General features: G+C 31.1%; 104 protein-coding genes and 1 other annotated feature (2 of these 105 only partly in view). Of the genes, 95 read left to right on the top strand and 9 right to left on the bottom strand.

Annotated elements, in window-relative coordinates; all coding sequences use genetic code 11:
* From ispE to HYG85_RS09010, 16 genes are all read left to right on the top strand, one after another.
* Positions 1-805, top strand: the 3' portion of a protein-coding gene (gene ispE / locus HYG85_RS09085; protein WP_212693191.1) for a 4-(cytidine 5'-diphospho)-2-C-methyl-D-erythritol kinase. It extends 62 nt beyond the left edge of the window; 805 of the gene's 867 nt are visible here — the last part of the coding sequence; its start codon lies off the left edge, out of view; it ends in the stop codon at positions 803-805.
* Between the two features lie 35 nt (positions 806-840).
* Positions 841-1,518, top strand: a complete 678-nt coding sequence (locus HYG85_RS09080; RefSeq protein WP_113672644.1) for a GntR family transcriptional regulator — start codon at positions 841-843, stop codon at positions 1,516-1,518.
* 135 nt (positions 1,519-1,653) lie between these two features.
* Positions 1,654-1,860: a CLC_0170 family protein gene (locus HYG85_RS09075; RefSeq protein WP_212693190.1), complete on the top strand. Its 207-nt coding sequence runs from the start codon at positions 1,654-1,656 to the stop codon at positions 1,858-1,860.
* A gap of 21 nt (positions 1,861-1,881) precedes the next feature.
* Entirely contained in the window at positions 1,882-3,459 is a 1,578-nt protein-coding gene (locus HYG85_RS09070) for a spore germination protein (protein ID WP_244971303.1), read from the top strand.
* Positions 3,440-4,540 (top strand): GerAB/ArcD/ProY family transporter, encoded by a 1,101-nt coding sequence (locus HYG85_RS09065; protein WP_212693189.1) that lies wholly within the window; start codon positions 3,440-3,442, stop codon positions 4,538-4,540. Before HYG85_RS09070 ends, HYG85_RS09065 begins: the two co-directional genes overlap by 20 nt.
* A gap of 31 nt (positions 4,541-4,571) precedes the next feature.
* Complete coding sequence (locus HYG85_RS09060; RefSeq protein ID WP_212693188.1) at positions 4,572-5,687, top strand: Ger(x)C family spore germination protein; 1,116 nt, start codon at positions 4,572-4,574, stop codon at positions 5,685-5,687.
* Between the two features lie 133 nt (positions 5,688-5,820).
* Complete coding sequence (gene spoIIR / locus HYG85_RS09055; protein WP_212693187.1) at positions 5,821-6,552, top strand: stage II sporulation protein R; 732 nt, start codon at positions 5,821-5,823, stop codon at positions 6,550-6,552.
* Positions 6,553-6,904: 352 nt separating this feature from the next.
* Positions 6,905-7,960: a D-alanine--D-alanine ligase family protein gene (locus HYG85_RS09050; protein ID WP_212693186.1), complete on the top strand. Its 1,056-nt coding sequence runs from the start codon at positions 6,905-6,907 to the stop codon at positions 7,958-7,960.
* A gap of 23 nt (positions 7,961-7,983) precedes the next feature.
* Entirely contained in the window at positions 7,984-8,466 is a 483-nt protein-coding gene (locus HYG85_RS09045) for a DUF1934 domain-containing protein (protein WP_212693185.1), read from the top strand.
* Between the two features lie 34 nt (positions 8,467-8,500).
* Complete coding sequence (gene galU, locus HYG85_RS09040) at positions 8,501-9,391, top strand: UTP--glucose-1-phosphate uridylyltransferase GalU (protein ID WP_212693184.1); 891 nt, start codon at positions 8,501-8,503, stop codon at positions 9,389-9,391.
* 375 nt (positions 9,392-9,766) lie between these two features.
* Entirely contained in the window at positions 9,767-10,498 is a 732-nt protein-coding gene (locus tag HYG85_RS09035) for a LytR/AlgR family response regulator transcription factor (RefSeq protein WP_212693183.1), read from the top strand.
* Positions 10,495-11,814, top strand: coding sequence for a sensor histidine kinase (locus HYG85_RS09030; RefSeq protein ID WP_212693182.1), 1,320 nt, complete (start codon positions 10,495-10,497; stop codon positions 11,812-11,814). Before HYG85_RS09035 ends, HYG85_RS09030 begins: the two co-directional genes overlap by 4 nt.
* A gap of 98 nt (positions 11,815-11,912) precedes the next feature.
* Positions 11,913-12,512: an accessory gene regulator ArgB-like protein gene (locus tag HYG85_RS09025; protein WP_212693181.1), complete on the top strand. Its 600-nt coding sequence runs from the start codon at positions 11,913-11,915 to the stop codon at positions 12,510-12,512.
* On the top strand, positions 12,506-12,658 hold the full coding sequence (locus HYG85_RS09020) for a cyclic lactone autoinducer peptide (protein ID WP_113672633.1): 153 nt from the start codon (positions 12,506-12,508) through the stop codon (positions 12,656-12,658). The genes HYG85_RS09025 and HYG85_RS09020 overlap by 7 nt, the downstream gene beginning before the upstream one ends.
* Before the next feature lie 264 nt (positions 12,659-12,922).
* Positions 12,923-13,669, top strand: a complete 747-nt coding sequence (locus HYG85_RS09015; RefSeq protein ID WP_212693180.1) for a LytR/AlgR family response regulator transcription factor — start codon at positions 12,923-12,925, stop codon at positions 13,667-13,669.
* A gap of 1 nt (position 13,670) precedes the next feature.
* The gene (locus HYG85_RS09010; protein WP_212693179.1) at positions 13,671-14,927 is read left to right on the top strand and encodes a sensor histidine kinase; all 1,257 of its coding nucleotides are present in this window, start codon (positions 13,671-13,673) and stop codon (positions 14,925-14,927) included.
* Between the two features lie 2 nt (positions 14,928-14,929).
* Here HYG85_RS09010 and HYG85_RS09005 read toward each other — a convergent pair whose 3' ends face one another.
* Positions 14,930-15,067, bottom strand: coding sequence for a hypothetical protein (locus HYG85_RS09005; protein WP_212693832.1), 138 nt, complete (start codon positions 15,065-15,067; stop codon positions 14,930-14,932).
* Positions 15,021-15,635, bottom strand: a complete 615-nt coding sequence (locus HYG85_RS24760) for an accessory gene regulator ArgB-like protein (RefSeq protein WP_212693178.1) — start codon at positions 15,633-15,635, stop codon at positions 15,021-15,023. Before HYG85_RS24760 ends, HYG85_RS09005 begins: the two co-directional genes overlap by 47 nt.
* Before the next feature lie 284 nt (positions 15,636-15,919).
* On the opposite strand from HYG85_RS24760, the gene HYG85_RS08995 reads away from it, so the two are divergent.
* The 6 genes from HYG85_RS08995 (at position 15,920) to HYG85_RS08970 (ending at position 24,752) form a co-directional block, all read left to right on the top strand.
* Entirely contained in the window at positions 15,920-16,219 is a 300-nt protein-coding gene (locus tag HYG85_RS08995) for a DUF4190 domain-containing protein (protein WP_212693177.1), read from the top strand.
* 10 nt (positions 16,220-16,229) lie between these two features.
* Positions 16,230-16,622, top strand: coding sequence for a DUF2752 domain-containing protein (locus tag HYG85_RS08990; RefSeq protein ID WP_212693176.1), 393 nt, complete (start codon positions 16,230-16,232; stop codon positions 16,620-16,622).
* Positions 16,623-16,989: 367 nt separating this feature from the next.
* The gene (locus HYG85_RS08985; protein ID WP_212693175.1) at positions 16,990-19,962 is read left to right on the top strand and encodes an S-layer homology domain-containing protein; all 2,973 of its coding nucleotides are present in this window, start codon (positions 16,990-16,992) and stop codon (positions 19,960-19,962) included.
* A gap of 26 nt (positions 19,963-19,988) precedes the next feature.
* Positions 19,989-21,494, top strand: coding sequence for an S-layer homology domain-containing protein (locus HYG85_RS08980; protein ID WP_212693174.1), 1,506 nt, complete (start codon positions 19,989-19,991; stop codon positions 21,492-21,494).
* Positions 21,495-21,570: 76 nt separating this feature from the next.
* The gene (locus HYG85_RS08975; protein ID WP_212693173.1) at positions 21,571-22,968 is read left to right on the top strand and encodes a S41 family peptidase; all 1,398 of its coding nucleotides are present in this window, start codon (positions 21,571-21,573) and stop codon (positions 22,966-22,968) included.
* 176 nt (positions 22,969-23,144) lie between these two features.
* Complete coding sequence (locus HYG85_RS08970; RefSeq protein WP_212693172.1) at positions 23,145-24,752, top strand: CTP synthase; 1,608 nt, start codon at positions 23,145-23,147, stop codon at positions 24,750-24,752.
* 15 nt (positions 24,753-24,767) lie between these two features.
* Here the strand turns inward: HYG85_RS08970 and HYG85_RS08965 are convergent, their stop codons facing one another.
* The 6 genes from HYG85_RS08965 to HYG85_RS08940 form a co-directional block, all read right to left on the bottom strand.
* Positions 24,768-25,151 (bottom strand): hypothetical protein, encoded by a 384-nt coding sequence (locus tag HYG85_RS08965; RefSeq protein WP_212693171.1) that lies wholly within the window; start codon positions 25,149-25,151, stop codon positions 24,768-24,770.
* A gap of 134 nt (positions 25,152-25,285) precedes the next feature.
* Complete coding sequence (locus HYG85_RS08960; RefSeq protein ID WP_212693170.1) at positions 25,286-26,002, bottom strand: lysophospholipid acyltransferase family protein; 717 nt, start codon at positions 26,000-26,002, stop codon at positions 25,286-25,288.
* A gap of 241 nt (positions 26,003-26,243) precedes the next feature.
* A complete protein-coding gene (malQ, locus tag HYG85_RS08955; RefSeq protein WP_244971302.1) occupies positions 26,244-27,758 on the bottom strand; it encodes a 4-alpha-glucanotransferase in 1,515 nt (504 codons plus the stop codon).
* 289 nt (positions 27,759-28,047) lie between these two features.
* Positions 28,048-29,502, bottom strand: coding sequence for a nicotinate phosphoribosyltransferase (locus tag HYG85_RS08950; protein ID WP_212693169.1), 1,455 nt, complete (start codon positions 29,500-29,502; stop codon positions 28,048-28,050).
* A 167-nt stretch (positions 29,503-29,669) separates the two neighbouring features.
* Positions 29,670-31,262 carry a response regulator transcription factor gene (locus HYG85_RS08945; protein WP_212693168.1) on the bottom strand — a complete coding sequence of 531 codons (1,593 nt, stop codon included), beginning with the start codon at positions 31,260-31,262 and terminating at the stop codon, positions 29,670-29,672.
* Positions 31,263-31,265: 3 nt separating this feature from the next.
* Positions 31,266-32,987 (bottom strand): sensor histidine kinase, encoded by a 1,722-nt coding sequence (locus HYG85_RS08940; protein WP_212693167.1) that lies wholly within the window; start codon positions 32,985-32,987, stop codon positions 31,266-31,268.
* A gap of 187 nt (positions 32,988-33,174) precedes the next feature.
* Here HYG85_RS08940 and HYG85_RS08935 point away from each other — a divergent pair, with 187 nt between their 5' ends.
* The 8 genes from HYG85_RS08935 (at position 33,175) to HYG85_RS08900 (ending at position 43,263) form a co-directional block, all read left to right on the top strand.
* Positions 33,175-34,926, top strand: coding sequence for an extracellular solute-binding protein (locus tag HYG85_RS08935; RefSeq protein ID WP_212693166.1), 1,752 nt, complete (start codon positions 33,175-33,177; stop codon positions 34,924-34,926).
* 108 nt (positions 34,927-35,034) lie between these two features.
* On the top strand, positions 35,035-35,961 hold the full coding sequence (locus HYG85_RS08930; protein WP_330619261.1) for an ABC transporter permease: 927 nt from the start codon (positions 35,035-35,037) through the stop codon (positions 35,959-35,961).
* A gap of 17 nt (positions 35,962-35,978) precedes the next feature.
* Complete coding sequence (locus tag HYG85_RS08925) at positions 35,979-36,860, top strand: carbohydrate ABC transporter permease (protein ID WP_212693165.1); 882 nt, start codon at positions 35,979-35,981, stop codon at positions 36,858-36,860.
* Positions 36,861-36,894: 34 nt separating this feature from the next.
* Positions 36,895-39,210, top strand: coding sequence for a glycoside hydrolase family 31 protein (locus HYG85_RS08920; RefSeq protein ID WP_212693164.1), 2,316 nt, complete (start codon positions 36,895-36,897; stop codon positions 39,208-39,210).
* Between the two features lie 198 nt (positions 39,211-39,408).
* Positions 39,409-40,947 carry a MutS-related protein gene (locus HYG85_RS08915; protein ID WP_212693163.1) on the top strand — a complete coding sequence of 513 codons (1,539 nt, stop codon included), beginning with the start codon at positions 39,409-39,411 and terminating at the stop codon, positions 40,945-40,947.
* A 223-nt stretch (positions 40,948-41,170) separates the two neighbouring features.
* The gene (locus tag HYG85_RS08910) at positions 41,171-41,845 is read left to right on the top strand and encodes a DUF5680 domain-containing protein (protein WP_212693162.1); all 675 of its coding nucleotides are present in this window, start codon (positions 41,171-41,173) and stop codon (positions 41,843-41,845) included.
* A gap of 26 nt (positions 41,846-41,871) precedes the next feature.
* The gene (locus HYG85_RS08905) at positions 41,872-42,744 is read left to right on the top strand and encodes a methionyl aminopeptidase (protein WP_212693161.1); all 873 of its coding nucleotides are present in this window, start codon (positions 41,872-41,874) and stop codon (positions 42,742-42,744) included.
* Between the two features lie 78 nt (positions 42,745-42,822).
* On the top strand, positions 42,823-43,263 hold the full coding sequence (locus tag HYG85_RS08900) for a DUF523 domain-containing protein (protein ID WP_212693160.1): 441 nt from the start codon (positions 42,823-42,825) through the stop codon (positions 43,261-43,263).
* A gap of 121 nt (positions 43,264-43,384) precedes the next feature.
* Here HYG85_RS08900 and HYG85_RS08895 read toward each other — a convergent pair whose 3' ends face one another.
* Positions 43,385-44,068, bottom strand: coding sequence for a helix-turn-helix transcriptional regulator (locus HYG85_RS08895; protein ID WP_212693159.1), 684 nt, complete (start codon positions 44,066-44,068; stop codon positions 43,385-43,387).
* A 183-nt stretch (positions 44,069-44,251) separates the two neighbouring features.
* Here HYG85_RS08895 and HYG85_RS08890 point away from each other — a divergent pair, with 183 nt between their 5' ends.
* The 65 genes from HYG85_RS08890 to rpoC all read left to right on the top strand — a co-directional run.
* Positions 44,252-44,635 (top strand): RidA family protein, encoded by a 384-nt coding sequence (locus HYG85_RS08890; RefSeq protein WP_113672608.1) that lies wholly within the window; start codon positions 44,252-44,254, stop codon positions 44,633-44,635.
* 98 nt (positions 44,636-44,733) lie between these two features.
* The gene (locus HYG85_RS08885; RefSeq protein ID WP_212693158.1) at positions 44,734-46,119 is read left to right on the top strand and encodes a tryptophanase; all 1,386 of its coding nucleotides are present in this window, start codon (positions 44,734-44,736) and stop codon (positions 46,117-46,119) included.
* A 453-nt stretch (positions 46,120-46,572) separates the two neighbouring features.
* Entirely contained in the window at positions 46,573-47,907 is a 1,335-nt protein-coding gene (locus HYG85_RS08880; protein WP_212693157.1) for a sodium-dependent transporter, read from the top strand.
* Positions 47,908-48,128: 221 nt separating this feature from the next.
* Complete coding sequence (locus HYG85_RS08875; protein WP_212693156.1) at positions 48,129-49,523, top strand: hypothetical protein; 1,395 nt, start codon at positions 48,129-48,131, stop codon at positions 49,521-49,523.
* Positions 49,523-50,080 (top strand): hypothetical protein, encoded by a 558-nt coding sequence (locus HYG85_RS08870; protein ID WP_212693155.1) that lies wholly within the window; start codon positions 49,523-49,525, stop codon positions 50,078-50,080. Before HYG85_RS08875 ends, HYG85_RS08870 begins: the two co-directional genes overlap by 1 nt.
* 339 nt (positions 50,081-50,419) lie before the next feature.
* Positions 50,420-53,539, top strand: a complete 3,120-nt coding sequence (ileS, locus tag HYG85_RS08865) for an isoleucine--tRNA ligase (protein WP_212693154.1) — start codon at positions 50,420-50,422, stop codon at positions 53,537-53,539.
* 197 nt (positions 53,540-53,736) lie between these two features.
* Complete coding sequence (locus HYG85_RS08860; RefSeq protein ID WP_212693153.1) at positions 53,737-56,202, top strand: glycogen/starch/alpha-glucan phosphorylase; 2,466 nt, start codon at positions 53,737-53,739, stop codon at positions 56,200-56,202.
* Between the two features lie 60 nt (positions 56,203-56,262).
* Complete coding sequence (locus HYG85_RS08855) at positions 56,263-56,460, top strand: hypothetical protein (protein ID WP_113672601.1); 198 nt, start codon at positions 56,263-56,265, stop codon at positions 56,458-56,460.
* 1 nt (position 56,461) lies between these two features.
* Positions 56,462-57,400: a stage II sporulation protein D gene (gene spoIID, locus HYG85_RS08850; RefSeq protein ID WP_212693152.1), complete on the top strand. Its 939-nt coding sequence runs from the start codon at positions 56,462-56,464 to the stop codon at positions 57,398-57,400.
* 198 nt (positions 57,401-57,598) lie between these two features.
* A complete protein-coding gene (locus HYG85_RS08845; protein WP_212693151.1) occupies positions 57,599-58,453 on the top strand; it encodes a M23 family metallopeptidase in 855 nt (284 codons plus the stop codon).
* A gap of 254 nt (positions 58,454-58,707) precedes the next feature.
* The gene (locus tag HYG85_RS08840; protein WP_212693150.1) at positions 58,708-59,760 is read left to right on the top strand and encodes an FAD:protein FMN transferase; all 1,053 of its coding nucleotides are present in this window, start codon (positions 58,708-58,710) and stop codon (positions 59,758-59,760) included.
* A gap of 118 nt (positions 59,761-59,878) precedes the next feature.
* Positions 59,879-60,157, top strand: coding sequence for a sporulation transcriptional regulator SpoIIID (gene spoIIID, locus HYG85_RS08835; RefSeq protein WP_212693149.1), 279 nt, complete (start codon positions 59,879-59,881; stop codon positions 60,155-60,157).
* Positions 60,158-60,459: 302 nt separating this feature from the next.
* Positions 60,460-61,446, top strand: a complete 987-nt coding sequence (gene mreB / locus HYG85_RS08830) for a rod shape-determining protein (protein WP_212693148.1) — start codon at positions 60,460-60,462, stop codon at positions 61,444-61,446.
* A 15-nt stretch (positions 61,447-61,461) separates the two neighbouring features.
* The gene (locus HYG85_RS08825) at positions 61,462-62,232 is read left to right on the top strand and encodes a flagellar hook-basal body protein (protein WP_113672595.1); all 771 of its coding nucleotides are present in this window, start codon (positions 61,462-61,464) and stop codon (positions 62,230-62,232) included.
* Positions 62,233-62,286: 54 nt separating this feature from the next.
* The gene (gene flgG, locus HYG85_RS08820; RefSeq protein WP_212693147.1) at positions 62,287-63,102 is read left to right on the top strand and encodes a flagellar basal-body rod protein FlgG; all 816 of its coding nucleotides are present in this window, start codon (positions 62,287-62,289) and stop codon (positions 63,100-63,102) included.
* A gap of 19 nt (positions 63,103-63,121) precedes the next feature.
* Positions 63,122-63,466 carry a rod-binding protein gene (locus tag HYG85_RS08815; RefSeq protein WP_113672593.1) on the top strand — a complete coding sequence of 115 codons (345 nt, stop codon included), beginning with the start codon at positions 63,122-63,124 and terminating at the stop codon, positions 63,464-63,466.
* Positions 63,467-63,579: 113 nt separating this feature from the next.
* Complete coding sequence (locus HYG85_RS08810) at positions 63,580-64,689, top strand: phosphodiester glycosidase family protein (RefSeq protein ID WP_212693146.1); 1,110 nt, start codon at positions 63,580-63,582, stop codon at positions 64,687-64,689.
* Positions 64,690-65,159: 470 nt separating this feature from the next.
* Positions 65,160-65,633 (top strand): COG2426 family protein, encoded by a 474-nt coding sequence (locus tag HYG85_RS08805; RefSeq protein WP_212693145.1) that lies wholly within the window; start codon positions 65,160-65,162, stop codon positions 65,631-65,633.
* A gap of 57 nt (positions 65,634-65,690) precedes the next feature.
* Positions 65,691-66,881, top strand: coding sequence for a methionine adenosyltransferase (metK, locus tag HYG85_RS08800; protein WP_212693726.1), 1,191 nt, complete (start codon positions 65,691-65,693; stop codon positions 66,879-66,881).
* A gap of 200 nt (positions 66,882-67,081) precedes the next feature.
* A complete protein-coding gene (locus tag HYG85_RS08795; protein WP_242986413.1) occupies positions 67,082-67,339 on the top strand; it encodes an HPr family phosphocarrier protein in 258 nt (85 codons plus the stop codon).
* Between the two features lie 11 nt (positions 67,340-67,350).
* Positions 67,351-69,054: a phosphoenolpyruvate--protein phosphotransferase gene (gene ptsP / locus HYG85_RS08790; RefSeq protein WP_212693144.1), complete on the top strand. Its 1,704-nt coding sequence runs from the start codon at positions 67,351-67,353 to the stop codon at positions 69,052-69,054.
* A gap of 15 nt (positions 69,055-69,069) precedes the next feature.
* The gene (locus HYG85_RS08785; protein ID WP_212693143.1) at positions 69,070-69,912 is read left to right on the top strand and encodes a PRD domain-containing protein; all 843 of its coding nucleotides are present in this window, start codon (positions 69,070-69,072) and stop codon (positions 69,910-69,912) included.
* Between the two features lie 194 nt (positions 69,913-70,106).
* Entirely contained in the window at positions 70,107-70,589 is a 483-nt protein-coding gene (locus tag HYG85_RS08780; RefSeq protein WP_113672586.1) for a PTS transporter subunit EIIC, read from the top strand.
* A 28-nt stretch (positions 70,590-70,617) separates the two neighbouring features.
* Positions 70,618-71,976, top strand: a complete 1,359-nt coding sequence (locus HYG85_RS08775) for a PTS transporter subunit EIIC (protein WP_212693142.1) — start codon at positions 70,618-70,620, stop codon at positions 71,974-71,976.
* Between the two features lie 52 nt (positions 71,977-72,028).
* Positions 72,029-72,511, top strand: a complete 483-nt coding sequence (locus HYG85_RS08770; RefSeq protein WP_212693141.1) for a PTS sugar transporter subunit IIA — start codon at positions 72,029-72,031, stop codon at positions 72,509-72,511.
* 8 nt (positions 72,512-72,519) lie between these two features.
* On the top strand, positions 72,520-72,783 hold the full coding sequence (locus tag HYG85_RS08765) for an HPr family phosphocarrier protein (protein WP_212693140.1): 264 nt from the start codon (positions 72,520-72,522) through the stop codon (positions 72,781-72,783).
* Positions 72,784-73,401: 618 nt separating this feature from the next.
* A complete protein-coding gene (gene recD2 / locus HYG85_RS08760; RefSeq protein ID WP_212693139.1) occupies positions 73,402-75,648 on the top strand; it encodes an SF1B family DNA helicase RecD2 in 2,247 nt (748 codons plus the stop codon).
* Between the two features lie 48 nt (positions 75,649-75,696).
* The gene (locus HYG85_RS08755; RefSeq protein WP_212693138.1) at positions 75,697-76,425 is read left to right on the top strand and encodes a ComF family protein; all 729 of its coding nucleotides are present in this window, start codon (positions 75,697-75,699) and stop codon (positions 76,423-76,425) included.
* 16 nt (positions 76,426-76,441) lie between these two features.
* Entirely contained in the window at positions 76,442-76,858 is a 417-nt protein-coding gene (locus HYG85_RS08750) for a flagellar protein (RefSeq protein ID WP_113672580.1), read from the top strand.
* Between the two features lie 257 nt (positions 76,859-77,115).
* The gene (gene flgM / locus HYG85_RS08745) at positions 77,116-77,397 is read left to right on the top strand and encodes a flagellar biosynthesis anti-sigma factor FlgM (protein WP_113672579.1); all 282 of its coding nucleotides are present in this window, start codon (positions 77,116-77,118) and stop codon (positions 77,395-77,397) included.
* 67 nt (positions 77,398-77,464) lie between these two features.
* The gene (locus tag HYG85_RS08740) at positions 77,465-77,974 is read left to right on the top strand and encodes a flagellar protein FlgN (RefSeq protein ID WP_193774459.1); all 510 of its coding nucleotides are present in this window, start codon (positions 77,465-77,467) and stop codon (positions 77,972-77,974) included.
* A 114-nt stretch (positions 77,975-78,088) separates the two neighbouring features.
* Positions 78,089-79,705, top strand: a complete 1,617-nt coding sequence (flgK, locus tag HYG85_RS08735; RefSeq protein ID WP_212693137.1) for a flagellar hook-associated protein FlgK — start codon at positions 78,089-78,091, stop codon at positions 79,703-79,705.
* 10 nt (positions 79,706-79,715) lie between these two features.
* Positions 79,716-81,413, top strand: coding sequence for a flagellar hook-associated protein FlgK (gene flgK, locus HYG85_RS08730; protein ID WP_212693136.1), 1,698 nt, complete (start codon positions 79,716-79,718; stop codon positions 81,411-81,413).
* A 59-nt stretch (positions 81,414-81,472) separates the two neighbouring features.
* The gene (gene flgL, locus HYG85_RS08725) at positions 81,473-82,771 is read left to right on the top strand and encodes a flagellar hook-associated protein FlgL (protein WP_212693135.1); all 1,299 of its coding nucleotides are present in this window, start codon (positions 81,473-81,475) and stop codon (positions 82,769-82,771) included.
* Between the two features lie 222 nt (positions 82,772-82,993).
* Entirely contained in the window at positions 82,994-83,443 is a 450-nt protein-coding gene (fliW, locus tag HYG85_RS08720) for a flagellar assembly protein FliW (RefSeq protein WP_212693134.1), read from the top strand.
* Position 83,444: 1 nt separating this feature from the next.
* A complete protein-coding gene (csrA, locus tag HYG85_RS08715; RefSeq protein WP_212693133.1) occupies positions 83,445-83,669 on the top strand; it encodes a carbon storage regulator CsrA in 225 nt (74 codons plus the stop codon).
* 190 nt (positions 83,670-83,859) lie between these two features.
* Complete coding sequence (locus HYG85_RS08710) at positions 83,860-84,699, top strand: flagellin N-terminal helical domain-containing protein (RefSeq protein WP_212693132.1); 840 nt, start codon at positions 83,860-83,862, stop codon at positions 84,697-84,699.
* Between the two features lie 72 nt (positions 84,700-84,771).
* Positions 84,772-85,605: a flagellin N-terminal helical domain-containing protein gene (locus HYG85_RS08705; RefSeq protein WP_212693131.1), complete on the top strand. Its 834-nt coding sequence runs from the start codon at positions 84,772-84,774 to the stop codon at positions 85,603-85,605.
* Positions 85,606-85,717: 112 nt separating this feature from the next.
* On the top strand, positions 85,718-87,268 hold the full coding sequence (locus tag HYG85_RS08700) for a tetratricopeptide repeat-containing glycosyltransferase family 2 protein (RefSeq protein ID WP_212693130.1): 1,551 nt from the start codon (positions 85,718-85,720) through the stop codon (positions 87,266-87,268).
* 65 nt (positions 87,269-87,333) lie between these two features.
* On the top strand, positions 87,334-88,113 hold the full coding sequence (rfbF, locus tag HYG85_RS08695; protein ID WP_212693129.1) for a glucose-1-phosphate cytidylyltransferase: 780 nt from the start codon (positions 87,334-87,336) through the stop codon (positions 88,111-88,113).
* Positions 88,114-88,162: 49 nt separating this feature from the next.
* The gene (locus tag HYG85_RS08690; protein WP_212693128.1) at positions 88,163-89,677 is read left to right on the top strand and encodes an N-acetylneuraminate synthase family protein; all 1,515 of its coding nucleotides are present in this window, start codon (positions 88,163-88,165) and stop codon (positions 89,675-89,677) included.
* 12 nt (positions 89,678-89,689) lie between these two features.
* Positions 89,690-91,477, top strand: coding sequence for a thiamine pyrophosphate-binding protein (locus tag HYG85_RS08685; RefSeq protein WP_212693127.1), 1,788 nt, complete (start codon positions 89,690-89,692; stop codon positions 91,475-91,477).
* Between the two features lie 11 nt (positions 91,478-91,488).
* The gene (locus HYG85_RS08680) at positions 91,489-92,142 is read left to right on the top strand and encodes an HAD hydrolase-like protein (protein WP_212693126.1); all 654 of its coding nucleotides are present in this window, start codon (positions 91,489-91,491) and stop codon (positions 92,140-92,142) included.
* Positions 92,143-92,168: 26 nt separating this feature from the next.
* Complete coding sequence (locus HYG85_RS08675) at positions 92,169-93,365, top strand: FkbM family methyltransferase (protein WP_212693125.1); 1,197 nt, start codon at positions 92,169-92,171, stop codon at positions 93,363-93,365.
* A gap of 15 nt (positions 93,366-93,380) precedes the next feature.
* The gene (locus tag HYG85_RS08670; RefSeq protein WP_212693124.1) at positions 93,381-94,445 is read left to right on the top strand and encodes an NAD-dependent epimerase/dehydratase family protein; all 1,065 of its coding nucleotides are present in this window, start codon (positions 93,381-93,383) and stop codon (positions 94,443-94,445) included.
* Positions 94,446-94,449: 4 nt separating this feature from the next.
* Entirely contained in the window at positions 94,450-95,388 is a 939-nt protein-coding gene (locus tag HYG85_RS08665) for an FkbM family methyltransferase (RefSeq protein ID WP_212693123.1), read from the top strand.
* A 24-nt stretch (positions 95,389-95,412) separates the two neighbouring features.
* Positions 95,413-96,444, top strand: a complete 1,032-nt coding sequence (locus HYG85_RS08660) for a radical SAM/SPASM domain-containing protein (RefSeq protein ID WP_212693122.1) — start codon at positions 95,413-95,415, stop codon at positions 96,442-96,444.
* 44 nt (positions 96,445-96,488) lie between these two features.
* The gene (locus tag HYG85_RS08655) at positions 96,489-97,781 is read left to right on the top strand and encodes a polysaccharide pyruvyl transferase family protein (protein ID WP_212693121.1); all 1,293 of its coding nucleotides are present in this window, start codon (positions 96,489-96,491) and stop codon (positions 97,779-97,781) included.
* Positions 97,782-97,805: 24 nt separating this feature from the next.
* Positions 97,806-99,488 (top strand): glycosyltransferase family 2 protein, encoded by a 1,683-nt coding sequence (locus HYG85_RS08650; protein WP_212693120.1) that lies wholly within the window; start codon positions 97,806-97,808, stop codon positions 99,486-99,488.
* Between the two features lie 14 nt (positions 99,489-99,502).
* Positions 99,503-100,600, top strand: coding sequence for a CDP-glucose 4,6-dehydratase (rfbG, locus tag HYG85_RS08645; RefSeq protein ID WP_212693119.1), 1,098 nt, complete (start codon positions 99,503-99,505; stop codon positions 100,598-100,600).
* A complete protein-coding gene (gene rfbH / locus HYG85_RS08640) occupies positions 100,593-101,894 on the top strand; it encodes a lipopolysaccharide biosynthesis protein RfbH (RefSeq protein ID WP_212693118.1) in 1,302 nt (433 codons plus the stop codon). Before rfbG ends, rfbH begins: the two co-directional genes overlap by 8 nt.
* Before the next feature lie 107 nt (positions 101,895-102,001).
* The gene (locus HYG85_RS08635) at positions 102,002-102,379 is read left to right on the top strand and encodes a flagellar protein FlaG (RefSeq protein ID WP_244971301.1); all 378 of its coding nucleotides are present in this window, start codon (positions 102,002-102,004) and stop codon (positions 102,377-102,379) included.
* A 12-nt stretch (positions 102,380-102,391) separates the two neighbouring features.
* Entirely contained in the window at positions 102,392-103,888 is a 1,497-nt protein-coding gene (fliD, locus tag HYG85_RS08630; RefSeq protein WP_212693117.1) for a flagellar filament capping protein FliD, read from the top strand.
* A complete protein-coding gene (gene fliS, locus HYG85_RS08625; RefSeq protein ID WP_212693116.1) occupies positions 103,885-104,292 on the top strand; it encodes a flagellar export chaperone FliS in 408 nt (135 codons plus the stop codon). Before fliD ends, fliS begins: the two co-directional genes overlap by 4 nt.
* A 17-nt stretch (positions 104,293-104,309) precedes the next feature.
* Entirely contained in the window at positions 104,310-104,501 is a 192-nt protein-coding gene (locus HYG85_RS08620; RefSeq protein WP_113672557.1) for a YjfB family protein, read from the top strand.
* Between the two features lie 47 nt (positions 104,502-104,548).
* Positions 104,549-105,031 (top strand): flagellar export chaperone FlgN, encoded by a 483-nt coding sequence (gene flgN, locus HYG85_RS08615; protein ID WP_212693115.1) that lies wholly within the window; start codon positions 104,549-104,551, stop codon positions 105,029-105,031.
* A gap of 174 nt (positions 105,032-105,205) precedes the next feature.
* On the top strand, positions 105,206-105,355 hold the full coding sequence (gene rpmG / locus HYG85_RS08610) for a 50S ribosomal protein L33 (RefSeq protein WP_113672555.1): 150 nt from the start codon (positions 105,206-105,208) through the stop codon (positions 105,353-105,355).
* 35 nt (positions 105,356-105,390) lie between these two features.
* Complete coding sequence (gene secE / locus HYG85_RS08605; protein ID WP_113672554.1) at positions 105,391-105,585, top strand: preprotein translocase subunit SecE; 195 nt, start codon at positions 105,391-105,393, stop codon at positions 105,583-105,585.
* A gap of 78 nt (positions 105,586-105,663) precedes the next feature.
* Entirely contained in the window at positions 105,664-106,182 is a 519-nt protein-coding gene (gene nusG / locus HYG85_RS08600; protein WP_113672553.1) for a transcription termination/antitermination protein NusG, read from the top strand.
* 92 nt (positions 106,183-106,274) lie between these two features.
* The gene (gene rplK / locus HYG85_RS08595; protein ID WP_113672552.1) at positions 106,275-106,697 is read left to right on the top strand and encodes a 50S ribosomal protein L11; all 423 of its coding nucleotides are present in this window, start codon (positions 106,275-106,277) and stop codon (positions 106,695-106,697) included.
* A 68-nt stretch (positions 106,698-106,765) separates the two neighbouring features.
* On the top strand, positions 106,766-107,467 hold the full coding sequence (rplA, locus tag HYG85_RS08590; protein WP_113672551.1) for a 50S ribosomal protein L1: 702 nt from the start codon (positions 106,766-106,768) through the stop codon (positions 107,465-107,467).
* A gap of 58 nt (positions 107,468-107,525) precedes the next feature.
* Positions 107,526-107,698, top strand: a sequence feature (ribosomal protein L10 leader region).
* An 83-nt stretch (positions 107,699-107,781) separates the two neighbouring features.
* Positions 107,782-108,351, top strand: coding sequence for a 50S ribosomal protein L10 (gene rplJ / locus HYG85_RS08585; protein ID WP_113672550.1), 570 nt, complete (start codon positions 107,782-107,784; stop codon positions 108,349-108,351).
* A 26-nt stretch (positions 108,352-108,377) separates the two neighbouring features.
* The gene (gene rplL, locus HYG85_RS08580) at positions 108,378-108,755 is read left to right on the top strand and encodes a 50S ribosomal protein L7/L12 (protein ID WP_113672549.1); all 378 of its coding nucleotides are present in this window, start codon (positions 108,378-108,380) and stop codon (positions 108,753-108,755) included.
* Between the two features lie 531 nt (positions 108,756-109,286).
* Positions 109,287-113,138, top strand: coding sequence for a DNA-directed RNA polymerase subunit beta (rpoB, locus tag HYG85_RS08575; protein ID WP_212693114.1), 3,852 nt, complete (start codon positions 109,287-109,289; stop codon positions 113,136-113,138).
* Positions 113,139-113,155: 17 nt separating this feature from the next.
* On the top strand, positions 113,156-115,343 hold the 5' portion of the coding sequence (rpoC, locus tag HYG85_RS08570) for a DNA-directed RNA polymerase subunit beta' (RefSeq protein WP_212693113.1). It continues 1,373 nt past the right edge of the window; only the first 2,188 of its 3,561 coding nucleotides appear in the window; it begins with the start codon at positions 113,156-113,158; its stop codon lies off the right edge, out of view.

The raw sequence follows: 115,343 nt of genomic DNA, 5'->3' as shown, positions 1-115,343 counted from the left end.
AAGAGAAGACGGTTACCATGATGTAAAGATGATCATGCAGACTATTAACTTATACGATAAAATAAATATAAAAAAGATAAGAAAAGATGAAATAAAGATTCAAACCAACTTGTCCTTTCTACCAGTTGATGAAAGGAATCTAGTATATAAAGTTATAAAATACCTAAAGGAAAAATATAAAATAAAAACTGGAGTTTTTGTTGATTTATATAAAGTCATACCAGTAGCAGCAGGTCTTGCTGGTGGTAGCAGTGATGCGGCAGCTACTTTAGTAGGCATGAACAAACTTTTTAATCTTCGCATGTCCATGAATGAAATGATGGAGATAGGTACTATGTTTGGCGCAGACATTCCTTATTGCTTGCTTAGGGGAACAGCTCTTAGTGAAGGAATTGGTGAAAAGTTGACATCTCTAGGTCGTTTTCCAGACGCATACGTTGTTATTGCAAAGCCTGGTATTAATGTTTCAACTGGTTTTGTGTACGGCAATCTTGATTTAAGCAGTATAGATGTTAGACCTGACACAGATAAGATTATAGAAGGCATTGATAAAGGTGATTTACATCAGATTTGTAATAACATGGGAAATATCTTGGAGACAGTCACAATAAAAAAATATCCTGTAATAAATGAAATAAAAGATTATATGATGGAAAATGGAGCTATAGGTTCATTGATGACTGGAAGTGGACCATCTGTTTTTGGTATATTAGAGGACAAGCATAAAGCTTATAATCTAGCCCATAAGTTGAAGGTAAACAATATAGCAAAATTCGTGTATACCACAACAATATTCAATAGCTAAAAATTTTCTAATGAAAGAAAGGATGTATCAAGGTAATGGATGATAAATTGAAAGTTAATCTTAATGAATACCTGCCCCTAAGAGATGTTGTATTCAATACGTTAAGAGAGGCCATTCTAAAAGGAGAGCTTGTTGCTGGTGAGAGGCTGATGGAAAAACAACTTGCTGAGAGAATGGGAGTCAGCAGAACACCAATTAGAGAAGCTATTAGAAAATTAGAACTTGAAGGATTAGTAGTAATGATACCTAGAAAAGGCGCAGAGGTAGCAAAAATTACTCATAAAGATATAAAAGATGTATTGGAAGTAAGAGCAGCACTTGAAGAACTAGCAGTAAAGATAGCGTGCGAAAAGATGTCAGAGGAGTCTTTGGTTGATCTTAAAAGGACAACTCACAAATTCCAAACAGCCTGTGAAGAACATGACATAGAGCAGATAATCAAGAAAGATGTTGAATTCCACGATATAATCTTCAATTCAACTGAAAACGAGAAGTTGATACAAATAATAAATAACCTAAGAGAACAAATCTATCGTTATAGAGTTGAATATATAAGAAAAGTTGCTGATTTTGGTATATTAGTAAAAGAACATGACCTGATTGTAAAATCAATAGAAAACAGGGATGTAGACGAAGCTAGAAAGATAGCCATGCAGCATATAGTTAATCAAGAAATAGCAGTTATAGAGATATTTGATAAAAAAAATAAATAATAAGTCTCAAAATAAAAAAGATGAGGTATTGGTTATAAAGCTAATAGCTTATTTTTTTTATCCAAAAAATAGTTTACTTATATTGAATAAAAACATCTATAAATACAAAAAATGTAAAAAAAGGAAGGGAATACAATGACAAATATTTTAGAAAAATTAGGTAATATTTTTTCTGTGGAATTTATAGTGCTTTTACTAATTGCAGGTCTAGTACTCCTATTATGGGATAGAAAAGTACTATACAGAAAAAAAATGAAAAAAGAGCATACTATTAGTATTGTTCTAGGAATTATTTATGTATCAGCAGCATTAGCATTTTTTGTAATAGGAAGATTTATTTAAAAATAGAGTAAGGTGAATATAGTGAGATTAAAAAAAGCAAAGTCAAATTACGATGAAAGAAGCAACAAGGTCATAATTCCATTTTCAGATTTAATAGATACCAATATAAGAAATTTTGAAGAACTATTTACTGATTGTGGTGATTTGGTAAAAAGAAAATTCCCTATAGGTAAAAACAAAGATGTATGGGCATATATTGCATACATTGATGTTATGACCGACAGAAGGGTCATAGAAGAATCTGTTCTTGAACAACTATTAGTTCAAGTAAGGGGTGTTGGAAAGAGTCTTCCAGAAACGGATGAAGACAAGTTCTCATTCATTAAAGATGGTGGGTTCGCAACAGCAGATTTGAAAGAAATTAATATAATGGATGATGCAGTATTAGCCGTACTATCGGGAGATACTGTAATTTTTATTGATGGTTATGAAAAAGCAATAGTAGTAGCCACAAAAGGATTTCCCAACAGAGGTGTACAACAGCCAGATACAGAGAATGTAATAAGAGGCTCTAAGGAAGGCTTTACAGAGGCATTTCGAATCAATACAGTACTAATTAGAAGACGTATCAGAGATAGTAAATTAAAAGTTAAACAGATACAATTAGGAACAAGAACAAGAACCGATGTGGCTCTTATGTATTTAGATGATCTTGTAAGACCTCAGGTATTACAAGAAATAGAAGAAAGACTCAGTTATTTTAAGATAGATAGTGTATTGGAAAGTGGTACATTAGAACAATTGATAGAAACTAATTGGTATTCTCCATTTCCTCAATCCCAAGTAACTCAGAGACCGGACAAAGTGGCATCTGCAATATTGGAGGGAAGAGTAGCTATAGTTGTAGACAATACACCCTTTGTTCTTTTGCTGCCTACAACCCTTAATTGTTTTTTTCAATCATCAGAGGATTATTATCAAAGATGGTATGTGATGAGCTTTGTGAGATTTCTAAGATATTGTGCTGCATTTTTATCTTTTGCTATACCAGGATTCTATCTGGCATTAACTACCTTCCATCCTGCCATGATACCAACATCGTTAACATTTTCCATTGCGGCTGCTAGGGAAGGCGTGCCGTTTCCTGCATTGATTGAAGTGCTGATAATGGAACTGGCTTTTGAACTTTTGAGAGAGGCAGGAGTGAGGCTTCCAGCACCTATAGGTAATACTATTGGAATAGTTGGAGGTTTAATAGTCGGTCAGGCAGTAGTAGAAGCTAATCTAGTAAGCCCTATTATAGTAATTATCGTGGCATTGACAGCTATATCCTCATTTGCTATTCCCAGTTATTCACTTACATCAGCCTTTAGGATAATAAAATACCTAATTATATTATTATCGGCTTTCTTAGGTTTCCTTGGTTTTTGGTTAGGTATCTTAATAATATTGACTCATCTTGTATCACTTAAGAGTATAAATATACCTTATCTTTCACCTTATGTTGCAAGAGAAACCAATAATGAGGATCTTCAGGATTCTCTAATAAGGATGCCAATATTTCTTAATAAACTAAGACCGGTATTTGCTAAAAGAAGTAATAAAGTAAGATTAGATATAGATGAAAAAGGAGAAAATAATGTTTTCACAAAACAATAAAATATCAATGAGACAAGTTGAGATTCTGATTATTCTCAACATGTTCAGTAATACAAGTTTAATTTTGCCTAGAATCGCTTCTGAAATAGCAGATGGCGATGGTCATTTTATTGTTCTAGGCGGTGCTATCATTTCCCTTGTGTATGTTTTCATTATAACTTCTCTTGTTAAAATGTTTCCTGATAAGAACATTGTAGAATATACAGAACTGATATTCAATAAACCAATCGCCATTATTATAGGAGTTGTATTCTGTCTAAAACTCATAATTTTGGCAGGGCTGGAAATAAGGGTTTTTGGAGAACTGGTAAAACAGGCATTACTAAGAAATACACCGATAGAAATTATAGTAATAGCTATGCTTTTGGTTGTAGTCTATCTGACAAGAAAAGGTTATGAAGCAAGAGCTAGAATGGCAGAACTGTTAATATTTATTATATTGATTCCTTTGGTAGTTATATTTTTCTTCGCAGTTCCAGATATCAAGTTATATAATATTTCACCTATTTTTTCAATTTCAGGAGAAAAATTCATCTATGGAAGCTTAATAATGTCTTTTGCCTATTCAGGGATAGAGTTATTGTTGCTATCAAGTCCTTATGTAATAAATCCTGATAAATTACCCAAGGTGACATTACGAAGTGTAGCTTTTGTTGGTGTACTAAATGCTTTAATATGCATTTTGACAATTGGCTCTTTTGGACCTATAGAGACTTCCAGACAAATATGGCCTGTAATGACCATCATGCAGACAATACATCTGCCAGGTGCTTTAATACAAAGGCAAGATGCCCTAATGGTAAGTTTTTGGATAATGACAGTATTTTTGCTTATAAACGCTTATTTATTCTTTTCAGGATTATTAATTAAAAAAATTGCTAACTTGAAAGAACAGAATTTCTTGATTTTGCCTCTAATACCTATTATATATCTAATATCACTTATACCAGATAATATAGTGGAGACTTATAAATGGATAGAGATTATGACACGATATGTTAGCTTATTATTCCTTCTGCCTATTCCATTGATCTTATTGGTTGTTGCTAAGATGAGAGGATTAGGTAAAACCAGCAAATAATATATGAAAGTGATGAGAGGTTGATGGTAACATGAAAATTAAAGTTATGGCTATATTGGTTATATGTTCTATACTTCTAGTAGGTTGCTGGGATAAGGTTGAATTAAATGACAGAGCATATGTAATAAGCCTTGCACTAGATGATATTGGTGATTTATTAGAGGTAACATATACCATTCCTAATTTGCCTGTTATAACAGCTCAGAGTGGTGGTGAGGCTACAAAGTTCATCAAGGTCACCAAAGCAGAGACTTTGACACAAGCTAATAGGGCTTTTGGTAAAAAATCTAATCTTAGAATCAATTTTGATCATACCAAGGTAATTATATTTGGAGCTGATTTTTTGAATGACCCTCATAATCTAAGAAAAGTTCTGGATCACTTTGACAGGAATCCGGAATATTCCAAAGCCTTATTATTATTAGGTACCAAGGAAACAGGAAAAAAATTGCTTGAATCAGTTCCTAATGGGGAAGAGACAACAGGGATCTATCTTTCACAGGTTTTTATAAATAATAGTTTGGAAACCATAAGCGCCAAGACCATTGAGCTAGGAGATTTTATTTCCCAAATGTACAGTACAGAAGGAAATGGTGTAATGCCAAATGTAATATTCAGAGATAATGAGGTTATTGTAGATGGATTAGCCATCCTTAGGGATTATCAGCTTAGAGGATGGATGGAAGATAAATACATGACACCATACAGCTGGATTCTTGGAAAGGGCAAGGAAACTGTTGCTTTAGTAGATATGGAAGGTGTATTAGTGCCTTATGAAATAAGTGATTTAACATCAAAAATGGATTTTGAATTAAAAGATGGATTGTTAAAAATTAAAATTTCAATAAGTAGTGAAGGAGATGTATCAGAATATATCCTAGAAGATAAAGACAAGTTATTCAGTACAAGTTATATTGCTGAGATTGAAAATGAAGTAGCTAATAGTATGGAAGAGGACATATATGAATTAATGAATATTATTCAAGAAGAGTATGGTATAGATATCATCAATGCTTATAACAACTTGAAAACCAGTAATAGAAAAGTATGGAAGACAACTAAATCAGACTGGCAGAATTTCTTTAATGCAGCGGCTATTGAAGTAGAATGTAAGGTTAATATAAGAAGAGTGGGACTTTCAAAATAAAAAATCATTATTCATTTACTTTTTGTCATGTTTTCTAATTTACGGTTTAACAGATAGATTATGTATAAATAATACTGATGCTGGTAATAATAGAAATAGTAGGTTGTAAATATGAAAAGATGGGGGAAGATTGATGAAGGTGAATCTAATGAAAGTATTTGAAAAGAAAAGGATATTAAGAACCTATATATTGTCACTACTAATAGTGATACTTATGTTGGCAGCTATAGTTTATGATTACGGCAAAAATGGGACAAGTGCTGCTGTGATTGAGGGTATATCAGATAGTTTGATACGTTTTCATGTCATTGCAAATAGTGATAGTGAAGAAGATCAGAAATTGAAATTGAAGGTAAGAGATGAGATTCTAGACAGAATGAATGGTATTTTGGAAGAATCTGAAAATATAGAAGAAACAAGACAACTTATTACTGATAATAGAGATGAGATTAAGAGAATAGCTGAAAGAGTTATAGAAGAAAATAATTATGATTATGATATAAACGTTAAGTTGAAGATGGAACAATTTCCATTGAAGACTTATGGAGATATAATATTACCTCCAGGTGAATATGAAGCTTTGCTGGTAGAGATAGGTGAAGCGAAAGGTAAGAATTGGTGGTGTGTCATGTTTCCACCTTTATGCTTTGTTGATGTAACACATGGAGTAGTTCCAGAAGAGACAAAAGAGACTCTTAAAAGGGTTTTGACAGATGAAGAGTATGATTCTATTGTAATGGCAGAACCTGAAGAGGATATGCCTATAAAGATTAGATTCAAGTTTTTGGAGTGGTTTAATTTTAGTAGGGATAAAGATAGAGATAGACAGGATAATGATAGTAAGGTTTTTGTTAATAGGGATTAGAGAAAAAAAGAAATTAAGACAACGGTTATATTAGAAAATCATATATAATGATAATTACTTTCGTTATTATCATTATATATGATTTTTTTATATAGTCACATTTTAGATTATGTACTAACGAAGGGAGTAAAGAGGTATGTGAAGTTGCGAGCCATGGAATATTTATATAATTAGCTATTGAATAAAAATACAATAAGATATAAAATAGAACAGATAAGTAATTTATCATATTTGGAGATGATAATTAATATATTTAATAATACATGAGTTTGTACAACTACACATTTATCCATAATGGAAAAATTTACTGATTTTTAATTCTGAATAATTCAAAAATGGGGAGGAATATAATATGAATAAGAGAAATATTGTTGTTTTATTTGGTGGACAATCATCCGAACATGAGATATCATGTATATCAGCAGTAACTATAATGAAAAACATCAATAAAGATAAATATAATATATATCCTGTAGGAATAACAAAAGAAGGTAACTGGAGAATATATCATGGAAAGATAGAAGATTTAACAGTAGATAGTTGGGTGGGCAATTCGGATAATGCTATCATTAGTCCCGATGCGACTGATAAATCATTAATAATTTTCAAGGAAGATGGAATAGTAAAAGTAGATGTTGATATAGTGTTCCCGGCACTTCACGGGCTGTATGGAGAAGATGGAAGTGTTCAAGGTTTATTGGAACTTGCTGGTATCCCGTATGTAGGTTGTGGTATTTTAGCTTCTAGTGTATCTATGGATAAGCTTTTCACGAAAGTCATAGTTGATAGATTAGGAATTAGACAGGCTAAATACGTTCCAGTATATAAAAAAGAAATGGATGATATTAAAGAAGTAGTGGCTAAGATAGAAAGACAATTGGAATATCCAGTCTTTGTAAAACCATCTAATGCCGGTTCATCTAAAGGTATTACCAAGGCACATAACAGAGGAGAATTATTTGATGGTCTTGAACTTGCAATCAAGCATGATTCAAAACTTTTGATAGAAGAAACCATAGTAGGTAGAGAAGTTGAATGTGCTGTACTTGGTAATTACCATCCAAGAACATCTAATGTTGGTGAAATAATTTCAGCAGCTGAATTCTACGATTACGATTCAAAATATAATGATATAGGTTCTAAAACAATAATTAATCCAGATGTACCTAAGATAACCCTCAAAAAAATCAGAGATTGTGCAGAGCAGATTTTTAGAGCGGTTGATGGTAGAGGACTAGCAAGAGCTGATTTCTTTATAGAAGAAGAATCAGGTGAAGTTGTTTTCAATGAAATAAATACATTGCCAGGATTCACAAGTATAAGCATGTATCCAATGCTTTGGGAAGATAAAGGAATGTCTAACGAAGAATTAGTGGATAGACTTATTGAATTTGCATTTAATAAGTAAGAACTTTAATGAGGTGAAATAGAGTGACAAAAGACGTATTGGTAAGAGTAAAAGGTGTTCAGACAGATATGTTTGAATCAGATGAAATAGAATTAGTGACAACAGGTAGCTATGTTGAAAAGAATAATAAGGTTTATATAACCTATATAGATTCAACAATTGATGGTGATAAAGAAACTAAAACAACCATAAAGCATGAGAAAGATCAAATTTCCATATTGAGATTTGGTGGAGTCAATTCTCATATGGTATTTGAAAAAGACAAAACACACATTACACACTATCAGACCCCATATGGTATTTTTGAAATAAATACCCATACAAAAAAAATAAATGTTGAGAGAGAAGAAGATTTCATGGAGATTAATGTTTCCTATGATCTGAGCATCAATCATATGTCAATGGGGGTCAATACTTTTACAATAACAGTAAAAAACGCTAAATCTGATAGAGTAGTATTGATGGATGATAAGAATGTAGAAATAGAGAATGAAGAACTTAGTTAATATAGTTAATATATTTAAGGAGGAGAAAATGTAGATGAAGATTAGAAAGGCGATTATTCCAGCGGCAGGTCTAGGTACTCGGTTTTTACCAGCTACAAAGGCTCAGCCAAAAGAGATGTTACCTATAGTTGACAAACCAACTATTCAATATATTGTGGAGGAAGCTGTTTCATCAGGTGTACAAGATATAATTATTGTTACTGGTAGAAATAAACGTTCTATAGAAGATCATTTTGACAAATCTATTGAACTTGAATTGGAGCTGGAGAAAAAGGGTAAAGATGATTTGTTGGAGATTGCTAGAAGTGTTTCAGAGATAGCTAATATTCATTACATTAGGCAAAAAGAGCCAAGAGGATTAGGTCATGCAATACTAATGGCGAAACATTTTATTGGTAATGAACCATTTGCAGTATTGTTAGGTGATGATGTAATTGTATCAAAAAAACCATGCTTGCAGCAAATGATTGATGTGTACAGTGAATATAGAACATCAATATTAGGAGTTCAGAAAGTACCTATTGATGACGTGTCCAAGTATGGTATCATTGATGCTAAACATATAGAAGATAGGATATATAAAATAAAAGACCTTGTAGAAAAACCATTAAGCGAAGATGCACCATCTAACATAGCTATATTAGGAAGATATATTATTAGTCCAAGCATCTTTAAATACTTGGAAACCCAAGAAGCAGGGGCAGGCGGTGAGATTCAGTTGACTGATTCTCTTAAACGCTTAGCAAGAGATGAAGCAATATATGCATATGACTTTATAGGCAAGAGATATGATGTAGGAAATATAATGGGATTTTTACAAGCTACAGTGGAATCTGCTCTTAGAAGAGATGAATTAAGAGATGATTTCTTAGGATATCTAAAACATACAATAGATAATGTTGATAATGTAATAAAAGTTGATTAACAAATATAAAACTAGTTGGGTAGTTAAATACCTTAACTAGTTTTTTTATATACTACCATAATTACTTTATTTCCTATTAATGTAATAATATGACAAATAAACTTTGGTTATGTAATAAAAACTCATAATTAAGAAATTTATAAATTGTTATGTGTGTATTGACAAAAATTTGTAACATTAGGTATAATTTATTTATATATTATTATCTGTAAATTTAAAATATATAAGTTATATATAATATTTGACCCTAATAATGCTAATTATTTATACGAATCAACTTAATAAATTTAAGAAAAGTCATTAGATGACGTTGCATAATTGTTAGTTTTATATATACAGATAACTTAAAGTTAATAAATTATGGAGGATTTAATAATGAAGTTTAATATTGCTATATGTGATGACGAGATTTTACAGGTGAATTTAGTAGAAAAATTGATTATGGAAGCAATAGAGACAAAAAATATTAAGGTTAATATTTTGAAGTTCTTATGTGGAGAAGATCTGATTACATATTGTAATTCCAATAAACTTCATATCATATTCTTGGATATGGAAATGAAAGGATTAGATGGTATTGAATCAGCTAGAAAGATTAGAGAAATAAATGACAATGTGATCATTATATTTGTAACGGGATATAAAGAGTATGTATTTGATGTTTTTGAAGTCAATACTTTTAGGTATATTCTTAAGCCAGTTAAGATTGAACAGTTTCAAAAAGCATTATTTGATGCTATTAAGTTAATAGATGAATTGAAAGAACCTCAAAAAGAAGAAGAGTTTTTAGTGATAAACAAGAATAAGGAAAAGATTATAATTGCTTACAACAGCATAAATTATTTTGAGAAATACAAAAATAAAGTCATGGTGATGGCGGATAACCAGAATATAGAGTTTTACGGAACCTTCAACGAGTTGAACATGTTGCTTAATGAAGATAAATTTATTAGAGTACATCAAGGTTACATAGCAAATATTGACAAGATAGAATTAATTACATCCAAAGAGGTACTACTTAAAAATGGTAAGAGAATTCCAGTAAGTAGAAGAAATGCAAAAGAAGTAAAAGAGACTTTTTTAAGTCGGAAAAGGGTGAAGTTATGATTTGGTATCTTATAGAATTATTTGTTGATATAGTGGAAGCTTTGATAATAATAAAATTTTGCAGCTCTGTTTATAAGAAAAGATACAATAGTATAATTGCTTATTATGTAGGGGGTTTTTCAATAACAGCTATAATATTTATTTTCAATTATTTTTCCTATGATTTAGATTGTACTTTCAGAGGTTCCTTTCTAGGTATGATAATCATTATGTTTGTTGTAGTTTTAGCATTATATGATGAAAAAATAATGAAATTATTATTAGGGTACATAGGATTATTAATATTAATTGTTGCCATTGAAGGGATAATACTTTCCCTTTTAAGCTTTATTTTTGGAGAATCACCAGCTGTTTTTGCCAAAAGCAACATTTTAAGAGTATTAGGTATGGTGGTGTCCAAGTTAATAACTTTTTTGGTTATTGTACTTTTTATATCTGATGGGGAAAGATTTGGACTACGTTTCTTGAAGAAAAGTTTGTTAATAGAGATTATTACACTATTTATTATTAATCTAGGCATAATGATAAGTATTGTGCCTATGTATAGGAACCTCATGTATGAAAATAATGAAGACAGTATAGTGGCTGGATTCGTAATATTAGGATTAGGTATTGTCAATATAGTATCTTTGCTTATATATGACAAGTTATTGGCTCAATCAAAGAAGGACTTGGAATTACAATTGAAAATTCAACAATATGAGATGCAGTCAAAATACTTTGATGAAATCAATAATGCAACTCTCAAGTTAAAAAGCTTGAGACATGATATGTCTAATCATCTCGGGAATATAAAAGGATTACTCAGATACAAAGAATATACCAAACTGGAAGAGTATCTTAATAAATTGTTGTCGCAAATTGATGAGGTAGATAAAATAATTATTACAAAATATCCAGCAATATCTGCATTATTGAATAGGAAATATGCTAGAGCTGGGAACAATAATATAAATTGTGTAATGAACATAGGAAGTGTAGATAATCTGACTATTGATACAGTAGATATATGTATCATATTAGGTAATCTCATTGATAATGCTATTGAGGCTACTGTTAAGGTTGATGAAAACAATAGATATATCAAGTTAGACATCAATAATGTAAATAATTATCTTGTCATTGACTGTGTTAATAGCACTATAGGCAGCGAAAATATAAGCCTTGATACCACAAAGGAAGATAAAGAAATACATGGTATAGGACTTATGAACATAAATCAAATAGTAGAAAAATATTACGGTAATATGGAGATTATGTGCATTAAAGATTATTTTAGCGTTAATATAATGTTGTATAATGGAGAACTTAATTAAATAATGACCAAATATCACGAGTTAACTACCAAAAGTCATATATGGGTTGATTTGTACTGGAATTAGTATAAAATTAAAAATGTGAGAGGAGGATATTTGTGATATATGAATTTTCAAACAAAATTTCTAGCAAACTAATTGGTAAGAAAATTATTAAAGAAGATGATAAAGAAGTTTATACATATGGATTTGAAATTATAATATCATCACTTTTAATCCTTATTGGTATGGTTATCTTAGGAATCATTTTCAGGTGTTTGTTAAAAGTCATAGTATTTATATTGTTTTTTTGTTCACTTAGGGTACAAGCTGGAGGATATCATGCAAAATCACATTGGAAATGTTTTATATATTTTTTGCTATCATGTTTTTTAGCAATTTTGATTTCACATTTACTATTAGATTTTGATAAAAATCTTATAATAATTATATTAGTGCTAATTGAATCATGCATAATAATTATCACTTATGCACCTGTTGACACAGTCAATAAGCCCCTGGGCAGCTCAGAAAAAGTAGCTTACAAAAAGAAAAGTATGATTACGGTTATTGTACAATCAATAATTATAATAGCCATGAGCATATTTTTGAATTCATTAGAGTCGTATTATATGGTAGCTGCTATTGCCGTATTCATGGAGTCACTAACAGTTCTACCAATAATAAATAAAAAGGAAAGCGAGGTCAAAATATGTTAGCAACAATTAACGAGAAAGTATCAACAAAGTTATTAGGTTTAGTAGGATTGATTGGCATTGCAGTAGCTTCACTTTCTGTTCAAACAGCATGCATATGGTTCTTTAACCAACCAAAAGTTCCTGAAAAATTAAGAAAAAATGATTAATTTTAAAAAAGGACTTTCATGCTTAAGATAAAAGAGTTTTAAAAAAATAATATCTTTCCCTTAGCAGATATTATAAATATTAATAACTTAATTGTTGGACAAGTATGAAAGTCTACTATCTTTTTGAAATTAATATGGATTCATAATCCATTTTTTTTTATGCCTTTTTTGTGGAAATATATACCAATTATTAAGATATTTAGGTATAATAATAGTATTCGAGATTAATATAAGAACTTTATTCATTGTATAGGGGATGATTAGATGAATAACATACTTATAGTTGAAGACAATGATACATCAAGAAATAATTTGGAATATGTTTTGAAGACTAATTTTAGCGATGTAAGAATTTATAAAGCAGGGACAGGTAAAACAGCTCTCAAGTTATTGAAAGAGATAAGAATGGATCTATTTTTCTTAGATATTCAGCTGCCAGACATAAGTGGGTTAAAAATAGCTGAGATCATAAGATCTATAGAACAATATGAGCTGTCCTATATTATTTTTATTACCACACATTTAATGTATTTGCCAAAAGCAGTTCAAGAATATCATTGTTATGATTTTATTGAAAAACCTTTCACGAAAAGTAAAATAATTGATGTGACCAACAAATTATTGAAAGGAATCAACAAAGTAAATAAAGAAAATAAAGTAGATAAAAAGTATATCACCATAAAGCTGAAGAATGTTATTCATAAAGTATCAGTCAATGATATATTTTATGCAGAGTCATGTAGAAGAAAGCTTTATCTGCATACTACTCTGGGTAAAATAGTAATTCCAAGTATGACATTCAAACAAATGATTGAGATGCTTCAAGAAACAGGAGTTGATTATTTTGTTAGGACTCATAGAAGTTATGTAGTTAACATTAATCATATAAGAAGTATAGAAAAACATAATAAAAAAGCTTGGGATATCAATTTCTATGATTATGAAGAGGTAGCACTTATTGGAGACAAGTATAGTGTAGATGTGATTAATAGGATTGAAGGGGGGATATAATATGGAGTTTGTCTATTTTATTATTATGAATATATTGGAAATCACTAGTTTGATATTAGTGCTTAGCAAGATAGATAAGAGATTATTTTTGAAAGGTCCCATGTATAAAGTTATATTAATTGTATTACATATTATTATTGTGACCTTATTTATATATTTTAATATTCCCTTAAAAGAAGTAATGTTGGGAATTGCTATATTGCTTGTATTCAAGTTGATTACAGATATATCTGTTAAATTACTTATTTTTGAATATACTATAGCAACTATTTATTTGTTAAGTATTCAATTAATGATTGTCTTCCTTTTTCAATTGTTAGGGATAATTAAACAGAATGATTTTATTGCAATATCATGCAATTTAATATTATTAGTAATATCAATATTTACATATAGATATATCCCATTAAACGAGATAGTTACTTTATATAATAGATTTAAAAAAATTATTCAATGGTTAATAATTTTAATAGCTATACCTTTAGGAATTTATTTCGTATCTTGGAAAATAGATTTTAATAGTGTGAATTATATTTCGCTTATTATTGTAGGTATAATAACATGGACATTAATAGTTGCAATAGTGTTCAAACAATTATTACAAATAAAACAAAAACAGAAAGCTAATGAAATATACATGGAATATAATCCTATATTAGAAAATCTGTTAGATGATGTTAGAGCAAAACAACATGATATAAAAAATCAGCTTAATGCAATTTATGGAATCGCAGAAAAAAGTCAAGATAACGAGCTACTTGATTATCTAAATACAGTTATTGATGGATATCAATTACATTCAGATGATATTTTATTAAACACAGGTAATAATATCATCAGCGCCATATTATACAGTAAAAAAATAAAAGCTAGGCAAAATAATATAGAATTAAATTGCAACTGCTATACCCCTTTCCCTAAATATCCTATTGAGGATTATGAATTTGTAGATATATTAGGAAATCTAATAGATAATGCAATAGAAGCAGCAACTAACTATCAAAGTGCTATAAAAAAGGAAGTACATGTAAATTTATTTGAGGAAAATAATAGTACAGTAATTGAAGTTAAAAATACTAGTTTGCCAGTTAAATTTGAAACTTTGGATAAAGTATTTGAAAAAGGATATTCAACAAAAGGCAATAATAGAGGCTTTGGATTATATAATGTAAATAAAATAGTTAAATCGTATAAAGGAAATATTCAAATATCTTACGAAGAAGAACAAATATGTTTTAAAATATTATTTGGGGGATAAAACTATTTTTGTAAACATTTTGGACAAGGAACTTCACCGAACAATAACCAACTAGCTCTGTTAACAGGAAACCAAGATAAGAATACAAAGAAACTAACTATTGAGTATAGAAAATAATTTTGTTTTCTGAATTTTTTCACGTGTTACACCTCCTCCTATTAATAATTGGATAGCTTGAAGATTAATAGTCCATAACCCTATTGCCTTGAAAGTAGGATCAATGTTTGTAAGTAATAAGGCTGTATAAATTGCTGCGGTAAAAAACGTAGCTAAATATTTATATTTATTTTTAGTTTTTTTATTTTTAATCGGTCTATGTTTTGAGGGCATGGGTGAACATAAAAATATTATCAACAAGTTTATGGGAAATAAAACTATATAAAGTGAGGGATTGTTTATATAGTTCAAACTTGGTAAAATAGCAACATTTAGGATGAAAAACCCAATGGTAAATAAAAAACATCCCATAAAACTGTTGAAGTGAATTCCTCCACTATAGGGCCTAATTAAAAGGAGAATAACTAAAGCAAATAAAAATTCATTTAGCGTTCCAATCAAGCTAAAGAATATTGTTAATATGGCAAGCTTTACAAATTCGCTATACAAGACATATATACCATATCTCATTACTCTAATATTTTTATGCGGTATTAGAGTATTTTTATATAGATGATACGTCAGTACATTAATTGGCCTATCAATAAGCATTACATTCACCCTTTGTATTGATATGGCTATAAGATATCATAGAATACAAGCAATAACTATGGATTATGTTTCAATTAGGATTCTATCTGTTTTAAAATGCAGACAAAGAAGTTTTGTTACATTAAAACCCCTGTTTGTACATATATGAAATTAGGTTATTGTTGTATCATAGAAGCTTTCTAATAATTAATTAATTAGAAACATTTGGATTAATTATAACTTTATGGAAAAATATACAATAATATGGTATAATTCCCCTATAAAGATTGAAGGAGGAAATAAGTATGTCAGACTTTAATAATCCAAACCAAGAAGTAAAGTTCAAAGGTCTGTCTATAGCATCTATGGTATGTGGTATAGTCGGAATAGTATTTTTTTGTTTTTATTACTTATCTATTATATTAGCCATATTAGCTATAATCTTTGGAGCAGTATTTCTTAATGCTAACAAAGTAAACGAGGATAAATCAGGAAGAAGTATGGCAATAGCAGGTCTTGTACTAGGAATTGTTACTATTGGTTTAGTAGTATTAGTTGTAGCTGGACTTTTTTCAGCAGTTTCTCAATTAGATAATTTTGTATAAGATAAATTATATGGTTATCTTTAATATCTTAATAATAATAGCTCTTGCTTTAATTATTATAGTGTCAGCAATAGCTCATATTAAAGATGACAAGGTTTATTTAACAAATAATATTATAATTGGCAAATGTGCAGTAAAAGAAATGACAGGGCATGATTGTCCTTCATGTGGATTAACAAGAAGCTTTGTATCCATTAGTAATGGTAGATTCATAAGGTCATTTGATTATAATTATGCTGGACTGCCTCTTTACTTACTTGTAATTTGTCAAATTATCAATAGTAGTATATTTTTATTTAGAAAAAAGTACAATTCGTACATAAGTAAATTTAATACAATATTTAGTGTAGGTATTTGTTTTACTATTATTGCAAGCTGGTTATTGCATATTTTATTAAAATAAGTATCTCTCCTTTGAATTTGGAAAATAGTATTTAACTAGTAAATCTATTTTCCATTTTTTTATTTTATATGAAAGTTTTCTAAGGAAGATGTGATGTAGTGACTTTTCATAAATTTTTGAGTAACTATGACTATATTTAATTGAAACTCTTATTTTCTCTAGCAAAATAGTCTTAGGTGGATTGGCTCATTAATTGTTACAATCATATAACAGCGCAATTTTAGTCCCATTTTGCCGAAATATTATGATATAATGTATTGGATAGATTTGTACAAAATGTATTTCATTTCCTGTGTCTGATTATTGATTACAATTAATTGGTCGGGAAAAAATACTGATATATATTTTATAACGGAGGATGGGGTAAATGAAAAAAATTATAACTTACTTATTAATGTTCACACTAATGATGACTGCATTGCCAGTATATGCTGTAACAGACCCTAGCGTATTAAAGGAACCAGTGCAAAATGTGTATCTAGCAAGGTCGGGCGCTGAAGGAATCATAGAGAATCTCAAGTTCTCGGATGTAAGTCCTAGTAGCTGGTCAATAGAGCCTATTACAAGGTTTGGTGCATTACAGATAATAAAAGGATACAACGAAAATAATGCAAAGAAATACAGACCATCTGCACCAATAAGTAATGAAGAGTCTCTGGCAGTATTACTTAGAATATTAGGTATGGAAGAAGCAGCACAAAAAGCAGGGAATCAATTATTACAAGAGAATCCAGAATTGCCTGATCACGTTCTGACACTATGGTCAAAAGGATATCTTCAATTAGCGAAAAACATGGGGTTAATAACAGAAGATGATTTGGATAATGCTCTTGTAGAAGAACAATGGGAATTAGACCCATCAGAGAGTTTTATTAAAAGAGGACCGGTAACAAGAGAGCAATTAGCTGTATGGATAGTAAAAGCTATCAATAGTAAACAGCCTGACCTAATCAGTCCATTATACAAGCAAAAAGATGTTTTCAATTACAGTGATTGGGAAAAGATTGATAGAGAATTCATCCCTTATGTAGAAGCAGTAATCCAGAAAAAGATAATGGTAGGAAGTAATAATAAATTTAACCCAAAAGGAATAGTTACTAGAGAACAGATGGCTCAGACCCTAAAGAATCTTGATGATATTGCTTACAATACTATGAATATCACTAAGGAAAATGGTACAGTAGCATATATAGAAGACAGTAATTCAATGGGTGCTTCAGATAGTATCGCTACAAGAAGAATATTGATAACAGATGAAAATGGAAAAGTCAATGAAGTCAATTATGAATATAAAAGAAAATCAAACGACCAAATATTAACTAAAGATGTACCAGTATTGATAAATGGAGTTGTTGGAGGTCTTCTTAATCTAAGAGAAGGCGAATATATTGAATATCTAGTGAACAATGATACAAAAGAAATGTTGTATGCTTCTAGTAAGGGCATAAATGAGCCCTATGAACTTGAAGGAGTATTACAGCCTCTTAATGAAATAGATAATGGTAGAATTACTATAACAAGTGATAGAGGAATCAATTATACTTTTCAGATGAAGTCAGCAGTATATAATAATGTTGATGGCACAATAAAAATCAATGATATCAATGTTAAAATACCTAATGCACCTATAAGCAGCAAAGTGAAATTGTATATAGACAACAATATAGTCACTAAAATAGAACTTGCAGGTGATAAGGTCATCTTTGATACATTAAGCGGTATTGTAAAAGAAAACAACCCAACTTTTAATTATATAACTATAATGACTTGGGACGGAAAAGAAGTAACAAAATATTATCAAAAGAAAAGTGTTCAAGTTGAGAAGCAACAATATTATGATACAGAAGATGAGATCGGTTATATAGATGAGATGTTTCCTGACTTTAGATTTGATCCAAGAGATACAACAATAGATGATGTGGAAGCAGGTGATTTAGTAGATATTAAAATATCACCAGATGGAAAAAACGTATTATCAATAAGTGCTAAGACCAATTATATTGTTAAGTATGGAAGTATTAATCAGATTGTCAATAATGGAGCCAACGGATTACGTTTATGGGTTAAGTTTGATGATCTTAGTTCAACTATATATGATATAGACTCCAACATACCTGTAAAAAGGGCAGGGCAGAATATATCTCAATATCAGCTGCAGGAAGGACAAGTAGTCAAGTTGCTTATTAACCAAGCTGTTTTTGAACCAGGAACAATTACTGAATCAGTGAAAGAAATTCAAGTTGATGAATATGGTAATACTGTAGCTAACATCTACAAAGGAAAACTTGGCAGTCTTAATAATTCACAGAGAACGCTGACTCTACTAAATAGTTATGAATTAACCAAAGCAGGATGGAGAGATTATACCAAATCCAAGATATTAGATATTTCATCCAAGAATATAGAGTATTACCTAGATTCCAAGCAGATATCTCTTGATTATGCATTAAACTATCTAAAATCACCAGATATCGATGTTTATGTAGCTATGGAGAAATATTATGATGATGAAAAAGTGTTAAAAGTAACTTTTGGAACAGGAAGAGAGAATATATTAGCTAGTGACAATGTTACATATTCCAATGGAAATAATAAATTCAAGGTATTGCAAAGTCCTAATTACATTAATACTCATGATGGTACTATCGTAGTTAAGAATGGAAAACTTCTAGAAGATAATAACATAGTATCACCTGATTATGCACAAGTTATCTTGAATGGTAATGGGAAGGCTGTAATAGTTAACATAACTAAAGAACCAAGTAATGAAGCTACATCAATATTCAGGGGACGTATTAAGAGTATAAATGAAAATGAAGACATGCAGGTTCAATCATTTGCATTACTAAAAGGAATGAAGTGGATATATTCACCTATCCCACGTATGTTCACTACAGATTATGAAACGGTCATTATGGATGCTAACGGAATAATTCCACAAACAGATTTCTTGGATTACTCTGAGAAAACAAAGGTAGATAAAGTTTATACTATTATCTCAGATGGAACAAAAGCAAAATATATTATTGAGAATCCATACTGTCTAGACGGAGTAAAGGGTGAGATCTACGAAACTGAGAGTGGTGCAATAAGTATAAAAGATACAATAGTATATAACAAAACCAATAATAGCTGGAAAGATCTAAGTTACAGTAATAGCTATGCTAAGATTAATCTTAAGACTAATACGATTATAATTAAGAATAATGAAGTCATATCACCAGATATGTTAGAAAAGGGTGATATAATCAGGGTAATCACTGATGAATATCTTATTACTAAACTTGCTACAAAAGGAGCTAGAGATGTTGATGGATATATTATTCTTGTAGAGAAATAAAATAACTAGAAAGAGGTGGACAATCTATGAAAAGAATAAGCATGAAAATATTATTTTTGATATTCGCTTTTAGTATCACAAGCATATGTGTCTATGCAGATATGGGTGATATGGGTTATTTTGGGGGTATATCAGAAGGAACTAACCTGCCTAAGACCATTGAGAAGTATGTTCCTGTAAAACCTCTAAAAACAAGAGTTATGCGTTATAAGGAAATGGTCTATATTTCTGGTGAACCAATTGAATTTGAAGGTACTATAAAAGTTACTAAGAATGATGATGTAATTGATACAAAAGAATCAGGCAGTTATAACGAAAAATATGTAATAAGCGCTAAGAACTTGGAGAAAAACAGTACACTTGATAGGACTATCAATTTTACAACTTCATTTTATTATGTTGATGGAGATTTTAAAAAACAGATTGTCAGAGATTCAGCAGTGAGTAGCTGGACAGAAAAAATTGTTATTGATGATGTAACTTATACTTTAGATGATACATTTTCCATATATTCATTAACTGGTGTAGAAGATATTACACCAGGGGTCAGCTATTATGATACATCTGTATCTTATGAAGCTAGATTCCTATCAAGTAATAATGAGACAATCACTATAAAAACAGAAGGTTCAGTTTACGGATATGACCAACCTTGGTCAAAAGTTGAGTCAGGAAAACTTACTATGGATATAATAGGACCGAAGGATAGAATGCAAGTAACACTTAATCCATCATTAGAAGCTAAGAAAACTATGTACTATGACAAAACTTCTCCTTTTCCAATCAGCTTTGATGGAACTTATAATCAAAGACTTGAAAGAGAAGCATCATTAAAATACAATATAACAACTAATCACCCAGAATTGACTAGAAGTCAAATGGAAAACAGTATAATGATTAGTACAGCAAAACAAATAGAAAAACTTCCTATTCCAGCAGGACTTGATTTCTTGGATAGCAACCCAGCAAATGAACATATGAAGAAATTGTACAGTATGGAAATAATGACTGAGATTCCTCATAAATCTATGGAATTAGAAGCAATAACAAGAGGTGAATTCATAAAAGCTATTTGTCTTGCTATGAATATGGATACAAGTAAATATCAAGTAACCAGTAAAAACAAGAATAGCATGAAAGTGATATTTGGTGATGTGTTACCAGATAACCCACTATATCCATACATTATGACAGCTTATAATGCTAAACTTATAAAAGGTGTAGGAGATGTTTTCAAAGTATCACAACCTATTACACGACAAGAAGCATTATGTATACTGATTCGTGTTATTGGTCTTGAGAAGATAGGTAAATTAGAGAATTCTGTGACTCCATTCAAGGATGATAACATGATATCACCTTGGGCAAGAAAAGCAATATTAGCTGGTTACAAGTTAGGGATCATAGAAGAAAAAGAGGGTAATCTGGAACCTAGGAAGTGGTTATCCAAGATAGATGCAAGTACAATAATTGATAATCTCATTAATTACCTAAGAGAAGATATCTCAGGTTATTATAGATTGATTCAGTAAATTATAGTTTACATAAAATGGATTAATGATTACATTGATCAGAATGATAAATCAAACAAGTAAGAAGGGATAAAAGATGAAAAAAATAATTAACAGGATTGTTCTTACAGCAGTTGTATTATCCATGTTGATAGTACCTATCAACGTGAAAGCAGTAGATTCAGTAGCTGTTGAGCGTAAAGGGGAAGAATTCAAAGTATTGTTTAGCCTAATAAGGGATAATTATGTAGGTGAGGAAGTAACAGATGAACAGTTATTCAAGGCAGCTATAGATGGTATGTTTGATGAATTAGACCCTTACTCAACATTCTATACCAAGAAAGAAGCAAACACCTTGATTGAGGCAATATCAGGTGAATTTGTAGGTATTGGTGTTGAGATAGTACAAGATGGAGATTGGGTAAAGGTATCCCGTCCTATACCAAAATCACCAGCTATAAAAGCGGGAGTTAGAGCGGAAGATATTATAATTGCAATCAATGGAGAAAGTGCAGAGAATTATACACCTACAGATGCGGCTAATAAGATGAAAGGTAAAGAGGGAACTATGGTCTCTGTTACCTTCAAAAGAGGGAACAAGGAATATACAGTTGATATAAAAAGAGCCTTAGTAAAAATATCAGCTGTTGAGACTGAAGAAATTAATGATTTATTCCCTAAGTTGGATAAAGAAGTAGCCAAGAAGATAAATTATATAAGAATAAATTCTATCAATAAAAATGTAGCTGAAGATATAGAACCCTACCTAGAGGATGCTAAGAAAGAAGGAGTCAAATATTTGATTCTTGATCTTAGAGATAACCTAGGAGGATATGTTGATTCAGGAGTGGCTCTATGTAATATGTTAATACCTAAGGGACCAGTTCTTCATTTTGTCAATAAAGAGGGAAGAAAAATAACTTATAGAAGTAATCTAAGAAAAGCTCCTTTTGAACTGGTAGTACTTACTAATGAGAATACAGCTTCAGCTTCTGAATTCATTGCAGCAGCTGTAAAAGAATCAGGTGTAGGTGTTACAGTTGGAGAAACAACCTATGGAAAAGGTGTAGCACAGTATATTTATGATATATCAGATAAATATTCTATAAAATTAACTATGGAGGAATTTTTATCAAGAGATGGGCACAAAATAAATGGTATAGGTGTTGCTCCAGATTATGAAGTGATAGTACCTAATCTAATTGTCAGTCCAGAAAGACTATTTTTGGATGACGAAATGGAAGAAGTCAAAAATGTTGAATTAATTTTAGAATATTTGGGTTATGCTATTAATGAACCAGATAATCTGTACGATGAAAAGACTGAGAAGGCTATAACACAGTTTCAGAAAAATATGGGATTAAGAGCATATGGAGTTTCAGACCATCCAACTCTAAAAGCACTCAATACAAAATTAATTGAAAGTATTAACAAAAAAGATATACAATTAGAGAAGGCTATGGAAGTAATTTTAAGTAAAATAAACGAAAATTAAATTTGTTATTGACTATTTCACTAACTAATAATAAAATAAAGAGGTTGTATAAAATAGAAATTGATAACCCAAAAGTATATAAGGTTCATTATAAAAAGTAGTAAGAACAAAATTGTTTAGACTACTTTTTATAGAGTAATCATTTAAATAAAAAAAGACTATGAGGTGAAATGAGGATGCAAACGAAATACATTTTTGTTACGGGAGGTGTTGTTTCCGGACTAGGAAAGGGCATAACAGCTGCTTCATTAGGAAGACTTTTAAAGGCTAGAGGTAAGAAAGTTACAATACAAAAATTCGACCCTTACATTAATATTGACCCTGGCACAATGAGTCCGTATCAACATGGAGAGGTATTTGTTACCGAAGACGGAGCAGAGACAGACTTAGACCTTGGACATTACGAAAGATTTATAAATGAGAATCTCAGCAAGTATAGTAATATTACTACTGGAAAAATCTACTGGTCTGTACTTAACAAAGAAAGAAAAGGGGAATATCTAGGCGCAACAGTTCAAGTTATTCCACACATAACTAATGCTATAAAAGAAAGAGTTTACAGAGTAGGAAAAAGCGCACAATCAGACATTGTTATAACAGAGATTGGTGGAACAGTTGGAGATATTGAAAGTCTGCCATTTATGGAAGCCATAAGACAAGTATCCGCTGAAGTAGGACCAGAAAATGTATTATATATACATGTAACCCTTATTCCTTATCTTGCCAAAGCTGGTGAAATGAAGACTAAGCCTACACAGCACTCTGTAAAAGAATTACGTTCAATTGGTATTTTACCAGATATACTAGTATGTAGAACAGAGCATGAATTATCAGAAGAAATGAAAGACAAGATGGCTCTTTTCTGTAACGTTAAAAAAGAATGTGTTATTCAAAACCTTGATGCAGATACTTTATATGAAGTTCCATTGATGTTAGAAAAAGAAGGACTAGCTAAGATTGTATGTGATAAATTGAAGCTTGATTGTGCTGAGCCTGATTTAACTGAATGGAAAGAAATGATAGATAGAGAAAAATCCATGACTAATCTTGTTAAGATTGCATTAGTTGGTAAATATGTTGAATTGCATGATGCGTATATTTCTATTGTAGAATCCTTGAAACACGCTGGAATATACCATAAAACCAAGTTAGAAGTTCTATGGGTAAATTCTGAGGAAGTTACTAGTGAAAATGTAGATGATTACTTAAAAGACGCTGATGGAATATTAGTTCCTGGTGGATTCGGAGATAGAGGTATAGACGGTAAAATCTTTGCAGTTAGATATGCTAGAGAAAACAAGATCCCATTCTTTGGTATATGTCTAGGAATGCAGTGTGCAGTTATTGAATTTGCAAGAAATATCTTAGGATATGATGGTGCTCATAGTTCTGAACTTGACCCTGATACAAAATATCCAGTTATTGATTTGATGCCAGAACAGAAGGATATTGATGAATTAGGTGGTACTATGAGACTTGGAGCTTATCCATGTAAGGTTCAAAAGGATTCAATGGCATACCAAGCTTATGATTCTGAATTGATCTACGAAAGACATAGACATAGATATGAGTTCAACAATGAATATAGAGATACACTTGTGAAAGCAGGACTTAACATTGTAGGAGTATCTCCAGATGATAGACTTGTTGAGATGATAGAGATAAATGACCATCCATGGTTCGTTGGTGTTCAATTTCACCCAGAATTCAAATCAAGACCTAACAAAGTGCATCCATTATTCAGAGACTTTGTAGGAGCAAGTATAAAAGCCAAGACAAATTAATGTCTTGGCTTTTTCTTATTTTTTATAGCCTTTCATTCCGACTATATACATACCAGCTAAATCTACTTTTACCATTTTCTTAACAGGCAATTCTTTGAATACCTTGTCATCACACAATAAAGTAGTAATTTTAGGACCGATTTTTGCTTTTACCATAGGTAATTTTCTAAAACGAATGTATTTTGGAATTTGGTCTTGTACCATTTTTGGCAAATTAGAATCTTTTACTTTCTGTTTCTTCTTATCTATAACAAGTATAGATGTTGTCATTTTGTTTTGATTAATTACTGATTGCTGGTCATTAGCTTTACCTTGTAACTTTCTTCCTACAAAATAAAGGATAGCAAATACAACAACAATAATTCCTAATACAAGCAATAGAATTTCCCACCACTCCATAGGTGCACCTCCTTTGAAAAGATACTTATTAGTGCGTTCTATATATTCTATCATTAATTACATAAAAATCAAAGAGGAAATTTGCTAAAACATCAAATTTCCTCTGCATTTTATAGTTTTTCAGTTTTACTATCCTACTTAGAAAGTAATTGGAGGATTTCAGAACGAACATAAACAGCACTTTTTTTCATATCCTCTTGTGGCAATTCACTTAAAAGAATAGGTTTACCAAAATTAAGCGTTACTTTGCTTGGTTTTACAACAACACCATTATTGTTTTCAAAGATATTATCTGTTCCTTTTATGCCAAATGGTATAATAGGTACATTAGCTTTTTCTGCTAACTTCAAGCTACCTTGTTTGAAAGGTAAAGGCTCTTCAGATTCTTTGTTTCTAGTGCCTTCAGGGAAAATTAGCATTGATAGACCTGATTTCAACATTTCTATACCAGCTAGGATTATTTTCAGACCTTCCCTGAAATTAGTTCTGTCAAGGAATAATCCACCCATCAATTTTAGTAATAGATTCAAGTAAGGAACTTTTGTCAATTCTTTTTTTCCAATAAAACCAAAAGGACGATTAATGACTTTAATCAATAGAACAACATCAAATATGCTTCTATGATTGCCCACGAATAGTACAGTTTCATTTGGGATATTTTCTAATCCAGTTATATTAACTCTACTTCCTGTTAAAAACATGATACCTCTACATATATGTGTCACAATGAATTTTCCAATCTTATATTGAGCATCTTTGGAAAACAAGCCTGCTATAAAACCTATGATAAGTACAGGTAAAGCAAGAATCAAATAAATAGCCATAAAAATTACTATAATTACTGCACGCATACAATCACCTTATCCTGATAATTTTATATACATTATAAGTATATGTTTTGATTATAAGCTTATGAGACAGAAAGAGTTATGTGGTTCATTTTACAAAAGATAATCCTTCAAAATACAAGTAAAATAAATCACATAACACTTGACTCTTAAGCTTATATAAAAATATCTTATACATGTAACATAATTATATCATTAATATCTAAAAATCGCTATAGTTTTTAAGATGGAGTTTACTTATTTGTTAATCTCTTCCATATAATTTCGTAATCTCTCTTAACCTGTCAGCGATATCATCAGTCAACATGTCACTGGTGTATCTCCATTGCCAGTTGCCCATGGATGAACCTGGAATATTCATCCTTGCATGGCTATCCAGAGATAGAATATCCTGAAGTGGGACTATTGCCATCTTGGAGACTGAACCATAACAAGCTCTAATGAAGTCCCAAGAAATGTTCCTTCCATCAGTGTTCATATATCGCCTGACTTTATCTTGTTTCATCCTATCAGCTTTATTATACCATCCAACAGTTGTATCATTGTCGTGTGTACCACTGTAGCAGATGCTGTTAGAACCATAATTATGAGGTAGAAAATCATTGTCTTCCAAATCTTCAAAAGCAAACTGTAATATTTTCATACCCGGAAGATTAAAATCATCTCTTAATTTTTTTACTTCATCTGTTATTATTCCAAGATCTTCTGCAATAATAGGTAATTCGGTTCCCAGTGCATTGATAAAAGCGTTGAATAGTTCTTTGTTAGGTCCTTTTTTCCAAGTACCCTTGATTGCAGTTTCATTACCATAAGGAATGGACCAATAACTCTCAAAACCCCTGAAATGATCAATCCTCACGATATCAACCAATTTTAGGGTATGAGCCAATCTGCTTATCCACCATCTATAGGATGTTTTTCTATGATTATCCCAATGGTACAATGGATTTCCCCATAATTGTCCTGTAGGACTAAAATAATCAGGAGGAACACCAGCTACATGGGTTGGATATCCCTTAGAATCCAATAAAAACAACTCTTTGTCAGCCCATACATCACTACTGTCAAAAGAAGTAAATATAGGTATATCTCCGATAATGAGTATGCCATGTTCATTAGCATACTTCTTAACTTTGTTCCACTGTTCATAAAAAATGAATTGAATGAATTTATAGAAATCTATATCATAGGATAACTTATTAATCCACACCAGTATACTGCCTTTTGAAGGATGAGCTATTTCACTATCCCAACAGGGCCACATTCTACCATCAAAATAATCTTTGCAAGCCATAAACAAGGAGTAATCATCAAGCCAATATTTTTCATCATTACAAAAGGTTAACCAATCATTATATAAAGAATTATCATTGGTTTTTAGAAAGTTGTCATAAGCTTTTTTCAAGATAGAGAATTTGTAATTAATTACTGAGCCGTAATCTATGTTATGGGATTGGTGAGCATGAATAGGCTTAGTGTCTTCAGGATCAATCAAACCTGCTTCAATTAATATTTCTGGGCTTATAATTAACGGCTGTCCCGCAAAAGACGAAAAGGATTGATATGGAGAATCTCCAAAACCTGTATGACCTAATGGCAGTACCTGCCAAAGCTTTTGATTGCTTTTAACTAGAAAATCAATAAAGTCATATGCACCACTGCCTAAATCACCTATACCATATTTACTTGGAAGAGATGTGGGGTGTAGTAATATGCCAGACAATCTTTTGTTGTTAATAATAGTATTAATATCCTTCAATGTGATCCCTCCTAAATAAATATAATATGATTCAACATGTAAAATTATTTATATTTTATTATAATTAATTCACAAAAAACTAATCTATACATAGTATTTGCTAACAATAAATTATTTAATCAACTAACTACTTACCAACTTCAATATTGTATGCAGGTAAGCTAATTAAATAGCTTGGTTGATCTGGTTTCCTAATTATACACAAAAAAGTGCTGTCCCATAATAGATTTCATATTAAGAGACAGCACATATTCTTTTAGGTTATTTTATTACTATTGTTATTGAATGGTTATTGTTGATTTCTATATTGCTTTATCATGGATTGTTTCAATTCAAATAGCTCATGGGATAAGTCAACATAGACATTCTGAGGATTCATAAGTCTTCTTGATTCAGGCCATAGAGTAGATAATTCTTTTTCACAGTACTCTTTGATACTAAAAGTGCTTGGAGTTTCGTAAACACATTTACCATCAATAAATATTGGTTCTAACAATTCTCTTGTATAATAAGTACCTGGTTGTAATTTCAATTGTTTCCATGTAGCTTCTGGGTCAAATAAAATCAATGGTTTTGACTCATCAACTTTTTCATGATTAAGAGCAATGAGATCAGCTTTTATTTTACCAGAACGTTTGTTGTATACCCTTATAATCTTTTTATTACCAGGATTAGTTATTTTTTCAGGGTTCTCAGATATTTTCATTTTTGGAATAAACTCATCATCTTCATATTTGGCAGAAAGTTTATATACTCCTCCAAATGATGGATTACCTTTTGAAGTAATAAGATTGGTTCCTACACCCCATAGTGTAATCTTAGCACCTTGTAGCTTTAGATCACGAATCAGATATTCGTCAAGGTCACTTGAAGCACTGATGATAGCATCTTCAAAACCTGCTTCATCCAACATTATCCTAGCTTTTTTGGATAGGTATGATAAATCACCACTATCCAGTCTGATTCCATAAAAATCTGGTTTAATTCCTTTGTCTTTTAGTTCATTAAAGACTTTTATAGCATTTGGAACCCCGGATTTTAATGTATCGTATGTATCAACAAGTAATAGACAGTTCATAGGATAGAGTTCTGCATATTTCCTGAATGATGTCAGTTCATCAGGAAAACTCATGACCCAACTGTGAGCGTGTGTACCCTTTGCAGGGATATCAAACCATTTTGCAGCCATTACGTTAGAGGTTGCACTACATCCACCTATAACAGCGGCTCTAGCTCCTAGATTACCTGCATCTGGCCCTTGTGCTCTACGTAAACCGAATTCAAGGACAACGTCATCACCTGCTGCCCATTTTACACGAGCTGCTTTAGTAGCTATAAGACTCTGATGATTGATAATATTAAGAAGTGCAGTTTCAATAAGCTGTGCTTCACATAAAGGAGCCACAACTTTTAATATTGGTTCATTAGGAAATACAATTGTTCCTTCAGGTACAGCATATATATTTCCAGTAAACTTAAATGTTCTAAGATAATCTAGAAAATCGCTTTTGAATATATTTTGCTCAGCTAAATATTCAATATCTTCTTCAGTAAAATGAATGTTATTGATGTAACTTATTGCCTGTTCTAGACCAGCAGCAATTGAAAAACTGCTTCCATGTGGATTAACCCTGTAAAAAAGGTCAAACACAGCAATCTGGTCTCTTGAATTAAGGTCATAATAACCTTGCATCATAGTTAATTGGTAAAAATCTGTCAGCAATGTTAAATCCGCGCCATGCATTTATAATTCCTTCTTTCGTAAATAGTAAAATATTAATAGAAAATTATTTGTATTTTATTATAAAATCATTGTTGTTGCTTAGTCATTTTTTTATAGTTTATACTATTATAACATAACAATCAAGATATTATGCTAATAACTGATAAAATAATTGAGTTAGCTTATTTCTATTTATATTCTTTGGGACTTACACCCACTTCTCTTTTAAAAGTACGATTAAAGTGAGCTATACTGCTGTAGCCACAGATTTCAGCAATCTCATATATTTTATGAGTATTCTCAGTTAGTAATTCTTTTGCGTGTTCAATTCTAAGGTTGGTAATGTATTGGGTTATATTAATGTTTTCGTTATCTTTGAACAGCTTTGATAAGTAATTGGGATGTATGTATAATTCATTGGCTATGTCATTGAGTAATATTTGCTCTGTATAATTATCTAGAATATATTGCTTTGCTTTCCTAATGAGAGCATGTTTTTCTGTTTCTGTCTCAGAGAGAATATGATTGATATAATTTTGTGTATTGATGATTAACCATTCTTCCAGATGTTTTACTGATTCTATGGATTCATAGCTGTAAAGATAACTCTCGTCCGTAACCCATTCATTTATTGACAGATTGTTGCTTATGGATGACTCTATTAGATTATTGGTTAAGGTATAGAATATATTGAGGGTCAAATCTTTTGTCTGATAATCAAGATTAGAGTATTCTTCAAATATTAGTTGTATCTTTTGTACACATCTGTTGACGTCAAAAGACTCTAACAATGATTTGAAGGTAGGGCATTCCCTCATATTGAATAAACATTGATTTGATTGTTGTTTCTTTTTTTGGCTAGGAGATATGATAATACCTGTTTCGTTATGAAGATGACGGTTAATTTGATTGTTAAGGGTTTTATATGTTTCGTGAATATTAGGTATTGATGAAATCTTGCTCCAAGTCATTGATAATATATGACCCAATGAATGTCTGAATGTATACTGAATGGTTTCAGCCAATTTTGAGATAGCAGATTCTAATTGGTTAAGCTTAGAAATGGAGTTGCTGCTATAAACAAATATGAGATGATTATAGTGATCGTAAATAGTATATATGGGTGGAAGTATGGAAACATATTTTTTAATAGTATTAACAAAAGCAAGTTTGTATGTTTCTCTAGTTTTCAAGGGCATATTTACATAAGGTCCATCTACTTTACAAGTAAGCATCAAGAAATAGTCTTCTGAGTTAATGGAGAGGTATTTATTTGCTTCAACATCATCTAATAGAAAAGTATTACCTTTTATAATTATTTCTTCATAATAATCTTTGATGACATAAGGCATCATTTCTTCAATTTGCAGATTGGCTTTTTCAAGTTCCTTATTTTTCTTCAAGCTGTTTTTTATGTCCCCTAGTGCTTCATTTACAACTTCTTTTACTTCTTCATTGGCTATGGGTTTGGTTAGATATCTAAAAACTTGGTATTTGATGGCTTCTTGGGCATAATCAAATTCATCATATCCAGATATTAATATGATTTTGGTCAAAGGATAGGTTTCTTGTATTTTTTCGGCTAGTTCAAGACCTGTTATCAATGGCATTCTTATATCTGATATCAATATATCGATTTTATGATTATTAATTATTTCAAGAGCCTCTTGACCGTTATATGCAGTAAATATTTCATCTATACCTATATCATTCCAGCTTATACCATAAGCTAATCCTTTGACAGCAGTTATTTCATCATCAACAATTAATAAATTGAACATAAGTTAACACTCCTTATCTATTGGAATTGTAATCTTAGCAATAGTTCCTTTTGGTTGTCTTGATTCAATACGAAGTCCAGCTTCCTCTCCAAACTTTAATTTTAAACGCCAATGGGTATTATTAAGGGCATGACCAGATTTATCTAACCTCATTTCATCAAGGGTATTGTTTATTTGTCCTGCTTGTTCTTTTGTGATACCCCTTCCGTCATCTTCTACTATGACTATAATCATTTTATCTTCTAAACTTGCGCTGATATATATGTTTGCGCTATTAGTAAGAGTTTCCATACCATGTATTATTGCATTTTCTACCAGAGGTTGTATAATAAGCCTTGGGACGATAAAATCAGCAATTCTCGGTTCTAAATCTATCGAATAATTAATTTTACCAGGATAACGCATTTGTTGTATCTTTACATAAGAATGAATATTATCCAGTTCTTCTTTCAGTGTTACTAGATTCTGATCCGATTTTGTAGCGAAGCGAAAATATTTTCCTAGATACAAGGACATTTCCGCAGCACCTTCTGTATCTTCTAATACAGACATTTGGTAAATAAAATTAAGGCAGTTATATAAAAAATGAGGATTAATCTGTGATTGAAGAAGTTTCAACTGTGATTGATGATAATTCAGCTTATTTTCGTATACTTCTTTAACCAAGGAATCAATCTCATTGACCATGAGGTTGAATTGGTCAAGCATGAATGCTGTTTCGTGTTTGTAATTATGTTCTAACTGTATTTTGAAATTTCCCTTACTGGCTTCACGCATACCTTCAACCAATTGATTAATGGGATGAAGGACTTTCCTATATGAAAACATGGTAAAACCCACAGCTAGAAGTATTGATAATCCTACTATTATGAAAAGAAGAGTCTGACTTTGTTTAATAGGTTTCATGATGTTTTCAACAGGAAATGCCATTGCCAGGGTTAGATTGGTTGTAGGCATCTTATTATAGATTATCTTAAGTTGAGTGTTATCGTATTTATGATTGAATATACCTGTGTTATTATTTGAATTATTGATTGTATCAAGAACAGATTGTTTATCAAAAGGAATCTGTTGTTTGGAGAAAACTGAAAAACCTTTTTCGTCAGTCAAAAATATGGTACCACTATCTTTTATGGACAGGTTTCCCAATAGTTTTTGTATCTCGTCAACATTTATTTCTATGTAAGCCAGTACCCCTGTTTGAGTATTGTGGAAGGGGGCTTTGTAGTAACTTAATACGTAATTATCCTCTAAGTTACTGTATTTATATATCCATTGACTGTTTTTCCTTGCATCAAAGAAGTTATTGAAATTATAGGTTTCGTCAATATAATCTGTACCATATATTGATGAAAATAGTAATTTCTTATTATATAGAAAAACCATGATGTGAGATTGGAGAGCATTGGTGCCATGTATGAATTTCAATTTTTTATATAGCTCCATATATTCCCAAGAAACCTTATTTTGTGGTGACTGGTTCAGTGCCAATATATCATCATCATATACTAATTGTTTAGCAACAGTTTCTTTATCAAGCAATAGATTATTTAATTCCTCTGATAACAAATGAAGAGAGTTGGAATATGAATCAAGGACTTCTTTTTTAACCAATCCCACGTTAGTGTAACTGACCCATAGATTGATTAGAGTTATTATAATTATTACAATGAGGAAATTTATAATAAGTTTTTTTGATAATGAAGATCTCAGTATATGTCTCATGGCAAGCTCCTTTTATTGATGTCTATATATCAATTCTATTAAAAATTAGGGTAATATACAATGGAAATTAATAAAAATGCAATAACATGTTAATATTGAGCAAGAAATATTAAAATATGTTGTGGTGAAATACTAAAAAATACTATAAATTATAAGTGCATTATAAATTTTAAGGAGGAGATAGAAGATGAAAAGAACAATTAGCTTATTAGTTGTTTTAATCATGGCTACAGGATTAGTTTTTTCAGGATGCAGTAAAAAAGATGATACAAAAAAAGAAGTTGATAATAGTTCTGTAAATCAAGAAAATGGAGATTCAAAAGAATCTGACACTGTTGAAGAAGGTAAGGATAAATGGTTTCATAAATATGAGCCAGCCATAACTTTGACAGGTCATAGAAACAAGAAGAATGATAAAGACTATGGTCAATATGAAAAATGGGCTGAAGAACAATTAGGAATCAAATATGAGCGTAAATGGCTTGTTCCAGATGTAGAGACAGATAATCAGAAGTTGAATTTAGCCATTGTAAGTAATGATATTCCAGATATCATTAGTGTTGAAGCTGGAGATGTTTGTTCTAATCTGATTGATTCAGGAATGATTCTACCTTTGAACGATTTGATAGAAGAATATGCTTCACCTCTTACTAAATATATGATTGAACAATTCCAAGACCAGCTTGATGGAAACTTCTTCTCAATGTTCTCAAAAGATGGTAAATATTATGCATTCCCAGAAGCTGACGACTTATTTGCAGCTAACTGGAAGAATATGTGGTTAAGAAAAGACGTGCTAGATGAGCTAGGAAAAGATATTCCAACTACATTAGCAGAATTCGAAGATATATTGGCTGCTTATAAAGCAAAACATAGTGATGGACTACCATATGTATATAACATCCAACCTATAATGGAAGCACATGGAGCATATCCGGATAAATGGGTTAAAGATGAAAATGGTGAATTGGTTTTTGGTAGTGTACAGCCAAAAGTAAAAGAAGGTTTACAGACATTAAGGGATTGGTATGAAAAAGGATACATTGATAAAGAATTCTTCGTGAAAGATGATACCAAGAACATGGAGTCTTTTGTAGCAGGTAAAGGTATGGCTATATACGGGAACTGGTGGTATGTATTTTGGCCTTTCCCAGATCTAATGACCAATGCTCCAGATTCTTACATGGTACCTGTTCCACCATTAAAAGGACCAGATGGAAAAGCTAGTGTAATGCATGATATAGATAACGGATATTTTAACTATGGTCGTGCTATCAGTGCTAATTGTGAACATCCAGAAGCTCTCATATATATGTTGAATGAACATCTAGACTCACAATATAGAGACAACAAGGAATTAAGGGATTTAATGAAAAATGAGTATGGTTATGAGTTCAAATATCCATATGAAGAAGCAAAAGACCCAATTAATCCAGATGCAGACCCTGAAGACCAGATTTGGGAATATTCTGTTGAAGGACCAGATGTATTCTTCAATACTTATCCTGGTAATCCTGTTCATACATTCTATGGATTCAAATACAACCATTATCCAATGGAATTATTTGATAAATACTTAAGAATGGCAGATGCTTATAAAAATGATACTCTTGACCAGCTGGATATGGATGCTTATCGTGATTACATGGATAACTTTAGACAATATCCAACTATGATGGATACTCATGTAGCCAACCTTGATCTATATCAGCAAGTATTAGAACAAGATATAATAGAACTTAATGAGTTCCAAAGTGCACCTACAAAAACAATGGTTGACAAAAATACATACCTAGAGAAACTTCAATCAGAAACATTTACTAAAATAATAATAGGAGAAAAACCTATTTCCGCTTTTGACGAATTTATTGATGAATGGTACAAAGCAGGTGGAGAACAAATAACTAAAGAAGTCAACGAATGGTATAAAAACAAATAATAAATTATATGGGGCTGTATTGGCAGCCCCCTTTACAACAAATCTACTAATAAAAGACAAAATATTATGAATTATTAGATAAAAAATATTGAAGGAGGTACGTAAAAAGTGGTTAATAAACAATCTGTACATAGGATTAAGACCAAATGGAATATGAAACAGAATTGGCCTCTATACATTATGCTTATACCTGCTGGAATTTTACTTTTGATTTTTTCCTATTATCCGATGTATGGTGTTTCTATAGCTTTTCAGGATTATCAACCAGTCAATGGTTTCTTTGGTTCTCCATTCGTTGGATTGAAATGGTTCAAATACGTCTTTGAAATGCCTGATTTCAAAGAAATCTTAAGCAATACCTTGATAATGGCTATTGGTAAAATTTTGATAGGTACTTTATTTTCAATTGTATTCGCACTGTTACTCAATGAAATCAAAAATAGAAGATACAAAAAAACGGTTCAGACCATTGTTTATCTCCCATATTTTCTGTCCTGGGTTATTATTGGGGGTATCTTCGTTGATTTACTTTCTGCCGATGGTTTGATTAATCAGGTCATCAATCTTTTTGGGCATGAGAGTATCATGTTTCTAGGTGATAACAGATATTTTAGAGGGACAATGATTTTGACGGATGTATGGAAAAGTTTTGGTTATGGGGCAATCATCTATCTAGCGGCTATGACAGGTATTGACCCTCAATTATATGAATCAGCCAGGATGGATGGAGCTAATCGTTTGAAACAAGCCTTGCATATAACTCTGCCAGGGATTCTTCCTACCATTATACTGCTTGCAACTCTTAGTATAGGAAATATATTGAACGCTGGGTTTGACCAGATATTGATTATGTACAACGAGGTAGTTTATGAGACTGGTGATATTATTGATACATTTGTTTACAGGGTAGGACTTGAAAGCGCACAATTCAGTCTGTCTACTGCTGTAGGGCTGTTCAAATCAGTTGTATCATTCATTATGATAGGTATTTCCTATACATTAGCATATAAATTCGCAGACTATAGAATTTTCTAGTAAAGAGGTGAGAAATATTGAAAAAATCAGTTGGGTCAAAAGCATTTGATGGATTTAACTACATATTTTTAGGGTTATTAGCATTATCATGCCTAATACCTATAATTCATATAATAGCAGTATCTTTCAGTAACAAAGCAGCGACGTCAGCTAATTTAGTTACTTTATGGCCTGTTGGATTCCATACATTGGCTTATGAGAGAGTACTGTCCTCATGGGATTTTGTTCGTGCATTTTTTGTATCTATGGGTAGAGTTCTAGTGGGTGTCAGCGTTAACATGTTCATAATATGCGTAACAGCATATCCTTTATCAAAGGAATCCAATCAATTAAAAGGCAGAACATTTTTAGTATGGCTCTTAGTATTTCCAATGTTGTTCAAGGGAGGTCTGATTCCTACTTATCTAGTGGTAAGGGATGTAGGACTTCTTAACTCCTTCTGGGCTTTGATATGGCCAGGTGCTGTACCTATATTTTCTATTATATTAATGATGAACTTCTATCGTTCTCTTCCAAAAAGCTTATCAGAAGCAGCAATGATTGATGGAGCAGGTCATTTCAACATTCTGTTCAAAATATTTTTACCCTTGTCAAAACCGGGTATTGCTACATTGACCTTATTTGAAGCAGTAGGTCACTGGAATGAATGGTTCATGGGTATGATATATCTTAACGACCAAGCAAAGTTTCCGTTACAGACTTATTTGAGACAGATGCTGTTGCCGTCTTTTGCAGAAGGAAAAATAACAGCCTCAGACATAGAATATGTCAAAATGCTTTCTGATAAGAATTTTACAGCGGCTCAGTTGGTAATAGCTATCATACCAATTCTATGTATATATCCTTTTGTTCAAAAATATTTTGTGAAAGGACTTGTTATTGGTTCCGTAAAGGGGTAAATTATAGTTAAATTCAATTATGAAGGGTGATATTATGATACATACTAAAAGTGATTTGCTAAATAAAACTATTGATATAAGAGAAATGTTTTCAGGAGATAATGACTTAATCTTCAATGCAGTACAAGTAAGTGATTTTGATAAGAATAGTCAAACGGGAAAGATTAGATGGGATCGTTACAGTAATAAGCCAAGAATGGCATTCAACAATATAGCGTTAAGTTATGAAAAAACACCTATATGGGAATTCCCCCCAGAATATGAGGAAAACCCATGTTATCCTTTTTCTATTTCATTTGTTTCAGATAGAACTATTAGGCTGAAATTTAATCTTGGAAATAGGATTGTTAAGGAAGAGCAGTCTATGATGCTCTTGAAAGAACCAGCAAAATATAATTGGGATGTTGAAGAAGGTAATGATAAAATAACATATTCAAGTAAATATGGGAAAGTTGTTTTGGAATATAATCCTTTCAGGATTTTTATATATGATGATAAAGACAATATTATAACTCAAACTCGTACTTTTGGAGATAGTTACTGCTTGAAAAATAATGAACCCATTCCTTTTTCTATTGTTAGACGTTCTAGTGATTTCAAAAAGATGATGGCAGCATCTTTTGGGCTTGCCCATGATGAAAAGATCTATGGATGCGGTGAATCTTTTACTAGGCTAAACAAAAGGGGACAATATATCCCTCTATGTACAATAGATGCTAATGGAGCTCAGACTAAGGATATGTACAAGCCTATACCATTTTATATTAGTTCCAGAGGTTATGGAATGTTTGTTAATACATCTACACCAATGAGCTTTGATTTCGGTTCACTGTATGATGATACTTTGACAACTTATGTAAGCGATAATACGGTTGATATGTTCATTTTCATAGGTAATCCTAAGGAAGTAGTATCAGAATATACAGCATTAACTGGTAGAAGTGAAGTTCCTCCTTTATGGTCTTTTGGATTATGGATGAGCAGGATTACATATAAAGCAGAAGATGAAGTCAGGCAGGTAGCACATAGATTAAGAGAAAATAAAATACCTTGTGATGTTATTCATATTGATACAGGGTGGTTTGAAAAAGATTGGCGTTGTGATTACGAATTCTCAAAAAACAGATTTGATGACCCAAGAAAGATGATTGAAGACTTGAAGGAATCAGGTTTTCATATTAGTTTATGGCAGTTGCCTTATTTTACACCATACAACAAGTTATATGCAGAAGCCATAGAAAAAGGTTATGTAGTATTATCAGAAGATAATGAACTGCCAACTGAAGATGCAATAATAGATTTTAGTAATGAAGATGCTGTAAAATGGTATCAGAATCTACTTAGGAAGTTGCTTGAAATGGGAGTAGGAGCCATCAAAGCTGATTTTGGTGAAGCTGCGCCTATATTTGGAAGATATGCTTCTGGTAAGAGCGGTCATTATGAACACAATTTATATCCTCTAAGATACAACAAAGCAGTATCAGAGGTAACTAAAGAAGTAAACAATGAATTTATCATATGGGCAAGAAGCGCTTGGAGTGGTAGCCAGAGATACCCATTGCATTGGGGTGGAGATGCAGAAAATACTGATAGTGCTATGGCAGCATCCTTAAGAGCTGGATTATCTTTGGGTTTATGCGGATTTACATTCTGGAGCCATGACATAGGAGGTTTTGTTCGAAAAAGTCCAGAAGAGTTATATACTAGATGGATGCCTTTTGGAATGTTGACTTCTCACAGCAGATGTCATGGAGAGCCGCCAAAAGAGCCATGGGAATATAGTAATGAGTTTGTTAAAGTCTTTAGAGAATCAGTAGAATTAAAATATCAATTAATGCCTTACATATATACAGAAGCTGTAAAAAGTGCTATGAATGGGTATCCAATGATGAGAACATTATTCTTTGAATTCCCTGAAGATAAAACAGCTTGGCTTATTGAGGATGAGTATTTCTTCGGTGAGAATTTGTTGGTAGCTCCTATTTTTGAACCTGATTGTGATAAGAGAGAAGTTTATCTTCCAGTAGGTGATTGGGTGCAGTATGGAACTAATAATAGATTCAAAGGGGGCAGATGGATAAGTGCAAAGAATGAGAGCCTTCCTATACTTATATTTGTCAAGGATGGAAGTATTATACCTAAAGTTGCTGTAAGCCAATGTACTAAGGATATTGATTGGGCAAATATCCAGTTGGATATGTATACAACAGTAGATGCAGAAGATAACCAAAAGCAGGATATTAATATTTATAGTGATAAAGATTGCGTTAAAGTAATTGTTGAAGGTGATATAGTTGATTATGTCAGTGATAATAACAAAGAATACAATTTTAATATAATAAAATATTAATATTAAAATGCTACAACATATGATTAAAAATCTATTGGGAAAAATTTTTATCATCCTTATATTGCATTATATTTTATAATCTGATAGTATTTACATAAATTAAATTTAGACTGACTGACTAATTGAGTAAGTAATCAAATACTTGGAGTACTAAATACTTTGCAGTAATTTACACTATAAAACTTGAGGATGATAAAAATGTTATTTGGCAATAAGGATTTTATAAGGAAAAAGAAGTATAAGGAAATTGATTTTAAACTGTTAGCTTCAACAAATAAGTACTATAAAGAATCTGAAGCGCATATTGATGAAGTAACTTGGCAGGATCTTGATATGGATAATGTTTTTGCCGATATCAATCATACTGTGACAACACCAGGAGAAGAAAAGTTATATTGCTGGTTGAGAAACCCAGCTGACAATAAAGAAGATTTTAATAAGCGTAAAAATCATATCAACAGCTTCAAGAAAGACAGGGCAGTATCAAATAATCTTAGACTAGCTTTATCAAGGATTAAATATTGTGATTTTGATTTTAGAGAGACTATAAACAAAGGTTTTTTGATTAATAATCTATTGTTGATTGGTATGATATTGTTAGTAATATTAAATGTAGGTATACTTGCTGTTTCATTAATTACAATGAATTTCACAGCTCTGCCTTTGTTCATTATAACCATGGCCGCTAGTATTATAATTCATTTTAGATTTTCCATGACCTATAATGCTCAGTTACAAGTTATCGGTTATATCATTAAGATACTGTCTTTCAGTAAGAAGAATTGGAAATCAGTAGAAAAAGTGTCACCTGATCTAGCAGATAGATTGAAAGAACTGAATTCCAAGTTATCCAAGATAACTAAAAAAGGTTCAGCAATCTTCAAGGTTGAAGGATTAGATGTTATTGGTGATTATATAAACATCTTGTTCTTGATAAAAGAGATTAATTTCTTGAGAGTATCAAGTTTGATTAATAAAAATAAAAAAGATTTGATTAGATTATATAATAATGTTGGCGATTTAGATGCAGGGTTAAGTATTGACAGGTATCGCAGGGATTTAAAATATTATTGTGAACCTGATATGGACAATGAATTTGATGATATAAATATAATAGATATGTACCATCCATTACTGAAAAATCCAATATCCAATACAATTGATATAGGTTCATCAATAGCTATTACAGGTTCTAATATGAGCGGTAAGTCTACTTTCTTAAGAACTGTAGGGTTGAATTCACTCTTCGCTCAAGGTATTTGTACTAGTTTATCCAAGGAGCATAGAGCTAAGTTTTATAGGCTTGTTACTTCAATAAGTCTTAATGATGATATTTTGCAAGGTAAAAGTTATTTCCTTATGGAGGCAGAAGCCATTAAACGTATGGTTGATTCATGTAATGATGAGACTCCGTTGTTAATACTTATAGATGAAATATTCAAAGGTACTAATCCAGTTGAAAGACTTGCTGCATCAATGGAGATATTGAATCTCTTAGCTGCCGCCAATACCAAGACTTTGGTTGCAACACATGACTTGCAGATTTTACCTGAATTGAAGGGTTACGAATATTATTATTTTACAGAGAATGTTACTAAGGATTCTCTTGAATTTGATTACAAAGTTCATAAAGGAATTACTTCTACTCGTAATGCAATTAAAATACTGGAATTTATCAAGTATCCAGGTGATTTGGTTGATTTGATTAATAAGCGAATAGAAGTTATGGAGTTATAAAGTAGAATGTGTTATTTGAATTCTAAAAAGTATACAATAGAGGTCTTTCACTGTTAAGGTGGAAGACCTCTATTTAGCTGTATAAGGCTCTAAAAAATAAGGTTGATAGTATAGAATAATGAAAAAAGATATAAAAGCAACTGTTGGTTGTCAAAAATGTTATGTTTGATTGGTAGAAATATAATTATTTAATAGTATAATGTTCTATGAAGAGGTGAGTGAAATGAGTTTCCAAAAGCAATTACAGAAATTGAGGAAAGAAAAAGGATTATCACAAGAAAAATTAGCCGAGATGATTGGGATTTCAAGACAGGCAGTTGCAAAATGGGAAGTTGGACAGTCATATCCTGATATTGCTAGATTAATTCTATTGAGTGAGCTTTTTAAAGTAAGTATTGATAAATTAGTTAATGATTATGATGAGAATTGCCGTTTATATATAGAAGAGAATAAGCAGGATTGCAAGGATGAGGATATAATACAATTTTTGTGTATAGCAAAAAAACATATTAATGATATTGTTGAAGTTAAAGATACAGAGTCTAATGCATATGATATGCAATTTTCTGAAGGGAATCTTAAATATATCAGTAGATATCATGGTAAGAAGCAATTCATAGGAGAAGATTTATTATTGAGAGATGATAGTCCCATTTGGGGAATGAATTATAATGGAAGAATTATTGGTGAAGTTTTTTCAGAAGGGTTCTTAAAAGAGGCATTGGCGTTAGTACCTAAAGAGTATCCATATCGTGGGCCTATGGTATATCAGAATGGACAATACAAATACCATTGTATCGTTAATGGAGAATTAGAATGGTTTCAAGGATATGAAGAGATATTTTTTGAGGATATCAAGATATATGAATGTAATTTTAATGGTGGATATATTAAATAGTAGGATTAAGAAAGATAGGAGATTATATGATACTGAATAGAAATGATAAGTGTTGGTGTGGTAGTGGATTAAAATATAAAAGATGCCACATGAATTTTGATGAGGAGCTTCAAAGGTTTGCTGATAAAGGATATGAAGTTCCAACTAGAGATTTAATTAAAAGTAAAGAACAGATTGTTGGGATTAGAGAAAGCGCTAAGATCAATAATGGTCTTTTAGATTTGATAGGTGAAAATATTAGAGAAGGCATGAGTACAGAAGAAGTTAATGTATTAGCTCATAATTTTATTGTATCTCATGGGGGGATACCGGCTACACTGAATTATGATGGGTTTCCAAAAAGTGTTTGTACGTCAATTAATGATGTGGTTTGTCATGGGATACCTGATAGAAATAGAATTCTAATAGAAGGAGATATCATCAATGTGGACTCGACCACTATACTTGATGGATATTATTCTGATGCATCTAGAATGTTTAAGATTGGTAAGGTAAGTGAAGAGGCTGAGAGAATTGTTCAAGTAGCTAGGGAATGTTTGAAGAAAGGAATAGAGGAAGTTAAACCTTGGAAGAGCTTTTTAGGGGATATAGCTGAAGCAGTGCAAAATCATGCTGAGAGTAATGGATATTCAGTAGTTAGAGAGTTTGGTGGTCATGGGGTTGGATTAGATATTCATGAGGAACCTTTTGTGTCGCATGTGGGTAAAAGAGGAACTGGTATGTTATTGGTGCCTGGGATGGTATTTACTATAGAACCTATGATAAATGTTGGAGGTAGAGAGATATTTATAGATAAAGCTGATGGATGGACTGTGTTAACTTCTGATGGGTCACTTTCTGCACAGTGGGAGCATACAATTCTTGTGACGGAGGATGGTGTGGAGATAATATCAAAATAATTGAATTGTAATATATTTTGTAATCTGATAATATTTAATAATATATTATTATGATTATAAAATTGGAGGATGACATATATGTACTTGGTGAGTGCTTGTTTGGCTGGTATTAATTGTAGATATGATGGTGGAAATACTGAGAATGAGATTATAAAAAATATGGTGAAGGAAGGTAGAGCTATTGCTGTTTGTCCAGAGCAATTAGGTGAGTTGCCTATACCTAGAGCTTGTTGTGAGATTATTATGGATGATGATGGGAATAAGAAGGTAATGAGTGTAGATGGGGAAGATTTTACTGAAGCGTATAGACAAGGTGCAGTTAAGACATTAGAAATCTGTAGAGCTAGTGGTATTAATGAAGCAATTCTACAGTCAAGAAGTCCTTCGTGTGGATATGGATTGATTTATGATGGAACATTTTCGGGTAACCGTATAGATGGTGAAGGATTAACGGCTGAACTTTTGAGTAAGAATAATATTAGGATATATACAGAATCAGAAGTTGATGATTTTGAATAGAATTTAATATGTTTAATTATAGTTTCATTTTATTAAAGAATTATAAAACTCCTTGCTGATAATGATTGAGTTATCAGAGAGGAGTTTTTTCGTTAATAAAACGTATCAATTTTCTATTAGATTATGTATTTTTCTTGTTAATCTTAGCTAGATATCTATAAATACTAGGTTCTGAACAAGATAGTTTGTTGGCAACTGTACTGACTGCTCCTTTTAGCATAAAGACGCCTTTTTGATCTAGGATGTCTACTATTTGTAATCTTTCGTCCTGTGTGAGACGGTCTACGGGTATATTACTATCTTTGAGTACTTTGTTTAGAACAGTGTCAGTTACTTCTTCAATAGAATTAGAGAATGTTTCTGAGCTGTTTTCTACTATAGAATCAACAGAATTATATTTACTATTTTCTTCTATCAATTTGTCTGGATGACAAAGCTGTAATATTTTGTCACTGAGTTCTGTATATCTTCGGTCGTCAAAATTAATGCATAACATTCCCATAAGTTCTTCATCATCATCTTTTATGAAAAAGGTGGAGGAACGTAATAGTCTTTGGTCTTTTGAGACACCATTGTAATTTATCTTATAATCTTTATCCTTATATTCTTTGTTTGCGATTATCTCAAGTCCTAGGTTGGTCATTGGTGCGCCTACAGTTCTTCCGCTGATATGACCATTAGCTATGGCAACAATGGATTTTGAATCTGATTGTATGTCATGTAAAGCGATTTCGTAATCAGGACCTAGGGTTTTTCCTAAGAATTTTACAAGACCGGTATATTGTTTTAATGTATTATTATCCATATTTTCACCTGCTTAGATATTTTAATAGCTTTCTTTGTTTAGATTATTCATCAATATATAGAATAGATTATCATAGTAATAAAAAAAATGCAATGTGATAAAAGTTTCTAAATATATTGACTGAAAATTATAGTGATGATAAAATAATATTATCATAATAAAAAATTATAAGGAGGTAAATATATGAAAGAAATTATAGCTACAAAAAACGCTCCAGAAGCTATTGGACCATATTCTCAGGGGACTGCTGGAGCAGGATTGGTCTTTGTTTCAGGACAACTTCCAATTGATATTGCAACAGGACAATTCCCAGATGGTGGAATAAAAGAGCAAACAAAACAATCTTTAGAAAATCTAAAACAAATATTATTAGAGCGTGGGGTAACTTTACAACATGTATTGAAAACAACTGTTTTCTTAAAGGATATGAATGATTTTACTGCTATGAATGAAGTATATAAAGAATATTTTGGAGATAGTGATTATCCAGCAAGAGCGGCAATACAGGTTGCTAGATTACCAAAAGATGCTTTGGTAGAAATAGAAGCTATTGCTTTAGATAAATAATTAATTTTACAACTATTAGTTTACATAATTATATTTGCTTGAAGGGTTTAATAGTACCCACTCTTTAGTTAAATTATAATACGTATGGAGGTAATTGGATGGCTAAAAAATATGTACCAGAACCATTTAGAATAAAAATGGTTGAAACTATCAAAATGCTTACACGTGAAGAAAGAGAACAAAAGATAGAAGAAGCAAAATATAATATGTTCAATTTAAAAGGCGAAGATGTCTATATTGATCTGCTCACAGACAGTGGAACCAATGCAATGAGTCAGGAACAATGGGCAGGTGTCATGGTTGGTGACGAAGCTTATGCTGGAGGAAAAAGTTATTTCAAGCTTTTAGATACAGCTAGAGATATTTTTGATTATAAATATATTCAGCCTGTTCACCAAGGACGTGCGGCAGAAAAAGTCCTGTTCGGTATATTAATGGGAGAAGGAAAGTATGCTATATCTAATATGTTCTTTGATACAACAAGGGCTCATGTCGAACTTACTGGTGCAAGAGCAATAGATTGTGTTGTTGAAGAAGCCAAGAAACCAGAAGTAAGAGCACCTTTCAAAGGTAACATGGATGTAGAAAAATTAGAGAAATTAATCAACGAATATGGACCAGAAAAAATAGCATTAGTCGTTATGACAGTAACTAACAACTCAGCAGGAGGTCAACCTGTATCAATTGAGAATATGAGAAAAACTGCTGCTGTTTGTAAAAAATATGGTATCAGAATGAACATTGATGCTGCTCGTTATGCAGAAAATGCTTATTTTATCAAGAGAAGAGAAGAAGGATATGCAGATAAATCAATCAAAGAAATAGTTAAAGAGATGTTTTCATATGGAGACATGTTCACTATGAGCGCCAAAAAAGATACAATCGTAAATATGGGTGGATTAATTGGTGTAAAAGATGATGAGAAACTGTTCCAAGATGTTAAAGGACGTACAATATCTTTTGAAGGATTTATTACATATGGTGGACTTTCAGGTCGTGACCTTGAATGTTTGGCAATCGGTTTGAATGAAGGTATTGACGAAAGTTACTTAGAATATCGTAATGGACAGATGGAATATCTTGCATCCAGATTGGATGATGCAGGAATAGCATACCAAGCCCCTGTAGGAGGTCATGGATTATTTATAGATGCTAAAAAAATGTTCCCTCATATACCTTATTATGAATTCCCAGGTCAAGCACTAGCAATTGAATTATACAAAGAAGCGGGAATCCGTACATGTGATATAGGTTCTTATATGTTAGGAAATGACCCTGATACAGGGGAACAATTACAAGCATCATTTGAATTTACAAGATTAGCTATTCCTCGCCGTGTTTATACTCAAGCACATTTTGATGTAATGGCAGATGCATTGATTGCAATTAAGGAAAGAGCAAAAGATGTAAAAGGATATAAGATAACTTGGGAACCACCTATTCTTAGACATTTCCAAGCGAGTCTTGAACCTTTGGATAAATAGTAATTAATATATTAGACTCTGTATAGCTATATGTTCAGCCATTAATGGCCTATCCCATACCCCTATAAAAGCTATACAGAGTCTTTATTATCTTATTTATTCATTGGTATCTTATATTAATAGATTATCTCTAATTTATTATCATGTATTTTCTTTAATCATTAATCTTTCAGTTTATATTCTATTATATTTGTTTCTTCTAACTTATAAAATCATAATATTCACTGTATAATTAATAAAAGAATAACCATGTCTTGATAGTGACATTATGTTTAGTATCTGATATTATATAGGATAATAGAATTTTGACTTATCATAAAGGAGCATTGCTGTATATATTATATGGCGTAAATATTTAATAAGATAGCTCTTATAGACTAAATAAGATTATTCATAATAGTCTAGAAAGGAAGAGTATGTGAAGTCTATTATTTCATTATACTAGGTGAGAAAATGAGTAATAAAGTTAGTACATCAAAGAAAAGAGATGCATTCAATTCTAAGACTGGATTTATACTGGCGTGTATTGGGTCAGCAGTAGGAATGGGCAATCTGTGGATGTTTCCATACAGAGTAGGACAATTTGGTGGAGCAGCCTTCTTGATACCTTATCTGATATTTGTAATTGTTATTGGATTTACTGGAGTAATCGGAGAAATGTCTTTTGGCCGTGCAATGAGAACAGGTCCTCTAGGAGCCTTTAAAAAAGCTGTTGCTAGAAGAGGTAAGAAAAACGGAGATTTAATAGGATTGATTCCTGTAATAGGATCTTTGGGTATTGCAATTGGATATGCAGTTGTAGTTGGCTGGATACTTAGATTTACAGTAGGTGCCATAACAGGAAGTCTGACAAATGCTGAAAACAGTGGAGCATATTTTGGTAAAATAGCAGGGACATTAGGAAGTACTGGCTGGCATTTAGCAGGGCTATTAATAACTTTTGTCATCATGTTCTTTGGTGTATCAAAAGGAATTGAAAAAGTCAATAAATTTATGATGCCAGCTTTTTTTGGATTGTTTATAATACTGGCTGTAAAAGTCATGACATTGGATGGTTCAATGGAAGGTTATAAATATCTATTACTACCTAAATGGGAATTCTTAAAAGACCCTAAGACCTGGGTATATGCTTTAGGACAAGCATTCTTCTCATTATCATTAGCTGGCTCAGGAACTTTGGTTTACGGAAGTTATCTAAGGAAAGACGAAGATGTTGTAAACTCAGCTAAATATGTTGCTATATTTGATACTATAGCCGCAATGCTTGCTGCACTGGTTATAATTCCATCTGTATTTGCATTCAACCTTGATCCTGCATCCGGACCACCACTCATGTTTATAACAATGCCAAGTGTATTCAAATTAATGCCAGCAGGTAGAATATTTGCAATTATTTTCTTTGTAGCAGTATTGTTCGCTGGAATATCATCTTTGATGAATTTATTTGAAACACCTATTGAGACATTGCAGAATAGATTCAAACTCTCTAGAGGATTAGCCATTTTAATAATAGCATTAATAAGCGGTGGAGTAGGGCTTATAGTAGAAAATGGAAATAATCTAAGCACTTGGATGGATGTAGTATCCATTTATATCATTCCACTTGGTGCATTATTGGCAGGAATAATGTTCTTCTGGGTATGTGGTACCAAATTTGCAAGGGAACAAGCTCAGTTAGGAAGAGAAAAAAAGATTGGACCATGGTTTGAACCTATGGCAAAATACATATTTTGTGGTCTTACCATCATAGTTTATATTTTAGGGATTTTTTATGGTGGTATTGGATAATGAAATTTAGGGAGTATATATATTTGTTATATATTCCCTTTAATAATATAAAAAAATATATAAAACTAATATTATGAATTATTACTGATAAATTGTTGAAAAAATATGTATTATAGTTTATTATAGTAGTATATTTTGTGTAAATTATTAGCTATTTACATTAATAATTAAAAATTAAGATTTCAACAGGAGGTGGCGTTATAACTCAGCTATCAGTTCACATGAAAGATTTAAATGATTTCGAGCATAGAATCAAAAATGTGGCACAGCAACTTGAAGAGATTAGTAATAAATTTACTAAGATTACTAATGATCTAGACAAAGATATCTATTATAGAGATGGATTAGAATATCAAACACATAGTCTGTCAGCGGAATTAAATAAGGCAGAAGATAAAGTATATTGTTTAGGTCATTTTATTAAATCAAGTGTAGAAGAATATAATGAAGCTGAGAGTCAATTATCTAGTCAAGTATCAAGATTGTTAGCGAAAGATGGAATTATAAATTTCAATAATGAAAATTTAGATACGACTAGAATAAATAATACTAGTGACAAATTTAGTTTTTTATTTGGTGACAAGATTATTAAATCATGTATAGAGCATTTGGTATCATTTTTCAATAATATAGGGCAAAAGACTAATAATAAAAGATTACAAGAAGATAGTTATCGGGGCGACGATTTAAATCTATACTCGTACGTACAGAATTCTATCAACTTAATAGACACTACAGAATATTATAATGAAAAAGGTACAGGTAATAAACTTCTTACGGAAGACGAATTTTATAAATTAACTAAAAAAATTATTGATAGTGCTGAAGGTAGACCATATACGTATACCCCTAGAGAATGGGAAAATGAATTTCAAAATAATATTACGCCTATGATTGAGATGATTCCTAATGAACTTGCAGATTCGCAAAGGCAACCATTAGTTGATGCAATAATAATATCCGAAGCACAAAAATTACAAGGCAAATATGGAACAGTTTATCATGCATCAAATAATATTATTAGTAAATATATTACCGAAAGAGGGTTACATCAATCATTAGAACCTTTATTTAATCAATATCCTACCAAAGATAAACAAATGAATGGCTTACTGAAGGCATTCCTTGAAGGTTTTTCGTCAGGATTTAAGGTGGGTATTATACAAGGTGCTATGGATTGGGGTGCTACATATAATAAAGGTCCTACTTCAATTAAAGTTAATACAGGAGCATATAACTCTGACCTTAGCGTGGAGATTGGTAATGGGTTAGGCAAACTAAATGGTAAATCAATAAAAGTAAGTAAAAAAGGATTAGATTTAGTTAAAAATCATTTAAATAGATTTGGAGATATTCCTGAAAATCAAGCAATGGTAAAGAGAATTGAAAATGCATTGGCAAATGGACAGCCAATAACAGGGGCAGATGCAAGCTTTTACATGCATGAAGCGGCAGAGGCTACAATGATGCAGAAAGGTATTGCTTATAAAGCAGCCCACGAAGCAGTATTACAGAAATACAATGTTTCACCATATAGTGTATATCATCCTGAAGTTATTCAACAATTTTCAGAGTGGTTTAATCAAGGATTTAAAAACTTTTGGGGGTTAAAATAATGATAATAATCGATAATATTGGAAATCTTAAAGAATGTAAAGTCTGGTTGAATGAATCACCACTAGAGAAATTTGAGGTATCTAATACACTGAGTTCACTAGTGAAACATTCTCATAGTGTAACCAGAAATAATCAAAGTATAGCTGTTGAATTGTTTGTGGCTCCGAGATATTATGCTTTTTTAGGAGTTGAATATATTTATAAAAAAACCAAAGACATAGAAATTATTGTGAATGTTGCTAAAAAAGAGGGTAGAATAATTACTGATTCATTAGCACTCCCCTCAGACAATGTCAATTTGGGGATATCAGATGAATATGCTCAAACTATTTTAAACACATCTTTAAAAGTTTGTAAGAATTTGAGCAATATTCCTTCAGGAGTTTTAATTTTCAATGTTGGTGCTCACAGTGACTATGGTTCTAATCAAGTTATATTTTCAAAAGTTACAAGTATTTTAATGAGATTATTTGATAATGACCAAAGTAAGATTGAAATTACAGAATTAAAAAGTATTATTCAAAATGAATTAAATAAACCTTTAACAGATATTTGATTGATGGTCATGAATTGGTAAAGTAGTTTTTTCTAAAAAAATTGTTAGACTCAATGGCGATACAATTATAATTAAAATAAAACTTCCTACAAAATATATACATTAGAAGAGATAGAGATACTTAAACAAACTAAAGAATAATTTTATGATATAATCCTTACATATAATATTTCTTTACAAAGTCTATGTTTAGGTTTATAATAATGTAATATGTAGTGGTAGACGTTAAAAAGCCCTTCATCGTAACTTGATGTAAGGGCTTGTATATAATATACCGTTTATGTTTATATTTTATATAAGAAAGCGAAGAAAACATATAATTACTTAGGAGGTATAAAGGTGTACAAGAAAGTATCCACTGATCTTAATTTTAGAGATCGTGAAAAAGAAGTTCTGAATTTTTGGAATGAAAATGATATTTTTAAGAAGAGTATAGAATTAAGGAAGGACGGACCTACTTATACTTTTTATGATGGACCACCAACAGCTAATGGTAAACCTCATATTGGACACGTTCTAACAAGGGTTATCAAAGACTTGATACCTAGATATAGAACTATGAAAGGTTACAAAGTTCTTAGAAAAGCTGGTTGGGATACTCATGGATTACCAGTTGAATTAGAGGTAGAAAAACTATTAGGTCTTGATGGAAAAGAGCAAATAGAAGAATATGGTCTTGAGCCTTTTATTGAAAAATGTAAAGAAAGTGTTTGGAAATATAAAGGCATGTGGGAAGATTTCAGCGGAACTGTTGGATTCTGGGCTGATATGGATGACCCATATGTAACTTATCACAATGAATATATTGAATCTGTATGGTGGATTCTAAAACAAATTTGGGAAAAAGATTTACTATACAAAGGACATAAGATCGTTCCTTATTGTCCACGTTGTGGAACACCACTTTCAAGCCATGAAGTGGCACAAGGTTACAAAGATGTAAAAGAAAAATCTGTAATAGCTAAGTTTAGAGTCAAAGGTGAAGACAATGTTTATATATTAGCATGGACAACTACACCTTGGACATTACCATCTAACGTAGCTCTATCAGTAAATCCTATAGAAACATATATCAAGGCAAAAGTAAAACATGAATATTTTATCTTAGCAGAAGCCTTAGCAGCGAAAGTACTTGGAGAAGAATATGAAGTAGTTGAAACTTATAAAGGTAAAGACCTTGAATATACAGAGTATGTACCATTATTTGATTTTGCTACACCTGATAAAAAAGCTCATTATGTAGCTTGTGCAGATTATGTTACATTGACTGATGGTACTGGTGTTGTTCATACTGCTCCAGCTTTTGGTGAAGATGATGCTGTAGTTGGTAGAAACTATGATTTACCATTCGTTCAACTAGTTGATGAGCAAGGTGAATTTGTTGAAGCTGTCACTCCTTGGAAAGGTATGTTTGTCAAGAAAGCAGACCCATTAATCATTGATTATCTAGATGAAAAAGGTCTGTTATTCACTGCACTTGAATTTGAACATTCATATCCTTATTGTTGGAGATGTGATACTCCACTTCTATACTATGCTAGAGATACATGGTTCATCAAAATGACAGAAGTGAGAGATAGGTTAATCAAGAACAATGACCAGATTAACTGGTTACCAGAATCAATTGGAACCAAGAGATTTGGAAACTGGTTAGAAAATGTTATGGACTGGGGATTAAGCCGTGACAGATATTGGGGAACTCCTCTTAATATCTGGGAATGTGAATGTGGTCACCGTCATGCAATCGGAAGTATAGAAGAACTTAAGAGTATGAGTGACAATTGTCCAGATGATATAGAGCTTCACAGACCATATATTGATGATGTGCTTATCAATTGTCCAAAATGTAATAAGAAAATGAAGAGAGTCACACCAGTAATTGACTGTTGGTTTGACTCAGGTTCAATGCCTTATGCTCAATGGCATTACCCATTTGAAAATAAAGAGATATTTGAAGATAACTTCCCGGCTAACTTTATTAGTGAAGCTGTTGACCAAACAAGAGGCTGGTTCTATTCATTGCTAGCAATATCAACATTACTATTTGATAAGCCAGCATTCAAGAATGTAATAGTACTTGGACTTGTTCAAGACGAAAATGGACAAAAAATGTCCAAATCCAAAGGAAACGCTGTAGACCCATTTGAAGCTTTAGACAAGCACGGTGCTGATGCAGTAAGATGGTATTTCTATAATAACAGTGCTCCTTGGTTACCAAACAAATTCTATGATAATGCAGTTATAGAAGGTCAACGTAAATTCATGGGAACATTCTGGAATACTTATGCATTCTATGTGTTATACGCTAACATTGATGAATTTGACCCTACCAAGTATGAACTTGAATATGATAAATTATCATTAATGGATAAATGGTTGTTATCAAAATTAAATACTCTTATCAAAACAGTAGATACTAATCTTGATAATTATTTAATCACAGAATCCTCAAGAGCATTGATGGAATTTGTTGACGACCTTAGTAACTGGTATGTAAGAAGAAGTAGAGAAAGATTCTGGCAAAAAGATATGCCACAAGATAAAATCAATGCCTATATGACATTATATACTGCTCTTACAACCTTAGCTAAGATTTCTGCTCCATTCGTACCATTTATGGCAGAAGAAATCTATAGAAACCTTGAGTTCAATTTCAATAAGAAAGCTCCTGAAAGTGTGCATTTATGTAACTTCCCAGTTGCTAATGAAGAAATTATTGACTTGGAACTTGAGAAAAACATGGAATTGGTATTAAAAATAGTTGTAAGCGGAAGAGCTTGTAGAAACAGTGCTAACATCAAGAATAGACAACCTATAGGTAAGATGTATGTAAAATCTTCATTCAACCTACCTGAATTATATAAAGACATTGTTTCAGAAGAGCTTAATATAAAAGAAGTATTATTTACTGATGATGTAAGAGAATTTACAACTTATAACTTCAAACCACAGCTTAAGACAGTTGGTCCAAAATACGGCAGACTATTAAACCAAATCAGAACATTACTTCAAGATGGTGACGGTAATAAGATGATGGACGAATTAAAAGCAGAAGGTGCTTTGAAATTCGATATAGATGGTACTGTTGTAGAACTTGCTGAAGAAGATTTATTGATTGAATCAACTAAAAAACCTGGTTATGAATCTAATACAGATAAAGATGTAACAGTTGTTATTGATACTAACTTATCTGAAGAACTTATTGAAGAAGGTCTTGTTAGAGAAATAATAAGTAAGGTTCAAACAATGAGAAAAGAAGCGGATTTTGAAGTAACAGACCATATTAAGATATATGTTGATGATAATGATAAATTAATTGATATTATCAATAAGAACAAAGAAGAAATCCTATCAGAAACATTAGCAGATGCTCTTAATGTAGGTAAAAATGATGACACATACTCAAAAGAATGGAAAATCAATAGCGAGCAAATCTATTTAGCTGTTGAAAGAATATAAAATAAATAAAACTTAACAAATAATAAAAAGCTGATATTAATTTATCAGCTTTTTTTGTGGAAAAATATTAAGGTAAGAGAATAAGAAGTAAGTATCCAACAATTTTTATTTTTTTATTAAATTATAAGTAAAAAAACATAATCTTAGGCATAATATGTAAAAGAAGATATGGCATATTACTGAAAGGATTGATGTTAATGAATAGATTAGATGTTACTGTAGAAGACTTGAAAGAAGCTGTCCTTGAAAATATTAAGAATCAATTTAGAAAAACCATTGATCAAGCGTCAAAAGAACAGATATTTGCAGCTCTAGCCTTTGCAGTAAGAGATATTATTATAGACCAATGGATTGAAACCCATAAAACGTATGATGAAAAAGACCCTAAGACCGTATATTATCTATCCATGGAGTTTCTAATGGGAAGAGCACTTGGAAATAACATAATCAATATGAAAGTAGATGATGTTGTAAAAAAAGTGTGTGACGAGTTAGAGCTTGACCTCAATGTCATAGAAGATATGGAGCCTGATCCAGGATTAGGAAATGGAGGTCTTGGAAGATTGGCTGCCTGCTTTTTGGATTCTTTATCTACCTTGGAATATCCCGCTTATGGTTGTGGTATTCGTTATCGTTATGGAATATTCGAACAGAAAATAATAGATGGATATCAAGTTGAAAGACCAGATGAATGGCTGAAAAATGGAAATCCATTTGAAGTTAGAAGAGATGAATATGGTGTAGAAGTCAAATTCCTTGGAAGTGTAAGAGTATTAAAAACAGCTAATGGAAGAGATAAATTCGTACAAGAAAATTATCAATCAGTAAAAGCCATACCTTATGACATACCCATAGTTGGTTATGACAATAATACAGTCAATACCTTAAGATTGTGGGATGCAGAAGCTATCGTAGGTTTCGACCTAGAATCTTTTGACAGAGGCGAATACCACAAGGCAGTAGAACAACAGAATCTAGCCAAATCAATTGTTGAAGTGTTATATCCTAATGACAACCATTATATGGGTAAAGAACTTAGATTGAAACAACAGTACTTCTTTATTTCAGCCACAGTTCAACAAGTCATCAATAAATTCAAACAAAAACATAACGATATAAGAGAGTTGCCAGATAAAATAGCATTTCATATAAATGATACACACCCATCTCTAACTATACCTGAATTAATGCGAGTCTTGTTGGATGAAGAAGAGTTGGAATGGGAAGAAGCTTGGGATATTACAACAAAAACTTGTGCGTATACTAATCATACAATTATGAGTGAAGCCCTTGAAAAATGGCCTATAGAACTATTAAGCAGATTATTACCTAGGATATATATGATAATTGAAGAAATCAACAGGAGATTCTGCTTAAGACTTGTGGATGAATATCACCTAAGCAAGGAACGTATTCACAATATGTCAATAATCATGGATGGACAGATAAAAATGGCTTGGATGTGTATCGTTGGAAGTCACTCTGTCAATGGTGTTGCCATGCTTCATACAAAAATATTGAAAAACGAAGAGCTAAAAGATTTCTATGAAATCTATCCAGATAAATTCAATAATAAAACCAATGGTATCACCCAAAGAAGATTTTTACTAGAAGCAAATCCAAAACTAGCAGATTTTGTTACAGGTCTAATAGGTGATAAATGGATAACTAATTTATCACATATCAAAAACTTGGAAAAATATGTTGACAGTGAACAAGAACAAAAAGAATTCATGAAGATAAAATATGAAAATAAATTACGCCTAGCTGAATATATAAAAGAACATAATAATATTGAGATAGACCCTAGGTCCATATTTGATGTACAGATTAAGAGGTTGCATGAATATAAAAGACAGTTGATGAATATTCTACACGTAATGCATCTGTACAATAAACTATTGGAAAATCCAGATCTTGATATGATACCTAGAACCTTTATATTTGGAGCAAAAGCAGCACCTGGATACACAAGAGCAAAACTAATAATAAAACTTATAAATAATGTAGCGGATGTTATTAATAATGACATAAATATAAAAAATAAGATTAAAGTAGTTTTTATAGAGAATTATAATGTTTCTAATGCTGAAATAATCATTGCTGCAGCAGATGTAAGTGAACAGATATCCACAGCTAGTAAGGAAGCCTCAGGAACTGGAAATATGAAGCTTATGCTTAATGGGGCTGTAACTCTAGGAACTATGGATGGAGCAAATATAGAGATAGTAGAAGAAGTAGGCAGAGATAATTGCTTCATATTTGGATTATCCTCAGAAGAAGTCATTAAGCTTCAACATGATGATTCCTATAATCCTTGGGATCTATATAATAATAATGCTGACATAAGGAAAGTTGTTACTCAACTGATTAATGGGTTCTATGCACCTGATGACCCTGATTTGTTCAGAGAAATCTATGATTCCCTCCTTAATGGAGATGGAGGCAGACCTGATCCATATTTCATACTAAAAGATTTTGATAGCTACAAAGAAGCCCATAAAAAAATTGATATCGCTTATGCCAATCAAAGACAGTGGGCTAAGATGGTAATGCTTAATACAGCTAACAGCGGTAAATTTTCATCGGACAGAACTATAGAACAATATGCTAAGGAAATATGGAATCTTGAAAAAACTACTGTTGTTATGGAGACTAATTAATTTGAATATACCCTCATAATAATATAATAATTAGCATATAAATGTTATTGAGATAAATCAATGAAAAGTAAAAAAGGGCTAAGCTTTATACAAGATATTGTAATAAGTGTTGATTACAATATCTTGTATAGTAATTATCAGCATACTATTTTTTATGGAAATCTCATGATAGTACTTAATATCTTCATTCTAAATAAGTATATACATGTTGAAAGTTGGGACAAGGGGAATATAGACGCTTTGGAAGGAAAGGTTTAAGATGAGGGAGAAAATAATATCAATACTATTAATAATCCTTATAATTTGTTTTATTCCAATATTTATTACTACCATAATTAAAGGGATACCAAGGGAGAAACAAAATGTAGAGATTAAAGAGAGTGTAAAAGTTCTAGTGAAAGAAAAACAGGAAAGTATGAATTTGAACGATTACCTTATAGGTGTAGTTGCAGCAGAAATGCCAGTAAACTTTTATGAAGAAGCTCTAAAAGCTCAAGCAGTTGCCGCTAGAACATTTACTCTAAAAAAAATGCAAAATGATTCAAATCATATATTCAGTAAGAAAGAACAGGCTTATCTGACTAAGGAAGATATGGAATCAAGCTGGGGAACAGAAAATTTTGCTAAGAATTATAATAAAATAAGAAATGCTGTTGTTAATACAAATAATGAAGTTATTGTTTATAAAGGAGATTTAATTGAAGCTGTATTCCATTCAACAAGTGCAGGAATGACTCAATCTGCAAAAGATGTATGGGGCGAAGAAATCCCATATTTAGTTAGTGTAGACAGCCTGGAAGATATTAATTCACCTGAATACTTACATAAGAAGACTTTTACTCAACAAGATTTTATTGAGAAGATCAAAGAACATATAAATGATTTTCAGACATATACTGATGAAATAATTAATGAAATCCAGATTGTAAGTAGAACCAAAGAAGGATATGTTGCTCAGATTCAAATAGGAAATAAAATATTAGATGGTGAAGTTGTCAGAAGTTATTTGGGGCTGGAATCCAGTAATTTCACTATTGATAAGGTGGATGGAAATATTGAAGTATCCTGTAAGGGGTATGGGCATGGAGTTGGTATGAGTCAATATGGAGCTGATTCATTGGCACAGAAAGGATATACTTATAAAGAGATATTAGAACATTACTATACAGATACAGCAGTAAGTGTGATCTCACGTTAATACATATAGACTAATTATTGATTAAATATATCTTATACCTATAAAGGGCTGATTCAAGAGCTTTTTCACGGTTTAAGATATATTTTTTTTTGTATGAATATAATATCCAATCTCTGGTAATAATATAGTTGTAACAAAAGTAAAGAAATCTTTTCTAGTAGTACTAACATTTTTTAATAGAAATAAGAGGTGATTTGGATGAAATTAAAAAATATAATTGCATACATAAAAAGAAAGCAATTCTATTTTGCTTTGTTTACATGTTGTGTAACACTCTTTTTAATTGCAATTTTAGTATGGGTTAGACCTAAAGAAGAAGAACAAGAGATTGCTAATCTAAATAGTGATGTGGTTAGTAATGAATCTACAGATGAGTTAACAGCTAATCTTGTAGAAAATGATGAAACAGATAATGAGGAACTAGAACCAAATGAAGACTTTACAGAAAATGATTACGAGGAAAATGATACTGTAGAAGCTATTAATCCTATTACAATAAATACCGAAGAGGTTGTTGGTGAAGGAGATTATGGTGATCCAGATACTTATGAGGAACATCTTGCACCAGAACTTATAGCACAAGAAAAACCAGTAATGGTGGAAATAGCACCAGTAGTTAAACCTAATATAAGTTATAACGCTGATAAAGAAAAGATGATATGGCCTGTTGAAGGTGATATATTGATACCTTTTAGTATGGATACACCAGTTTATTTCAAAACTCTTGACCAATATAAGATTAATCCAGCATTATTTATAGCCGCAAATGTTGGAAATGATGTCAAGGTTGCAGCTGAGGGAGTAGTTGAAACTATAAAACACGAACCTGAGTCAGGAATGACAGTAACAATCTATCATGGAAACGGATATAAAACAACTTATGGACAACTTAATAAAGAGTTATCAGTAAAAGAAGGAGATATTGTTAAAAAAGGTCAGGTACTTGGTCAAATAGATAAACCTTCGAAATATCATGTATTGTTAGCTTCACATTTATACTTTAAAGTAACCAACAATGAAAAACCAATAGATCCTACAAAATTAATTAAATAATATTAATCTAGCCTCCTGAAAAGGAAATAATTATGGAGCTGTTTCATATGATATACGTATCTTCCGAAATGAACGTTAAAATATGTGACAGTTCTTTAATTATGTTATTAATAGAAATTTCCCACCTTTAATTAAGCCTGCCTGCATAGTATGTTTAAGATAAGGAAAGTTTAGCATTAATCTTGTTAATCCAATAAACTATGTTATAATTGTACATATCAAAATTCAAAAAGCACGAATAGAAAGGATACTCAATGAAAAAACGAAGCTTATTACTTGTAGTTTTCATATCAATTGTACTTGTTGGATGCAGTAATACCATCAATCAAAAGAATCAAAATATATCAGATGAAACTTTTTTACTTGGTACACTTGTAAAAGTTACTATATATGATGAAAATGCTGATAAAGAAGATTTTGAGGGTATATTCAAGGTTGTTTCTGATATAGAAAGTAAAGTGAGCAGGAATATATCTACAAGTGAAATTAGTAAAATAAACAGTAATGAAATAGATGAAATGAAGTTGTCAGAAGACACATTTAATATAATAAAAAAAGGACTATACTACTCAAAATTATCAGAAGGAAGATTTGATATAACTATAGCTCCTCTAGTAAGCCTTTGGGGAATTGACACAGAAGATGCCAGAGTACCCGATCAAAAAGAGATCAATGATGTACTCAAGAAAGTTAATTATAAAAATCTATTTCTAGATGAAGATAATAGGACATTACATATAAAAAATGATACCCAGATTGACTTAGGTGGAATTGCAAAAGGTTATATAGCAGATAAAGTATCAAAATACCTAAAACAAAACAAAATGGAACATGCAATCATCAATCTAGGAGGTAACATATTAACTGTAGGCAATAAGCCTAATGGTGATTCCTGGAAAATAGGAATCAGGAACCCCTTTAATACAAGAGGACGAGAATTAGGAGTTGCAGCAATAGGACAAAAATCTTTGGTTACCTCTGGTATATATGAAAGATACTTAGAAGAGGATGGAGTAAAGTATCACCATATTTTAGACCCATATACTGGATATCCAGTTGAAAATGATTTGGCTGGTGTTACAATCATATCAGATTATTCTGTAGATGGAGACGGTTTATCAACTGTTGTTTTCTCTATGGGATTAGAAGAAGGATATAAATTTGTAGAAGATATGGAAAATATAGATGCTATATTTGTTACTAGAGAGAAAGAAGTATATGTAACCTCACAAGCCGAGAAGATATTCCAGCTCACAGATACCAATTTCAAGTTAAAAGATTTTACAAATGGAATAGACAAAAACTGAATGAGCAACAACAACAGGTTTTTGTAGAGGAAAGTTGAATTAATAGCAAAAAAATATGTATATTTTCAAACAAAATCCCATATATTTAACTAAGCAATGATTCGAGGGGGATTTCGTTTTGAAGCAATATATAGAGGAAAGGGCTATTGAGGTGGCAAATTATATTATTACTTCAAATGCTACTGTAAGACAAACTGCCAAAAAATTTGGTATCAGTAAGTCAACGGTACATAAGGATGTTACAGAAAGACTTAGTAAGATAAATCCAGGGTTAGCTTTAGAAGCTAGAAAGGTCCTTGACATTAATAAATCTGAAAGACATATTAGAGGTGGTTTAGCTACAAGGGCGAAATATGTTAACATGTCTCATACAAATACGAGACCTACACTTTATTAAAACCGAGTAATCCTCGGTTTTTTTGTTTTTTATCGATAAAATATAAGCTGTTTTAAATTTTTTTTACCTTAAACTAATAGAATGTAAAAAAAATGCCGATATTAATAAAAATTTAATAAATTTCCCCTTTGAAATTTCGTAGTATTTGTATATAATATTATATATGGAAATACTAGTTAATAACGGTTTAAATTAATGCTTAATAAGACATAATATATTGAAATAATTCTCGAATAATATAAATTCTAAGTATAAAAATCTAAAAAAATATAAATAATTAAACTACGGAAGGGGATTGACAAATGTTTGGAACAGATATTGGAATTGATTTAGGAACTGCAAATGTACTCGTATATACTAAAGGCAAAGGTGTTGTATTAAGAGAGCCATCAGTTGTTGCAATAGATAGAGATACTAACAAAATATTAGCGGTAGGTAGTGAAGCTAGAAGAATGCTTGGTAGAACACCAGGTAATATTGTAGCTATAAGACCTCTTAGACAAGGCGTTATTTCAGATTATACAGTAACAGAAAAGATGATAAAATATTTTATTTCAAAATCTTTAGGTAAAAGAATAAGAAAACCAAGAATCACAGTTTGTGTACCTAGCGGTGTAACAGAAGTAGAGAAGAGAGCTGTTGAAGATGCAACTTATCAAGCTGGAGCAAGAAAAGTTGAGATCATTGAGGAGCCTATAGCAGCTGCTATTGGAGCAGGAATTGATATAAGCAAAGCTTGTGGAAGCATGGTTGTAGATATAGGTGGAGGAACATCTGACATAGCAGTAATATCATTGGGAGGTACTGTTGTTAGTACTTCCATTAAAGTTGCTGGCGATAATTTTGACGAAGCCATAGTTAGATATATGAGAAAGAAACACAATCTATTAATAGGTGAGAGGACAGCAGAAGAAATAAAAGTTAAAATAGGGACAGCCTATAAAAGACCAGAAGTATTGACTATGGATGTTAGAGGAAGAAATCTCATAACAGGTTTACCAAAAACAATAACCGTTTCATCTGTAGAAACAGAAGAAGCACTTAAAGAAGCCACTTCCAATATAGTAGAAGCAGTTCATAGTGTACTTGAAAAAACACCACCAGAGTTGTCAGCAGATATTTCTGATAGAGGTATCGTCTTAACTGGAGGCGGAAGTTTATTACAAGGACTTGACCAATTAATAGAAAATAAAACAGGTATTAATGTAATAACAGCAGATGATGCTATTACTTGTGTAGCAATAGGAACAGGAAAATACGTAGAATATCAGGCAAATCAGAAAAACTAAAGGTTAGGTGAAAGCATGGTAAGAGGTTTATATACTGCTTCAAATGGAATGATAGCACAACAGGAAAAAATGGATATTATCTCCAATAACTTGGCGAATGTGAATACAACAGGATTTAAAAAAGACGGTGTGGTTATTGAATCTTTTGATAGTGTGTTGACGCAAAAGGTTAATGATACCAGTGTGCCAGGTAATGAAACCATTGGTAAAATGACACTTGGATGTCGAGTAGGACGAGTTTATACAGATAACTCACAAGGTGGGGCAACACCAACTAATGACCCTTACAATGTTGCTATACTAGGGGCAGGTATGTTGAATATCGGTATAGAAGATGCTGATGGAAATTTACAAACCAAATATACTAGAGATGGTTCCTTCACTATTTCAACGGATGGAACACTTATGACTAAAGAGGGAAACTATGTTTTAGGACAAAATGGTAAAATAGTCTTACCTAGTGGTAGTAATAACGTTAGAATATCAGAAAATGGTACTATTTTTTACAATGATAAAGAGATAGATAAGCTTTTATTAACAGACTTCGAAAACCCTGAATCCCTTAGAAAAACAGGGGATAACCTCTATAAAAGAACAGAAGAAACGAAAGAAAGTTCCTTTGGAGGAAAAATCCTTCAAGGATATTTGGAAAGTTCTAATGTTAATACTGTTAAAGAAATGGTCGATATGATTAGTGTAATGCGAACTTATGAAGCTAATCAAAAAGTTATACAGACCCAAGATGAGACATTAAAGAAAGCAGTAAATGAAGTAGGAAGATTGTAGAGTGGGGAATAGTATTTAAAGATATTTTAGCAATTCGAAAGGAATGAATGTAGTATGATGAGATCACTGTATACAGCAGCATCTGGTATGAAGACTCAACAGATGAATGTTGATACTATATCTAATAATCTTGCTAATGTTAATACCACAGGATATAAAAAGGAAAGACTAGAATTCAAATCATTATTATATGAATCAATGGCAAAAGCTGGAAATGATGGACAAGGTAACGGAAAGCCAGTAAATTTACAAGTAGGACATGGTGTTAAACCTGTTGGTACAGTTAGAAGTTATACTATAGGTACAATTCAAAAAACTGATAATCCATTGGACCTGGCAATTACAGGAGATGGTTTTTTCGTAGTGAAAGACCAATCTGATGAACAAGTATATACCAAAGACGGGAGTTTCAAGATTGCATTAGTTGATGACAGACAGATGCTTATAACATCTGAAGGATATCAAGTACAAGATGTCAATGATGAACCTATATATTTTGATTCTAATATTGATATTAAAAAAGTTAATATTAGTTCTGATGGTTCATTCAGTTATGTAACTAATAACAATGAAGTAATTGCTATGGATACTAAGATAAAAGTAGTTCAGTTCAGAAACGTTAACGGACTGGAAGCTTTGGGTAATAACCTCTTAAGAGCTACATCCTCTTCTGGAGATCCTATCTCAGAACAAGATGATGAAGACTTAATTAAAAGTCAGATTGTACAGGGTTCGTTGGAAGGCTCTAATGTACAAGTGGTTGAAGAGATGGTTAATCTGATTGTTGCTCAAAGAGCATATGAAGTAAGCTCAAAAGCTATACAGACTTCCGATGATATGCTATCTCAAGCAAATAATCTTAAGAGATAGAGTGAAAGGATAATGACTTATGGATATATCAAGTATTAATGGTAATACTTATAATAATATGTTGTTACAAAAAAAAGAGAAAATTGAAAGTAAATCTTTTGAGGCTACATTGAATGAAGCTGTAAAAAAAGAAGACGACAAACAATTAAAAGAGGCTTGTAAAGAATTCGAACAATATTTTGTAAATCAGTTGTTCAAAGAGATGAGAAATACAGTTCATAGTGGCGGTCTAATACCAAAATCTCAAGGGGAAAAACTTTTTGAAGATATGTTATATGATGAGTATTCAAAAGAAATTTCTGAAGGAAGCGGAATTGGAATTTCTGATATGATGTATAAGCAGTTATCTAAATCATTAAAGTAAAAATTAAGAGGCTGTCTCATAACACATTTTTATGGCTATATTCTTTTAATGTAGATGTAAAATGTATTTTGAGACAGCCCCTTTTTTATCCAATTCCCATAAAAGGTGATTGAATGTTTATAGTAAGATTCATTATAATAATAAATCTAATATTGAACTTATATTCTTACAATGACCCAGTAATCTATAAAGATGAGAATATAACCCTTAATAATAGAACACAGCAAATCCATACTCTTGAGGTGGACTTAGAAGAACCTGGTGTATCAATAACCAATGCATTATCTTTCGGTAAGATCTATGGATTCGAGAAAACCAGTGTCATGGTAAAGGATAATGGTGCTATAGCAGGTGTTAATGGTATGTTCTACACAATGTATGGTCATCATATTGGTCTGCTGGTAAAAGATAAGAAAATTGTTAGTAAAGCTAATAATTATACCCCTGTCGTAGCTTTTCTAGAATCAGGTGAGACATTTATTGGTGACATCAATACAGAAGTAAAAATCAAGAGAAAAGATGATAATAATAATATAATTGTAAGTACAATGAATGATGGGGCTAATGATGAAACATGGGTATTATACTCAGATATCTATGGAAACTCCAATCGTATAACTAGAAAAAGTATCAATTATGTTATAGAGGATAATAGAGTAATTGATAAAGTGATTACAACTGAACCTGTAGACATCCCTAGAAATGGTTATGTTCTTAGTAGAGTAACAGAAGATACTGATAAATATGATTTGTTGAAAGTTAATGAAATAGTTGAAATAGATACCGTCTACACTCCTGATATAGGACCTGTGAAAGAAGCTTTTCAATCTGGAGGATGGCTGGTAAAAGATTCTGTAAATGTTGCAAAAGATTATGAACCTCTTATGGGTAATACTAGAATACCTAATCCAAGGACAATATTGGGTATAACTAAGGATAATAAATTGATTATAAAAGTTATAGATGGAAGACAACCGAATCATAGTTATGGAGTGACTGGTAAAGACTGTGCAGATTTAATGTTAAAAGAAGGTTGCATTAATGCTGTATATCTAGATGGTGGTGCATCAAGTACTATGGTATATGAAAACAAGGTAGTCAATAGTCCATCAAACAAGGAAGAGCGTAAAGTAGCTCATAGTATAGTGGTTAAGTATGAAACTAATATCATTAGCAGAATATTTTCTAAGATAAGAAATTTTGCTCGTAATTTTATGAAATAAATTGTTAAAATATTATTGCATTTAAATATTTTATATGCTAAGATAAACGTAGAATTTTTATACTAAAACTTAATAAAAAAATTGATACTTATCAAGAGTTAGGGTAGAGAGTTAGCTCAGTGACCCTACGCCAGCCTGCTTAACGAGTAAGGTGGTTCTGCTAACGTCGATGAGGCTTAATATAGTTATAAACCTTCTTGACGATAGAAGGTTTTATTTTATTATAAGGAAATTTTCCTTGAAATCTTTTACAAGAAATAGTGAATGTAGTTACCTTTTCACAGAGTTAGTTATGAAAAAGGTATTAATAGTAAAAGTTGGTAATAATATAATTATATAAGTTTTAATTACACTTAATAAGTATCTAAGTATCATACTTAGCCCTTTCTACATAACAGGTTACATGCTTTAATAGTGAAATGTTTAAGATTTTATAATTAGGAGTATAAACAATAATCAGGAGGTTATATATGGTACCATTCAAAATACCTTTATCCATTATTGAACTAATGATTGTTTCGGCAACACCTCTTATAGAGCAAAGAGGTGCAGTTCCTTTAGCAGCATTAAGTGAGTATGGAGTAGGGCAGGCATATTTTTGGACATTACTTGGGGCTATCATCCCGGCTCCATTCATACTTTTTCTGATACCACATGTATTAGAATTATTGAAGAAAATAAAATTTTTAAGTAAATTAGCATACTGGTATGAAAATAGAGCATTGGAAAAAAGTAAAAAGGTGAAAGATAATTATAAGTATGTTAGTATTTTCCTGTTTGTTGCAATACCTTTACCTGGTACAGGAGTTTGGACCGGTTCCACAATTGCATCTTTATTAGGATTAGACTTCAAGAAATCATTGATATCAGTTATCTTAGGAGCAGCAACGGCTGGGATATTTATGATTATCATATCATATGGTATAAAAATTCTAGTAGGATAGACTAGATTTTTGAGCGCGGAAGAAAAAAGTATTGTGTGAAGAAACGAAAGGAGAAAAATTATGAGAAAATTATTTACTTCTGAGTCTGTAACAGAGGGACATCCAGATAAGATGTGTGATCAGATATCTGATACTGTTTTAGATTCAATTTTAGCAAAAGACCCTAACGCAAGAGTTGCTTGTGAAACAGCAGTAACTACAGGATTAGTACTTGTAATGGGAGAGATAACTACTAATTGTTATGTTGATATTCCAAAATTAGTTAGAGAAACTATTAGAGGAATTGGTTATGACAGAGCGAAATATGGCTTTGACTGTGATACTTGTTCCGTACTTACTTCTTTGGACGAACAATCAACAGATATAGCTATGGGTGTTGACGAAGCTCTAGAATCAAAAGAAGGTAAAATGTCAGAAGAGGAATTAGAAGCTACTGGTGCAGGTGACCAAGGTATGATGTTCGGTTTTGCTTGTGATGAAACTGAAGAATTAATGCCAATGCCTATTTCTTTGGCTCATCGTTTAACAAGAAGATTGACAGAAGTTAGAAAGAACAAGACATTGAAATATCTTAGACCAGATGGTAAAGCTCAAGTAACTGTAGAATATGTAGACGACAAACCAGTTAGAGTTGATACAGTAGTCGTATCTACTCAACATGATTGTGATGTACAGCTTGAAACAATCAAAAAAGATATAATAGAACATGTTATCAAACCAGTTATTTCAGAAGATTTATTGGATGATGAAACCAAGTATCTAATCAATCCAACTGGAAGATTCGTAATAGGTGGACCACAAGGAGATTCTGGACTTACAGGTAGAAAGATTATAGTTGATACTTATGGTGGATACGCTAGTCATGGCGGTGGAGCTTTCTCAGGAAAAGATCCAACAAAAGTTGACCGTTCTGCAGCTTATGCAGCTAGATATGTTGCTAAGAACATTGTTGCAGCAGGTATAGCTTCTAAGTGTGAAGTTGTATTGGCATATGCAATTGGTGTTGCAAAACCAGTATCTGTCTTAGTGAATACATATAATACAGGTAAAATAGCTGATGATAAGATAACTGATTTAATCAATGAACACTTTGACTTAAGACCAGCAGCGATTATTCGTGATCTTGACTTAAGAAGACCAATATACAAACAAACTGCTGCATATGGTCACTTTGGAAGAACTGACATAGACCTTCCATGGGAAAAAACAGACAAAGCAGAAGAATTAAAAAATGCAGTAAAAGCATAATGTAGAATTGATTTCATAATATTTGAATATAAAATAACATATTATTGTATAGTTATTGACATAATTCTATTTGAGTGATACAATATAAGAAATAATAACTTTAAAGTTATTGGTGTGTTACTGTAAATAGCAGGCATAAACCATTTATTGGTTTGTGCCTTTTTTGATGTAAAATAAAAGCTTGAGGTGATTAAATGTTGATGAAGAGTTTTATTATAAGGGCTGAAACAGGATTACATGCAAGGCCAGCAACATTATTTATCAATAAATCAAAAGAATTCAGTTCAGAGATTAAAGTAATAAAGAATAAGAAAGAAGCTGATGGGAAGAAATTTCTACAAGTTTTATCTTTAGGTGTATTAAAGGATGATTTGATTTATCTTAAGATTAATGGCAATGATGAAAAAGAAGCAATGAGTGCATTAGAGAAATTAATAATAAATAACTTCGCAGTCTAAGGAGAAAAACTATGAAAGAGTTATTTGGAATTAATGTATCAGCAGGTTACGGTATAGGATCAGTATATTGCTATAATCCAGCTGAATATATAATAACTGAAAGAAAGATTGTTGATACAACTAATGAAAAAGCCAAACTAGAAAAAGCTTTAATACTTAGTATAGAACAATTACGAAAATTACATTTAGACAATGCTCATGATATTGGTGATACAGCTGATATCATTGAAGCTCATATTACAATGATAGAGGACCCTGATCTAAAAGATAGCATAGTCGAGAAAATTGAAAAGGGTTATAATGTAGAGTGGGCAGTAGATAAAACAATCAAAGAGTATGTAGACATATTCAATAATATGAACAACGAATATTTCAAGGAAAGATCTCTGGATATAGAGGATATAGGTAAAAGGATTATAAATAACATAATCGGGAAAACTGATAAACCTCTAAGTAAACTAAAAGAGAAAGTTATACTTGTTACTAAAGAGCTTACCCCATCAGATACTTTATCCATGGATAAAGATAAGATATTAGGTATAGTTACAGAAACGGGAGGAAAAACCTCTCATACTGCAATACTAGCTAGAACTCTTGGGATACCTGCAGTTACTGGAATAGATACTATTACTGAATTAGTCAACAATCAAGAAAATATAATTATTGATGGAACTGAAGGTAAGATTATATTAGAACCAGTAGAGTTTCAGATAAATACATATAAACAGAGGATTGAAAAAAGAAGGATTCAATTGGAAGAAGAAAAATCTTTTATTGGATGCAAGACTAAAACAAGAGATGGCTATAATTGTAAAATTTATTGTAATATGGGTTCTCCAGAAGATGTACAACAAGTATTGAATAATGATGGTGAGGGTATAGGACTATTCAGAACAGAATTCTTATATATGAATAGACAGACGCCTCCTACAGAAGAAGAACAATATAACATTTATAGTAATGTAGGCAAAAAGCTAAAAGGTAAAGAAGTGATAATTCGTACATTGGATGTAGGCGGAGATAAAAAAATAGAATACATAAATATTGAGGATGAACTAAATCCTTTTCTTGGTAATAGAGCCATTAGATATTGCTTACAGGAAGAGAAGCTGCTATTGACTCAATTAAGAGCTATACTCAGAGCTTCAAAAGAGTGTAATATAAAGATTATGTTTCCCATGATAACTGCATTTGAAGAAATTATAGAAGCTAAAAAGCTATTAGAGAAAGCTAAGAAAAAACTGATAGAAGAGGAAAAAAGTTTCAATAAGAATATTAAGGTAGGAATCATGATAGAAACCCCAGCAGCTGTATTTAATTCTGCTGAATTTGCTAAAGAAGTAGATTTTTTCAGTATTGGAACTAATGATTTAACCCAGTATACTTGTGCGGTAGATAGAATGAATACAAAAGTCAGCTATTTATATTCTCCATATAATCCAGCGGTTATAAAAAGTATAAAAATGGTTGTTGAGAATGCTCATGGGGAAGGTATTGAAGTTTCAATATGCGGTGAAACAGCATCAGAAGAATTATTATTACCATTATGGATAAGTTTAGGAATTGATGAATTAAGTGTTATACCTAGGAATGTTCTCGGTATCCGTAAACATATTAATAGTATTAGTAGGAATGAAACTTTAATCAATGAAGCAATAAAATGTAAAAGTGGAGATGAGATGATAAAATTTCTAAAGAATAAAAGTGTAATCTGATTGGAGGAGGCAGTTTTGAGTGGGGAAAATGCTTATCATATCATTAAAGTACTAAATAATAATGTTGTTCTAGCCAAAAAAGTTAGTAATAAGCAAGAGATGATCCTTATAGGGAAAGGAATAGGTTTTGGCAAAAAAGCTGATATAGTTACTACAATATACGAAAATAAAATACAAAAGAAATATAGTAACTCAGAAGGAGTGCTCAAGGAAGAATATATTCAGCTAGTAAATGCAATAGATAGAAAAGTAATAGGAGTAGTTGAAGAAATAATACTTCTAGCAGAAAAAGAGATGGGGCATTTGGATGAACATATTCATATAGCTCTTGTAGATCACGTTGGATTTGCACTGGAACGACTAAAACAAGGTATGGTTTTTTCTAATCCATTCCTAGATGAAATAAAAACAATGTACAAAGATGAATATAATCTAGCATTAAGAGGAAAATCATTATTATATAAGCGCCTAGGCGTAATGATACCTGACGATGAAGTAGGATACATAGCACTGCATCTACATTCAGGAAGGCAACGGAAAAATATTAAGAATACTATCAAAGACACTAGATTATTAAAAAATATACTTGAATTGATAGAAGATGAAATAGGATATGATATAGATAAGAATCTAACTATGTATACTAGATTGGTGACCCATCTAAAACAAAGTATCACTCGTGTGGAAAAGAAAAAAGAGATAGTGAACCCGTTGTTGGATGATATAGTCACCAAACTTGATGTAGCCTATAGAATAGCCGAAAAAGTTGCTGTTATAATTGAAAATGAGAAAGGGATAAAGGTATCAAAAGACGAGAAAGGATTTTTAGCACTACATATTGAAAGATTAAGAAATTGATGAGCGTGTTACTGGTAATGCAGGCATAAGCTTATGGATGGAAGATGGTATTTATTCAATATCATGTTCTAACTGTGAGTTTATGCTTTTTTAATTAATCCATAAAAAGTAAGGATAGCTAAATTCTATACTAAACTACTTTTTTATGAATTAATCTTAATATTATATTACAAAGATTAAAGGAGGAGTTTTTTATGAGTAACAAGGCTGAGGCAACAAAAAAACAAAAAAGTGCATTATTGCTTCCAGTAGGTGTTCTGCTAGTAGCCGGAATTTTATTGCTGATAGGTCAACCAGGTGCTTTGAACATCGCTTTTTTTGAAGAAATGGGAAAAACAGTATTTGCACATTTACCAATGATAGTTGCCATCATAGTAGCTATTGCACTGGCTGTTGATGATCATGGGACAGTTGTGTTATCAGCGGTATTAGGGTATTTTGTACTTAATAAAGGAGTTCAGACAATCAATGATGCCAGTAACATGGGGATAGTAGCAGGTATTATTGCAGGGATAGTAGCTGGTTTATTATACAACAAGTACAAAAATGCTCAATTACCTACATGGTTGGCTTTCTTTGGAGGAAAAAGATTTGTACCAATTGTAACAGCGTTCACATGTATAATATTAGCACTTATATTTGGTTATGCATGGGTACCACTTAAAGGATTATTCTAAAATTATATTAAAATAAGGAGGATTCATAATGCAAGTATTCAGTAAGTTACAAAAATTAGGTACAGCTTTAATGCTTCCAATAGCAGTATTACCAGCAGCTGGTATTCTATTACGTATTGGTCAGCCAGATGTTCTTAACATTCCATTTATTAGTAATGCTGGAGATGCTGTGTTTAGTAATTTAGCTTTATTATTTGCCATAGGTGTAGCTATTGGCTTATCAAAAGATAAAAGTAGTATAGCTGCTTTTTCTGGCTCCATAGCTTATTTTATGGTAATAGCTGGAATTAATGCAATAGTTCCTGGTACTGATATCGGTGTATTGGGCGGTATAGTAACAGGTGGAGTTACTGCATTTATATATAACAAATTAAAAGATAACAAGTTCGGAAAATCGGTAGTACCTTTTGTTACATCTATAGCTTCTATTCCTTTGTCATTACTATTTTGTGTAGTATGGCCATTTATTGCTAAAGGATTAGATATGTTTGGTAATTTTGTTATTCAGTCAGGAGCTGTTGGAGCAGGGGTATATGGTTTCCTTAACCGATTATTGATACCTACAGGCTTACATCATATCCTCAACAATATATTCTGGATGAACTTTGGTGAATTCACTAATGCTGCAGGTGAAATAGTAAGAGGAGATTATGCTAGATATCTTGCTGGAGACCCAAGTGCTGGAATATACATGGCTGGATTCTATCCTATAATGATGTTTGCTCTTCCAGCGGCAGGTCTTGCTATGTATACATGTGCTAAAAAAGCAAATAAAGCTTTGGTTGGTTCAATGATATTCTCTCTTGCATTTACATCATTTTTAACAGGTGTAACTGAACCATTAGAATTCAGTTTCATATTCTTAGCACCAGTACTCTACGTTATACATGCAGTTCTAGCAGGTTTATCATTAATTGTATGTAATATACTGGGCATACTGCATGGATTCATATTCTCGGCAGGTTTCATAGATTATGCTCTGTACTTCAAATTAGCAACCAAGCCGTTATTGCTTCTACCAATAGGGTTATGTTTTGGAGTTGTGTATTATTTTGTTTTCGTATTCGCAATCAAAAAACTTAATCTACCTACACCAGGTCGTTTAGATGAACAAGGTGGTAATATTGATGCTCTTATTTCAGATCTTGGTATGGCAGGAATAGCAGCGGAGTTTGTAATGGCACTTGGTGGTAAACAAAATATCAAGGCAGTAGATGCTTGTATTACAAGACTTCGTTTGACTTTAAATGATTCATCAATAGTTGATGATGATGAATTGAAGAAGTTAGGAGCTTCAGGAGTCCTTAGACCTAATAATAAAAATATGCAGGTTATTGTAGGACCAAAAGCGGAATTAGTAGTTGATGAAATGAAGAAGATTGTATAGAACCCCATTAATCAGTTTTATGTTATAATAACAATAATCCTAGGAGGAAATGATGTTTAAATTATTTAAGAAACAAAAAGAGACCCTAATATATAGTCCAGCTAGAGGCAAAGTCGTAGAACTTGATAAAGTACCAGATGAAGTTTTTGCTTCTAGGATGATTGGAGATGGTATTGCTGTTTTACCAGAGGATGGTATTATAAAAGCACCTTGTGATGGTAAGATAATTCAGATTTTCCCAACAAATCATGCTATAGGAATTAGTTCTGAAGAGGGTTTGGAGATTCTTATACATATGGGAATAGATACTGTGGAGTTAAAAGGTGAGGGTTATGAGAGATTAATAGAGGAAGAACAGGTTGTAAAGAAAGGTGATCCGTTAATAAAGATGGATTTAGAGTTAATCAAAGAGAAGGGCAAGGCGGTAATAACGCCGATTATAATTACCAATATGGAAAAGGTTAAGGGCTTTTCTCTTTGTAATGTAGATGAGTTTATTGAAGATGGTGTTATAATGAAAATCAAATTAAAGTAGGGATTTATGTGATTATACAAGAAGCTGTACTTAGATATAATTTCCATGCGAGGCCATGTGCTTATTTTGTTAATCAGACGTCAAAATTTGAAGCTAATATCACTATAGTCAGGGGTAATAGAAGTGGGAATGGTAAAAGTGTTATTAGTGTTATGATGTTGGAGTTGGCTGAAGGAGATAAAGTTAAAATTGTTATTGATGGAAATGATGAAGAGGAAGCCATGAAAAAAGTAGTTTATTTGATAGAGAACTCTCTTGAAAAGGACTGGTAGAGATGCTGGTTCTTTTTTTTTGTGGGAGACAACGTGACTGTATGGGAACCAACTATAGTGATAATCACTCTCGTTACATTTGTTGCTTTATCTGATTTAAGAGGTTGCAACAAGCTGTAAAAGTCGTTCTTATCACTATAGATGGTTAATTTTTTTGTGTGGGGCTCTTGAGTTTGGGATACCAAGGGTTAAGAGAGTTGTATATAGATAGTATTTGCCTTCACAGGAATAACCCAATGTGAAGAGTGGTAATAGCCATGATTTTTGGTAATATAGAAGAAAAAGGGTTTTGTGAAGATACCTCGTAATATCAAGCAAAATAGTATATGTATATGTGGAGTAGTGAGGCAGGACGCCGAACCCAGCTTTTAATCTGACAGCCTACTGGACTGTCAGAAATAATAATGGGACTCGATGTCCATTGTTATTTGTTGAGCTCAGGACGAGCAATTTTGCTGGCGTAACATATACATATACTATTTTGCAAAAACCAAGTTAGAACAAAACATTTTTTCTGACTGTCTTCATCAAAGAAAATCAGAAACACTATTAATTGTCTTTGCTATACATATATGATAAAATAATCTAAATGACGATACAAATATTAAAGGTGATTTCATGGAAACTCAGCAAGTTATTGAAGGAATAATTGAAGAGATTATATATAGAAATGAGAATAATGGATATTGTGTGTGTGAGATTAGTATGGAAGAAGAGGATATTACCTGTGTTGGGACAATGCTGGGGGTATCTGAAGGAGAGCAGATTAGAGCGGTTGGAGAATATGTTTCTCATCATACTTATGGTAGGCAATTCCAGATAGAAAGCTATCAAAGTTTTATACCACAGGATAGGCATTCTGTTTTAAGGTATCTGTCTTCGGGAGCGATTAAGGGGATTGGACCAGCTCTTGCCAAGAGGATTGTTAAGAAGTTTGGTGATGATTCTTTTAGGATTATAGAAGAGGAACCAGAGACTCTTGCTTTGGTAAAAGGTATAAGTGAGAAGAAAGCTAACGAAGTAGCTAATATTTTTTATGAGCAGAGAGAAATGAGAAAGACAATAATATTTTTACAAGAGTATGGTATTTCATTGACCTATGCAATAAAGATATATAATAGGTACAAAGAACGTACTATGGACATTGTTGGGAACAATCCTTACAAACTTGCTGAAGATATAATAGGAATAGGTTTTAAGACGGCTGATGAAATAGCAATGAAGATGGGAATTGATAAAGATTCAGTTCATAGGGTCAAGGCTGGAATTATGTTTATTCTGGGCAGAGCTTCTCTTAATGGACATACTTATCTACCTAAGAATGATTTGATAGATAAGGCAGAAGAAATGTTGTTGGTTCCTTATGAATTGATAGAGAATGCCTTAATTGAGTTACAGATCAATAAACAAATCATCAGTAAGGAAGTTGAAGATAGAGTTATTACCTATAATATGATGTTTTATCATTTGGAGTTGAATGTGGCTAGAAAGATATATGATCTAGCGCAATTTGATTATGATTTACCTGGCAATGTAGATAATGAGATTAAAGTTATTGAAGAAAATTCAGATATTGTTTTCGATGATTATCAAAGACAAGCTATAAAAGAAGGAATTAAGAATGGGGTTATAGTTGTGACTGGAGGTCCTGGAACAGGTAAGACAACAACTATTAATTCCATAATAGATTTATTAGAAAGACAAGGGTTAGATGTAATGTTAGCTGCACCTACAGGTAGGGCTGCCAAGAGAATGACGGAAGCTACAGGAAGGCAGGCGCAAACTATACATCGACTTTTGGAAATTTCTTTTATGAACAGTGAAGATAATAATAATAAATTTGAGAAACATGAGGATAATCCTTTAGAGTGTGATGCTTTGATTATTGATGAAGCGTCTATGGTTGATATTGTTTTGATGAATAGTTTATTGAAGGCGGTTATTCCAGGTACTAGACTTATCATTGTTGGTGATAAGGACCAATTACCATCGGTAGGACCAGGAAATGTATTAAAAGATATTATAGAGAGTAATAAAGTTAAGGTAGTAAAATTAGAGAAGATATTTCGTCAAGCTAGAGAAAGTGCAATTATTATGAATGCACATAAGATTAATTCAGGAGAACATATTGATCTAGCCAATAAGAAGAGTGATTTTTTCTACATAAAAAGGGCTACTGCAGGAAGTATCTTGGATGAGATGAAAACTCTGACTAAGACTAGATTACCCAAATTTGCTAATTGTTCACCTTTTGATGGGATTCAGATACTATCTCCTATGAGGAAAGGACTTCTTGGTACTATTAATCTCAACAAGGAATTACAAGCAACCTTGAATCCACCTAAAAAAGATAAGAATGAGAAAGTCTTCCGTGATGTTTTATTCAGGGAAGGCGATAAGGTCATGCAGATAAAAAACAATTATAACTTAGCATGGCAGATAAAAAATGAGTATAACTTTACTATTGATGAAGGTGTCGGTGTATTTAATGGTGACATTGGAACTATAATAGAGATTAATCAATATACCAATAAATTAAAGGTGAAGTTTGAAGATGATAAAGTGGTTGAATATGAATATGCTAATCTTGAAGAGTTGGAATTGGCTTATGCAGTTACGATTCATAAATCACAAGGAAGTGAATATCCAGTAGTTGTTATTCCTCTTTTGACTGGACCATCCATGCTTCTTATAAGGAATCTATTATATACTGCGGTTACTCGTGCTAAAAAGTATGTAGTAATTGTGGGACTAGATACTACTATATATCAGATGATTGATAATGATAAAGAGATTGAACGGTATTCTACACTTAGATTAAGAATACAAGAGATATTTGATACCATGAATGAAGTTGGTGTATAGATTATAAGATAGGTAGTTTTATAATTAATCATAGGCAGGTTGAATTTTATGATAATTAATAAATTAGGAGATGAATTACTTAGCATAATTTATCCAAAACGGTGTCCCATATGTATGGATATTATACCTATTAATGAGGAAGAAAGAATTTGTGAGTCATGTGTAGAAGACCTTCCTTATATTATGGAACCCAGATGTAAAAAATGTAGCAAGCCCCTTAATAGTGAATTGGCTGAGCATTGTTTTGATTGCACTAAAAATGAACATGACTATACAAGAGGTTGGGCAGTGTGGTTATATGAAGGTAAGCTGAAAAAGGCTCTACAAAGATATAAAAACAACAATAATAAAAATTATGGTAGAATTTTCTCGAAAGAAGTAGTAACATTATATAAAAGGGAGATAGTCGAAGCACATGTTGATCTAATAATTCCTGTACCTCTGCACATAAAAAAACAGAGAAAAAGAGGTTATAACCAAGCTGAAATTATCGCCGCAAATATAGGAAAGTATTTAGATATACCTTGCAATACTAATTGTGTTTTAAGAACAATAAATACTAAGCCTCAAAAAAATCTTTCAGACAAAGAAAGAGTTAGCAATATGAAAAAAGCTTTTAAAGTTATTAAACCTGATGAAATAACAGGTAAGACAATATTGATTTGTGACGATATATATACTACAGGAAATACTATTGACAGTCTTGCAAAGGAATTATTGATTAATGGAGCAAAAGAAGTATTTTTTATTACAATTGCAATAGGAAAAGGATATTAAACGGAGGTGTTTTTATATGAATGTAAGAAATTGTGTGAAATGTGGGAAAATATTTAATTATATAACAGGTGTACCTATGTGCCCTGCATGTAAAAGCGATTTAGAGGATCAATTCCAGGTGACTAAGAAATACATTAGAGACAACCCTCACGCTAATATAGCTCAAGTGGCAGAAGAATGTGATGTTTCTATTAAACTCATACATCAATGGGTACGTGAGGAGAGACTTATATTTGCTGAAGGCTCAGCTATAGGTATTGAATGTGAGTTATGTGGTAAGACCATTAGAACAGGTAGATTCTGTGAACAATGTAAACATGATATCCAACATAATCTAGATGGTGCATATGATAAAAAGAGTGCCATACAAAAATTGAAAGACGATAAAGTTAAGAATAAGATGAGATATCTAAATAAAGATAACATGAGATAACATGTAACTAATTAAAAATACATAATGAATTAATATGAAGTAAAGGACTGCTTCATAATCCATTTTTGTTCTATTATCATTAATTGAAATTCCGGTTAATATTTATGATAAATATAAAAATAGATTATGAGACAGTCTGTTTTTATGTTTTTTCATTTTTTGGCTAAATATTATAATGATGATTGCCGATAAAATAATTGAAAACAACATATAATTAAAATATGTTAGAGAAATATAATGGAAGGACGGGTTCTATCATGAGAATAAATGGAATTAAAAATGTTAACAACGCTTACAAAGTTAACCAGACAGATAGAATATCCAAAGTATCAAAGGTCAAGAAAGAGAAAGACTCACTAGCTATATCAGATATCGCAAAAGAATTACAGATAGCTAAAAAAGCAGTTAAAAATGCACCTGATATTAGACAGGATAAAGTTAACGACATAAAGAAACGTATACAATCTGGTTCATACAACGTTAGTGCTAGAGAAGTAGCCGATAAAATAGTAGACAGCTATTTTGATAAAAGAGGTTAATAGAGTATAGAGTATTATTCTAACTGATAAGTGTTAGATGTTTAATATTTTGAAAGGATTGAGCACATTGGCTAGTTTAATAGAAGATTTGATAACAACTCTAGAAGAAGAAAAACAATGTTACAACAGATTACTAACAATAGGTGAAACAAAAACAGAATTTATTATAAAAGGTGATATCTCTTCTCTTAATGAATTGACTAAGGAAGAACAGCAAATGGCTTCACGTGTTCTTAGAATAGATAAGAAAAGAGAAGAAATAATTAATGATATCGCTATAGTAACTAACAAGAATCCTGATGAATTAACTATAAATAATTTAGCGGTTCTACTAGCCAAACAGGAAAAAGAACATACTCAGTTAAGCAGTCTTAAAGAGGATATTAAAGATGTAGTTGAAAATCTACAGATAATTAATGATAGAAATAAGATTTTATTAAAGGAATCACTTGATTATATTGATTTTACAATGAATGCTATTCAAAGTGAGAGTTCTATGACAAATAGCAACTATGAAGCCCAAGGTAATATATATAATTCGCAAGATGGTAGAAGATTCTTTGATGCTAAACAGTAATGGATAACTAAATAGATAAACATAGTTGAGTATTAAGAGGTATAAGCCTAGATTATTGATATGGTTTAGCTTATAACTCTTAATACTTAACTACGAAGGATAAAATAACAGTGAATGAACAGTAGAGGTGATAATGTGTCGTCAATAAGTAGTTTATCTAGAGCCATATCAGGATTACAAGCTAGTCAATATGGATTACAAGCAACTGCACATAATATGGCTAATGTTAATACACCAGGTTACGTTAGACAACAAGTCCTAATGAAAGATTCAACTTATATAAAAATAGGTAGCAATGGATATAGTAACCTAATGGTCGGTATGGGTACAGATGTACAGGCTTTACGTCAAGTTAGAGATATGTTTCTTGACGGAGCATTCAGAAATGAAGTAAGTAGGTACGGATATTATAATTCAGGTGCAGATGCTTTAGATGAGATACAAACAATTCTAGGAGAAACAGAAGGGGAAAGTATGGAAAAGATACTTGAAAAGTTCTGGAAATCCCTTAATGAACTCTCTAAGCATCCTGATGGGAAAGAAGCAAGAGGTACATTTGTTCAAAGTGCTGTTCTATTTGTAAATAAAGCTAATCTTATTATGGAACAATTAGATGAATATCAAATGAATCTTAATAAACAGGTTACTGACAAAGTAGATGAGATAAATAGATTAGGCGAAGAAATAAGTATGCTTAATGATAAAATCGTTAAATATGAAATAAATGGTGACAATGCTAACGATTATAGAGATGCAAGGAACAATGCTTTAGACAAATTAGCAAATATCATTGATATAACTTACAAAGAAGACAAGCTTGGAAATGTTATAGTTAAAGCTGAAGGTTTTGATTTTGTATCGGTGGGTAATGTGAACAAAATTGAGCTTGAACAAGCTGTACCTAACAGTCCTCTAGTATCTCCTATATGGAAAGCAACTGGTAAAAGAGTATTCAATTTAGATACAGAAATTTCACCAGAAAAAGAAAATGATAGGGGTTCTCTAAAAGGAATATTACTATCAAGAGGAACTAGACGAGCTAATTTTAAAGATACAGAGGATGAAAATAATTTCAATGATAATGTAAAGCCTTCTGTTATTATGAGGACTCAAGCTAAATTTGATTTATTTGTTCATCGTCTTGTAACCGTTGTTAATGATACTATAGCACCTACAACAAAGGATGGTCCTTTTGGGTTAGATGGTTCTAGGGATATAGAGATTTTTAAGAGAAAGCATATGGATAGGTATGATGGTAGTGGTTCATACATTGATGAAGTTAGTACAAATCCGAATTCATTATATTCAGCTGGTAATCTAGAAATCAACCCTGAAGTATTAAATGATTATGATAAAATATGTATTACTAGAGTTCAAGGTGAGGTTCAAAATAATGATGTTGTAGAAGAAATTAAAGCTAGATGGCAAGATCCATTTTTAAATGAATATCCTGGTTCTGATTCGAAATTAAATATAAATGAATATTATGTGAGCTTTGTTGGAGATATAGGTAATGTAGGAAAAGTTACCAAGACACAAATGCAGAATCAACAAATACTTATCGCACAGATAGATAATCAAAGAAGCATTCTTATGGGTGTATCATCTGATGAGGAATTAGGTAATATGATGAAATATCAGCATGCATATAATGCATCTGCAAGAGTTGTAACTGTAGTAGATCAGATGTTAGAACAAGTTATTAATAGATTAGGTCTTGTAGGAAGATAGGGGGAGTTAAATGCAATCGTCATTTTTTGGATTAAATGTGGCAACACAAGGTTTATTTACAGCAAGGACATGGTTAGATATAACTAATCATAATATTACTAATGCTCAAACTCCTGGTTACAGCAGGCAATTCGGTGTTCAATCAGCTTGCAGACCGTTACCTAACAATGGTATTGGAATGATGGGTACTGGTTCTGAAATATTAAAAATCAGTCAATACAGAAATAAGTACCTAGATACTAAGTTTTGGAGCAATTCCAGCCATCTTGGAGAGTATACGGTAAAAAATTCACAGACAAGCAGTATAGAAACAATTCTTAATGAGATAAAAGATACAGGTATATCAAAACAGTTTGATGATATGTTTGATTCATTGCAGAAATTATCTACAGATCCATCAAATGAATCTTATAAAATTAATTTTATTGATATGGCTAAGAGTTTTTCTAGATTTTTCAATGATATTGGAGACAAAATGAGGTCTTTCCAAAGAGAAGCAAATTTCTCAATAAAAACTAAGGTAGACCAGATTAATTATTGTGCTAACCAGTTAGCCACTCTTAACGAACAAATAGAAAATGTTGAGTTCTCAGGTGCAGAGGCAAATGACCTAAGAGATAAAAGAGCACTTATAGTAGATGAGTTATCACACATAATAAATGTTAAGGTGGATGAACGTGTAGATGTTAATGGTAAGAAGACTTTCTCAGTTTTAGCCAACGGACAAAAGCTTGTTGAAGGAACTAAGGTAAATCTATTAGAAACTAAATCAAGAGAACATCTTAATAACCCAGAAGATGAACCAGGATTATACGATATATACTGGGCAAATGGGAATAAATTCGATATGACAGACCCTGAGCTTGAAGGTGAGTTAAAAGGGTATATTGATATGAGAGATGGGAATAATGGTAATAATTTTAAAGGTGTAATAAATTCATTAACTGCAGCTAGTAATATTATTACAGTCAGTAATGTTAATAGAGCTGATTTACCAGATAAAGGCGAAATTAAAATTGATGGTGTAGTATATAAGTATGACAGTTTTACATATGATAAAGGAAATAATGAGGTGACTTTTACATTAGCTTCAAATGCACCAGCAGGAGCTAAAAATGTTAGTATGGGAGAAGATCTCAAATACAAAGGAATCTCATACTATACGGAAAGATTAAATAACTTTGTAAGGACTGTTGCTGAGAAATTCAATGAAATACATAGAGGTGGTAATAATGGTACTGGTGGTCCATTATTTACTTTCAAAGATTACAATCCTGGAGATGTTGTTGATTATAGTAAAATGACTATTGATAATTTCCAATTCTCCTCAGAAATAGCATCGGACATAGATAAGTTATTAACAAGTTCCGATCCAACTTCAGGTGAAAGTGATAACGATATTATTAAAAGAATGCTCGACTTAAAACATGATAATGATATGTTCAAAACCGGTGAACCAGGTAACTATATTCAAGCCTTGATAGGGGAGTTAGGAATAGATAAAAGTCAAGCAGCCAGTTTTGAAAAAGGTCAAGTCGATCTTAACTTGATGATTAATAATCAGAGATTATCATACTCTGGCGTTGACCTCAATGAAGAAACAACTAATATTATTAAGTTTCAACAAGCTTATGTTATATCAGCACAAATGATACGGGTATTTGATGAGATATATGATGTAACAATCAATAGAATGGGAGCTAACTAATTATAAGTGGTTTAATAAAAAAGTGTGATTATGATATAGATAAGGAAGGTGTAATCTAAATGCGAATAACGAATAATATGGTAGCAAATAATATACTTTTAAGTCTTAATAGAAGTAAATATGCTTATAGTATTTATGAAACACAATTAGCTACAGGTAAAAAGATTCAAAAGCCCTCTGATGACCCAATAGTTGCAGTTAGAGCATTGAAGTTCAGAACTAGCGTTAGAGAGGTAGAACAGTACAAATCAAATGCCAAGGATGCAATATCTTGGATGACAGTTACCGAAAATTCTATCTCCAATATTATTGAAATCGTAAAAAAAGCTAGGGATTTATCTGTACAAGCTTCTAATGATCCTCTAGGTATTGGAGAAAGAGAAAGTATTATTACTTCATTGAAGCAGCTAAAAGACCAACTTGCTAATGAGGGAAATGTAGATTACGCTGGTAGACATGTTTTTACTGGGTATAAGACGGATCAGCCTTTGACGTTTACTGAAGCAGTGAGTGGTAAAAATTATAAAATAAAAGAAAAATTTAATAGTGATGATGTTGAAACCATTGAAAAGATAATAGATGATACTCCTAATCCAAGAGTAATTAATGTGGATAGGATAAGGTTGGGGTATTCAAATATAAAAGATGGTGTTACTACTAATATAGGATCATTAAATGTAGTTACTATGGATTCTAATACAACTAATGCTTATGAACCAGCAGAGGGAACAGTAAATTTTCTAAAAGATACAGGAGAATTAATATTTAATTCTAAGGATAAAGCCGATGGGGATATATCTGGAAGTATAGAATTTGAATACAACAAAGATGAGTTTGAAAAAAATGATATTAACCCAATACATTATTTTGAATGTACTGATTATAATAATGTTGATTATAAAAATCAAAGAGACAATATCAGTTACCAAGTAAGCTATAATCAAAGTGTTCCAATTAATTCCTTGGGAAAAGATTTAGTCACTGTTGACCTAATGAGAGATTTAGAAGAGATGATAAATGAAGTTGGTAAAGTATCAAAAGATGGTTCTAAATATGATGATTTATTAAAAGATAGTCTAGGAGATAAGTTTAATCAGTTGATAGGTAAGATTGATAAACATAAAAATGGTCTGCTTAAACAAGAAGCTGATTTAGGTACTAGAATTAATCGAATGGATTTAACAATTAATCGTTTGGAAGATGATAAAGTTAACTTTACTGATTTGATGTCTCAAAATGAAGATATTGATGTTGCAGAAGTAATTATGAAAATGAAATCTCAGGAAATGGTTTATAACGCAGCATTAATGTCATCAACTAAGATAATACAGACTACTTTGTTAGACTTTATTAGGTAGATAATTGTAAGATAAATATTTTAATATACACTATAGACGCATGAAGATATGCGTCTATAGTATTATCAAGTGGAATATAATACCAAGATAATTTATATTTTATATCTTTATATGTTAAATAATGAATGATATAATAATATTATGGTATATTTTGTATGAATTACTTATTTATTCCTAGATAAAAAGTTTCATGTTATAAATAAACTCATAAGGGGTGGTAGAATGCTAGTTGATACAAAGCATTTTGGTAAAATAGAAGTTGATAAGGAACACATTAATACGTTTGATGAAGGAATATTTGGATTTACTGAATATCACAAATTCACTATTATACACGAGAATGACATTTTTTGTTGGTTACAGTCAATAGAAGATAAGGATATAGTTTTGCCAATGATATGCACACCATTGGTATTTCCAGATTATGCTCCAGAAGTTAATGATGAAATGATTTTACGCATTGGAGACTTGAAAGAGGAAGATTTACTTTTATATACTATAATTGTAGTTCCAACAGATATTGAAAAGATGACTACTAATTTAAAAGCACCAATCATCATTAACACTAAGACTAAAAAAGGTATTCAAGTTATACTAGATAGCGATAAATACGAAATTAAGCATAATCTATATGAACCCTTAAAACAATTAAAGCAAAAGGTGGGTGAATGATATGCTAGCATTATCTAGGAAAAAGGGTGAAGGTATTATTATTAGGGATGATATTGAGTTAGTTGTTCTTGAGGTTTTTAAAGATGGTGTAAGGATTGGAATAAAAGCACCTAAAAATGTATCTGTACATAGAAAAGAGATTTATTTGCAAATTCAGGAAGAGAATAAAAAGGCGATGGAAACTTCAAATGATGCAACAGATATTCTAAAGAAAATGTTTGAGTGATATATTAACAATAACCTACAAGTTTATATAATAATTCTATAAAAATATGTATAAAAGTATAAAGTTGTTTAAAATATTACCGATATATTAAATGAGACTATAAAAAGTCATTTAAGTTGGGCCCAGACTTTTTATAAAAATTAATAAAATGACAAAGGAAGGTCATGTAAAATTCAAGGAGGAATTAACTATGATTATTAATCACAATATGTTAGCTATGAATACTCATAGACAAATGGGAGCAATAGGAACAAACCAAGCAAAATCAACAGAAAAATTGTCATCAGGTATGAGAATTAACCGTGCTGGTGATGATGCAGCTGGTCTTGCAATCTCAGAAAAAATGAGAGGACAAATCAGAGGATTAAATCAAGCTTCAAGAAATGCTCAAGACGGTATTTCATTGATTCAAACTGCTGAAGGAGCTTTAACTGAAACTCATGCTATGTTACAAAGAATGAGAGAGTTAGTTGTTCAAGGAGCTAACGATACAAACTCTGATGAAGAAAGAGATAATATTCAAGCTGAATTAGATCAGTTATCTACAGAAATTACTCAAATAACTACAAAAACTGAATTTAACAAGAAAAAGTTATTAAATGGTAGTTATGCAACAACTGCAATAACACTTCAAGTAGGAGCTAATAATGCACAATTCATAGGGTTTAATATTGCTACAATGAATGCAGATTCATTAGGTGTAACTTCTGCAAGTATTGGACAAGTTGTTGGTACAGCTACTCTAGCTTCGGATATTAGTGCATTAACTAATACTATAGATACAGCTCTTAAAAAAGTTTCAACTGAGAGATCAAAATTAGGTGCTGTACAAAATAGATTAGAGCATACTATCAAAAATGTAGATAATACATCTGAGAACCTTCAAGCTGCGGAATCAAGAGTAAGAGACGTAGATATGGCTAAGGAAATGATGAATTTTACAAAACAAAATATCTTAATGCAAGCAGCACAATCTATGTTAGCACAAGCTAATCAGAATCCACAAGGTGTTCTTCAATTATTAAGATAATTATATAAGAGATAAATATATAAAAAATAAATGACAAAGGAAGGTCATTTCTAAATTCAAGGAGGTAATATTATGATTATTAACCACAATATGTTAGCTATGAACACTCATAGACAAATGGGAGCAATAGGAACAAACCAAGCAAAATCAACAGAAAAATTATCATCAGGTATGAGAATTAATCGTGCTGGAGATGATGCAGCAGGTCTAGCAATCTCAGAAAAAATGAGAGGACAAATTAGAGGACTTAATCAAGCATCAAGAAATGCACAAGATGGTATTTCATTAATTCAAACTGCTGAAGGAGCACTTACAGAGACTCACGCAATGCTACAAAGAATGAGAGAGTTAGTTGTTCAAGCTGCTAATGATACAAACTCTGGTGAAGAACGACAAAATATTAAAGATGAGTTAAGTCAATTAACAACAGAAATAACAGAAATTACTAATAAAACAGAATTTAATAAGAAGAAGTTATTAGATGGTAGTTTTGCAACAACAGCAATAACACTACAAGTTGGAGCTAATGATGCACAGTTTATTGGATTTAATGTAGCTGCTATGAGTGCAGGAGCTATAGGTGTTGATAATATTGCAACTTCAGTTTCAAATGCAACAACAGCAACAGCAATTAGTGGATTAACAACCACTATAGATACAGCTCTTCAAAAAGTTTCAACTGAAAGATCAAAGTTAGGTGCTGTACAAAATAGATTAGAACATACTATTAAAAATGTAGATAATACATCAGAAAATCTTCAAGCTGCAGAGTCAAGAGTAAGAGACGTAGATATGGCTAAAGAAATGATGAATTTTACAAAACAAAATATCTTAATGCAAGCAGCACAATCAATGTTAGCACAAGCTAATCAAAATCCACAAGGTGTTCTTCAATTATTAAGATAGTACAATAGTACTAAAATTTTTATTATTAAAGTAGTCAGGGGATAATTCCACTGGCTATTTTAATAGCTAATAATTATTCTAGAAGGTTTATATTTAGAGGAGGCTAATTATAGTGAAAATAAGTCTTTGTATGATAGTTAAAAACGAAGAAGAAAATATAATTAATTGTTTAGATTGTGCTATGAAGGTTGTTGATGAAGCTATAGTGGTTGATACTGGTTCTGCTGATAAAACAGTTGAGTTATTAGATAAGTATTCTAATGAAAATACATGTGTTAAGATAATACATCATAAGTGGGAAAATAGCTTTAGTAAAGCTAGAAATTTATCTATGAAATATGCTTCAGGTGATTGGATTATTATATTAGATGCTGATGAGAGACTGTTTGCTGACAGAATTGAATTAGAAGGTATAATTAATAATACCATAGAACAAGCATTTATAATTCCTATATATAATTTAATGAATAATGATAATATAGAAGTTACGTCTGTTATGATTAGATTATTTAAAAATAATAAACCACATTATACTGGAGCTATACATGAACAGTTACATATTAATGATAAAAATTATGCCGGTAAAGTTATAGATGGTAAAATATGTAAGATATACCATTATGGCTATTATAAGTCAATTTATAATAGAAAAGATAAAGAAAAAAGAAATATGGATATTATAAAAAAACAAATAAAGATAGAACCTAATAATCCTTTTCATTGGTATAACAAAGGGGTTATGGAGATGATAAGTGGGAACTTTGATACAGCTGTTGACGATTTTCTAAAGAGTAATGAATTAACTAATAAGAAAAGATATAGTTTTCATGATAACTTGGTATTAGAATTAATAAAGTGTATGATGGCACTTGAAAATTATAACCAGATTATAAATCTTGTAAATGAAGTATCTAAGGATATATACATAGGAAAAATACCTGATATATACTATTACTGTGGTATAGCCTATGGTAAGATAGATGAACATGATTTAGCAATTGAATATTTTGATAAAGCAATTAATATTGGTGAATATGAAAAAGGTGTATCAAGATATGGAACAGGCAGTTTTCTTCCTAAGATTCAATGGAGTAAAGTGCTATTACTACAAAATAAAAAAAATGAATCAATTGATAAGCTGAAAGAGGCTGTTTTAGATAATAGAAATATACATAATGTTGGGATAGAAGAATTATTTGTATTGTTAAAAGAAGAAAAGAGAGATTACGAAATAGAGAAATTGGAGCAGATTATTAATAACAAAAATTCAGATGGTTCATATTTGGGTAGTGAGTTTTTTAGAAATAAAGATAATGTTAAAAATAATATAACTACTTTAGTAGAAGACGGTAAATTAGAAGCGGCTAAAGAATTAATTCTAGAATATGAAAAGATAGTTAATTATGATATAGATGTCTATTCCATTAAAGGTGTCATAGCTATAATGGAAGGAAAAATGGAAGATGCAGAGAGAATATTAAAAGAAGGACTTTCCAAAGATGAAAATTATTTCGATTTATTATATAATTTAGGGTATTTATACCAATACAATAAACAGAATGAATTGGCAATAGAGTATTATAAAAAATCATTGAATAGTACAAATGATGAAATGAGTATAGATAAAATTAATGATATTTTAAATAGTATAGAAATCAACTAAAAGTTATCTATAAATAATAGGCAATACTTCGTGAAGTCAATGGAACCGACATAAGGAGGAATATCATGAAAACAGTAATTTTAGCAGGGGGTTTTGGAACGAGAATAAGCGAAGAAAGTCACTTGAAACCTAAACCAATGATTGAGATAGGAGAGAGACCAATTCTTTGGCACATTATGAAGATTTATAGTCATTATGGGTACAATGATTTTATTATTTGTTTAGGCTACAAAGGATATTTAATTAAAGAATTTTTTGCGGATTATTATTTACATACATCAGATATAACATTTGATTTCAAAAATGAAAATAAGATGACTATACATAATAATGTATCAGAACCATGGAAAGTTACGTTGGTTGATACTGGACTTCATACCATGACAGGTGGTAGAATAAAAAGAATTAAAAAATATGTTGGAAATGAACGATTCATGCTTACTTATGGGGATGGAGTTTCTGATATAAATATTAACGAGCTTGAAAAATACCATGATAAATCAAATGGATATCTTACAATGACAGCTATACAACCTGGGGGAAGATTTGGTGTACTTGATATTAATGATACAACAAATGGTATAAATAAATTTGTGGAAAAATCTAAGGAAGATGGTGGATGGATTAACGGTGGATTTATGGTTGTAGAGCCAGAAGTGTTTAATTATATAGAAGGAGATGAAACAATTTTTGAAAGAAGACCATTAGAGGATTTAGCAAAAAAAGGTAAACTTAATGCTTATAAACATTATGGTTTTTGGCAATGTATGGATACGCAGAGGGATAAAGGGTTATTAGAGAAATCATGGAGAGAAAATAGTGCAAAATGGAAGATTTGGAGTTAGTAAATATAATTAAATAGATACATTTAAGTTTATTTAGGAGGATATATATATGAATATTTTTAATAAACCATTGTTTATTTTTGAGATTGCCAACAATCATCAAGGTGATGTAGCCCATGGATTAAAAATTATTAAAAGTATAAAACAAGTTTGCAATAAATATGAACAATATTTTAATTTTGGTTTTAAATTTCAATATAGAGATTTAGATACCTTTATTCATTCTTCATATTCTAATAGAGAAGATTTAAAAAACGTAAAAAGATTTAAGGATACTAGATTAAATAAAGAACAATTTAAATTATTATTAGATGAAGTAGAACAACAAGGATTTTATACTATATGTACACCTTTTGACGAAGAATCAGTTGAATTAATAAAACAACATAAATATAAAATTATTAAAATAGCAAGTTGCTCTTTCAAAGATTGGCCTTTATTAGAACGAATAGCAAATGCCAATAGACCTGTGATTGCTTCAACTGCTGGTGTTGATATAAAGGATATTGAAAGAGTTGTTCAATTCTTTAAACATAGAAATATTGAAATTGCTTTAATGCATTGTGTTGCAGAATATCCAACAGAAAGTGATAATTTACAATTAAATCAGATTGATTTGCTTAAATATAAATTTAAAGATAATGTTATAGGATTTTCTACTCATGAGGATCCAACAGATATTGATCCGATTAAGGTCGCAGTAGGAAAAGGAGCAGAGATTTTTGAAAAACATGTAGGTATTGAATGTGGTGAATTAAAGCTAAACAAATATTCAGCTACTCCTGACCAAGTAAGAGAATGGTTGGAGAGTGCGTTAAAAGCTTATAAAATGTGTGGGATTCAGGGAAAAAGATATACTTTTAGGGAGAAAGAAAAAGATTCACTATTATCACTTAAGCGAGGTGCGTTTGTTAAAAGAAAATATGAAAAAGGTGAAAAAATAAACACACAAGATGTATATTTTGCTTTTCCAAGTATTGATAAGCAAGTATTGGTGGATGATTTTTCTAAATATAATGAATTTCAAGTCACAACAAATTTTATAGATAATGATCAACCTATCATGATAAACGATGTAATAAAAATAAATAAACAGAACATAATTATAGAAAATGTCAATAAAATAATAAGAATTTTAAAAAAAAGTGGAGTAATTATTCCTCTAAATAGTACATGTGAGATATCACATCATTATGGAGTTGATCAATTTGAAAGAGTAGGTGTAGCAATTATCAATTGTATTAATAGAGAATATTGTAAGAAAGTATTAGTATCATTACCTAACCAAGAGCATCCAGAACATTATCATAAAATGAAAGAAGAAACATTTAATGTTCTATATGGTGAATTAATTTGCAATCTCAATAATAAAGAATATGTAATAATGCCAGGACAATCTATTGTAATTGAACGTGGTGTTAAACATAGTTTTAGCTCCCAAAATGGGTGTGTCTTTGAAGAAATTTCTACAACACATTTTATTAATGATTCTTATTATACGTCAAATGGTTTTGTTAATCCTAGAAAAACTACTGTATACATAACTAAAGAAATGCTTAATTAAAGGAGTATTATTATGATAAAATTATCAGAGTATGTTGTAAGTTTTTTAGAAGAATTAGGAGTTAAACACCTATTTATGATATCGGGTGGTGGATGTATGCATTTAGTAGATTCTATAGGTAGATCTAACAAAATAGATTATATATGCAATTTAAATGAACAAGCAGTTTCTATTGCAGTAGAAGCTTATGGGCAATATACTAATCATATTGGAGTAGGATTAGTAACTACGGGTCCAGGAGGTACTAATGCGATTACAGGTATAGCTGCAGCTTATGTAGACTCTACACCATGTCTTATTATATCAGGACAAGTTAAGAGACAAGACTTAGGTAAAAAATACGGTGTTCGACAGATGGGATTTCAAGAGATTAATATTACTTCTATTGTAAATCCTATTACAAAATATGCGGTTACTGTTGATGATCCCAAAATGATTAAATATCATTTAGAAAAAGCTATTTATCTTGCTAAGGAAGGTAGACCTGGTCCAGTTTGGATTGATATACCATTAGATATACAAGCCAGTATGATTGATGAAAGTGCTTTAATAGAATATAAACCTAAGGCTAAAATACACGATGATAAACTCACATCTAATAAATTAGATAAACTAGTAACTTTATTAAACGATTCTAAGAGACCATGTATTTTGGCAGGTAACGGAATAAGATTAGCTAATGCAGAACAGGAGTTTTTAAAATTAGTTAATTTATTAAATATACCTGTATTAACAACATGGAAGGCAATTGATTTTTTTGATGAAAATGATACTAATTATTATGGGAGACCTGGTGCTATTGGGCAAAGAGCAGCAAATTTTATTCAACAGAATTGTGATTTACTGGTAGTCATAGGAGCTAGATTAGATCTTGGGCAAACAGCTTATAATCATAAAAATTTTGCTAAAGCTGCAAAAAAAGTTATGATTGATATAGATAGTAATGAAATAAATAAAATGAACATGCAGCTAGAGATAAAACTAGTAAGTGATGCTAAGATATTTATTAAAGAATTATTGTCAAATGTAAGTAAGATTAAGGATGTAGATAGAAAAGAATGGCTAAAATATTGTAATTTAATAAAACATAAATATCCAGTTATACTAGATCAATATTGGAATCAAAAAGAATATGTTAATCCTTACTGTTTTATAGAAGTGTTAAGTACATTACTAAATGAAAAAGATATAATTGTTCCAGGTAGTTCAGGAAGTTGTAGTGAAATAACAATGCAAGCTTTTAAAATAAAAAAAGGACAAAGATTATTCAATAATGAGGGATTTGGTGCAATGGGATTTGGACTTCCAGCTAGTATAGCGGCATGTATTGCTAGTAATAAAAAAAGGACTATTTGTATTAATGGTGATGGAGGTTTCCAATTTAATATTCAAGAGATAGAAACTCTACGAAGGCATAATTTGCCTTTAAAAATATTTATTTTCAATAATGATGGTTATGCTGCTATTACAAATATGCAAAGAAATTATTTTGATAGCTTTTATGTTGGAAGTGAGAAAAATAGTGAGGTCTCATTACCAGATATATGTAAAGTAGCCGATGCTTATAATATAAGAAATGTAAGAATCAATGACAATTCAGAGCTAGAAGAAAAAGTTGCTGAAGTATTAAATATTGAAGGACCAGTTATATGTGATTTAATGATAAATCCTTTACAACAGACTATGCCAAGAGTAAAATCGGTTAAATTACCAAATGGTTCTATGATTACAAAGCCAATGGAAGATTTATGGCCATTTTTAGAAGAAGAAGAATTTACAAATAATATGTTATGTGATTAGGAGCTAATAGGATGATTAATAATATAATTTTTGACTTTGATGGCACATTAGTAGATACAAGTGAAGGAATAATAAAATCAATGCATTATGCATTTGATAAATTAAATATTCCTAGGGTTACTGATCAAGAAATTAGAGGAGTAATAGGACCGCCACTTCCAAGAATGCTAGAAATATTGTTGAAAACAAATGATGATGAATTAGTATTAAAGTGTACTAATTATTTTAGAGAAAGATATTCTAATGATGGTTTGAGAGAATTAGAAATGTATCCGGGGGTTAGTGAAACACTTATAAACCTTTATGAGGAAGATATTAATTTATATATAGTTACTTCAAAACCACATATGTTTGTAATTGATATAACAGAAAAATTACAGATGATAAATTATTTTAAAGATATATCTGGAATAATGATTAATGGTAAAGATTTAAATAAAGCAAATAGGATAGAAAGATTGGTTAATAAACATGAATTAATTAAAGAAGAGACTATAATGGTAGGAGATAGATGTGAAGATATTATTGCAGCAAAACATAACGATATTAAATGTATAGGTGTTAATTATGGATATGGGAAGAATAAAGATTTGTTAGAAGAGGGAGCTTGTTTAACAATTAATAGTCTTAAAGATATACTTAATTATATAAGAGTATCTAATTAAACATTGAAAGGAGTATAAATTTTTATATGAAAAGTAGCGAAAAGATCTACTCCAATAAATTACTTACGCTTTTAACTAAAACTAGTAATTTCAAAAAATATGAATTTGATAAAGAACCATTTATTTTATATGGTGCTGGCTTATTAGGTGAAAAAACATTGGAAGGATTAACCACTTTGGGTATTAAGCCATTAGCTATTGGAGATAGTAGTCCTAGCCAAAGTAGATTATTTAAGAAAGGTATTGATGTATTAAGTATAAATCAATTAATAGAATCATATGGTAATGATGTTCTAGTAGTCTTATCTATATGGAGCGCTTCTTATGGTGAGAAAGCACGTGTTAAAACTATTATAAATAATTTAAATAACTTAGGTTTTAAAAATGTCGTTGACATAACAAAATTATATAATCAGTATCCAAGTGTATTTTTACCTCATTATTGTTTAGATATACCTAGCAAAATTATTGATGAAAAAGATAAAATTTTAAAAGCATATGATTTATTTAAAGACATAAAATCTGAAAAAGAATACTATAATCAAATAAAATGGAGACTCTACCATAATAACTGGGATGAATTTATAAAAGTTGACTATCCTCAGTATTTTGAGCACGATATATATAAATTAAAAGATGATGATATAATATATGATTGTGGAGCTTATGATGGGGATACCATTAAACAGATTATTAAAGAAAGCAAAAATCGTTTTAAAAAGATAATAGCATTCGAGCCAGACCCCAATAATTATAAAAAGATTATTAGATTTGTTAATTCAAAAAATGATGAATTTAAGAGAAGAGTAAATGTTTTTGAATGTGCAGTTGGAGATAAGGATGGTGCTTTGTTATTCCAATCCAATAATGATGAAAGTTCATTAATAGTGAAAGAAGGTAACTGTAAAGTAAGAAGTATAACAATAAATGATTTTATTAAGACAAAAAAATACAATCCACCTACAATAATTAAGATGGATATTGAAGGATTTGAATTTAAAGCTCTATTGGGTGCTAAGGAAGTTATTAAAAATTTTAAACCTATATTAGCAATTAGTGTATATCATAATCAGAGTGACTTATGGGAAATACCTTTATTAATTTATTCTATAAATAAAGAATATAGGTTTTATTTAAGGCAATATACTGGAGACTGTTGGGACACTGTTTTATATGCTATACCTGAGAATAGGGTATTAAAAAGTTTATGTAATATTATATAATTGGAGAGTTATATTATGAATCATATTATATTAAAAGATATGGAATATATTATTAAATATATAGATGTTGAAATGTTTAAAGGAAATACATTTTTAATAACAGGAGCAAATGGACTGTTAGGAAGATATATGGTTGAATTATTAATGTACATAAATAATAATATTTTGGATAAAGATTACTGTAAAATATTTGCATTATCAAGGAATGAAATAGATTTAAAAAAGAAATTTAGCAGATATATTGATAAAAAATACTTTGAAATAATTGTACAAAATGTTGAAGATAATATTTATATAGATGATAAAATTGATTATATTATTCACGCTGCTAGTCAAGCTAATACAGAAAGTTTTAAAATTGATCCAGTTGGAACATTAAGTGCTAATACTATAGGTACATATAATTTGTTGAATTTCGCTAAAAGAAAAAAAATTAAAAGCTTTTTGTTTTTAAGTAGTGGAGCTGTCTATGGAGATATTAGTTGTGCTATTGAACCAGTAAAAGAAAATCATTATTATTCATTGAATCCATTAAATATTAATAGTTGCTATGCTGAAGGAAAAAAAATGGGAGAAAATATGTGTTATTGTTTTTACAAACAATTTAGTATACCATCAAAAATAGTTAGAATAGGTCATACTTATGGACCAGGAATAAATTTATACGATGGTCGAGTGTTCTCAGATTTTGTAAGAAATATAATAAATGACGAGAATTTAATTATTAGGAGTAGCGGAAAAGCTAAAAGACCATTTTGTTATATTGCTGATGCGATTGTTGCTTTTTACCTAGTTTTATTTAAAGGTAATTCTGGTGAAGCATACAATGTTGTAAATAACAATTGTTATGTATCAATTAATGAATTAGCAGATATTTTAGTCAATAAAGTATTTAAGGAGAAAAAACTGAAAATTATTGGTAAGGAGGAGGATATAAATCGAGCTACTAATAAAAGTAATTTAGGTCTAACAGTACTAGATAGTAATAAAATTAATAAATTAGGATGGATTCCCAAAATAAGTATAGATGAAGGATTTAAAAGAACGGTAGAAAGTTTTTATAATAATTATAGGAAGTGATTAAATGTTGCAAGAAATAATAGAAGATTATAATAATGGAAAATTAGACAAAAAACAATATAGTCAAAGGTTATTTAAGATGCACGAAATATTAATAGATTATACAAAATTATTACAGTCAAGTATAGTCCAAAATATAATTATTGGTAAAGAAGAAGTAATTATTACGATAAATAACTATAATCATGAGTTAAAGATGAAATTAAATGAAACAGATGCTGGTGCAGTTATAGTTAGTATCTTAAATAATGGAAACTATGAACAAGAAGAACTAGAAATGTCATTAAAAATAATAAATATGCTTGAAGATAATAGTATTATATTTGATGTTGGAGCAAATTTAGGATGGTATACAATCAATATCTTGAAAAATATAAAAAATAGTATGGTATATTCATTTGAACCTATTAACAAAACTTGTAACCAATTAAAAAGAAATTTAGAACTTAATGGTCTAATGACGCAAAATATATATAATTTAGGATTTTATAATGATGATAAAGTATTAGAATTTTTTTATAATAAGATTGAATCAGGAGCCTCTTCTATTATAGATCTAAGACAAAATGAATTGACAGAAAAAGTTAAATGTAAGGTAAAAAAAATGGATACATTCATAACTGATAATAATATTAATAAATTAGATTTCATTAAATGTGATGTTGAAGGTTCTGAACTGTTTGTATATCAAGGAGGTCTAGATGCTATTACAAGATTTAAACCTGTTATTTTTTCTGAAATGTTAAGAAAGTGGTCTGCTAAATTTGGATATCACCCTAATAAAATAATAGATTTTTTTAGCAATATAGATTATAGATGTTTTGTAATAAATAATAAACAATTAAAACAAATAAAAACTATTAATGAAAATACAATAGAAACAAATTATTTCTTCTTACATCAAAATAAACATAGTAATATAATCAAACAATTAGCGTATTAGATATTAATAAAGGAGAATGATATCATGTCTAATGAATTAAAACCTTTTTCGGTAAAGTATAAAAAGAATAGGACTGTTTTAAAGGATGTCTTACCTTTGGAAAAACCATTTTGTATATCAATCGAACCATCAAATTTATGTAATTTTAAATGTGTTATGTGTCATCATAGTTCTGAGAATTATAAGAAAAAGGCTGGTCCTTTATTGAATATGAGTAATTTATGTTTTAATAAAATTGTAGAAGACCTTAAACAATGGGGAAATTCAAAATTAAAGGTTATAAAATTGTATTCAATGGGTGAACCTTTATTAAATAAAAATATATGTAAAATGGTCAAAAAACTTAAAGAAGAAAATTTAAGTGAAGTTATAGAAATTACTACTAATGGAAGTTTGTTAAATAAACAAATGTCTGAAGAATTGATTCAATATGGATTAGATTATTTAAGGATTTCTATTTATTCTGTTATAAAAGAAAAGAATGAACACATTACAGGATCAAATATAACACCATCAACTATAAGACATAATGTTTGTGAATTGAAACAGATTAGAGATAAGCTTAAATCTGTTAAACCTTTTATACAAGCTAAAATTATTGATACATATAATGATGAAGAAAATAAAATATTTATAGAAAATTATCAAGACATTGTAGATGAGGTTTTTATAGATAAACCAATGAATTCAAATTTTGGTGAAGATGTTTTAAAAAACTTGTATGGTGAAAATAGTCTAGAAGTCAATAAAAATATTCATGAGTTATACTATTATAAAAGATACAAAGCATGTAGATATCCTTTTGATCATTTAACTGTAAAAAGTAATGGAGATGTAGTTGTATGCTGTGCAGATTGGTTAAGAGCAACAAAGATAGGTAATGTAATGGAAAATACATTAGAAGAAATATGGAATGGCAAGAAACTATATGAATTTAGAAAAATGCAATTAGAAAATAAAAGATACTTAAATAAAAGCTGTAAAAATTGTGAAATACCTTTAAGAGATCAACCAGAAGATGATTTAACGGGAGTTTCTATTAATAAATTTAAATAAAAAAATAGTAGATTTTTATAATATATATTTAAAGGAGATTCAATATGAGATATGCTAATCTAGACCATTTCAGAGGAAATGTTTATACTTTTAAAAAGGGTATTAAATCTGAAAGAGTTATTAACATTGGAGATTATATGCAAATATTAGCTGTAGATAATTTATATAGACATATGGGAATAAATGAAGAAGAGATCATAAGAATTGAATATTATGATTTGGAAAGTTATGATGGGGAATATGTAATTTTACCTTTGAATTTTATATTATTTAATTCTGATTACGGAAAAAGACAGTTAAGATTTTCGCCAAAAATTATACCTGTGTTTATTGGTATAAGCTGTATTAGTCTTAATTTTTCACAAGAAGAGTTAAACTATTTGAGACAATATGCTCCTATTGGATGTAGAGATGAATACACATTAAATTTGTTTAGGCAAGTAAACATTCCAGCATATTTAAATGGTTGTTTAACAGCAACATTTCCTAAAAGAGAATTCGATCCTAAAAAAATGAATAAAGTATTTTTAGTAGATATTCCTAAAAGTTTATATAACTACATACCTACAGATTTATTAAATAATGTAGAATATCTAACTCATCAATATTATGGAAATATAGATAATTCTATCGAAGGAATGAAAATAGATGAATTTACTAAAAATAGATTAAATAAGTATAAAGAGGAAGCCGCTTTAGTTGTAACTTCACGACTTCATTGTGCGTCCCCATGTATGGCTATGGGTATACCAGTAATTTTCGTTAAAGATAAATTTAGTTACACTTTTTCATGGATAGAAAAGTTGATTGATTTTAAATCTGAACAAGAATATGAAGAAATAAATTGGAATCCTGCTTCAATAAATTATGAAGATATGAAAAAATGTATTCTAGAAACTTCAGCTAAACGTATTAAAGAAACATATAATAAATATAATGAATTATACATGATAAGTAGTTTTTATGAAAATAGAGATAAAAAAGAATACGTACTTTTTTATACTGAAAATATAAAAAAACATGCAGATAAATATTGGAATAAGAAAGAAAACATAAAATATGCATTCTGGGGTGTAACACAAATTACTGATTTAGTTTATGATTATATTTTAAAGAATTTTCCTAATGCACAGTTAGTAGCAATTTTTGATAAATATAGAGATATTAATTTTCATGGTTTGATATCAGAAAGATTAGACCAAATAGATAATTATAATGAGGTATGCATTATTGCTACAGGTAATTCATCTTGTATTGAGGCTAGAGAGTTATTTAAGAATTCAAGAAATCAAAAATATTATTGCCTGTGTTTTGGAAATAAATATAAAATAATATAATAAACAATTATATAAGGAGTTGCCATGATAAAAAATAAAATAATAATTTCTAAAATACTTGAAATTGTTGATACATTAATTGAAGCGTCTGAATATCTAAATAAAGTATATATTGAACACAATTATTTTGAGTTTGAAATAATTTTAAAAGATATTTTTAATTCATTAAATGCTATATATGATGAAATATTGATGTTGAAAAATAGCGAAAATGTATATAAGATGGATGTTATGTGTGAAAATATTATTTGTTCTTTCAATAGATTGAAATTATTATATACATCAAAATCGCTTAGAATGAGTGAAAAAATAGAATTTGAAGTTATACCTCTATTGATAGATATGAAGCTAAAACTCTATTTTTTTAGTTTTATTTATCCAAATAAAACTAAAATGATTGAGTATTATTCTAATGAAATGATTAATATGTGTTCAAATGAATTTATTGATAGGTCTGAGGAGATGCAATCATATAAGTATGATATTTCTATAATTATTACTGGATACAATAAATTAGATTATACAAAATTATGTATAGATAGTTTGTTAAAAAATATTCCTAAAGGTCTAAGCTATGAATTGATTCTTGTAAATCATGGATCGTCAGATGGTACAAAAGAATATTTTGAATCAATTAGTCCGACAAAACAACTTGATATTTGTAAAAATGGTGTTGGATTAAGTGCAGTTTATAGAATTGTAGAAGGAAAATATGTTTTATCAGTAAGTAATGATGTATTAATAGCTAACAATACAATACAAAACATGATTGCATGTATGGAAAGTGATAATAGTATTGCATGGGTAGTTCCAAGTACACCTAACATTAGCAATCTACAACAAATATACTCAGATTATAAATCAATTGACGAAATGTATACTTTTGCATTACAAAATAATAGAAAAGATAAATTTAGATGGGAGCAAAGAGCAAAGCTATGTAATCCTATAGATTTAAAAAGAAGTAAAGTTTTTTTTTCTAAGGATGGTATAGGTTGGGGAGGATATTTGCACACATTTAAAAATATGTCATTTCCTGATGATAAGTTATCATTTTTATTAAGGCGTAATGGGTATAAAATGATGTTGGCAAAAGATGCATATTGTTATCATTTTGGAAGTATAACTTTGAAAAATGATATATCAAAATATGTAGATGATAATGGTAATAAGGGATTTAATTCCTATTATTTAGATGGAAGAAGGGAGTTCCTTGAAATTTTTGGAATAGATCCATGGGGAGTTGGATTTTGTTGGGAACCAGATTTATTTAAATATTTACCTTGTAATGAAAATAACGATTTAAATGTTTTAGGTATTAATTGCGGAATCGGAAGTAATCCACTTAAAGTAAAAGAAAGTATTAAAGAAAATGTACATAATTTAAAAGTTAAAATTTATAATATAACTGATGAAGATTGTTATATTCAGGATTTGAGGGGTGTATCTGATATAGCAGAATGTGTACCTTCTATTGAAGATTTAAATAGCTTTTTTAGTAATGAAAAATTTAAGTATATTATAATAGAAAGTAAATTTGAAACATATGAAAATCCTTTAAAAATTTTAGGTAAGTTAAAAAATAACATTGTTGAAGATGGAATATTAGCGATTAAAATACAACAGAAAGAATTAAAAGATGTAATAAAATTAAAATTTAATAATGTAATAGAATCAGGACAATGGATGATTTTAAAAAGCTTTTAAGGAGCGATTTATTAATGGTTTTAAAAAATAACTATAAAAATAAAAATGTTTTTATAACAGGTGCAACAGGTTTTAAAGGTACTTGGCTCTCTATATGGCTTCAAAGATTAGGCGCAAACGTAATAGGATATTCCTTAGAGCCTGCGACAAATCCATCTATGTTTAACATATGTAATTTAGAAGATAAAATTACAAATATAATAGGTGATGTTAGAGACTACAATTTTTTACTAACTCAATTTCAAAAACATAAACCAGATATAGTTTTTCATTTAGCAGCTCAACCTTTAGTAAGACAATCTTATAAATGCCCTATTGAAACATATGAAACAAATATCATGGGAACAGTTAATTTACTAGAAGCTGCTAAAAATACAGGTAGTGTTAAATCAGTAGTTGTGGTTACCACAGATAAATGCTATGAAAATAAGGAATGGCCTTATGGATATAGAGAAAATGATTCTATGGGTGGATATGATCCTTATAGTTCTAGTAAAGGTTGCGTAGAACTTATTGTATCTGCATACAGAAATAGTTTTTTTAATGAAAGAGGTATAGCATTATCAACTGCTAGAGCAGGAAATGTAATTGGTGGCGGTGATTGGGCAGAAGATAGATTAATACCTGATTTTGTTAGAGCAGTTACTGAAGATAAATCTATAAGAATAAGAAATCCTTACGCTACAAGACCTTGGCAACACGTCCTAGAACCATTATCAGGATATTTAAGGATTGGAGCATTGATGTTAGATAATAAAGAAACTTATAGTAGTGCTTGGAATTTTGGACCGAAAGATAGTGATGTTTTAACTGTAGAGGATATATTAAGATCTGCCATAGACGTTTGGGGTAAGGGAACTATAGAAATGGATAAAAGGGATAATCCCCATGAAGCAAATTTCTTAAAACTTGATATAAGTAAAGCCAATACTTATTTAAAATGGAGACCTGTGTATACAGTAAATAAAGCTCTTGAATATACAATCAAATGGTATGAACATTATTATGTAAATGGTAATAAAAATATATATGAATATACTTTAAGGCAAATAGAAGATTATGAAAAAGAAGCAAAGAAACAAGGACTAACATGGAGTGAGGAAAATGATTGATAGAGCACAAATATTTGAAAAGGTTGTAGATTATTATAAACAAGATCAACAAAGAACAGAGTTTATTCCTGGGAAGACGTATATACCAGCTTCAGGAAAAGTTGTAGATGAGCGTGATTTAACTAATTTAATTGATGCATCTCTTGATATGTGGTTAACATCTGGAAGATACGGAGATGAATTTGAAAAAGAATTATCTAAGTTTTTAGGAGTAAAATATACATCTCTTGTAAATTCTGGCTCCTCTGCAAATTTATTAGCTGTATCAGCTCTGACTTCACATAAGTTAGGTAAGAGAAGATTAAAAAAGGGTGATGAAGTAATAACTGTTGCTGCTGGTTTTCCAACTACTGTAGCACCAATTATACAGAATGGATTAATTCCTGTGTTTGTAGATGTAGAACTGAGAACATATAATATTATAGTTGATGATTTAGAAAAAGCATTATCTGAAAAAACAAGAGCCATAATTGTAGCACACACATTAGGAAATCCTTTTGATTTAAATAAGATAATTGAGTTCGCAAAGAAACATGATTTGTGGATTATTGAAGATAATTGTGATGCATTAGGTTCAAAATACGATGGTAAATATACAGGAACCTTTGGACACATATCTACATATAGTTTTTATCCTGCACATCATATAACAATGGGTGAAGGAGGAGCTGTAGTTACTAATGATGTACAGTTGCATAATATAATTCGTTCTATTAGAGATTGGGGAAGAGATTGTATATGTCCCCCAGGAAAGGATAATTGTTGTGGACATAGATTTACACAACAGCATGGAGAGCTTCCAATGGGATATGATCACAAATATGTATATTCTCATTTTGGCTATAATCTTAAGGTTACAGATATGCAAGCTGCTATAGGTGTATCACAGCTAAGGAAATTACCAGCATTTATTGAAAAGAGAAAAAATAATTTTTATAAATTATACGAAGGGTTAAGAGACCTAAATGGATTTTTAATTCTACCAGAACCTACAAAGAACACTGAACCAAGTTGGTTTGGATTTCCTATAACGATTAAGGAGAATAATAAATATACTAGAAATTCTCTTATACAATTTTTAGAGGAGAAAAAAGTTGGTACAAGATTGCTATTTGCGGGTAATATATTAAAACAACCATTATTTACAGAAAATAAAGTGGAGTATAGAGTTGCTACAGAATTGAAAAACACAGATATGATTATGAAGAATACTTTTTGGATTGGAGTTTGGCCAGGAATTGAAGATAAGCAAATTCAATATATAATAAAGAACTTTAAACAGTACTTTTCTTAAGGATGAAATATTTTTCTATTCAATTAAATAATAAAACTGTTAAGTTATTACATCAAACTTACGATATATTATACAGATGAGAACATTAAATAAGGAGGTTTTAAATAATGAGAATTGAATGTAATACCGCAAATATGTATAATTCAAACTCTCAAGTTGATATGCTAAAAAAGGAAGTCAGTTCATCTGTAAAAATAGAAAAAGTTAAGGATGAAATTGCTCGTGATGTGCCAATAAATATTGACAGTAAACAACAAATTGAAGAACATGAAGTAATAGAAGCTATAGAAAAGGCTAATAAACACTTCAAAGTATATGACCGAAGATTAAAATTTTCTATACATGAAAAAACAAAACAAATTATGGTTAAAGTAATTAATACAGAAGATGATTCTGTTATAAGAGAGATTCCATCTGAAAAAATTTTAGATATGGTTGCAAAGTTATGGGAAATGGCTGGGATTTTTGTTGATGAGAAAAGATAAGGAGTGATTAATATGGCAGTAAAATTTTCTGGTTTAGCTTCTGGACTTGATACAGATAACATTATAAAAGAGTTAATGAAAGCAGAAAGAATGAAGGTTGACAAAGTAAAAAAACAGAAGACAAAACTTGAGTGGAGAAAAGATATTTGGAAAGAAATGAATAAAAAGCTTTATTCTTTCTATACTAAACAAGTTTATAATTTAAGATCTAAAGGAACTTTCATGAAAAAGACCACAGTATCTTCTAATGACTCCATTATTTCTGCTAAAGCTAATGTAAACGCTGCAGAGGGAACTCATACACTTACTGTAACTCAACTTGCAAAGGCTTCTTTTCTAACAGGAGATAAGATAACAAAAGATAAGGATAATAATGACATAGATGTAGAAGCATCAACTAAAATAAGTGAATTATTGGATTTTGGCGCAGATACTGAAAAAATGATTAGTATTACAACCCAAAAAAACGGTGGAACACCAGTAGAGATAACTATAGGTAAAGATGATACAATGGCTCAAATAGTATATAATATAAAGAAAGCTGTTGAAGACGTTAATATTTCATTTGATAGTAATTTTGACCGAGTAATGATGTCAAGTAAAAATCAAGGTGAAGATGTTAAGCTTCAAGTAGGTGGAGATGCCAATTTAATTAAAGCTTTAGGCTTAGAAGGTAAAGTAGGTACTGATGGAGAAAATTCTATATTTACCTACAATGGAACAGAATTAGTATCTGATAGTAATGAAATAACTGTTAATGGTCTTACTCTAACCTTAAAAGCAAAAGGTGATGTTAACATAACTGTTAATCAAGATACACAAGCTATGTATGACAATGTAAAAGATTTCATAACTGAATATAATAAAATACTTGTTGAAATTAATGAAAAACTTGGTGCAGATAGAGTTGTAGGATATGAACCTCTTACTCAAGACGAAAAGAAAGCAATGTCCGAAGATGATATAAAATTGTGGGAACAAAAAATAAAAGATTCATTATTAAGAAGAGATGATATTCTAACTAGTTTAGTAGATTCCATGAGAAGTATTGTTGGAAGTAGTAGTGGGGTGGATACATCAGGGCTCGACTATCGTTATTTATCTGAATTAGGAATTGTAACAGGAAAATATACTGAAAAAGGAATTTTACATATTGATGGCGATGAAGACGATACATTGTATGCTGCTAAAACAAATAAATTAAAAGAAGCAATTGAACAAGATCCAGAAAAAGTAGCTGATTTATTAAATGCTATAGGGGATAAACTATACTCAAAAATGCAAGAAAAAATGAAATCAACAGAGATAAGTAGTGCATTCACTTTCTTTAATGATAAACAGATGGATAATCAAATAGATGATTATAAAGACAGAATAACTGTATTAGAGGACAAGTTAACTAGTATAGAAGAAAGATATTACAGACAATTCACTGCCATGGAAAAAGCAATCCAAATGATGAACAGCCAAAGTGCATCACTAGCATCAATGTTAGGAGGGTCTCAATGATAACAAATACTGGATATAACAAATACCAAAACAACTCAATCTTAACAGCTTCTCCACAAGAACTAACACTAATGCTATATAACGGTGCAATAAAATTTTGCAATCAAGCTATCGTATCTCTAGATAACAACGAAATAGAAAAAGCTCATAATTATATTAATAGAGTAGAAGATATTATAGAAGAATTTGTTATTACATTAGATGAAAAATATCCAGTAGCAGAAAGTTTTAAAAAAATGTATGACTACATAAATGATAGGCTAGTAGAAGCTAATATAACTAAAGACAAAGAAGTATTAGAAGAAGTTTTAGGCTTCCTAAGAGAACTTCGTGATACTTGGAAAGAAGCTATGAAGCTTGCAAAGATTCCTAAAAATAAAGACACAAATAACGCTACAGAATAAAGGAGTGAAGTGATACTATGGATATAGCAGCACTATCAACATCTTTGTCACAAGGGAAAATTATGTCCCAGGTTAATATTTCATTAAGTAAGATGGGTATGGATATGGTAAAACAGCAGGGACAAGCGTTAGATCAGCTTATACAATCTGCTTCACTTGAAACATCAGTCAATCCACATATAGGAGCTAATATAGATATTAGGCTTTAATGAACTTGATTAACATTTACTTATATAAGTAGAAAAGAGGTATTTGTATGTCGGATATCAACACCTATCTTAATATATTATTAGATTCGTTGGATAAGAAATCGGATGTTCTAAAAAACATCTATGAAGTTACTAGAAAACAAAGTGAATACGTTAATAATAATAAGTTTGATCTAGAAGAATTTAATGAGTTTATGGCTGAAAAACAAAAATATATAGACGAGATAGCCATTTTAGACTCAGGTTTTCAGTCAACATTTGATAGAGTATCAAATGAACTTGAAGGAAATGTTCACCTATATAAAGACAAAATAAAATTACTCAAAAATAAAATAACTAGTGTATCTGAAATAGGTATTGATATACAAGTATTGGAAGAAAAGAACAAAGTAATAATAGAAGAACATTTCAACAACAAAAAAAGAGAGATAAAAACTTTTAAAAAGAGTAAGAAAACAGCAACAAACTACTATAAAAACATGAATAACTCTTTTAAAGATAAATCTTATTTTTTGGATCAAAAAAAGTAAAATAAGCTCATTGGAATATAAATATTACTATAATAATAAAATTGTTTCGAAAACCTTGACAGTAGAACCCACAATATGATATATTATATACGCATATTTGTAGGGCTCTTTTTTTTATGCCGTAAAATAATATATGCAATTCTCTAAACTTATAGACAAGTGGAGGTGGAAGTTGTGCGTGTCAAAATAACTTTAGAATGTACTGAATGCAAGCAAAGAAATTACAACACAACAAAAGAGAAAAGATTACATCCAGAAAGACAAGAAACAAAAAAATACTGCAGATTCTGTAGAAAACATACTCTTCATAAAGAAACTAAGTAATTTTCTGCAATAATTTGCACAAAGGAAGTGAAAACATGGGTGAAGCCAAAGTTGTTAAAAAGAAAAGCTTTTTTAAAGGTTTAAAAGGCGAATTTAAAAAAATCATATGGCCTGATAGAACAACATTAGCAAAACAAACAGTTACCGTATTATTTGTTTCATTAGTGGTTGGAGCTATAATTACTGTAATAGACCTATTGTTTCAAGCAGGAGTAGGGTATATTTATTAGAAAAATTGGTATACTCTTCAAGTATGTAGAGATTATAATTTTATTATAATCGTGAAATAAGTAAAGAAGGATGGTTCTATGGCAGAAGAAGCTAAATGGTTTGTTGTGCATACTTATTCAGGGTATGAGAACAAAGTTAAAGCTAATATTGAAAAATTAGTTGATAACAGAAAATTACATGACCAAATATTAGAGGTAATTGTACCACTATACAAAGTTGTAGAAGAAAAGAATGGAAATAAAAAAGAAGTTGAGAAAAAAACATTTCCAGGATACGTTATCATTAAGATGGTCATGAACGACGATACTTGGTACGTTGTAAGAAACACTAGAGGTGTTACTGGATTTGTTGGACCTGGATCAAAACCTGTACCATTATCTGAAGAAGAGATAAAAAATATGGGTATTGATATCGAGGTTGTTAACATTGAGGTAGAGACTGGTGATTCCGTTAAAGTTACTGAAGGACCTTTTGAAGGATCTGTAGGTATTGTTAAGGAAATTCATGAGCATAAACGTACCGTAATAGTTAATCTTTCAATATTTGGTAGAGAAACACCAGTAGAATTAGACTTTACGAAAATGGAAAAAATTTAATTTATTATTGGTTTTATAGTATGAACTACGTTAGTTCATGCTAGTGGGAGGGAAATCCCGTTAAATACCACAAAATTCAGGAGGTGCCCTTAATGGCTAAGAAAGTTACAGGAATGATAAAATTACAAATTCCAGCTGGTAAAGCTACACCAGCACCACCAGTAGGTCCAGCACTAGGACAACATGGTGTAAACATAATGCAATTTACAAAAGAATTCAACGCTAAAACAGCTGATCAAGCAGGAATGATTATTCCAGTAGTAATTACTGTATATCAAGATAGAAGTTTTAGTTTTATCACTAAGACTCCACCAGCAGCTGTATTACTTAAAAAAGCTTGTAAAATAGACTCTGGTTCAGGAGTTCCTAACAAAACAAAAGTAGCTACAATTTCTAAAGAAGAAGTTCAAAAAATTGCAGAATTAAAAATGAAAGATTTAAATGCTAGTTCTATTGAATCAGCTATGAGTATGATTGCTGGAACTGCAAGAAGCATGGGAATTGTTGTAGAATAGACAGTGTTACTACAAAATTCACACTGTGGGAGGGTTGCTCCCGATATTACCACAAGGAGGTTAATGAAATGAAAAGAGGAAAAAGATATAAAGAGGCTGCTAAATTAGTCGATAGAACAACACTATACGATCCAAAAGAAGCAGCTGACATTGTTGTAAAAACAGCTAGTGCTAAATTTGACGAAACTATCGAGTGTCATATTAAATTAGGTGTAGACAGCCGTCATGCTGATCAACAAGTACGTGGAGCTGTTGTACTTCCACATGGAACAGGTAAATCAGTTAGAGTATTAGTATTTGCTAAAGGTGATAAAATTACAGAAGCAGAAGAAGCAGGAGCAGATTTTGTTGGAGGGAATGAATTAATTCCTAAGATTCAAAATGAAGGTTGGTTAGACTTTGACGTTGTAGTAGCAACACCTGATATGATGGCAGTTGTAGGTAGACTTGGACGTATACTTGGTCCAAAAGGATTAATGCCAAATCCAAAAGCTGGAACAGTAACAATGGACGTTGCAAAAGCTATTAAGGATATAAAAGCAGGTAAAATTGAGTATAGATTAGACAAAACAAATATTATTCACGTTCCAATCGGAAAAGTATCATTTGGAACAGAAAAGATTATGGACAACTTCCACACTTTAATGAGCGCAATTATAAAGGCTAAGCCATCGGCTGCCAAAGGTCAATATTTGAGAAGTGTTGCCATAACTTCTACAATGGGACCTGGAGTTAAAATCAACGGAGATAAAATATCTGCAGAAAAATAGTTGACAAGCTATTTGCTAGATGTTATAATACGTTGGAAAATTAAATAACACGTTAATCTCTTTGGAGATTACTTAACCGTAGACAGTAGGTACTATTATTTAGTGTAAAGGGTAACCACCTACCGAGGTATTACAAGTAAACATTAACAATTAAGAATTGAGTTCTGATTGTTGATTGATATGAATTGTTAACCTCTTTGTCTATGGACAAAGAGGTTTTATTTATTAAGTACAAAACATAATGTTTTTACTAAATATAATACGATGAGAATCGTACTAAGAACTGTAACTTTGAATTTAAGGAGGTGTACAGGATGCCAAATGTAGAATTAAAGCAAACAGTAGTAGATGAAATTAAATCAAAACTTGATGGAGCATCATCTATAGTGCTTGTTGATTATCGTGGTTTAACAGTTGAAGAGGATACAAAACTACGTAAAGACCTTAGAGAAGGAAATGTTCTTTATAAAGTTTACAAAAACACTATGATGAATTTTGCCTTCAAAGGTACAGATTTTGAAGAGTTAAAAGATCATTTAGAAGGTCCTAGTGCTATTGCAATAAGTTATGAAGATCCTACAGCTGGACCTAGAATACTTAAAAATGCAGCAAAAGACTTTAAGAATCTTGATTTTAAAGCTGGTGTTGTAGAAGGAACTTATTATGATGTTGAAGGTATTAAGAAAATAGCTTCAATACCTGCAAGAGATGAATTACTTGCTAAATTACTTGGTAGCTTCCAATCACCTATTTCAACATTTGCTCGTACAGTTAAAGCTATCGCTGACAAGGCAGAAGAAACAGGAGCTGAAACAGCTGCAGTATTAGCAGCTAATAAAGCAGAAGAAAAAGTTGAAGAAGCACAAGAACAAACAGAAGAATAATATAAAAATTCCGGAGGTGTATAATAATGGCAAAATTAACTACAGCAGAAATAATTGATGCTATTAAAGAATTATCAGTATTAGAATTAAACGAATTAGTAACAGCGTGTGAAGAAGAATTTGGTGTATCAGCAGCAGCAGGTGTTGTAATGGCAGCTCCTGGAGCAGCAGGTGGAGCAGCAGCTGAAGAGAAAACTGATTTTGATGTTGAATTAACAGCAGCAGGTTCACAAAAAATCAAAGTAATCAAAGCAGTAAGAGAGATTACTGGTTTAGGATTAAAAGAAGCAAAAGCATTAGTTGAAGGTGCTCCAACAAATGTTAAAGAAGGCGTAGCTAAAGATCAAGCTGAAGAAATGAAAACTAAGTTAGAAGAAGTAGGCGCATCTGTAACATTAAAATAATAATGAAATAAAGCCTCTAGCTAAGCTAGAGGCTAAATTTATAAGAATCAATACTTTATTTAATAAGAAGTGAAATCTAAAAGTAAATAAAAAAGTGTAATTATTATTCTACATTAATTCTAATTAAATTGCGGCTCAGGTCGCTTTTATTAATTTCTAGTGATACAGACTTATTCATCCAAAAGTACAAATTTCAATTCGAAGAATAATAATCTAAAAAAAATCCAAAAACTTATTGACACACATTCTAATGTGTGGTAACATTTGATAATGCATTATTGTGGAGTTGTATGCTCATTAGTCGTGTATACAAAAAACTTAACAAATAATAGAAATCGAAAAACAACTCTAAAGAGTTGATTTTAACTGATATAAGACCATTTAGTATTCTAAATGAATAATAATTTAATAGATGTCAATGATATAAAAGATGATTAATGATACATGATGATACTGGCAATACATTATTTTTTAGCCAAAAATCATAGTATTTTTAGATAAATTTAAATTTAGCCAAGGGGTGAAACGTACATGGAAAAAAACAGAATTCGACCTATGAAGATCGGGAGAGGCCTTAGAATGAGTTACTCCCGAAAAAAAGAAGTCCTAGACATGCCAAATTTAATAGAAGTACAAAAAAACTCTTATCAATGGTTTTTAAAAGAAGGACTTAAGGAAGTATTTCGTGATATATCCCCTATTACTGATTATAGTGGGAACTTGGTACTAGAACTTATAGACTTCTCACTTAATAAAGAATTAAAGTACACAATTGAAGAATGCAAAGAAAGAGATGCCACTTACGCAGCTCCGTTAAAAGTAAAAGTCAGATTGATTAATAAGGAAAAAGATGAAATTAATGAACATGAAATTTTCATGGGTGACTTACCTGTAATGACAGAAACAGGTACATTTATAATTAATGGTGCTGAGAGAGTTATTGTAAGTCAATTAGTTCGTTCGCCTGGAATATACTATGGAATTAATTTTGATAAGATTGGTAAAAGATTATTCTCATCAACAGTAATTCCTAATAGAGGTGCATGGTTAGAATACGAAACTGATTCTAACGATATTTTTTACGTGCGCGTTGACAGAACAAGAAAAGTACCAATAACAGTATTAATAAGAACATTAGGTATCGGAACAGATGCAGCTATTGTGGATTTATTCGGGGAAGAGCCTAAAATATTAGCAAGTATTGAAAAAGATGGAACAACGTCTTACGAAGAAGGATTAATTGAGATTTATAAGCGTATAAGACCGGGAGAACCACCAACAGTAGAAAGCGCTGAGTCATTAATTAATACAATGTTTTTTGATCCTAGAAGATATGATTTGGCTAAAGTAGGACGATATAAATTTAATAAGAAATTAGCACTAAAAAATAGAGTTAAAGGTTTCCCTTTATCAGAATCAGTTGTTGATGGATCAACTGGTGAAGTTATTGCAGAGGCTGGAACTGTAATTACTGAAGAAATAGCAGATAACATTCAAGATGCTGCTATACCATATATTTGGGTTACTGTTGAAGACAGAAAAGTAAAAGTACTCTCTAACCTAGCGGTAGACATAACTAAATTTGTAGATATAGACCCAAAAGAATTTGATATATATGAAAGAGTATATTACAAAGCATTGCAAGAAATATTAGAAGAATACGATGACATAGAAGAAATAAAAGAAGCTATTAAGAGAAACATACACAAATTAATACCTAAGCATATAACTAAAGAAGATATATTAGCTTCAATTAACTATAACATTGCTTTAGAATATGGTATAGGAAATAAAGACGACATTGACCATTTAGGAAATAGAAGAATTCGTGCCGTAGGTGAATTATTACAAAACCAATTTAGAATAGGTTTATCTAGACTAGAACGTGTTGTTAGAGAAAGAATGACAATACAAGATAGCGATGGAATATCACCACAGACATTAATAAATATAAGACCTGTTACAGCAGCTATTAAAGAATTCTTTGGTAGTTCACAGTTGTCACAGTTTATGGACCAGAATAATCCTCTAGCTGAGTTGACTCATAAAAGACGTTTATCAGCTCTTGGACCAGGTGGTCTTTCAAGAGAGCGTGCAGGTTTTGAGGTTCGTGACGTCCATCACTCCCACTATGGTAGAATGTGTCCTATAGAAACACCAGAGGGACCTAACATTGGACTAATCAACTCCTTAGCTTGTTATGCAAGGATTAATGAATATGGATTTATTGAAGCACCTTATAGAAAAATAGACAAATCTTCTGGAGTTCCAGTAGTTACAGATGAAGTAATCTATGTAACAGCTGACGAAGAAGAAAACTATAGAGTAGCACAGGCGAATGAAATACTTGATGAAGAAGGACACTTCTTACACAAATACGTTACAGGTAGACATAAAGAAGATATATTGGAGATGGATGCGAACACTATTGATTTAATGGACGTATCACCAAAACAGTTATTCTCAGTTGCAACATCAATGATTCCATTCTTGGAAAATGATGATGCCAACCGTGCGCTAATGGGATCAAACATGCAACGACAAGCTGTACCATTGCTAATGACTGACTCTTCAATTGTAGGTACAGGTATGGAGCATAAAGCAGCAATTGACTCTGGTGTAGTAATTATTGCTAAACGACCAGGTGTTGTAGAAAGAGTTGCTTCCAAAAAAGTAGTCATCAAAACAGATGACGGACAACGAGATATATACAAATTACAAAAATTTTCACGTAGTAACCAAGGAACATGTATTAACCAAAGACCAATAGTGAATAAAGGTCAAAGAGTAGAAATGGGGGAAGTCATTGCTGATGGACCATCAACTGATCATGGTGAAATAGCATTAGGTAAAAACCCTCTAATCGGTTTTATGACTTGGGAAGGTTATAACTTTGAGGATGCTATCCTATTAAGTGAAAATCTAGTAAAAGAAGATGTTTATACATCTGTTCATATAGAAGAATACGAAGCAGAAGCAAGAGACACTAAGCTTGGACCAGAAGAAATTACTAGAGATGTACCAGGTGTTGGTGAAGATGCTCTGAAAGACCTTGATGAAAGAGGTATCATAAGAATTGGAGCAGAAGTACGTGCTAATGATATATTAGTAGGTAAAGTAACACCAAAAGGTGAAACAGAATTAACAGCAGAAGAAAGACTTCTAAGAGCAATATTTGGTGAAAAAGCCAGAGAAGTTAGAGACACATCCCTAAGAGTACCACACGGAGAAACTGGTATTATAGTTGATGTAAAAGTATTTACTAGAGAAAACGGAGATGAATTACCACCAGGAGTAAATCAATCCGTTAGAGCATATATAGCACAAAAAAGAAAAATCTCAGTTGGAGATAAGATGGCTGGACGTCATGGTAACAAAGGTGTAATCTCCAGAATCTTACCAGTTGAAGATATGCCATTTTTACCAAATGGTAGACCACTTGATATCGTGCTTAACCCACTAGGGGTACCATCCCGTATGAACATAGGACAGGTACTTGAAGTCCATTTAGGATTAGCTGCAAAAGCACTTGGATTCAAGATTGCTACACCTGTATTTGATGGCGCGAACGAAGATGATATCATGGATACATTAGAGCTTGCTAATGATTACGTTAATGAAGAATTTGATACATTTGCTTCTAAATACGGAGAATTATTACGACCTGATGTTCTAAAATATTTAGATGAAAACAAAGCTCACCGTGAAGAGTGGTCAGGTGTTCCAATTTCAAGAGACGGTAAGATTTACTTGAAAGATGGTAGAACAGGAGAATATTTTGATAATCCTGTTACTGTAGGATATATGCATTACCTAAAACTTCACCATTTAGTTGACGATAAGATTCATGCTAGATCAACTGGACCTTATTCACTAGTAACTCAACAGCCTTTAGGTGGTAAAGCACAATTCGGTGGACAGAGATTTGGTGAGATGGAGGTATGGGCACTAGAAGCATATGGTGCTGCTTATACACTTCAAGAGATATTGACAGTAAAATCTGATGATGTTGTAGGACGTGTAAAAACTTACGAAGCTATTATAAAAGGTGAAAATATACCAGAACCAGGAATACCAGAATCATTCAAGGTATTATTAAAAGAATTACAATCCTTAGCCCTTGATGTTAAAATTCTTAGAAGTGATGCTACAGAAGTAGAAATCAAGGAAAATATGGATGATGTAGATGACTTATCTATTAACCTAGAAGGAAAAGAAGACGAATATGTGGCTTCAGACGTAGTAAGTGGTGGAGCTAGTAAAAAAGAGACTTCAGAAACGGATGAACTGTTTGATGATATAGAAGATGAGAGTTATGATGAATTTGATGAAGATAATTTTATAATATCAGATGAAAAAACATTATTTGACGATGAGAAGTAAGAAGGGAGTGTCCAAGAGTGCCAAACGAGAATATAGAGCAATCAGTAAGCTTTGATGCTATTAAGATTGGCTTAGCATCTCCTGAAAGAATTAGGGAATGGTCAAAGGGAGAAGTAAAGAAACCTGAAACAATTAACTACAGGACGCTAAAACCAGAAAGAGATGGTTTGTTCTGTGAAAAGATATTTGGACCTAGCAAAGATTGGGAGTGTCATTGCGGTAAGTACAAAAAAATACGATATAAAGGTGTAGTATGTGATCGTTGTGGTGTTGAGGTAACAAAGTCCAAAGTACGTAGAGAAAGAATGGGACACATTGAATTAGCAGCGCCTGTATCTCACATATGGTATTTTAAAGGTATTCCAAGTAGAATGGGATTAATCCTTGACTTATCTCCAAGAACTCTTGAAAAAGTATTATACTTTGCGTCATATATTGTAATAGATCCTGGTGAAACAGGATTACAATATAAACAAATCTTGACAGAAAAAGAATATAGAGATGCTTATGAAAAATACGGCAATAAATTTAGAGCTGGTATGGGAGCAGAATCTATAAAAGAAATATTAGCTAATATTCAATTGGAAAAAGAATCAATTGAATTAAGAAAAGCTCTAAGAGAGTCCTCAGGACAAAAGAGAGCAAGAATAATAAAAAGATTAGAAGTAGTAGATGCTTTTTTCAAATCCAACAACAAGCCAGAATGGATGATTATGGAGGTTGTTCCAGTTATCCCACCTGATCTTAGACCAATGGTTCAATTGGATGGTGGAAGATTTGCTACATCTGACTTGAATGATTTATACAGAAGAGTTATAAATAGAAATAATAGACTTAAAAGATTACTTGATCTTGGAGCACCTGACATTATTGTACGTAATGAAAAAAGAATGCTTCAAGAAGCGGTAGATGCACTAATAGACAATGGTAGAAGAGGTAGACCAGTAACAGGACCAGGTAATAGACCATTAAAATCATTATCTGATATGTTAAAAGGTAAGCAAGGACGTTTCAGACAAAACTTGTTGGGTAAACGTGTTGACTACTCAGGACGTTCAGTTATCGTTGTAGGTCCGGAACTTAAGATATTCCAGTGTGGTTTACCAAAAGAGATGGCAATTGAACTGTTTAAACCATTTGTGATGAAAAAATTAGTTAGTGATGGTTTAGCTCATAATATAAAATCAGCTAAAAAAATGGTTGAAAGATTAGAATCAGACGTATGGGATGTATTGGAAGAAGTTATCAAAGAGCATCCTGTTATGCTTAACCGTGCTCCTACACTTCACCGTTTAGGTATTCAAGCATTTGAACCTGTATTAGTAGAAGGAAAGGCTATCAAGCTTCATCCTTTAGTTTGTACAGCTTATAATGCCGACTTTGATGGTGACCAGATGGCTGTCCATGTACCATTATCAGTAGAAGCACAAGCTGAATGTAGATTTTTACTTCTTTCACCTAATAACTTATTGAAGCCTTCAGATGGTGCTCCAGTATCTGTTCCTTCACAGGATATGGTCCTTGGTACTTACTATCTTACTCTTGAAAAAGAGGGAGAAAAAGGTGAAGGTTACTATTTCAAAGATGAAAATGAAGCTATGCTTGCATATGAAAACGGAGAAGTAACTTTACATGCAAAGGTATATGTAAGAAGAACAATGGAAATAGAAGGCGAAGTTAAACAACAATTTGTTGAAACTTCTGTTGGTAGAATTATATTTAATGAAGCAATACCACAAGATCTTGGTTTTGCGACTAGAACTAAACCAGAAGACAAATTCAAATATGAAATTGATTTCTTAGTAGGTAAAAAGCAATTAAAAGATATACTATATAGATGTATCAATACCCATGGTTCAACCAAGACATCAGAAGTTCTTGATGGCATTAAGAAACTTGGTTTCAAATACTCTACTAGAGGTGCATTAACTGTATCTGTTTCAGATATGGAAGTACCTGCAAGCAAAAAAGAAATACTTAAGAATGCAGAAGAAACAGTAGAGAAGATAACAAAGCAATTTAAACGTGGATTCATGACTAATGAAGAAAGACGTTTAAAAGTTATTGAAACATGGAAAAATGCAGACGATACAATTACAGAAGCCTTACTTGGCGGACTTGGAAAATATAATAATATCTTCATGATGGCTGACTCTGGAGCCAGAGGTTCTGATAAGCAGATTAAGCAGTTAGGTGGTATGCGTG

This window comes from Vallitalea guaymasensis (assembly GCF_018141425.1).
GTDB classification, from domain to species: Bacteria; Bacillota; Clostridia; order Lachnospirales; family Vallitaleaceae; genus Vallitalea; species Vallitalea guaymasensis.
Note: the sequence above shows the minus strand (reverse complement) of the source record. Positions and strands in the feature narration are given on the sequence as shown.

Bases quoted from the DNA above. Each gene is read 5' to 3' on its own strand.
- fliS (WP_212693116.1), top strand. From the start codon at position 103,885: ATGATAACAAATACTGGATATAACAAATACCAAAACAACTCAATCTTA.
- HYG85_RS09065 (WP_212693189.1), top strand. From the start codon at position 3,440: ATGTTTTCACAAAACAATAAAATATCAATGAGACAAGTTGAGATTCTG.
- nusG (WP_113672553.1), top strand. From the start codon at position 105,664: ATGGCAGAAGAAGCTAAATGGTTTGTTGTGCATACTTATTCAGGGTAT.
- flgM (WP_113672579.1), top strand. From the start codon at position 77,116: ATGAGAATAAATGGAATTAAAAATGTTAACAACGCTTACAAAGTTAAC.
- HYG85_RS08685 (WP_212693127.1), top strand. From the start codon at position 89,690: ATGATAAAATTATCAGAGTATGTTGTAAGTTTTTTAGAAGAATTAGGA.
- HYG85_RS08965 (WP_212693171.1), bottom strand. From the start codon at position 25,151: ATGGAGTGGTGGGAAATTCTATTGCTTGTATTAGGAATTATTGTTGTT.
- HYG85_RS08665 (WP_212693123.1), top strand. From the start codon at position 94,450: ATGTTGCAAGAAATAATAGAAGATTATAATAATGGAAAATTAGACAAA.
- HYG85_RS08960 (WP_212693170.1), bottom strand. From the start codon at position 26,002: ATGCGTGCAGTAATTATAGTAATTTTTATGGCTATTTATTTGATTCTT.
- secE (WP_113672554.1), top strand. From the start codon at position 105,391: ATGGGTGAAGCCAAAGTTGTTAAAAAGAAAAGCTTTTTTAAAGGTTTA.
- HYG85_RS08825 (WP_113672595.1), top strand. From the start codon at position 61,462: ATGGTAAGAGGTTTATATACTGCTTCAAATGGAATGATAGCACAACAG.
- HYG85_RS08940 (WP_212693167.1), bottom strand. From the start codon at position 32,987: ATGAGACATATACTGAGATCTTCATTATCAAAAAAACTTATTATAAAT.
- HYG85_RS08655 (WP_212693121.1), top strand. From the start codon at position 96,489: ATGAGATATGCTAATCTAGACCATTTCAGAGGAAATGTTTATACTTTT.
- HYG85_RS08770 (WP_212693141.1), top strand. From the start codon at position 72,029: ATGTTTAAATTATTTAAGAAACAAAAAGAGACCCTAATATATAGTCCA.
- rplJ (WP_113672550.1), top strand. From the start codon at position 107,782: ATGCCAAATGTAGAATTAAAGCAAACAGTAGTAGATGAAATTAAATCA.
- flgL (WP_212693135.1), top strand. From the start codon at position 81,473: ATGCGAATAACGAATAATATGGTAGCAAATAATATACTTTTAAGTCTT.
- HYG85_RS08780 (WP_113672586.1), top strand. From the start codon at position 70,107: ATGAGTAACAAGGCTGAGGCAACAAAAAAACAAAAAAGTGCATTATTG.
- rfbF (WP_212693129.1), top strand. From the start codon at position 87,334: ATGAAAACAGTAATTTTAGCAGGGGGTTTTGGAACGAGAATAAGCGAA.
- fliD (WP_212693117.1), top strand. From the start codon at position 102,392: ATGGCAGTAAAATTTTCTGGTTTAGCTTCTGGACTTGATACAGATAAC.
- HYG85_RS08910 (WP_212693162.1), top strand. From the start codon at position 41,171: ATGAGTTTCCAAAAGCAATTACAGAAATTGAGGAAAGAAAAAGGATTA.
- HYG85_RS08860 (WP_212693153.1), top strand. From the start codon at position 53,737: ATGAATAGATTAGATGTTACTGTAGAAGACTTGAAAGAAGCTGTCCTT.
- HYG85_RS08985 (WP_212693175.1), top strand. From the start codon at position 16,990: ATGAAAAAAATTATAACTTACTTATTAATGTTCACACTAATGATGACT.
- HYG85_RS08620 (WP_113672557.1), top strand. From the start codon at position 104,310: ATGGATATAGCAGCACTATCAACATCTTTGTCACAAGGGAAAATTATG.
- rfbH (WP_212693118.1), top strand. From the start codon at position 100,593: ATGATTGATAGAGCACAAATATTTGAAAAGGTTGTAGATTATTATAAA.
- rplA (WP_113672551.1), top strand. From the start codon at position 106,766: ATGAAAAGAGGAAAAAGATATAAAGAGGCTGCTAAATTAGTCGATAGA.
- HYG85_RS08805 (WP_212693145.1), top strand. From the start codon at position 65,160: ATGGTACCATTCAAAATACCTTTATCCATTATTGAACTAATGATTGTT.
- HYG85_RS08935 (WP_212693166.1), top strand. From the start codon at position 33,175: ATGAAAAGAACAATTAGCTTATTAGTTGTTTTAATCATGGCTACAGGA.
- fliW (WP_212693134.1), top strand. From the start codon at position 82,994: ATGCTAGTTGATACAAAGCATTTTGGTAAAATAGAAGTTGATAAGGAA.
- rfbG (WP_212693119.1), top strand. From the start codon at position 99,503: ATGGTTTTAAAAAATAACTATAAAAATAAAAATGTTTTTATAACAGGT.
- HYG85_RS08970 (WP_212693172.1), top strand. From the start codon at position 23,145: ATGCAAACGAAATACATTTTTGTTACGGGAGGTGTTGTTTCCGGACTA.
- flgN (WP_212693115.1), top strand. From the start codon at position 104,549: ATGTCGGATATCAACACCTATCTTAATATATTATTAGATTCGTTGGAT.
- flgK (WP_212693136.1), top strand. From the start codon at position 79,716: ATGCAATCGTCATTTTTTGGATTAAATGTGGCAACACAAGGTTTATTT.
- HYG85_RS24760 (WP_212693178.1), bottom strand. From the start codon at position 15,635: ATGCTTATTGATAGGCCAATTAATGTACTGACGTATCATCTATATAAA.
- HYG85_RS08810 (WP_212693146.1), top strand. From the start codon at position 63,580: ATGTTTATAGTAAGATTCATTATAATAATAAATCTAATATTGAACTTA.
- recD2 (WP_212693139.1), top strand. From the start codon at position 73,402: ATGGAAACTCAGCAAGTTATTGAAGGAATAATTGAAGAGATTATATAT.
- HYG85_RS08980 (WP_212693174.1), top strand. From the start codon at position 19,989: ATGAAAAGAATAAGCATGAAAATATTATTTTTGATATTCGCTTTTAGT.
- HYG85_RS08680 (WP_212693126.1), top strand. From the start codon at position 91,489: ATGATTAATAATATAATTTTTGACTTTGATGGCACATTAGTAGATACA.
- HYG85_RS08880 (WP_212693157.1), top strand. From the start codon at position 46,573: ATGAGTAATAAAGTTAGTACATCAAAGAAAAGAGATGCATTCAATTCT.
- spoIIR (WP_212693187.1), top strand. From the start codon at position 5,821: ATGAAGGTGAATCTAATGAAAGTATTTGAAAAGAAAAGGATATTAAGA.
- HYG85_RS08660 (WP_212693122.1), top strand. From the start codon at position 95,413: ATGTCTAATGAATTAAAACCTTTTTCGGTAAAGTATAAAAAGAATAGG.
- csrA (WP_212693133.1), top strand. From the start codon at position 83,445: ATGCTAGCATTATCTAGGAAAAAGGGTGAAGGTATTATTATTAGGGAT.
- HYG85_RS08755 (WP_212693138.1), top strand. From the start codon at position 75,697: ATGATAATTAATAAATTAGGAGATGAATTACTTAGCATAATTTATCCA.
- HYG85_RS08795 (WP_242986413.1), top strand. From the start codon at position 67,082: ATGAAGAGTTTTATTATAAGGGCTGAAACAGGATTACATGCAAGGCCA.
- HYG85_RS08845 (WP_212693151.1), top strand. From the start codon at position 57,599: ATGAAATTAAAAAATATAATTGCATACATAAAAAGAAAGCAATTCTAT.
- HYG85_RS09050 (WP_212693186.1), top strand. From the start codon at position 6,905: ATGAATAAGAGAAATATTGTTGTTTTATTTGGTGGACAATCATCCGAA.
- HYG85_RS09010 (WP_212693179.1), top strand. From the start codon at position 13,671: ATGGAGTTTGTCTATTTTATTATTATGAATATATTGGAAATCACTAGT.
- HYG85_RS08690 (WP_212693128.1), top strand. From the start codon at position 88,163: ATGAATATTTTTAATAAACCATTGTTTATTTTTGAGATTGCCAACAAT.
- galU (WP_212693184.1), top strand. From the start codon at position 8,501: ATGAAGATTAGAAAGGCGATTATTCCAGCGGCAGGTCTAGGTACTCGG.
- HYG85_RS08635 (WP_244971301.1), top strand. From the start codon at position 102,002: ATGAGAATTGAATGTAATACCGCAAATATGTATAATTCAAACTCTCAA.
- HYG85_RS08900 (WP_212693160.1), top strand. From the start codon at position 42,823: ATGTACTTGGTGAGTGCTTGTTTGGCTGGTATTAATTGTAGATATGAT.
- HYG85_RS09060 (WP_212693188.1), top strand. From the start codon at position 4,572: ATGAAAATTAAAGTTATGGCTATATTGGTTATATGTTCTATACTTCTA.
- HYG85_RS09080 (WP_113672644.1), top strand. From the start codon at position 841: ATGGATGATAAATTGAAAGTTAATCTTAATGAATACCTGCCCCTAAGA.
- HYG85_RS08915 (WP_212693163.1), top strand. From the start codon at position 39,409: ATGTTATTTGGCAATAAGGATTTTATAAGGAAAAAGAAGTATAAGGAA.
- HYG85_RS08975 (WP_212693173.1), top strand. From the start codon at position 21,571: ATGAAAAAAATAATTAACAGGATTGTTCTTACAGCAGTTGTATTATCC.
- HYG85_RS08885 (WP_212693158.1), top strand. From the start codon at position 44,734: ATGGCTAAAAAATATGTACCAGAACCATTTAGAATAAAAATGGTTGAA.
- HYG85_RS08870 (WP_212693155.1), top strand. From the start codon at position 49,523: ATGATAATAATCGATAATATTGGAAATCTTAAAGAATGTAAAGTCTGG.
- HYG85_RS08905 (WP_212693161.1), top strand. From the start codon at position 41,872: ATGATACTGAATAGAAATGATAAGTGTTGGTGTGGTAGTGGATTAAAA.
- flgK (WP_212693137.1), top strand. From the start codon at position 78,089: ATGAACAGTAGAGGTGATAATGTGTCGTCAATAAGTAGTTTATCTAGA.
- HYG85_RS09075 (WP_212693190.1), top strand. From the start codon at position 1,654: ATGACAAATATTTTAGAAAAATTAGGTAATATTTTTTCTGTGGAATTT.
- HYG85_RS08875 (WP_212693156.1), top strand. From the start codon at position 48,129: ATGAAAGATTTAAATGATTTCGAGCATAGAATCAAAAATGTGGCACAG.
- HYG85_RS08670 (WP_212693124.1), top strand. From the start codon at position 93,381: ATGAATCATATTATATTAAAAGATATGGAATATATTATTAAATATATA.
- HYG85_RS08840 (WP_212693150.1), top strand. From the start codon at position 58,708: ATGAAAAAACGAAGCTTATTACTTGTAGTTTTCATATCAATTGTACTT.
- HYG85_RS08995 (WP_212693177.1), top strand. From the start codon at position 15,920: ATGTCAGACTTTAATAATCCAAACCAAGAAGTAAAGTTCAAAGGTCTG.
- rplK (WP_113672552.1), top strand. From the start codon at position 106,275: ATGGCTAAGAAAGTTACAGGAATGATAAAATTACAAATTCCAGCTGGT.
- HYG85_RS08890 (WP_113672608.1), top strand. From the start codon at position 44,252: ATGAAAGAAATTATAGCTACAAAAAACGCTCCAGAAGCTATTGGACCA.
- rpoB (WP_212693114.1), top strand. From the start codon at position 109,287: ATGGAAAAAAACAGAATTCGACCTATGAAGATCGGGAGAGGCCTTAGA.
- rplL (WP_113672549.1), top strand. From the start codon at position 108,378: ATGGCAAAATTAACTACAGCAGAAATAATTGATGCTATTAAAGAATTA.
- HYG85_RS08710 (WP_212693132.1), top strand. From the start codon at position 83,860: ATGATTATTAATCACAATATGTTAGCTATGAATACTCATAGACAAATG.
- HYG85_RS08705 (WP_212693131.1), top strand. From the start codon at position 84,772: ATGATTATTAACCACAATATGTTAGCTATGAACACTCATAGACAAATG.
- HYG85_RS08895 (WP_212693159.1), bottom strand. From the start codon at position 44,068: ATGGATAATAATACATTAAAACAATATACCGGTCTTGTAAAATTCTTA.
- HYG85_RS08815 (WP_113672593.1), top strand. From the start codon at position 63,122: ATGGATATATCAAGTATTAATGGTAATACTTATAATAATATGTTGTTA.
- ptsP (WP_212693144.1), top strand. From the start codon at position 67,351: ATGAAAGAGTTATTTGGAATTAATGTATCAGCAGGTTACGGTATAGGA.
- spoIID (WP_212693152.1), top strand. From the start codon at position 56,462: ATGAGGGAGAAAATAATATCAATACTATTAATAATCCTTATAATTTGT.
- mreB (WP_212693148.1), top strand. From the start codon at position 60,460: ATGTTTGGAACAGATATTGGAATTGATTTAGGAACTGCAAATGTACTC.
- HYG85_RS09020 (WP_113672633.1), top strand. From the start codon at position 12,506: ATGTTAGCAACAATTAACGAGAAAGTATCAACAAAGTTATTAGGTTTA.
- HYG85_RS08945 (WP_212693168.1), bottom strand. From the start codon at position 31,262: ATGTTCAATTTATTAATTGTTGATGATGAAATAACTGCTGTCAAAGGA.
- HYG85_RS08775 (WP_212693142.1), top strand. From the start codon at position 70,618: ATGCAAGTATTCAGTAAGTTACAAAAATTAGGTACAGCTTTAATGCTT.
- HYG85_RS08675 (WP_212693125.1), top strand. From the start codon at position 92,169: ATGAAAAGTAGCGAAAAGATCTACTCCAATAAATTACTTACGCTTTTA.
- HYG85_RS08950 (WP_212693169.1), bottom strand. From the start codon at position 29,502: ATGCATGGCGCGGATTTAACATTGCTGACAGATTTTTACCAATTAACT.
- HYG85_RS08855 (WP_113672601.1), top strand. From the start codon at position 56,263: ATGAAAAGTAAAAAAGGGCTAAGCTTTATACAAGATATTGTAATAAGT.
- HYG85_RS08920 (WP_212693164.1), top strand. From the start codon at position 36,895: ATGATACATACTAAAAGTGATTTGCTAAATAAAACTATTGATATAAGA.
- HYG85_RS09030 (WP_212693182.1), top strand. From the start codon at position 10,495: ATGATTTGGTATCTTATAGAATTATTTGTTGATATAGTGGAAGCTTTG.
- HYG85_RS09015 (WP_212693180.1), top strand. From the start codon at position 12,923: ATGAATAACATACTTATAGTTGAAGACAATGATACATCAAGAAATAAT.
- flgG (WP_212693147.1), top strand. From the start codon at position 62,287: ATGATGAGATCACTGTATACAGCAGCATCTGGTATGAAGACTCAACAG.
- HYG85_RS09035 (WP_212693183.1), top strand. From the start codon at position 9,767: ATGAAGTTTAATATTGCTATATGTGATGACGAGATTTTACAGGTGAAT.
- HYG85_RS08990 (WP_212693176.1), top strand. From the start codon at position 16,230: ATGGTTATCTTTAATATCTTAATAATAATAGCTCTTGCTTTAATTATT.
- HYG85_RS08750 (WP_113672580.1), top strand. From the start codon at position 76,442: ATGAATGTAAGAAATTGTGTGAAATGTGGGAAAATATTTAATTATATA.
- HYG85_RS08650 (WP_212693120.1), top strand. From the start codon at position 97,806: ATGATAAAAAATAAAATAATAATTTCTAAAATACTTGAAATTGTTGAT.